General features: G+C 32.9%; 109 protein-coding genes and 1 pseudogene (2 of these 110 cut by a window edge). 78 read left to right on the top strand and 32 right to left on the bottom strand.

Annotated features, from left to right (window positions below; translation table 11 throughout):
• The 5 genes from AAFN75_RS06405 to AAFN75_RS06385 form a co-directional block, all read left to right on the top strand.
• Positions 1-511, top strand: the 3' end of a protein-coding gene (locus tag AAFN75_RS06405; protein WP_411808768.1) for a DUF4175 family protein. It extends 2,972 nt beyond the left edge of the window; the window shows 511 of its 3,483 coding nt (coding positions 2,973-3,483); the start codon falls outside the window, past its left edge; its stop codon occupies positions 509-511.
• Positions 504-920 carry an rRNA maturation RNase YbeY gene (ybeY, locus tag AAFN75_RS06400; RefSeq protein WP_411808767.1) on the top strand — a complete coding sequence of 139 codons (417 nt, stop codon included), beginning with the start codon at positions 504-506 and terminating at the stop codon, positions 918-920. Before AAFN75_RS06405 ends, ybeY begins: the two co-directional genes overlap by 8 nt.
• An 87-nt stretch (positions 921-1,007) precedes the next feature.
• Positions 1,008-2,879, top strand: coding sequence for a tRNA uridine-5-carboxymethylaminomethyl(34) synthesis enzyme MnmG (gene mnmG / locus AAFN75_RS06395; protein WP_411808766.1), 1,872 nt, complete (start codon positions 1,008-1,010; stop codon positions 2,877-2,879).
• A gap of 213 nt (positions 2,880-3,092) precedes the next feature.
• On the top strand, positions 3,093-3,938 hold the full coding sequence (locus AAFN75_RS06390) for a class I SAM-dependent methyltransferase (protein ID WP_411808765.1): 846 nt from the start codon (positions 3,093-3,095) through the stop codon (positions 3,936-3,938).
• 249 nt (positions 3,939-4,187) lie between these two features.
• Positions 4,188-4,715, top strand: a complete 528-nt coding sequence (locus AAFN75_RS06385; protein ID WP_411808764.1) for an OmpH family outer membrane protein — start codon at positions 4,188-4,190, stop codon at positions 4,713-4,715.
• Between the two features lie 67 nt (positions 4,716-4,782).
• Here the strand turns inward: AAFN75_RS06385 and AAFN75_RS06380 are convergent, their stop codons facing one another.
• Together AAFN75_RS06380 and AAFN75_RS06375 are read right to left on the bottom strand one after the other, a co-directional pair.
• Entirely contained in the window at positions 4,783-5,937 is a 1,155-nt protein-coding gene (locus tag AAFN75_RS06380; protein WP_411808763.1) for an ATP-binding protein, read from the bottom strand.
• A gap of 340 nt (positions 5,938-6,277) precedes the next feature.
• The gene (locus AAFN75_RS06375) at positions 6,278-7,498 is read right to left on the bottom strand and encodes a DUF418 domain-containing protein (RefSeq protein ID WP_411808762.1); all 1,221 of its coding nucleotides are present in this window, start codon (positions 7,496-7,498) and stop codon (positions 6,278-6,280) included.
• 334 nt (positions 7,499-7,832) lie between these two features.
• Between AAFN75_RS06375 and AAFN75_RS06370 the strand changes: the two genes are divergently transcribed.
• The 3 genes from AAFN75_RS06370 to AAFN75_RS06360 all read left to right on the top strand — a co-directional run bounded on the left by AAFN75_RS06370 (position 7,833) and on the right by AAFN75_RS06360 (position 11,783).
• Positions 7,833-9,020 (top strand): phosphoglycerate kinase, encoded by a 1,188-nt coding sequence (locus AAFN75_RS06370; RefSeq protein ID WP_411808761.1) that lies wholly within the window; start codon positions 7,833-7,835, stop codon positions 9,018-9,020.
• Positions 9,021-9,130: 110 nt separating this feature from the next.
• Positions 9,131-10,750 (top strand): LysM peptidoglycan-binding domain-containing protein, encoded by a 1,620-nt coding sequence (locus tag AAFN75_RS06365; protein WP_411808760.1) that lies wholly within the window; start codon positions 9,131-9,133, stop codon positions 10,748-10,750.
• A gap of 25 nt (positions 10,751-10,775) precedes the next feature.
• Entirely contained in the window at positions 10,776-11,783 is a 1,008-nt protein-coding gene (locus tag AAFN75_RS06360; protein WP_411808759.1) for a DUF4837 family protein, read from the top strand.
• A 71-nt stretch (positions 11,784-11,854) separates the two neighbouring features.
• Here the strand turns inward: AAFN75_RS06360 and AAFN75_RS06355 are convergent, their stop codons facing one another.
• Positions 11,855-12,037, bottom strand: coding sequence for a twin-arginine translocase TatA/TatE family subunit (locus tag AAFN75_RS06355; RefSeq protein WP_092849366.1), 183 nt, complete (start codon positions 12,035-12,037; stop codon positions 11,855-11,857).
• A 116-nt stretch (positions 12,038-12,153) separates the two neighbouring features.
• Between AAFN75_RS06355 and AAFN75_RS06350 the strand changes: the two genes are divergently transcribed.
• The 27 genes from AAFN75_RS06350 to AAFN75_RS06220 all read left to right on the top strand — a co-directional run bounded on the left by AAFN75_RS06350 (position 12,154) and on the right by AAFN75_RS06220 (position 41,549).
• Positions 12,154-13,023 carry a M23 family metallopeptidase gene (locus AAFN75_RS06350; RefSeq protein WP_144114780.1) on the top strand — a complete coding sequence of 290 codons (870 nt, stop codon included), beginning with the start codon at positions 12,154-12,156 and terminating at the stop codon, positions 13,021-13,023.
• A gap of 91 nt (positions 13,024-13,114) precedes the next feature.
• A complete protein-coding gene (locus AAFN75_RS06345; RefSeq protein WP_411808758.1) occupies positions 13,115-14,596 on the top strand; it encodes a GH3 auxin-responsive promoter family protein in 1,482 nt (493 codons plus the stop codon).
• Between the two features lie 51 nt (positions 14,597-14,647).
• Entirely contained in the window at positions 14,648-16,336 is a 1,689-nt protein-coding gene (locus tag AAFN75_RS06340; protein WP_411808757.1) for a DUF6909 family protein, read from the top strand.
• A gap of 7 nt (positions 16,337-16,343) precedes the next feature.
• On the top strand, positions 16,344-17,414 hold the full coding sequence (locus tag AAFN75_RS06335; RefSeq protein WP_411808756.1) for a hypothetical protein: 1,071 nt from the start codon (positions 16,344-16,346) through the stop codon (positions 17,412-17,414).
• A complete protein-coding gene (gene rfbB / locus AAFN75_RS06330; RefSeq protein WP_411808755.1) occupies positions 17,407-18,417 on the top strand; it encodes a dTDP-glucose 4,6-dehydratase in 1,011 nt (336 codons plus the stop codon). Before AAFN75_RS06335 ends, rfbB begins: the two co-directional genes overlap by 8 nt.
• A gap of 1 nt (position 18,418) precedes the next feature.
• Entirely contained in the window at positions 18,419-19,276 is an 858-nt protein-coding gene (gene rfbA / locus AAFN75_RS06325; protein WP_411808754.1) for a glucose-1-phosphate thymidylyltransferase RfbA, read from the top strand.
• Positions 19,277-19,279: 3 nt separating this feature from the next.
• A complete protein-coding gene (gene rfbC / locus AAFN75_RS06320) occupies positions 19,280-19,828 on the top strand; it encodes a dTDP-4-dehydrorhamnose 3,5-epimerase (protein WP_411808753.1) in 549 nt (182 codons plus the stop codon).
• Positions 19,821-20,615: a dTDP-4-dehydrorhamnose reductase gene (rfbD, locus tag AAFN75_RS06315; protein WP_411808752.1), complete on the top strand. Its 795-nt coding sequence runs from the start codon at positions 19,821-19,823 to the stop codon at positions 20,613-20,615. The genes rfbC and rfbD overlap by 8 nt, the downstream gene beginning before the upstream one ends.
• A gap of 119 nt (positions 20,616-20,734) precedes the next feature.
• The gene (gene pseB, locus AAFN75_RS06310) at positions 20,735-21,754 is read left to right on the top strand and encodes a UDP-N-acetylglucosamine 4,6-dehydratase (inverting) (protein ID WP_411808751.1); all 1,020 of its coding nucleotides are present in this window, start codon (positions 20,735-20,737) and stop codon (positions 21,752-21,754) included.
• Entirely contained in the window at positions 21,754-22,899 is a 1,146-nt protein-coding gene (gene pseC, locus AAFN75_RS06305) for a UDP-4-amino-4,6-dideoxy-N-acetyl-beta-L-altrosamine transaminase (RefSeq protein WP_411808750.1), read from the top strand. Before pseB ends, pseC begins: the two co-directional genes overlap by 1 nt.
• Positions 22,892-23,572: a pseudaminic acid cytidylyltransferase gene (gene pseF, locus AAFN75_RS06300; protein WP_411808749.1), complete on the top strand. Its 681-nt coding sequence runs from the start codon at positions 22,892-22,894 to the stop codon at positions 23,570-23,572. Before pseC ends, pseF begins: the two co-directional genes overlap by 8 nt.
• Before the next feature lie 4 nt (positions 23,573-23,576).
• Positions 23,577-24,785, top strand: a complete 1,209-nt coding sequence (locus AAFN75_RS06295; protein ID WP_411808748.1) for an ATP-grasp domain-containing protein — start codon at positions 23,577-23,579, stop codon at positions 24,783-24,785.
• Positions 24,772-25,815, top strand: a complete 1,044-nt coding sequence (locus AAFN75_RS06290) for a PseG/SpsG family protein (RefSeq protein WP_411808747.1) — start codon at positions 24,772-24,774, stop codon at positions 25,813-25,815. Before AAFN75_RS06295 ends, AAFN75_RS06290 begins: the two co-directional genes overlap by 14 nt.
• Complete coding sequence (locus AAFN75_RS06285; protein ID WP_411808746.1) at positions 25,816-26,349, top strand: acyltransferase; 534 nt, start codon at positions 25,816-25,818, stop codon at positions 26,347-26,349. It abuts the gene before it with no gap.
• A gap of 1 nt (position 26,350) precedes the next feature.
• The gene (gene pseI / locus AAFN75_RS06280) at positions 26,351-27,391 is read left to right on the top strand and encodes a pseudaminic acid synthase (protein ID WP_411808745.1); all 1,041 of its coding nucleotides are present in this window, start codon (positions 26,351-26,353) and stop codon (positions 27,389-27,391) included.
• Positions 27,392-27,399: 8 nt separating this feature from the next.
• On the top strand, positions 27,400-28,710 hold the full coding sequence (locus AAFN75_RS06275) for a hypothetical protein (protein ID WP_411808744.1): 1,311 nt from the start codon (positions 27,400-27,402) through the stop codon (positions 28,708-28,710).
• A 6-nt stretch (positions 28,711-28,716) separates the two neighbouring features.
• Entirely contained in the window at positions 28,717-29,448 is a 732-nt protein-coding gene (locus AAFN75_RS06270) for an acyltransferase (RefSeq protein ID WP_411808743.1), read from the top strand.
• Between the two features lie 2 nt (positions 29,449-29,450).
• Positions 29,451-30,800, top strand: coding sequence for an O-antigen polymerase (locus tag AAFN75_RS06265; RefSeq protein WP_411808742.1), 1,350 nt, complete (start codon positions 29,451-29,453; stop codon positions 30,798-30,800).
• Between the two features lie 170 nt (positions 30,801-30,970).
• Positions 30,971-31,972: a hypothetical protein gene (locus tag AAFN75_RS06260; protein WP_411808741.1), complete on the top strand. Its 1,002-nt coding sequence runs from the start codon at positions 30,971-30,973 to the stop codon at positions 31,970-31,972.
• Positions 31,962-33,185: an O-antigen ligase family protein gene (locus tag AAFN75_RS06255; protein WP_411808740.1), complete on the top strand. Its 1,224-nt coding sequence runs from the start codon at positions 31,962-31,964 to the stop codon at positions 33,183-33,185. Before AAFN75_RS06260 ends, AAFN75_RS06255 begins: the two co-directional genes overlap by 11 nt.
• Positions 33,186-33,195: 10 nt before the next feature.
• On the top strand, positions 33,196-34,257 hold the full coding sequence (locus tag AAFN75_RS06250; RefSeq protein ID WP_411808739.1) for a hypothetical protein: 1,062 nt from the start codon (positions 33,196-33,198) through the stop codon (positions 34,255-34,257).
• Positions 34,258-34,398: 141 nt separating this feature from the next.
• Positions 34,399-35,661 carry a lipopolysaccharide biosynthesis protein gene (locus AAFN75_RS06245; RefSeq protein WP_411808738.1) on the top strand — a complete coding sequence of 421 codons (1,263 nt, stop codon included), beginning with the start codon at positions 34,399-34,401 and terminating at the stop codon, positions 35,659-35,661.
• Positions 35,658-36,929, top strand: a complete 1,272-nt coding sequence (locus AAFN75_RS06240) for a hypothetical protein (protein WP_411808737.1) — start codon at positions 35,658-35,660, stop codon at positions 36,927-36,929. Before AAFN75_RS06245 ends, AAFN75_RS06240 begins: the two co-directional genes overlap by 4 nt.
• Positions 36,930-36,988: 59 nt before the next feature.
• Positions 36,989-37,990 (top strand): NAD-dependent epimerase/dehydratase family protein, encoded by a 1,002-nt coding sequence (locus tag AAFN75_RS06235; RefSeq protein ID WP_411808736.1) that lies wholly within the window; start codon positions 36,989-36,991, stop codon positions 37,988-37,990.
• On the top strand, positions 37,990-39,117 hold the full coding sequence (locus AAFN75_RS06230; protein ID WP_411808735.1) for a glycosyltransferase: 1,128 nt from the start codon (positions 37,990-37,992) through the stop codon (positions 39,115-39,117). Before AAFN75_RS06235 ends, AAFN75_RS06230 begins: the two co-directional genes overlap by 1 nt.
• A gap of 89 nt (positions 39,118-39,206) precedes the next feature.
• Complete coding sequence (locus tag AAFN75_RS06225) at positions 39,207-40,196, top strand: UDP-glucuronic acid decarboxylase family protein (RefSeq protein WP_411808734.1); 990 nt, start codon at positions 39,207-39,209, stop codon at positions 40,194-40,196.
• Positions 40,197-41,549 carry an undecaprenyl-phosphate glucose phosphotransferase gene (locus tag AAFN75_RS06220; RefSeq protein WP_411808733.1) on the top strand — a complete coding sequence of 451 codons (1,353 nt, stop codon included), beginning with the start codon at positions 40,197-40,199 and terminating at the stop codon, positions 41,547-41,549. It begins immediately after the preceding gene.
• On the opposite strand, the gene AAFN75_RS06215 is transcribed toward AAFN75_RS06220, so the two are convergent.
• Genes AAFN75_RS06215 through AAFN75_RS06205 form a run of 3 tightly spaced genes read right to left on the bottom strand, consistent with a single transcriptional unit; the run spans position 41,546 to position 45,118 of the window.
• On the bottom strand, positions 41,546-42,709 hold the full coding sequence (locus tag AAFN75_RS06215) for a glycosyltransferase family 4 protein (RefSeq protein ID WP_411808732.1): 1,164 nt from the start codon (positions 42,707-42,709) through the stop codon (positions 41,546-41,548). The genes AAFN75_RS06220 and AAFN75_RS06215 overlap by 4 nt on opposite strands.
• A 7-nt stretch (positions 42,710-42,716) precedes the next feature.
• Positions 42,717-43,802 carry a non-hydrolyzing UDP-N-acetylglucosamine 2-epimerase gene (gene wecB, locus AAFN75_RS06210; RefSeq protein WP_411808731.1) on the bottom strand — a complete coding sequence of 362 codons (1,086 nt, stop codon included), beginning with the start codon at positions 43,800-43,802 and terminating at the stop codon, positions 42,717-42,719.
• Entirely contained in the window at positions 43,799-45,118 is a 1,320-nt protein-coding gene (locus tag AAFN75_RS06205) for a phenylacetate--CoA ligase family protein (protein WP_411808730.1), read from the bottom strand. Before AAFN75_RS06205 ends, wecB begins: the two co-directional genes overlap by 4 nt.
• A 183-nt stretch (positions 45,119-45,301) precedes the next feature.
• Here AAFN75_RS06205 and purD point away from each other — a divergent pair, with 183 nt between their 5' ends.
• Entirely contained in the window at positions 45,302-46,573 is a 1,272-nt protein-coding gene (gene purD / locus AAFN75_RS06200) for a phosphoribosylamine--glycine ligase (protein ID WP_411808729.1), read from the top strand.
• Here purD and AAFN75_RS06195 read toward each other — a convergent pair.
• A complete protein-coding gene (locus AAFN75_RS06195) occupies positions 46,568-46,795 on the bottom strand; it encodes a DUF6341 family protein (RefSeq protein ID WP_411808728.1) in 228 nt (75 codons plus the stop codon). The genes purD and AAFN75_RS06195 overlap by 6 nt on opposite strands.
• A gap of 73 nt (positions 46,796-46,868) precedes the next feature.
• Between AAFN75_RS06195 and AAFN75_RS06190 the strand changes: the two genes are divergently transcribed.
• Complete coding sequence (locus AAFN75_RS06190; RefSeq protein WP_411808727.1) at positions 46,869-47,792, top strand: DUF6427 family protein; 924 nt, start codon at positions 46,869-46,871, stop codon at positions 47,790-47,792.
• On the opposite strand, the gene upp is transcribed toward AAFN75_RS06190, so the two are convergent.
• Positions 47,781-48,440 carry a uracil phosphoribosyltransferase gene (gene upp, locus AAFN75_RS06185; protein WP_411808726.1) on the bottom strand — a complete coding sequence of 220 codons (660 nt, stop codon included), beginning with the start codon at positions 48,438-48,440 and terminating at the stop codon, positions 47,781-47,783. The genes AAFN75_RS06190 and upp overlap by 12 nt on opposite strands.
• Positions 48,441-48,575: 135 nt before the next feature.
• On the opposite strand from upp, the gene AAFN75_RS06180 reads away from it, so the two are divergent.
• Together AAFN75_RS06180 and AAFN75_RS06175 are read left to right on the top strand one after the other, a co-directional pair.
• Positions 48,576-49,181 (top strand): DUF4254 domain-containing protein, encoded by a 606-nt coding sequence (locus AAFN75_RS06180; RefSeq protein WP_411808725.1) that lies wholly within the window; start codon positions 48,576-48,578, stop codon positions 49,179-49,181.
• A 39-nt stretch (positions 49,182-49,220) separates the two neighbouring features.
• The gene (locus AAFN75_RS06175) at positions 49,221-50,240 is read left to right on the top strand and encodes a glycosyltransferase family 9 protein (RefSeq protein WP_411808724.1); all 1,020 of its coding nucleotides are present in this window, start codon (positions 49,221-49,223) and stop codon (positions 50,238-50,240) included.
• Between the two features lie 53 nt (positions 50,241-50,293).
• Here the strand turns inward: AAFN75_RS06175 and AAFN75_RS06170 are convergent, their stop codons facing one another.
• Positions 50,294-51,352 (bottom strand): 2Fe-2S iron-sulfur cluster-binding protein, encoded by a 1,059-nt coding sequence (locus AAFN75_RS06170; RefSeq protein WP_411808723.1) that lies wholly within the window; start codon positions 51,350-51,352, stop codon positions 50,294-50,296.
• Positions 51,353-51,545: 193 nt separating this feature from the next.
• On the opposite strand from AAFN75_RS06170, the gene AAFN75_RS06165 reads away from it, so the two are divergent.
• From AAFN75_RS06165 to AAFN75_RS06070, 20 genes and pseudogenes are all read left to right on the top strand, one after another.
• The gene (locus AAFN75_RS06165) at positions 51,546-53,024 is read left to right on the top strand and encodes a DUF5687 family protein (protein WP_411808722.1); all 1,479 of its coding nucleotides are present in this window, start codon (positions 51,546-51,548) and stop codon (positions 53,022-53,024) included.
• A gap of 22 nt (positions 53,025-53,046) precedes the next feature.
• Positions 53,047-53,754 (top strand): ABC transporter ATP-binding protein, encoded by a 708-nt coding sequence (locus AAFN75_RS06160; protein WP_411808721.1) that lies wholly within the window; start codon positions 53,047-53,049, stop codon positions 53,752-53,754.
• 221 nt (positions 53,755-53,975) lie between these two features.
• Complete coding sequence (locus AAFN75_RS06155) at positions 53,976-56,534, top strand: tetratricopeptide repeat protein (RefSeq protein WP_411808720.1); 2,559 nt, start codon at positions 53,976-53,978, stop codon at positions 56,532-56,534.
• Between the two features lie 12 nt (positions 56,535-56,546).
• Positions 56,547-56,978 carry a bactofilin family protein gene (locus AAFN75_RS06150; protein WP_411808719.1) on the top strand — a complete coding sequence of 144 codons (432 nt, stop codon included), beginning with the start codon at positions 56,547-56,549 and terminating at the stop codon, positions 56,976-56,978.
• Positions 56,923-57,177, top strand: a complete 255-nt coding sequence (locus tag AAFN75_RS06145; protein WP_144114748.1) for an AtpZ/AtpI family protein — start codon at positions 56,923-56,925, stop codon at positions 57,175-57,177. The genes AAFN75_RS06150 and AAFN75_RS06145 overlap by 56 nt, the downstream gene beginning before the upstream one ends.
• Complete coding sequence (locus tag AAFN75_RS06140) at positions 57,177-57,548, top strand: DUF6168 family protein (protein WP_411808718.1); 372 nt, start codon at positions 57,177-57,179, stop codon at positions 57,546-57,548. The genes AAFN75_RS06145 and AAFN75_RS06140 overlap by 1 nt, the downstream gene beginning before the upstream one ends.
• A 116-nt stretch (positions 57,549-57,664) precedes the next feature.
• Positions 57,665-58,771, top strand: a complete 1,107-nt coding sequence (gene atpB, locus AAFN75_RS06135; protein WP_411808717.1) for a F0F1 ATP synthase subunit A — start codon at positions 57,665-57,667, stop codon at positions 58,769-58,771.
• Between the two features lie 39 nt (positions 58,772-58,810).
• Positions 58,811-58,999 (top strand): ATP synthase F0 subunit C, encoded by a 189-nt coding sequence (atpE, locus tag AAFN75_RS06130; RefSeq protein WP_004569351.1) that lies wholly within the window; start codon positions 58,811-58,813, stop codon positions 58,997-58,999.
• Between the two features lie 101 nt (positions 59,000-59,100).
• The gene (locus AAFN75_RS06125; RefSeq protein ID WP_144114745.1) at positions 59,101-59,601 is read left to right on the top strand and encodes a F0F1 ATP synthase subunit B; all 501 of its coding nucleotides are present in this window, start codon (positions 59,101-59,103) and stop codon (positions 59,599-59,601) included.
• Positions 59,602-59,607: 6 nt separating this feature from the next.
• The gene (atpH, locus tag AAFN75_RS06120; protein ID WP_411808716.1) at positions 59,608-60,144 is read left to right on the top strand and encodes an ATP synthase F1 subunit delta; all 537 of its coding nucleotides are present in this window, start codon (positions 59,608-59,610) and stop codon (positions 60,142-60,144) included.
• A 28-nt stretch (positions 60,145-60,172) separates the two neighbouring features.
• Positions 60,173-61,753 (top strand): F0F1 ATP synthase subunit alpha, encoded by a 1,581-nt coding sequence (atpA, locus tag AAFN75_RS06115; protein WP_144114743.1) that lies wholly within the window; start codon positions 60,173-60,175, stop codon positions 61,751-61,753.
• Between the two features lie 139 nt (positions 61,754-61,892).
• Positions 61,893-62,753, top strand: a complete 861-nt coding sequence (gene atpG / locus AAFN75_RS06110; protein WP_144114742.1) for an ATP synthase F1 subunit gamma — start codon at positions 61,893-61,895, stop codon at positions 62,751-62,753.
• Between the two features lie 110 nt (positions 62,754-62,863).
• Positions 62,864-64,324, top strand: a complete 1,461-nt coding sequence (locus tag AAFN75_RS06105; RefSeq protein WP_411808715.1) for a polysaccharide biosynthesis C-terminal domain-containing protein — start codon at positions 62,864-62,866, stop codon at positions 64,322-64,324.
• Position 64,325: 1 nt separating this feature from the next.
• Entirely contained in the window at positions 64,326-64,760 is a 435-nt protein-coding gene (gene dut / locus AAFN75_RS06100; RefSeq protein WP_411808714.1) for a dUTP diphosphatase, read from the top strand.
• 78 nt (positions 64,761-64,838) lie between these two features.
• Positions 64,839-65,012: pseudogene (locus AAFN75_RS06095) on the top strand (GIY-YIG nuclease family protein); the annotation flags it as partial.
• A gap of 141 nt (positions 65,013-65,153) precedes the next feature.
• Positions 65,154-66,173 carry a sugar phosphate nucleotidyltransferase gene (locus AAFN75_RS06090; protein ID WP_411808713.1) on the top strand — a complete coding sequence of 340 codons (1,020 nt, stop codon included), beginning with the start codon at positions 65,154-65,156 and terminating at the stop codon, positions 66,171-66,173.
• 176 nt (positions 66,174-66,349) lie between these two features.
• Positions 66,350-67,711, top strand: coding sequence for a tetratricopeptide repeat protein (locus AAFN75_RS06085; RefSeq protein ID WP_411808712.1), 1,362 nt, complete (start codon positions 66,350-66,352; stop codon positions 67,709-67,711).
• Complete coding sequence (locus AAFN75_RS06080) at positions 67,711-68,478, top strand: DUF4292 domain-containing protein (protein WP_411808711.1); 768 nt, start codon at positions 67,711-67,713, stop codon at positions 68,476-68,478. The genes AAFN75_RS06085 and AAFN75_RS06080 overlap by 1 nt, the downstream gene beginning before the upstream one ends.
• Entirely contained in the window at positions 68,479-69,708 is a 1,230-nt protein-coding gene (locus AAFN75_RS06075; RefSeq protein WP_411808710.1) for a murein hydrolase activator EnvC family protein, read from the top strand. It begins immediately after the preceding gene.
• Between the two features lie 208 nt (positions 69,709-69,916).
• Positions 69,917-70,123 carry a hypothetical protein gene (locus AAFN75_RS06070; protein ID WP_411808709.1) on the top strand — a complete coding sequence of 69 codons (207 nt, stop codon included), beginning with the start codon at positions 69,917-69,919 and terminating at the stop codon, positions 70,121-70,123.
• A 214-nt stretch (positions 70,124-70,337) separates the two neighbouring features.
• On the opposite strand, the gene AAFN75_RS06065 is transcribed toward AAFN75_RS06070, so the two are convergent.
• Together AAFN75_RS06065 and AAFN75_RS06060 are read right to left on the bottom strand one after the other, a co-directional pair.
• Positions 70,338-70,847, bottom strand: coding sequence for an acyl-CoA thioesterase (locus tag AAFN75_RS06065; protein WP_411808708.1), 510 nt, complete (start codon positions 70,845-70,847; stop codon positions 70,338-70,340).
• A gap of 82 nt (positions 70,848-70,929) precedes the next feature.
• Entirely contained in the window at positions 70,930-71,865 is a 936-nt protein-coding gene (locus AAFN75_RS06060; protein ID WP_411808707.1) for an SPOR domain-containing protein, read from the bottom strand.
• Between the two features lie 104 nt (positions 71,866-71,969).
• Between AAFN75_RS06060 and dprA the strand changes: the two genes are divergently transcribed.
• Positions 71,970-73,073 (top strand): DNA-processing protein DprA, encoded by a 1,104-nt coding sequence (dprA, locus tag AAFN75_RS06055; protein ID WP_411808706.1) that lies wholly within the window; start codon positions 71,970-71,972, stop codon positions 73,071-73,073.
• Between the two features lie 68 nt (positions 73,074-73,141).
• On the opposite strand, the gene trpS is transcribed toward dprA, so the two are convergent.
• Positions 73,142-74,110, bottom strand: a complete 969-nt coding sequence (gene trpS / locus AAFN75_RS06050; RefSeq protein ID WP_411808705.1) for a tryptophan--tRNA ligase — start codon at positions 74,108-74,110, stop codon at positions 73,142-73,144.
• A 115-nt stretch (positions 74,111-74,225) separates the two neighbouring features.
• Between trpS and AAFN75_RS06045 the strand changes: the two genes are divergently transcribed.
• Positions 74,226-74,966, top strand: coding sequence for a lysophospholipid acyltransferase family protein (locus AAFN75_RS06045; protein ID WP_411808704.1), 741 nt, complete (start codon positions 74,226-74,228; stop codon positions 74,964-74,966).
• Between the two features lie 107 nt (positions 74,967-75,073).
• On the opposite strand, the gene AAFN75_RS06040 is transcribed toward AAFN75_RS06045, so the two are convergent.
• The 4 genes from AAFN75_RS06040 to recA all read right to left on the bottom strand — a co-directional run bounded on the left by AAFN75_RS06040 (position 75,074) and on the right by recA (position 78,887).
• Positions 75,074-76,660 (bottom strand): hypothetical protein, encoded by a 1,587-nt coding sequence (locus AAFN75_RS06040; RefSeq protein ID WP_411808703.1) that lies wholly within the window; start codon positions 76,658-76,660, stop codon positions 75,074-75,076.
• Positions 76,661-77,203, bottom strand: a complete 543-nt coding sequence (locus AAFN75_RS06035) for an RNA polymerase sigma factor (protein WP_411809272.1) — start codon at positions 77,201-77,203, stop codon at positions 76,661-76,663. It lies immediately after the preceding gene.
• 23 nt (positions 77,204-77,226) lie between these two features.
• Positions 77,227-77,637 (bottom strand): hypothetical protein, encoded by a 411-nt coding sequence (locus AAFN75_RS06030; RefSeq protein WP_411808702.1) that lies wholly within the window; start codon positions 77,635-77,637, stop codon positions 77,227-77,229.
• 239 nt (positions 77,638-77,876) lie between these two features.
• The gene (gene recA / locus AAFN75_RS06025) at positions 77,877-78,887 is read right to left on the bottom strand and encodes a recombinase RecA (RefSeq protein WP_144114727.1); all 1,011 of its coding nucleotides are present in this window, start codon (positions 78,885-78,887) and stop codon (positions 77,877-77,879) included.
• Between the two features lie 532 nt (positions 78,888-79,419).
• Here recA and AAFN75_RS06020 point away from each other — a divergent pair.
• From AAFN75_RS06020 to AAFN75_RS05990, 7 genes are all read left to right on the top strand, one after another.
• Positions 79,420-80,484 (top strand): rhodanese-related sulfurtransferase, encoded by a 1,065-nt coding sequence (locus AAFN75_RS06020; protein WP_411808701.1) that lies wholly within the window; start codon positions 79,420-79,422, stop codon positions 80,482-80,484.
• 185 nt (positions 80,485-80,669) lie between these two features.
• Positions 80,670-81,674: a radical SAM protein gene (locus AAFN75_RS06015; RefSeq protein ID WP_411808700.1), complete on the top strand. Its 1,005-nt coding sequence runs from the start codon at positions 80,670-80,672 to the stop codon at positions 81,672-81,674.
• A gap of 217 nt (positions 81,675-81,891) precedes the next feature.
• Positions 81,892-83,208, top strand: coding sequence for a stage 0 sporulation family protein (locus AAFN75_RS06010; RefSeq protein ID WP_411808699.1), 1,317 nt, complete (start codon positions 81,892-81,894; stop codon positions 83,206-83,208).
• On the top strand, positions 83,195-83,689 hold the full coding sequence (locus AAFN75_RS06005) for a gliding motility lipoprotein GldH (protein WP_144114723.1): 495 nt from the start codon (positions 83,195-83,197) through the stop codon (positions 83,687-83,689). Before AAFN75_RS06010 ends, AAFN75_RS06005 begins: the two co-directional genes overlap by 14 nt.
• A gap of 46 nt (positions 83,690-83,735) precedes the next feature.
• Positions 83,736-86,084: a transglycosylase domain-containing protein gene (locus AAFN75_RS06000; RefSeq protein ID WP_411808698.1), complete on the top strand. Its 2,349-nt coding sequence runs from the start codon at positions 83,736-83,738 to the stop codon at positions 86,082-86,084.
• Positions 86,085-86,206: 122 nt separating this feature from the next.
• Positions 86,207-86,908, top strand: a complete 702-nt coding sequence (locus tag AAFN75_RS05995; RefSeq protein ID WP_411808697.1) for a CoA transferase subunit A — start codon at positions 86,207-86,209, stop codon at positions 86,906-86,908.
• A 148-nt stretch (positions 86,909-87,056) separates the two neighbouring features.
• Positions 87,057-87,710 (top strand): 3-oxoacid CoA-transferase subunit B, encoded by a 654-nt coding sequence (locus AAFN75_RS05990; RefSeq protein ID WP_411808696.1) that lies wholly within the window; start codon positions 87,057-87,059, stop codon positions 87,708-87,710.
• Between the two features lie 291 nt (positions 87,711-88,001).
• Here AAFN75_RS05990 and AAFN75_RS05985 read toward each other — a convergent pair whose 3' ends face one another.
• The 8 genes from AAFN75_RS05985 to hemB form a co-directional block, all read right to left on the bottom strand.
• On the bottom strand, positions 88,002-89,681 hold the full coding sequence (locus AAFN75_RS05985; RefSeq protein ID WP_411808695.1) for an ABC transporter ATP-binding protein: 1,680 nt from the start codon (positions 89,679-89,681) through the stop codon (positions 88,002-88,004).
• On the bottom strand, positions 89,682-90,395 hold the full coding sequence (locus AAFN75_RS05980) for a 3'-5' exonuclease (RefSeq protein ID WP_411808694.1): 714 nt from the start codon (positions 90,393-90,395) through the stop codon (positions 89,682-89,684). It abuts the gene before it with no gap.
• Between the two features lie 25 nt (positions 90,396-90,420).
• A complete protein-coding gene (locus tag AAFN75_RS05975) occupies positions 90,421-91,566 on the bottom strand; it encodes a serine hydrolase domain-containing protein (RefSeq protein WP_411808693.1) in 1,146 nt (381 codons plus the stop codon).
• A 59-nt stretch (positions 91,567-91,625) separates the two neighbouring features.
• Entirely contained in the window at positions 91,626-92,147 is a 522-nt protein-coding gene (locus AAFN75_RS05970) for a DUF4442 domain-containing protein (RefSeq protein WP_411808692.1), read from the bottom strand.
• A 1-nt stretch (position 92,148) separates the two neighbouring features.
• Complete coding sequence (locus tag AAFN75_RS05965) at positions 92,149-92,622, bottom strand: methylated-DNA--[protein]-cysteine S-methyltransferase (protein ID WP_411808691.1); 474 nt, start codon at positions 92,620-92,622, stop codon at positions 92,149-92,151.
• A 64-nt stretch (positions 92,623-92,686) separates the two neighbouring features.
• Positions 92,687-93,772, bottom strand: a complete 1,086-nt coding sequence (locus tag AAFN75_RS05960; RefSeq protein ID WP_411808690.1) for a CNNM domain-containing protein — start codon at positions 93,770-93,772, stop codon at positions 92,687-92,689.
• 91 nt (positions 93,773-93,863) lie between these two features.
• Positions 93,864-95,147: a serine hydrolase domain-containing protein gene (locus AAFN75_RS05955; RefSeq protein WP_411808689.1), complete on the bottom strand. Its 1,284-nt coding sequence runs from the start codon at positions 95,145-95,147 to the stop codon at positions 93,864-93,866.
• 25 nt (positions 95,148-95,172) lie between these two features.
• Complete coding sequence (hemB, locus tag AAFN75_RS05950; RefSeq protein WP_411808688.1) at positions 95,173-96,162, bottom strand: porphobilinogen synthase; 990 nt, start codon at positions 96,160-96,162, stop codon at positions 95,173-95,175.
• Positions 96,163-96,215: 53 nt separating this feature from the next.
• On the opposite strand from hemB, the gene AAFN75_RS05945 reads away from it, so the two are divergent.
• Positions 96,216-98,852 (top strand): DEAD/DEAH box helicase family protein, encoded by a 2,637-nt coding sequence (locus AAFN75_RS05945; RefSeq protein WP_411808687.1) that lies wholly within the window; start codon positions 96,216-96,218, stop codon positions 98,850-98,852.
• On the opposite strand, the gene AAFN75_RS05940 is transcribed toward AAFN75_RS05945, so the two are convergent.
• The 7 genes from AAFN75_RS05940 to hemA form a co-directional block, all read right to left on the bottom strand.
• Positions 98,853-99,239 carry a YchJ family protein gene (locus AAFN75_RS05940; protein WP_411808686.1) on the bottom strand — a complete coding sequence of 129 codons (387 nt, stop codon included), beginning with the start codon at positions 99,237-99,239 and terminating at the stop codon, positions 98,853-98,855. It abuts the gene before it with no gap.
• Between the two features lie 10 nt (positions 99,240-99,249).
• Positions 99,250-100,152 carry an oxygen-dependent coproporphyrinogen oxidase gene (hemF, locus tag AAFN75_RS05935; protein WP_411808685.1) on the bottom strand — a complete coding sequence of 301 codons (903 nt, stop codon included), beginning with the start codon at positions 100,150-100,152 and terminating at the stop codon, positions 99,250-99,252.
• Positions 100,153-100,695 (bottom strand): GNAT family N-acetyltransferase, encoded by a 543-nt coding sequence (locus tag AAFN75_RS05930; RefSeq protein ID WP_411808684.1) that lies wholly within the window; start codon positions 100,693-100,695, stop codon positions 100,153-100,155.
• Positions 100,685-101,443, bottom strand: coding sequence for an EI24 domain-containing protein (locus AAFN75_RS05925; protein ID WP_411808683.1), 759 nt, complete (start codon positions 101,441-101,443; stop codon positions 100,685-100,687). Before AAFN75_RS05925 ends, AAFN75_RS05930 begins: the two co-directional genes overlap by 11 nt.
• Positions 101,444-101,590: 147 nt before the next feature.
• On the bottom strand, positions 101,591-102,616 hold the full coding sequence (gene hemE / locus AAFN75_RS05920) for a uroporphyrinogen decarboxylase (RefSeq protein ID WP_411808682.1): 1,026 nt from the start codon (positions 102,614-102,616) through the stop codon (positions 101,591-101,593).
• Between the two features lie 97 nt (positions 102,617-102,713).
• The gene (gene hemC / locus AAFN75_RS05915; protein ID WP_411808681.1) at positions 102,714-104,288 is read right to left on the bottom strand and encodes a hydroxymethylbilane synthase; all 1,575 of its coding nucleotides are present in this window, start codon (positions 104,286-104,288) and stop codon (positions 102,714-102,716) included.
• On the bottom strand, positions 104,281-105,543 hold the full coding sequence (gene hemA / locus AAFN75_RS05910) for a glutamyl-tRNA reductase (RefSeq protein WP_411808680.1): 1,263 nt from the start codon (positions 105,541-105,543) through the stop codon (positions 104,281-104,283). Before hemA ends, hemC begins: the two co-directional genes overlap by 8 nt.
• A 189-nt stretch (positions 105,544-105,732) precedes the next feature.
• Here hemA and AAFN75_RS05905 point away from each other — a divergent pair, with 189 nt between their 5' ends.
• The 9 genes from AAFN75_RS05905 to AAFN75_RS05865 all read left to right on the top strand — a co-directional run bounded on the left by AAFN75_RS05905 (position 105,733) and on the right by AAFN75_RS05865 (position 114,823).
• On the top strand, positions 105,733-106,632 hold the full coding sequence (locus AAFN75_RS05905; protein ID WP_411808679.1) for a helix-turn-helix transcriptional regulator: 900 nt from the start codon (positions 105,733-105,735) through the stop codon (positions 106,630-106,632).
• A gap of 89 nt (positions 106,633-106,721) precedes the next feature.
• Positions 106,722-106,877 (top strand): hypothetical protein, encoded by a 156-nt coding sequence (locus tag AAFN75_RS05900; protein ID WP_411808678.1) that lies wholly within the window; start codon positions 106,722-106,724, stop codon positions 106,875-106,877.
• Positions 106,878-107,027: 150 nt separating this feature from the next.
• Complete coding sequence (locus tag AAFN75_RS05895; protein WP_411808677.1) at positions 107,028-108,917, top strand: hypothetical protein; 1,890 nt, start codon at positions 107,028-107,030, stop codon at positions 108,915-108,917.
• 49 nt (positions 108,918-108,966) lie between these two features.
• On the top strand, positions 108,967-110,007 hold the full coding sequence (gene hemH / locus AAFN75_RS05890) for a ferrochelatase (protein WP_411808676.1): 1,041 nt from the start codon (positions 108,967-108,969) through the stop codon (positions 110,005-110,007).
• Positions 110,007-111,377 (top strand): MATE family efflux transporter, encoded by a 1,371-nt coding sequence (locus AAFN75_RS05885; protein WP_411808675.1) that lies wholly within the window; start codon positions 110,007-110,009, stop codon positions 111,375-111,377. Before hemH ends, AAFN75_RS05885 begins: the two co-directional genes overlap by 1 nt.
• A 3-nt stretch (positions 111,378-111,380) precedes the next feature.
• Positions 111,381-111,929 carry a CopD family protein gene (locus tag AAFN75_RS05880; protein ID WP_411808674.1) on the top strand — a complete coding sequence of 183 codons (549 nt, stop codon included), beginning with the start codon at positions 111,381-111,383 and terminating at the stop codon, positions 111,927-111,929.
• A gap of 204 nt (positions 111,930-112,133) precedes the next feature.
• Positions 112,134-113,621: an ATP-binding protein gene (locus AAFN75_RS05875; protein ID WP_411808673.1), complete on the top strand. Its 1,488-nt coding sequence runs from the start codon at positions 112,134-112,136 to the stop codon at positions 113,619-113,621.
• Positions 113,618-114,037 carry a hypothetical protein gene (locus AAFN75_RS05870; RefSeq protein ID WP_411808672.1) on the top strand — a complete coding sequence of 140 codons (420 nt, stop codon included), beginning with the start codon at positions 113,618-113,620 and terminating at the stop codon, positions 114,035-114,037. Before AAFN75_RS05875 ends, AAFN75_RS05870 begins: the two co-directional genes overlap by 4 nt.
• Before the next feature lie 3 nt (positions 114,038-114,040).
• On the top strand, positions 114,041-114,823 hold the full coding sequence (locus tag AAFN75_RS05865; protein WP_411808671.1) for an enoyl-CoA hydratase/isomerase family protein: 783 nt from the start codon (positions 114,041-114,043) through the stop codon (positions 114,821-114,823).
• A 68-nt stretch (positions 114,824-114,891) separates the two neighbouring features.
• Here AAFN75_RS05865 and AAFN75_RS05860 read toward each other — a convergent pair whose 3' ends face one another.
• Positions 114,892-115,343: the 3' portion of a hypothetical protein gene (locus AAFN75_RS05860; RefSeq protein WP_411808670.1), read on the bottom strand. Its footprint extends 154 nt past the window's final position; 452 of the gene's 606 nt are visible here — the last part of the coding sequence; the start codon falls outside the window, past its right edge; it ends in the stop codon at positions 114,892-114,894.

Genomic DNA, 115,343 nt, shown 5'->3' with positions numbered 1-115,343 from the left:
TAAGGAAGGCGATAAGGGAAAAGAAGGCAAGGGTAAAGGTAAAGACAAGGGTGAAGACGGTGAACAAAATGGTGGTGATGGCGAAGGCAATGGCGAGGATGAAAATGGACTTCTTTTTGAAATTTACCAAAAGCAACAACAATTAAGACAGGCGTTGCAGGAGCGATTGGCTAAGGAAGGTAAAAGCGGAAACGGAGATGCTCTAGTTAGAAAAATGGAGGATATAGAATTGGAATTATTAAACAAGGGTTTTACGCAGCAAACACTTCAAAAAATGATGGCTTTAAAACATCAATTATTGAAGTTAGAAAAAGCAACCTTTCAACAAGGTGAGGATAATAAGCGGGAATCGGAAACTAATAAAAATAATTTCGATAACAATTCTAACAATCAAATCCCTACAGCAAAACAATATTTTCAAACAACCGAAATATTAAACCGACAAGCTTTACCTTTGCAGCAAGTTTACAAAAAGAAGGTTCAAGAATATTTCAAAAAAGAAAATGATTAATTTTAATTACGAAACGGATTTTAAATTAGAATCTGAAGCACCAATTTCTAATTGGATTATAGATACTATTTCAGCTGAAGAATATAAATTGGAGGAAATAAATTATGTGTTTTGTGACGATGAATATTTGCATAAATTAAATGTAGAATTTCTTAATCATGATACCTTAACGGATATTATTAGTTTTGATTATTCAGTCGGAAAAATTATACAAGGAGATATCTTTATTTCTGTAGAACGTGTTGCAGATAATGCTAAGGATTTTGGAGTTTCTTTCAACGATGAATTAATGAGAGTTATTATTCATGGTGTGCTTCACTATTGTAGTTATAAAGACAAAACGGAAGCAGAGGCCAAGGTTATGCGGGAGAAGGAGAATCTGTATCTAGAGCGATTATCTGCTAAATAAATAATTCAGAGTATATTTGCAAACTTAATTTATAGATGTGTTCCACGTGGAACATGTTTGTTTTAATGATTATATAAAAGAGGAATCATGTTTAACGAAGTTTACGATGTTATAGTTGTTGGAGCAGGACATGCAGGAAGTGAAGCTGCTGCGTCTGCAGCTAATATGGGTAGTAAAACGCTGCTTATTACAATGAACTTACAAAACATTGCGCAGATGTCTTGCAACCCCGCTATGGGCGGAATTGCCAAAGGGCAAATTGTAAGAGAGATTGATGCGCTTGGTGGTTATAGCGGAATTGTATCAGACACATCTGCTATACAATTTAAAATGCTTAACAAGTCTAAGGGTCCTGCAATGTGGAGTCCAAGGGTTCAAAGTGATAGAATGCGTTTTGCTGAAGACTGGAGAATGCTTCTTGAGGGAACTCCTAATCTTGATTTTTATCAGGATATGGTATCTGGTTTGTTAGTAGAAAATCATAAAGTTGTTGGCGTAAAAACATCTTTAGGAATTACTATAAAAGCAAAGTCTGTAGTCTTAACTAACGGTACATTTTTAAATGGCTTAATTCATATAGGCGATAAAAATTTTGGTGGAGGTAGAGCAGGTGAAAGGGCAGCTACAGGAATTACAGAACAACTAGTTCAGTTAGGTTTTGAATCTGGTAGAATGAAAACAGGAACACCGCCGCGAGTGGATGGTAGAAGTTTAGATTATTCTAAAATGGCAGAGCAACCCGGTGATGCTAACCCTGAGAAATTCTCGTATTTAGATATTACAAAGCCATTAGAAAAACAACGTTCTTGTTATATGACTTATACAAGTCTTGAGGTGCATGATTTGCTTCGTGAGGGCTTCGATAGATCGCCAATGTTCAATGGAAGAATTAAAAGTTTAGGGCCGCGTTATTGTCCGTCTATTGAGGATAAGATTAATCGATTTGCAGATAAGGATAGTCATCAGTTATTCATCGAACCCGAAGGTTGGAATACCTGCGAGGTTTATGTAAATGGCTTCTCTACATCCTTACCGGAAGATGTTCAATTTAAAGCATTACGTTCTGTTGTTGGTTTTGAAAACGTGAAGTTTTTTAGACCTGGCTATGCTATTGAATACGATTATTTTCCACCTACACAATTGAAGCATACTTTAGAAACTAAGTTGGTTGAAGGTTTGTATTTTGCTGGTCAAATTAATGGTACAACAGGATATGAAGAAGCGGCTTCTCAAGGGTTAATGGCTGGAATAAATGCAGCTTTAAAAGTTCAAGAAAAAGACTCTTTTACTCTTAAAAGGGACGAGGCTTATATAGGTGTTTTGGTAGACGATTTAATTACAAAAGGTACAGAAGAGCCTTATCGTATGTTTACATCAAGAGCGGAATACAGAACGCTGTTAAGACAAGATAATGCAGATATTCGATTAACGCCAAAAGGTTTTGAATTGGGATTAGCTTCGGAGAAACGTCTAAAACGTATGGAGGAGAAACACGATGCTGCCGAAAAATTTGTCAGCTTTTTTGAAAATCAAAGTGTCAAGCCTGAAGTTATAAATCCTATTTTAGAATCGAAAAATTCTGCTGTGGTTAAACAATCTGGAAAGCTTTTTAAAGTGTTCGCTAGGCCTAATATTGAAATGGAAGACATTAGAAAAGTAGATGCTGTTGAGGTTTATATTCAAGAAAATAATTTGGATAGGGAAGTGATAGAGCAGGCCGAAATTCAAGTTAAATATGCAGGGTATATTGCTAAAGAAAAAAACAACGCAGACAAATTAACGAGGCTAGAGTATGTAAAAATACCTGAGAATTTTGATTACTCGCAAATTAAATCTATGAGTTTTGAGGCGCGAGAGAAGCTTAAAAAAATTCAGCCAGCAACGGTATCGCAGGCATCAAGAATTAGCGGGGTTTCTCCTAACGATATTTCCGTTTTGTTGGTTTATATGGGGCGTTAAATTCCTGTGGAAACAGGAATTTTAATCTTAATGTTTTCGTTACAGGATATTAAATAAATTATTTTTTTAAACGTTCCACGTGGAACGTTTAAAATTTAAAGCTGTTTTTTTTTGTTATTCAAACAGAAACAGGAACCCAAGTAAGAAGATAAACCAAGTTCACTAAAGTTCGATTTATAAATAAAAAATACTTATTAATCCATTCGTGTATTCGTGGCTAAAGAAAATTTAAAAGTAAAAGATCACTCTGTTTCAGGAGAAGTATTTGAGCTTATTCAGAATTTAGAATATGGTTTTTTGGAAACAACTCCACAACCGTCTTCCGATAAATTATCTGATTATTATGAAAGCGAAGATTATATTTCGCATACAGATTCTAAAAGAAATCTATTCGAAAAAGCGTATCATTTAGTGCGATCGTTTTCTTTAAAAAAGAAATTAAATTTAATCAATTCGTGTTCTTCCGAAGGCAAAAAACTTTTGGACATTGGATGTGGTACAGGCGATTTTTTACAAACTGCACAACAAAATAATTGGATTGTTTCTGGAATTGAACCAAACCAGCAAGCAAGAAAAATTGCAAATAAAAAAACAAACGGATCTGTTTTTAATACAGAACAACTTTTAAAGTTCCAACCAAACAGTTTTGATGTTATTACCCTTTGGCATGTACTAGAACATTTACCAAATTTAGACGAGCAGATTGCTACATTTAAAAAACTATTAAAAGCAAATGGAACCTTAATTATTGCGGTTCCTAATTATAAAAGTTTCGATGCGCAATATTATAAATCGTTTTGGGCTGCTTATGATGTACCTAGGCATCTTTGGCATTTTAATAAAATATCGGTTTCAAATTTAGTTTCAAAACAATCTTTTAAAGTAAATAAAATAAAACCCATGTGGTTCGATTCTTTTTATGTGAGTATGCTTTCAGAAAAATATAAAACAGGAAGTATGAATGCGGTTATAGGTTTTTGGATTGGCTTACGTTCAAATTTAAAAGCGATAGGCTCAAAAGAAGCTTCGTCTCTAATTTATGTCATAAAAAACAACTAAAACTTGTTTTTAGCGACTAAGCTTTATTCTGATACATATAAACGTCCAAACACAAGTCGTTTTTCTAATAAGCGCTTAAAACGCTTTATTTGACCTCAAATTTAATAGAGACTTCTTATTTTAATTCCTTTTTATCATAAAGAATCCTTATATGTTAAATTGAAAATAAATTCGCTTTATTTTAAAAGCTACTTTATTACATTTGTTCGGATATAAATTTTACCTACAATTAACTAATTAAATAAAAAAATGAAAAACATAATTTATGTTGCCTTAGTGATGCTTGTTTTAACATCTTGTGAAAAACCAAATAAAATTGCTTTTGTAGATAACGGAGAATTAATTAACGACTATCAAGAAAAGAAAGATGTAGAAGCAGCATTTCAAATAAAAGACGATGCTTTTAGAAAAAGAGCAGATAGTATTAGTCAAGCTTTTCAAGCAGAAGCACAAAAAGGACAAGCCGAAGCGCAACGTTTAGCTAGAAGTAATAGAAAGAAAGCTGAAGAATTAATGACTGGCCTACAGCAAAAGCAACAACAATTGCAACAGCAAATGCAAATGGAGCAACAAAAGTTAACTCAAGAGTTTCAGGCGGAAATCGACTCGGTTATTGTTCATGTAAAAGACTTTGTAAAAGACTACGGAAAAACTAATGGTTACAACTATATATTAGGAACAAGTGATGCGGCAGCAACAGTAATGTATGGTGCAGAACAAAGCGATTTAACACAAACTATTTTAGATGCTTTAAATGCAGATTATAAAAAGGAATAGTGGTGTAACCACCTAATAAACAAAACATTGAGCCTTGTTAAATCAAATTTAACAGGGCTTTTTTTATTTACTCTGCTTTCTTATGCAGCAAGCGCGTCAATTTAATAGATAAATCCGTCAAAATAATTTTAGAATTCCCATTACGCTCAATATGGTAAATAGCATCTTGTAGTTCATTGCTAATATCCATAATGTTATTTCCGTGTACGTAAGGCGCAAAATTTTCAAGCTTAAACTTCTCGGTTTTGGGCTCAAAAAACACTAAATCTGTAGCGTTATAATTCATTAATAACGCCTGACGAAAAAAGTCTATACAAAAGTTTAAAAATTGTTTTTGGGTTTCACGACCTGTTTTGGCAATATCCTCGCTCCAAGAAATTAAATCGTGTATGGCTGCCTTATTTCCTCTGGCCTTAAAGGCACTACGAATCCAGAAAATAAACCAAGTTTCAAATTGAGAATCTTCGGTGTCTTGATACACCAAATCGCAAGCCTTATTATAATTTCCGTTAGATTGATGCGCAATTTTGGTAGCTTCACTAGCATTAATGTTGTATTCTTTAATTAAAGCTGTTTTAATAACGTCTTCTGCCAACGGCGGAAAATGTAAAATCTGGCAACGCGATCTAATCGTATTTATAATTTGCTCTTCATCTTCGGCAATAAGTAAAAATATAGTTTTATTTGGTGGCTCTTCAATCAGTTTTAAAAGCTTATTGGCACAAGCGGTATTCATTTTTTCGGCCATCCAAATAAGCATAATCTTATAACCACCTTCGTAGGCTTTTAGGGTGAGCGATTTTACAATTTCATGCGCTTCTTCAACACCAATTTGTCCTTGTTTGTTATCAACACCTAGTAATTTATACCAATCAAAAAGGTTGCCGTAAGGCTGTTGGTCCAAAAGCTGGCGCCACTCTTCCATGTAAAAACTAGATACCGGTTTGCTTTTAACCTTATCGCTGGTAGTAACCGGAAAAGCAAAATGCAAATCGGGGTGCGAAAAGTTTTTAAACTTTAAATTACAAGCGTCGTTTCCGTTATTGTTTTCGCCACCAGAATTCGAGCACAAAATGTACTGTGCATAAGCCAGTGCCATAGGTAAAGTGCCAGAGCCCTCTTTACCAACAAACAATTGGGCATGTGGCAATCTGCCATTGTCAACACTCTGCGTGAGGTGATTTTTAATATGATTTTGTCCTAAAATATCTTTAAAAAGCATAAAGACAAAAGTAAACGAATTTTATCAGATGTTAAACATTAACAAACCAGTAAAATTTTATAGATTTTTATTTGAGCGTTACCACAAGGGTCGGGCTTTACGTTTCAAGTCCTCGCACCTCCTACGTCGAGCTGTGGGCTTTCCACTGCAATCCCTAACGCGCTTTTTTGTTAGGGTTAGGTTTTATAATTTAAGTGTGGTTTGTTGTTATGGAGGTTCGTTTAAAGTGTTTGTGTATCATGTCGGTGCGCATTACAGCCAATACCAACCAAATAGAAAATCCGCGAAGATGTTAGCAAGTAAGCTATATCCAGCTTAAGTTTGTAGTTTTTAATAGATTTTAATGTCGAATTTTTATCCTTTTTTTATAAGTTAAACTTCTCCAAGCCCATTCAAGTGGCCCGAATCTATAGTGTTTTAACCAAATATTACTTAGAATTATTTGAATTGTGACAATAACTAAAGCAATACTAAAGGTTGGAATTAAACCTATTTTCCCAAACAGACTAAACCCGAAATTATAAAAAATGACAACCATTAAAACGGTTTGTATAATGTAATTACTTAGAGCTGTTCGTCCTACAGGTATCAAATATTTAAATACTTTTTTACCAATTTCAGTTTGGGCAATTTTTATTATTGCCAAGATATAAGAAAAACTAATGAGCAGTTGGCCAACCATTGATAAGAACTTATATCGAATATTTTGAAGCGTAGGCAACTCATAAGGATTACCTCCTAAAAGTTTTGCAGCAATGGTAATTAGTATACCACCAATTAAAATAGTTAATATTACTATTGTGGATTTTGGTGCTTTTTTAAAGAATTCTATTGATGCTAAATAGTAGCCAAAAAGAAAAATGCCAAGGAAATTAAAATAACCGCCAGAGGGTATATAGCTTAATTGCTTCCATATAAAATTATGAATGTTTATCTTGAATATTTCGGTAATGGAACCGTCTCTAAAAGTATCAATAACATCTACATTCGACATATCTGGATACGAAATGCGAGCCGTTGGTGTATGGTTTGTGTTACCAGGGATGTTAGCTTGTGCGGCTTCAGTAAATGGTAAAATAGCAAAATCCAATACATAGGGTATTAATAGGAAAAAGAGCGTCCATCGAAGTAGGATTTTTGGTTTTACATTTCGAAATAAAATTAGAATAAAACCATAAATAGCATAGGTAAGTAATATATCGCCATACCAAAATAAAGTATGGATAATACCTAAAATTAATAAAATGAATAATCTTCTGCGATACGTTTTTAAAAAATCGACTGCTCTATCTCTGTTTTTGTGGAATTGTATATAAAAACCAACAGCAAATAAAATTGAAAATATAGTGTAAAATTTACCGGAGACTATAATTCCTAAAAAAGAATATAGATTATCATCTAACTCAAAGTTCGATATCTGCTTAAGCTCTTCAAAAGGCATAAATACGTAACCGCTAAAAAAACTCATATTCATAAAAATAATTCCGAGCAGTGCAAAACCACGAATAATATCTATAATGTCAATTCTATTATTGGGCTCAACAGGTTTACTAATTTCCATAAGACTATTTTTTCATTAAATTATATTTTTCATTTGGGGTTTACGAATGGTAATGTTTCACGGATATGGAATCGTTTTAATGTTTTACATCCGAAGTTAAACGAATGTAGCAGAAAAATTTTATAAAGTCAAGTTTCAGCTGTTGTCGATATGTCTTTTTTAGTATGGAAATAAATGCTTCGAGATGAAATATTTAAAATGTGATACGTGTATAATTCAAAAATCAAACATTTTGTCTCAAGCTATATCGTTTTCGTGAAAAAAGTCATTTTTTATCGCTTTTTAATTAGTTACATTTGTGTTTCAAATAGTTAAAAAATAAAAACATATATACATGAAAACGCTTAACGATTTTAATTTCGAAAATAAAAAAGCCTTAATACGAGTAGATTTTAATGTGCCTTTAAATGATAAATTTGAAGTTACAGATGCCACTAGAATTGTATCGGCTAAACCTACAATTATTAAAATTTTAGAAGATGGCGGAAGCTGTATTTTAATGTCGCATTTAGGACGTCCAAAAGGATTTCAAGATGAGTTTTCATTAAAACATATTGCGGCTAAAGTATCGGATATTTTAGGTGTAGAAGTTAAGTTTGTTACAGATTGTATTGGAACTAAAGCTGAAGAAGCGGCAGCAAATTTACAACCAGGAGAAGTTCTATTACTAGAAAACTTACGTTTTTACAAAGAAGAAACTGCTGGCGATAAAGACTTTGCTGAAAAATTATCTAAACTAGGAGATATTTACGTTAATGATGCTTTTGGTACAGCTCACAGAGCGCATGCTTCTACAACAATTGTAGCTCAGTTTTTCGAAGGAAGAAAATGTTTTGGAAACTTACTAGCTCAAGAAATTGAAAGCATTAATAAAGTGATGGAAACAGGAGAAAAGCCTGTTTTAGCTATTTTAGGTGGTGCTAAAGTATCTTCTAAAATTACGATTATAGAAAACATTCTTGATAAAGTAGATCACTTAATTATTGGTGGTGGTATGGCATTTACGTTTGTTAAAGCGCAAGGTGGAAAAATTGGTAATTCTATTTGTGAGGACGATAAAATGCCTTTAGCTTTAGATATTTTAAAACAAGCTAAAGAAAAAAATGTTCAAATTCATATTCCTGTAGATACTATTGCTGCCGACGATTTTAGTAACGATGCAAATACACAAACGGTTGATATTAATGAAATTCCTGATGGTTGGGAAGGTGTAGATGCTGGACCAAAATCTAGAGCACAATTTCATGATGTAGTTATGCAGTGTAAAACAATCCTTTGGAATGGACCACTAGGTGTTTTTGAAATGGAAAGTTTTGCTCAAGGTACTATCCAATTAGGAAACTCGATTGCCGAAGCTACTAAAAACGGAGCGTTTTCACTTGTTGGTGGAGGTGACTCGGTTGCTGCTGTTAAGCAATTTGGTTTCGAAAATAAAGTGAGTTACGTAAGTACAGGTGGTGGCGCTATGCTAGAAAGCTTAGAAGGAAAAACACTTCCTGGAATTGCTGCTATATTAGAGTAGAAATAATAGGCCTGCGACAGTTTTAAAGCTTCACAGGTCTTAATATATTTTGTTCTTAGTAAAATAAATACGATTTTAGCCATAACATCATTCATTAATGAATAGATTTTATGGCTTTTCGATTTTTTATAGTACTATATATTTTAAGTTTACCATCTTGTTTTTCGCAAACGCAAGACACGATATCTATTCAGAATCCTAAGGTTAAAGATACTTTAGTTGTTCAAAATACTGCTATTCCAGACACCATTTCTGGGCCTACAGTAGTTCTTAAAAGTGCTGTTGTAGAAGATAATACCTATACCCAAAAAACTATTGAAGCTACTGTAGATAGCACATCCATAACTAATTTAAAAGACGACGAATACGTTTTAAAGTTAGACCAAGCTTGGTTTGATGAGTTGTATAGCAACCGCTTATTCGACACCATTTATAAAACCGTTACAGAGCTCGATTACAAACCTGTTGATTACCCAGAATTACATACCGATACGCTTAAGGCACGCTTAAAAGAACTAGATGCTAGAACGCCTTTTAATGTAGAGTATAATCCATCTCTAGAAAGTGTTATAAAATCGTATTTAAAACACAGGCGTAACTCTATACAAAACCTATTAACATTAAGTGCCTTTTACTTTCCTATGTTTGAGGGAGAGTTGGATAAACATAACATTCCTTTAGAAATTAAATATTTAGCTATAGTAGAATCGGCATTAAAACCTAGGGCAAGATCTAGAGTTGGTGCTACAGGATTATGGCAATTTATGTACGGAACAGGTAAGGAATATGGGTTGGATGTAAGTAGTTACGTTGATGAGCGTAGCGACCCTATAAAATCTACCGAGGCTGCAGCAAAATATTTATCAAGATTATACAAAATTTTTGGCGATTGGGATTTGGCGCTTGCGGCTTATAATTCTGGTCCTGGTAATGTTGGTAAAGCCATTCGTCGTTCTGGTGGTTACCGAAACTATTGGAATATTCGTCATAATTTACCAAGGGAAACTGCTGGGTATTTGCCCGCCTTTTTAGCGAATATGTACATTTTTGAATATGCAAAAGAGCATGGTTTTAAAAATTATAAACCTGAATTGGCCTATTTTGAGACTGATACTGTTGTTGTAAAGCAGCAAATAACGCTCGATCAGGTTTCGGAAGCTACGGGCACTCCTATTGAGGAACTTCAGTTTTTAAATCCGTCTTATAAGTTAGATATTATTCCTTTTATAAAAGATGAAAATTATGTATTGAGATTGCCTCGGGATGTAGTTGGAACCTTTGTAAATAATGAAGATAGAATATATGCATTTGCTAAAGCGGAGCTTGAAAAACGTGAAAAACAAATGCCTCAGTTTATTGAAGCTCAAAATAAAACGACGTATCGTGTAAAATCTGGTGATTATTTAGGTAAAATTTCAAGATTATATGGCGTTAGGGTTAGCGATATAAAAAAGTGGAATGGTTTACGAAGCAATAACTTAAAAATTGGTCAACGATTAACCATTTTTCCGCGAACACCTCATGGAAACGCTACGTCTTCCGCGAAAGCGACAGTAAAAATAATACCTATAAAAGGCGATGTTATTAACTACACAGTTAAGGATGGCGACTCGTTGTGGAGTATTTCTCAAAAATTTTCTGGTGTTTCTGTTCAAAATATTAAAGATTGGAACGGTATTAGTGGTAGTAAATTAAAACCCGGAATGATTCTTAAAATTGCTAAGAGTTAAACCCTAACTAAACTTAAAAAATATTATGCGATATTTTCTATTTTCATTACTTACGTTAACACTTTTAGTGTCTTGTGTTGATAAAAACGAAAAAGCTGAAAAGTATTTGCCAGATGCTTCTGGTGCAATCAATAATGTATCTGTTGTAACAGAAAACGATTATTGGGATGGTCGTGTGGGTGAAGCCATAAGATATGTACTTGCAAAACCAATTTATGGGTTGCCACAAGATGAACCTATGTTTACAATTAGTCAGATTCCACCATCTGTTTTTTCTGGATTTGTTACCAAAAATAGAACGGTTTTAAAGGTTGAAACTAATAAACCAGCGGGAATAGCATTTTCTGAAGATGTGTATGCTAAGCCTCAAAAAGTAATTGTGGTTTCTGGTAACACTAAAGAAGAAATTATTGAGGTGGTTAAAGATAATGAAGCTAAAATTATTGAAACGTTTAGAAACTCGGAGTTAGATGAGAGACAACGCCAAATGGCAAAGTCACCACATAACTTTAATACTATAAAAGAAAAACTAGGTTTAACTATTAAATTTTCTTCAATTTACGAGCAAGCAAAGCAAGAGGGTAATTTCTTTTGGTTTAGAAAAGATATTACCACAGGGCATTCTCACATTATGCTTTACGAGTTGCCTTTTAATGCTATTACAAGAAATGATAGTACTGTTGGGCAAATAATTAAGATTCGAGATTCTATAGGACAGGCTTATTTTAAAGGTCGATTAGATGGTACAGTTAAAGCTAATGGCGATACCGTAAGTTCGTTTATGGTAACAGAGTCGGCGTACACACCTTTTTTTGGTGAAACTATTTTAGATAATAAGCCAGCTTTAGTAACTAAAGGATTGTGGGAGTTAACCAACGATTTTATGGGCGGCCCATTTATAAATTACATGATTGAAGATAAGGTAAATAAAAGATGGGTTGTAGTTGAAGCCTTTATATTTGCGCCATCTGTAGAGAAAAGAAATTATATGTTAGAGCTAGAATCTGTTATAAAATCTGTAAAAATAGAGTAGCAATACGCTATGTAGTAAATAAAAAAAACCAGCCTCTCGGGCTGGTTTTTCGTTTTAAGATAAGTTTAAAATTATCCTTTTTTATCTTCAGTAGTTTCTTCTTCTTTACTAGCGTCTTTAAATTCTTTAATTCCGCTACCTAATCCACGCATTAATTCTGGTATCTTTTTACCTCCAAATAAAAGTAAAACAGCTAGAACAATTAATGCTATTTGCCAAGGTCCTATTGCTAATGGTAACATGTATAAGTTCATAATAATGATTTTAAAGTACAAAGTTAATAATTAAAGTTCAATAAAAACGTTTTAAACATAACTTTAGCATACTGATAGTAAAGTCTTGTGATAAATTTATTTATTTTTGTTTTAACATGGCAGACAAAAAAAAGAAACCCAAAAAGATAAAACGAAAACTACTCGATAAGTATCGTTTAATGGTGCTTAATGAGAATACTTTCGAAGAGCGTTTATCATTTAAGTTAACGCGACTAAACGTATTTGTGTTTATGTCTTTATTGGCTATTTTTCTAATTACCCTAACGTACTTATTAATTGCTTTTACGCCACTTCGTGAGTATATACCAGGATACTCATCAACGGCATTAAAAAAGAAAGCAACCGAGTTAAGTTATAAAACCGATTCGCTGCAACGTGTTATTCATTTAAATGATAGGTATTATGAGTCTATAAAAAAGGTTTTAAAAGGCGATGTAAATACCGTAGATTTTAATAAAGATTCTATTATCCAAGCTGTTAAATTAGAAGCTAGTGAGGTCGATTTAAATCCTATTGCAGAAGATTCTTTGCTTAGAGAAAAGGTCGATAAAGAGGATAAGTATAATTTGTTTGAATCGGCAACGTCAACTACTAATTTTGTGCTATTTCCCCCTGTAAGTGGCACCATTAGCGAACCATATAACGCTAAAGAAAAACACTATGCCGTAGATGTGGTTGTGGCTAAAGATACGCCTATAAAAGCGGCTGCCGATGGCATTGTTATTTTTGCAGAATGGACCGCAAACACCGGTAACGTTATAATTATTGAGCATAGTTATGGTCTTATTTCTGTTTACAAGCACAATGCTTCTTTAACCAAAGCGCAAGGCGATTTAGTTAAATCTGGAGAGGTTATTGCCACTGCAGGAAGTACAGGAGAATTATCTACTGGTCCGCATTTACATTTTGAGCTTTGGAATGATGGGTATCCAATTAACCCAACAAATTTTATTGATTTTGAATAACTCTCGTGTCTAGTAAAATTATATCTTGTAAATTGTTAAAAACAAAAGCGATAATTTAGTTATTAACTGGTTTAAAACACATTCAAAATAAATGTTATCATTAAAATCTGTTTTAGCAAAACCTTTTGCTAAGCGTATTTATAAGAAAGTCCAAAAATGGGCTAATAACCCAATTGAAACACAAGAAAAAGTGTTTCGAGAGTTAATATCGCAAGCTGCAAGTACCGAATTTGGAAAGGATCATGATTTTAAAAGCATAAAAAATCATAACGATTTTATTAAACGTGTTCCCGTTCGAGAATACGAAGCGTTAAAGCCTTATGTTGAAAAGGTAGTTGCGGGTAAGGAAGATATTCTTTGGAAAGGGAAGCCTTTATATTTTGCTAAAACATCGGGCACAACTTCGGGTTCAAAATACATACCTATTACCAAAGAGAGTATGCCAAGTCATGTTGAAGCGGCAAGAAATGCTATTTTGTTGTATATTCATGAAACTGGGAATGCTAAATTTGTAGATGGTAAAATGATTTTTTTACAAGGCAGCCCCATTTTAAACGAACAAAACGGCATCCAATTGGGGCGTTTATCTGGTATCGTGGCGCATTATGTGCCTAAATATTTACAGAAAAACAGATTGCCTTCGTGGGAAACCAATTGTATTGACGATTGGGAAACTAAGGTAGATGCTATAGTAGAAGAAACTTTACCAGAAAACATGACTATAATTTCTGGAATTCCATCTTGGGTACAAATGTATTTTGAAAGGCTTCAAGAAAAAACAGGAAAGAAGGTAGGCGATATATTTAAAAACTTTAATTTATTCATTTTTGGAGGCGTTAATTATGAGCCTTATCGCAGTAAATTTGAAAATTTAATAGGAAGAAAAGTAGATAGTATAGAGCTGTATCCGGCTAGTGAAGGTTTTTTTGCATTTCAGGATAAGCAAGATGAAAAAGGGATGTTGCTTCAGCTTAATTCAGGTGTTTTTTACGAATTTATTAAAGCCGATGAGTTTTTTGAAGAGCAGCCTAAACGAATAACCGTAAAAGATGTTGAAGTTGGGGTTAATTATGTGATGATAATCTCGACAAATGCAGGTTTATGGGCATACAATATAGGCGATACGGTTATGTTTACGTCAACTAAACCTTATCGTGTTATTGTTTCAGGCAGAATTAAACATTTTATTTCGGCTTTTGGTGAGCATGTTATAGGTAAAGAAGTAGAACAAGCCATGGAGGATGCTACACATGGTTCTAATATTAGAGTTTCGGAGTTTACGGTGGCGCCTCAAATTAATCCTAAAGAAGGCTTACCATTTCATGAATGGTTTGTAGAATTTGAAAATGAACCAGAAGACATGTCAGCTTTAGCGCAAAAAATAGATGAATCTTTGCAGAAACAAAACTCATACTATTTTGATTTAATTCAGGGTAAAGTTTTGCAACCATTAAAAATTACTAAAGTTAAAAAAGATGGGTTTCAAGATTATATGAAGTCTATTGGAAAATTGGGAGGACAAAACAAAATCCCTAGATTGTCTAACGACCGCAACATTGTGGATAAATTTTAGCGTATAAAAATTAACACAAATAGTGTTATATTTGCGCGACCAAATTATAATATGAGCAATAAAAAACATCATGCTAGAACTCGAGCTCAAGAAAGCTCGAATGCTATTGAACGGATGTATATTACTATGCGTCACCTGTTTAATAGAGGGTTTTACAAGCCAATGGGAGTTTCGGGAGAAACTTTAAGGCAATCCTTATTGCTTTTACGACCAGAAATTTACGGGTCTATTGGCGATGAAAAAGCCGAACTAGAAGGCTTGCTTTATGTAATAGATAGATTGCCTCAAGGTATTGAGGAATGTATGTTTATTAATTTAACGAGCGATGAAGGGTACTCTACATCGCATTTTAAACCTATAATTCCAGAAAAACGTCGTCGTAATTGTTATCGAATAGATGACGAGCAAATGAACATTGAAATTACTCGTGGTCGATCTGAGATTTATGACATTTTAACGCACCTTACTTTTCTTTTTGTTGAGTCTCATAAAATTAGTAAACGTGTTTTAATTGATGAGGATGGAGCAACAACCCGAGATTGGATAAAACTTGAAAAAGCAGTTTTAGCCAAAAAGAAACTTACACAAGAGGAACGTGAGGTAACCATTACCCATATAGCTAATATTTTAGGTAGAACATTTAATGAGCTAACAACTGTTTATAACCAATTTGCAACCCCAACACAACCAGAACGTTTATTGCATATTGTATATTGGTTAGGGAAGTTAGCTATTGAAGAGTTGGTTAATAATAACAAGCGTACCGTAACTTTTAGTCCTGTTTTAAGAGAACGAATTGGCCATCACATACATGGCGAAATTTGGGCAGACACCATAAAGGATGTTTTGTTTAAAAACAATTTACTAGAGCGCCCAATTCATATAATTAGTGCTAATATGCACAGTGTTATGAATACGCTTTTTACACCTAGCGCATTAAAACCAATAGTTGCTAAAAAGGATATTTTTCAAGTTTACGAGGCCTTAAGTAATAAAGATAATAACGATTTACGTAATAAAGTATCAAAGGAAGCGTTGCAAAAGGGTATGACTTACATTAAGGACTCATCTGGAGCCAATATTGATGTGCAAATCTTTGATACCGCCAAAATTGATGCTTCAAAATTAGATATTAAAATTGATGATGCCATTTTAAAGCAACAACAACCAGTTATTTTGGTTATGGATTATGCCTTTGGAGAGCAAGCATACGAGACTATTGATGAGTTATTAAAACCCTACAAGCAAAAGGGTAAAAAAACACATTTAAATGTCGAGTCGGTTTCCATAATGGGTAAAGCTGGTATTTTAGAAGGCGGAAAAGGAGATATTATGATTCCGTCTGCACATATATTTGAAGGTACAGCAGATAATTACCCTTTTAAAAATGAATTAAAGAGAGAGGATCTGGAAGGTCAAGGTGTAAATGTTTACGAAGGCTCGATGATAACCGTCTTAGGAACGTCGCTTCAAAACAAAGATATTTTGAAATTCTTTTACAATTCAACTTGGAATGTAATTGGTCTAGAAATGGAAGGTGCACATTACCAAAAAGCCATTCAAGCCGCATCGAAAGTACGTGGTAGTATAAGTGCAGACGTAAAAGTAAGATACGCGTATTATGCTAGTGATAACCCTTTAGAAACAGGGGCTACATTAGCATCGGGTGGTTTAGGGACTTCGGGAGTTAGGCCAACCTATTTAATTACAAGAACTATATTAGAACAAATATTAAATTAATATAAAAATGAGTAAAACAAATTTACCAGAAACACCTAAATCAGAAGAGGTAGATATCATTCAAATATTTACACTTATAGGTAATGCTATAAAATCTGTATTCGACTTTATTGTAGGTATTCTCAAATATGTTTTTAAGCTATTTATAATGTTTGCCTTATTTATTAGGAGAAACATTATTGTATTAGTAATTGCAGGTGCTATCGGTTTTGTAATTGGTAGTATTATAGATTACTTTTTTGAGCCTTATTACTCTTCAACTATTATAGTAAAACCAAACTTTGGCATAAATGATCAATTAATAGATAACACTAAACTCTTAGGGCAATTAGCTGCTTCGAAAGATTCTATAGCCTTGGCAAGTGCTCTTGAAATTACTCCTGCCCAAGCAGGACAAATTAGAGGTATAACTATAAAAGCAAAATCGAATACAAATGATAAATTAATGGCATTTAATCGGTTTGTAAAAGGTGCTGATTCTTTGACTTTAAAAGCGATAAGCTTTGAAAGCTATGAGAAGAATTTAGATATTTCAGATTTTGCCTATTATTACATAACTGTTGATTCATACGATAGACACATTTTTAATAAAATTGAAAGTAAACTTATTGAAACTAAAATAAGTGCTTACCTTAAAAGTGTTCAAGATACTGAGCATTTAAATCTTTTGGCAAGAGAGGCAATTATTAAATCAACGCTGTCTAAAATTGATTCCTTAAGGAGTGATTATAGAGAACTTATGATGAGTGATGTAGAACAAGAGGCCCTTAAACCTGGATCTGGTGGCACTAATTTTTATATGGGTTCTAGTAATTTAAGACCCACAAAAGAAATGGAGCTTTTTAAATTAGAGACAGATTTAAATAACGAATTGTCTACAATAGCCTTAAAAAAAGTTAATAATCAAAAAGCAATTCATGTTTTGTCGGCATTTCAAGATCCCGGAATATACGTAAATGTTAAGGTAAGAAACTGGTATATTTTAGCAATGATAGCTTTAGCTATTGCTGGTTTATTAGCTTTAGAATTCAATAAATTCTTAAGGAAATACGAAGAGGAATTAAAATTAAATGAATAACATTTTAGTAACAGGAGGTGCTGGTTTTATAGGTTCTAATTTTATTCCAAATTTTTTAGAGCAAAATAAGCAATACCATATTATAAATTTAGACAAGCTCACCTATGCAGGTGAGCTTTCTAATTTAAAAAAATTAGAATCGAGTAATCGCTATACTTTTGTAAAAGGTGATATTTGTAACAGAACTTTGTTAGAAAACTTATTTAAAGAATTCCAATTTACTGGTGTTATTCATTTTGCAGCCGAATCACATGTAGATAATTCTATATCTAATCCTGGTGCCTTTATAGATACCAATATTACAGGAACATTTAATTTATTAGATGTTGCTAAAAGTAATTGGATGGATGCGCCAAATAAAGTTAAAGAATTATTTAAAAATAGCAGGTTCCACCATATCTCAACTGATGAAGTTTACGGAACCCTAGGAGAAACTGGTTTATTTACAGAAAACACACCGTATGCACCTAATAGTCCATATAGTGCTTCAAAGGCGTCTTCAGATTTTATAGTTAGAAGTTATTTTCATACTTATGGAATGAATGTAGTGACTACAAACTGCTCAAATAATTATGGACCTAAACAACATGATGAAAAGTTAATTCCAACTATAATTAGAAAAGCCATTTTTGGGGAAGAAATTCCTATTTATGGCGATGGGAAAAACATAAGAGATTGGTTGTATGTATTAGATCATTGTAAAGGTATTGGAAATGTTTTTTTAAACGGAATTTCGGGTGAAACTTACAATATTGGAGGAAAAAACGAAAGGAATAATCTGTATATTGCCAATACAATTTGTGCTATTCTAGATGATGTTTTACCTAAAAAAACATCATATAAAAATCAAATATCCTTTGTTAAGGACAGGCCAGGACATGATTTTAGATACGCTATTGATGCCTCTAAAATTGAAAACAAATTAGGTTGGCAAGCAGATGAAAACTTTGAATCTGGAATTAAAAAGACGGTTAATTGGTATTTAGATAAATATTCAAAATAATATGAAAGGGATAATACTTGCAGGTGGTTCGGGAACTAGATTACATCCTCTTACTAAGGTGGTTAGTAAGCAATTGATGCCAATATATGATAAGCCAATGATTTATTATCCTTTAACAACGTTGCTTTCAGCTGGTATAAAGGAAATTTTAATTATATCTACATCTAAAGATACCCCAAGATTTAAAGAGTTGTTAGGAAATGGAGCAGCGTTTGGTTGTAGATTTGAGTATGCAGTTCAAGAAGAACCAAACGGATTAGCAGAGGCATTTATTATAGGTGAAGAGTTTATTGACGATGATAAAGTAGCCTTAATTTTGGGTGATAATATTTTTTACGGATCTGGTTTAGATCAAATACTACAAAACATTAATAACCCCGATGGTGGTGTTATTTTTGCTTATCATGTGCAAGACCCTAATCGCTATGGAGTTGTTGAGTTTGATGCTAATAATAAGGCTATTTCGATAGAAGAAAAGCCTAAACAGCCAAAATCAAATTTTGCTGTTCCTGGTATTTATTTTTACGATAATTCCGTTGTTGAAATAGCAAAAAGCATAAAGCCTAGTCCAAGAGGAGAATTGGAAATAACAGATATCAATAAAGCCTATTTGGTAAAAGGTAATTTGTCTGTTCAAATTTTAGATAAAGGAACCGCTTGGTTAGATACAGGTACTTTTAATTCTTTAATGCAAGCGTCTCAATTTGTGCAAGTTATAGAGGAGAGACAGGGTCTTAAAATTGGCTGTATAGAAGAGGTGGCCTATAAAATGGGATATATTAATAAAAATCAATTACTAAAATTAGCAGAACCTTTACTTAAAAGCGGTTATGGTAAGTATCTTCAACAATTGGTATAATACATGGAGCTAAAGGAAACATATTTAAAGGGGTGCTATATAATTAGTCCAAGAGTTTTTTATGATGATAGAGGTTACTTTTTAGAAACTTTCAATAAAAATGTGTTTTTTGAAAAAACAGGTATAATTGCAAATTTTGTGCAAGATAATATATCTAAATCCTCAAGAGGTGTTTTAAGAGGCCTACACTTCCAAAAGGGAAATCATGCTCAAGCAAAGTTAGTTCAGGTAATTAAGGGTAGTGTTTTGGATGTCTGTGTTGATATTAGAAAGCAGTCTTCAACTTTTGGTCAATACATTTCTGCGGTTTTAACAGGCGAAAACAAAAAACAAATATATATGCCAAGGGGATTTGCTCACGGATTTGTGGTGCTAGAAGATGAAACCATATTCTCTTATAAATGTGATAATTTTTATAACCAATCATCCGAATCAGGCATCATATATAATGATGAAACTTTAAACATTGATTGGCAGTTAGCAAAAGATGAGTTCGTAATATCAAAAAAAGATGAGGTTTTACTAACTTTTAAAGACTTGTTTAATGAATAAAAAAGTTTTAGTTACTGGAGCCAATGGCCAATTAGGACAAACCATAAAAGAAATTAATGATTCAGGTATTTTAGATATTGATTTTACATTTGTTACAAAAGCTGATTTAAGTATTACTAATCCTAAAGATTTATTACAATATTTTAGTACAAATACCTTTGATTATTGTATTAACTGTGCTGCCTATACAAATGTAGAACAGGCAGAAAAAACGCCAGAGGAAGCGTATAATATTAATTCCGATGGTGTAAAATTATTATCGGAGTATTGTAAAACATATAATGTAATTTTGATTCATATTTCTACAGACTATGTATTTAATGGTGAAAAACAAGCCCCTTATTTAACAACGGATTGTACAAACCCAATTAATGAATATGGTAAGTCTAAATTATTAGGTGAAAAAAACATACAGGAAAACTTAGAAAAGTATTTTATAATTAGAACGTCATGGTTATATAGTAAAAAGTATGGTAATAATTTTTATAAAACAATACTAAGTAAATCCGAAACAGAAAAAGAGCTTTATATTACAACTAAGCAAGTTGGATGCCCAACAGATACAGTTAATTTAACAAATTACATTCTTAATTTAATTCAAAATGATTACCAAGGCTATGGTATTCTTCATTTTTGTGATTTAGATGTTATGTCTTGGTATGATTTCGCAATAAGAATACTTGAAGAGAACAATAAGTCTCAACAAACACAAATTATTAAAAGTAATAAATATAAAACTTTGGCAAGGCGACCAAAATATTCAGTTTTAAAAATTAGTGATTTATAAAAACTATTTCATTTTTTGAAGGAAACGACATAGTTTTAAAAATAAAAACGTCAAATACATACAAATATATTACTTTTGTTTTCAGAAAATATATTCAATTTTACCAAACTAAGATCCAAATGTTCAATTTAAAAGGCAAATCTATTTTAATCACTGGAGGTACAGGTTCTCTAGGAAAGGCACTAACAAGTCATATTTTAAATAATAATCCCGAAGTAAGAAGGTTAATTATTTATTCTAGAGATGAACAAAAACAATTTCAGATGGCTCAAGAATATCCTAGCAGCCAATATCCTCAAATTAGATATTTCATTGGAGATGTAAGAGATAATGAAAGATTAGTTAGAGCATTTCAAGGCGTAGATTATGTTATTCATGCAGCAGCTATGAAACATGTTCATATTGCGGAATATAACCCAGACGAATGTATTAAAACGAATATTGGAGGAGCACAAAATGTTGTGGATGCTTGTTTTAAAACTAAAGTACAACGTGTTGTTGCACTTTCAACCGATAAGGCATGTGCACCTATTAACCTTTATGGCGCCACAAAATTAACATCAGATAAGTTATTTGTTGCTGCAAATAATATTAAAGGAGAAAATCCTATAAAGTTTTCTGTTGTACGTTATGGTAATGTAATGGGGTCTAATGGTTCTGTTATTCCGTTTTTTATAAATAAAAAGAAGGAAGAAGATAAATTACCAATTACAGATCCAAATATGACTAGGTTTAATATCTCACTTCAAGGTGGTGTAGATATGGTAATGCATGCTTTAGAACATGCTTGGGGAGGCGAATTATTTGTGCCAAAAATACCTTCATATAAAATTATGGATGTTGCCAATGCTATTGGTCCAAATTGTGAAAAACCTGTAGTGGGTATCAGGCCTGGAGAAAAAGTACATGAAGAAATGATTACACCTTCAGATTCTTTCTATACATATGATTTAGGAAAGTATTATACTATTTTACCAGCAACCCATTCTTGGAAGTTGGATGCATATATTACGGAATTTAATGCTAAAAAAGTAGAATTAGGTTTCAGTTATAATTCTGGAGATAATACAGAATGGGAAACTGTAGAGTCTTTAAGAAATCTTATTAAAGAGCACGTAGATACTAATTTCGAAGTATAATGAAAGCTATACCATACGGAAGACAACATATTGATCAAGACGATATTGATACAGTAGTGTCAACATTACAAGCAGATTTTTTAACACAAGGTCCAAAAGTAAAGGAATTTGAAGATAAATTTGCAGAATATGTTGGCTCCAAATATGCAGTAGCAGTAAATAACGCCACTTCTGGTTTACATCTAGCTGTTTTGGCGCTAGGCTTAAAAGAGGGAGAACGCGTTATTACAACACCAATAACATTTGCGGCATCAGCCAATTGTGTTAGGTATGCTGGTGGCGAAGTTTGGTTCGCTGATATAGATCCAGATTCTTATGTTTTGTCTTTTGAAAGTACCTCAAAGCTAATTGAAAGCAAGCCAAAAGGCTTTTTTAAAGGTATTATTCCTGTGGATTTTGCAGGTCTTCCTGTAGATTTAGAGGCGTTTAGGGCATTAGCAGATAAGCATGATTTATGGATAATTGAAGATGCTTGTCATGCACCAGGTGGTTATTTTACCGATTCTAAAGGTGAAAAGCAATTGTGTGGTAATGGTAATTATGCGGATATAGGAATATTTTCTTTTCATCCTGTAAAACATATTGCTTGTGGTGAAGGAGGAATGATTACAACAAATTCTGAAAAATTATATAAAAAACTATCTTCTTTAAGAACGCATGGAATAACCAAAGAAAACATGGCCGAAAACCATGGAGGATGGTTTTATGAGATGCAAGAACTTGGTTTTAATTATAGATTAACAGATATTCAATCTGCATTAGGAATTACCCAACTTGCTAAAAACAATGCTGGAGTAGATAGAAGAAATAAGATTTCAAATGTTTATAAGGAGGCTTTTAAAGATAAAATAAAGTACCAAGGCCTACAAGAAGGAGCTTTAAATGCACACCATTTGTTTGTTGTTGAAGTAGAAGATAGAAAAGGGCTTTATGACTTTTTAAGAAGTCATAATATCTATTCTCAAATACACTATATTCCTGTTCATACATTGCCTTATTATAAAGAAATAGGTTATGGAAGTGCTGGTCTTGAAAATTCTGAAAACTACTACTCTAAGTGTATTAGTTTGCCAATGTATCCTACGCTTACAGATAAAGAACAAGCTTTTGTAATAGAAAAAGTGTTATCTTTTATAAATGGCTAATTTAGCAATAATACCTGCAAGAGGAGGAAGTAAACGTATACCCAGAAAGAATATAAAACTCTTTTTAGGCAAACCAATAATTGCTTATCCTATAGAGGCTGCTCTTAAAAGTAACTTGTTTGATGAGGTTGTAGTATCTACCGATGATGTTGAAATAGCAGAAATTGCACAAAAATATGGTGCAAAAGCGCTATTAAGATCAAAAGAAAATTCAGATGATTTTGCAACATTATTTCATGTTGTACAAGAGGTATTAGGTACATTTAAAAACTTTAATGCTGTAAGTTGTATTTTAGCAACCAGCGTATTTGTTACGCCTAAATTACTTAATCAAGCTTATACTATTTTAAAAACCGATAAAACAGACTCTGTTTTACCTGTGGTACCTTTTAGTTACCCAATTCAAAGAGCGTTAAAGAAAAATAGTAATGGCGATTTAACCTTTTTTTACCCAGAGAACTTTAGTAAAAGAACACAAGATTTAGAAATTGGTTACCACGATGCGGGAATGTTTTATTTTACTAAAACAGAAAGCTTTTTAAAACCAGAAAATAATAAATTATCCTGCGGAACAATAAAGCCGCTTATATTAAGTGAGTTAGAAACTCAAGATATTGATACTGTTGAAGATTGGAATCTTGCAGAATTTAAATTTAAACACAATAACAAATAAAAAGATGAGCAAAGTAACCGGAAAAACGTTGTTAATTGTTGGTGCTGGATTTGGGCAAGTACCAGCTATTGAAAAAGCAATAGAATTAGGTTTAAATGTTATTGTAATAGATAAAAACCCAAATGCTATTGGTATGGCAATGGTAGATAAGTCGTTTCCAGTTGATATTATTGACGAGGAGGCTGTTTTAAAACTAGCAAAAGCCCATAAGGTTGATGGTGTTATGACTATGCAAACCGACTTACCTATACCTACAATAGGCTTAGTAAACGACAAGCTAAATTTAACAGGTGTAAGTTACCAATGCGCAATTGATTGTAGCCATAAAACACAAACCAGACTTAAATTAAAAGAAAAAGGTGTTGCCCAACCAATATTTGAAATAGTAACCAATCACGATGCAGCAAAAGTAGCTGCCGAAAAAATAGGTTTCCCTGTTATAGTTAAAGCTGTAGATAGTTCGGGAAGCAGAGGTGTAACTAAAGTTGAAAATAGTCAAAAAGTAGCTCAAGCATTTGATGAAGCTTTAAAATATTCAAGACAAAAAAATGTACTTGTTGAAGAGTTTATTGATGGCGTAGAAATAGGAGCTCAAGCATTTAGTATTAATGGAGAATGTGTTAAGGTATTGCTGCATAACGATACGCTTGCACCAGGAGAATTTATGGTTCCTACTGGGCATTCATTTCCAACTTTTATAGAAGGAGAACAATTAATTTATGCCGAAAAAACTATTAAAGAATGTGTTGAAGCCTTAGAAATTAACAATGGGCCTTCAAACATTGATTTAATTTTTGATAAAAAAGACGGTAAAGCAAAAATTATTGAAGTTGGAGCAAGAATTGGTGCTACGTGCTTACCAGAATTAGTTAAATATTATACAGGAATTGATTGGGTTGAAGCAACAATTTTAAATGCTTTAGGAGAGGATGTTGTTTTAAATGAAACGCAACAAATTCCAACAGCCGCCGAAATATTGGAAGCAAAGGAAGATGGAATATTAAAAGAAATTATTATTCCTGATGAAGTTAAAAACCATAAAGATGTCCTTGAAATTGAGGTTACTGAAAGTATAGGTGAACAAGTTTCAATTTTAAGAAAAGGAACAGATAGAATAGGGAAAATTATTGTTAAAGGAGGTTCTTACCAAGAAGCCGAAGCTTTAGCCTTGAACCTAAAATCGAAAATACTTTTTAAAATTGAAAAACATTAATAGCATATGCTTTTTAGTTAATGGAAACCAAAAAATTGGTTTAGGGCATGTTTATAGAAGTATAACCATAGCCACAGAAGCCATTAAAAGAGGTATTGCTACCTCTTTTGTGTTTCAAGAAAACCCAATTATTCAAGAACTTTTACAAGCAAATAATATTCCTTTTAAAGTTGTAAAAGAGGATGTTTGGAAAACGCCAAAAACTCATATCCATCAATATCGAGAGCTTTTAAAAAGTAAAGATGTTGTAGTATTAGATTTATTAGAAAAAGAATTTTTGAAATTTAACTTCTTACCAGAATTTGAGATTAAAATGGTATCAATCACATCGTTTTATTATTCTGAAGAAACTAGATATGAAGACCTATCGTTTTTTCCAGGAATGGAAATAAAAACTAATCCATTTATTCAAAACAAATACAAGAAAACTAAACTCTTATCGGGGCCAAAGTACTTAACATTTCGTGATGAATTTTTAAAAGATTTTTCAAAAGAGTTTAATGAAGTTACTCCAGAAATTTTAGTAACTATGGGCGGATCGGATGCTTTTGGCTTTACACCAATAGTGGTTAAAGCGCTATTAAATTTAGATCTCGATTATAAGGCAACGGTAATTTTAGGAACAGCTGCTACAACTTTTAATGAAGTAGAACAGTTAGCTTCAAATAGTCCTAATATTATAATTAAGAAAAGTGTAAATAACATTGCAGATTTAATGTTTAATTCAACTTGTGCCATAATAAATGGGGGTTTAACAAGGTATGAGTTAGCACTAACAGGAACTCCATTTATAGCATTATCCATACATGAAATGCAGTATAATATTACCGAAAGGGTTACAGAATTAGTTGGAGGCGTAAATTTAGGGATTGTAAAAAATTTAGATCAAGCGGATATAACAAAAGCAATAAAAGATTTAATTTTAAATAGAGAAAAAAGGAAGTCAATAAGTAAAGCATTACAAAATACTATTGATAGCAAAGGAACAAGTCGTATATTGGATTGTATTGAGAATATAGAGTTAAATTAAATGAAAAAAATCACTAATTTTTGGCGTAGGTATATTAAACTTAGAGGTCTTTTTATTCCAGATGGACCCTATGGAGATAGAAAAAGAGGAAAGCTTTACGAACCTTTTTTAAAATCTTATGGCGAAAATTTTAAAGTAGGTTCTCAGGCATTTATCTTTAACCCAAATGGATTAACTGTTGGAAACCATGTTTACATAGGGTTTAACACCTACTTGGGCCAAGGTGAAATAGAGTTAAAAGATGAGGTTTTAATTGGTAACTTTGTATCCATAACAGCTAGTAATCATTTACGAAAAGGATATTCGTTTCGTTTTGGAGGGTATGAGGCTAAAAAAATTGAAATAGGAGTAGGTACTTGGATTGCTGCACAATCTAGTGTTACAGCTGGAGTTACTATAGGAGATGGTAGTTTAGTCGCCGCAGGAAGTGTTGTAACCAAATCTTTTGGTAACAATGTGGTAATAGGAGGTATTCCTGCTAAAGAAATTAAAAATATTGAAGGTGATTACCTTTTAAATAAAAATATAAAGTAAAATGAAAATAGGTAATTTTAAAATATCAGACACTAGCAAAGTTTTTATAATTGCTGAGTTATCTGCAAATCACAATAACGATTACCAATTAGCTGTCGATACTATTCACGCTATGAAGGAAGCTGGCGCCGATTGTGTGAAGTTACAAACCTATACTGCAGATTCTATTTCAATGAACGCAGACACCAAATACTTTGCTCCTAGAGACTCTGGTTTGTGGAAAGGCCAAAGACCTTACGATGTTTTTAAAGTAGGCGCAATGCCTTATGAATGGCAGCCTAAACTTATTGAATTGGTAAACTCTTTAGGAATGGAATGCTTTTCTTCGCCTTTTGATAAAGAAGCTATAGATTTTCTTGAAAGTATAAACACTACAGCGTATAAAATTGCATCGTTTGAAATTCAAGATATTCCATTAATAGAATATGCGGCATCAAAAGGGAAACCAATAATTATATCAACAGGAATCGCAGATTTAGAAGATATTCAACTTGCTGTTGAGGCTTGTAAAAAGGTTGGTAATAATGATATTGCATTACTAAAATGTACATCGGCATATCCAACACCTTTTAATGAAATTAACATAAAAGTGATTCCAGATTTAAAAGAAAAATTTGGCACTTTAGTAGGCTTATCAGACCATACAATGGGTAGCGTAGTGCCTATGGGAGCGGTTTCTTTAGGTGCAAAAATTATAGAAAAACACTTTGTTTTAGATAGATCCAATGGTGGTGTCGATGCTGCTTTTTCAATGGAGCCTCATGAGTTTAAAGCCATGGTAGATAATGTTAGAAACTTGGAGTTGGCTTTGGGTAGTGTAACTTACGAGCTTACAGATAAGCAAAAAGATAGTAAAACAAGAGGTACTTCCTTATTTGTTTGTAAAGATGTTAAAAAAGGCGATAAAATAACTTCAGAAAATATTAAAGCCGTAAGGCCTGCTGCGGGACTTCACCCTAAACATTATAATGAAATAATTAATAAAACATTTAAGGAAGATACAGTAAAAGGAACACCTTTAAGTTTTAATATAATTAATTAAGCTGCTTTATGAAGTTATTATTTATAGAAAATCGATATAAAACATTCACTTTTGAGGCTATAGCTAATAACTTAGCAAAAGAAGGACACGAGGTGGCATTTATAGTTCAAAACAAAGATTATACGCCAAAAAGCAATGTAACGAATTTCATAATACCTTATCCTAAAAACATTTCAAAAAAAAACTATAAGCCTTGTAAAGATGTGGAACAAGTTATAGTTTCAGATAGAATGCAAAACTTTTTTCGAAAAAAAGGCACAAAGTATTTTTACTATTATAATTTAGAAATTGATAAAATATTAGGATCATATAAACCTGATTTTGTATTTGGAGAGTCCACAGCTTTTCATGAATTACTTACAATAGCTAATTGTAAAAAGAGGAATATTTTATTTTTAAATCCATCATCTTGTAGGTATCCAAAAAATAGATTTGCGTTTTATAAATATGATACATTAGAGCCTTATAAAGGAAGTAATGAGTTTTTAATAGAAAAAGAAGCTTTAGAAATTGTAGATAGTATTGCAAACAGAAAAGCAAAACCGGATTACATGAAAGTTGTCAAAAAAGCTAAAATGAAAACGCTTAAAGATAAATTTCTAAAAGTAAAATCGTTTGTTTCTGGAGATACGTTTAATACACCAAACCCAAAAGTAAAATATCAATTACAAAAGGATAACAAAGCAAATATTGAAGCTTGGGATCTTGTTTCGCAAGACGAAATTAACCCACAAAATAACTTTATAGTTTTATACCCATTACAAATGCAGCCAGAAGCGAATATAGATGTTTGGGGTATAAAACACAGAGATCAATTAAAGCTAATAAAGCAATTAACAGATCAGTTATCAGACAACGCTAAACTAGTTGTAAAACCCAATCCAAAATCTAAATACGAGCTCTCAAAAGAGTTAGTTTCATATATAACAAATAACCCAAAAGTTATTACGTTAAAGCATAGCGTGAAAATGGATGATATTTTAAAAGATATTGATTTGGTTGTAACAGTTACTGGAACCATTGCAATAGAGTGCATTTTATCAAATAAACCAGTTATTACATTGGTGAAAACGTTAAATAATGACCAAGTAAATTGTAAATATTTAGATAATTTAAATGAATTACCTGAAATAATTAATGAGGTGAAGCAAAATAAATTTCCTAGTATTGACGATTCTAGTAAAATAAATTATTTAAATACACTTAACAGTACTAGTTATTATGGTCGAGTATCAGATCCTTTTAGTTTTTCTCAAGTATTTGGAGAAGAAAACATGAGTGATATTTTAAAGGCTTTTAATCATATAATTAACAATTAAATAGTTTTGAAAAAAGTACTTACACTTTTGTTTTGTTTGTTTTTACCAAGCTTGATTTTAAGGCCGTTATTAAGATTATTAGGGCATAAAATAGGGAAGAAGGTTAAAATAGGGTTTTCTGTAATGTCTACAACTAATATTACAATTGGAGACGGATCAAAAATAGGACATTTAAATTTGTTTTTTAATAGCAAAATAGAGTTGTCAAATAATACTAAAATAGGATATTTAAATATTTTTAAAGGCCCTTTTTCATTAATATTAGATCATAAAGCAGCCGTAGGAAATAAGAACTATCTATCAAGAGGAGCTTTAGGATTAACTTACGGAAAATCAGATTTAAAATTAGGAGAACTAACTAAAATAACTACAGGACATCATTTAGATTTAACTAGAAGTATTGTATTAGGCGATTTCTCAATATTAGCAGGTATTCGTTCTCAAATGTGGACACATGGTTATTATCATGCAGAAACAGGAAAAGATAGAATTAGAATTGATGGAGAAATACATATTGGTAACAATGTTTATGTTGGTTCTGGTTGTATATTTAACCCGGGAATTAAAGTTTTAAACGGCATTCATATTGGAGGTGGATCAGTAATTTCCAAGAACTTAACGGAGCAAGGCATGTATGTTGGACAAGCGTTAAGGCATATTCCTCAAACTTTCAGTCAAATAAAATCTAAACTCAATAAAGTAGATAAAAACTTAATTGAAAAAGTTTATACCAAATAGGCATGCTAAAACATATTACTCCCAAAAGGTTAATAATATACTCATTTTTAATATGGGTAATAGCATATACATTAATTCCAGCAACATATATACTTCATAATTCTTTTTACCCCGTATTAGTTTTAGTTCTTTATAATGCAGGATTGTTATTTGGGCTTTTTTCGGTAAAAAAAGTAGATGAAGAAAAATATAAACAACCCGATAGTTTACCTAGGCCAGATTATTATACTATTGTAATTTCTTTTTGTATTGGTGTTTTTGGAGCATGTTTAAAGTTATACCAATTAATATTTGTGCAAAACCTCCTAACAGTAAATGGTTTTGCGCTTAGAGAGGCTCAAATTTATTCTGCCGAATTTAATTCTGGGGCTTTAGGCTTAATAATTGCGCTTACTTTTCCATTTGCAATTGTTTCTTTCTTAGCAACTTTTTATTACCAAAAGTATTTTAGTAAAACGCTACTTATTTTTAGTGGCTTGTTTGCATCGGTATATATGCTTAGCTCATTACTTAATGAATCAAGATTACCGATGGCCTTATCGTTATTTATTTTTTTTATTGTTTGGTATTTTTATCAAGTGAGATATGGACGTTTTTTTTATAATAATTTTCAGATTAAATTAGGAAGTATAAAGTTGTTTAAACTACCTAAGTTTTTTACAAGGTGGTATGTTGTTTTGGTGTTCATTGCTATTTCGGTAGCACTTAGTTTTTCTACTAAGGTTATGGTTAACAGGCTTAACCATTATAATTATAAAGATGTTTTAACCGTTTGGGAAGGTTATCATGAAACTATTATAGATGGCGATTTTAAAAATGAAATAAATAAACTACCTAAACAAGAAAAAAACATCGCAGTAGCTAAGTATAGCTTATATCACTATTTTGCACATGGTGTTGTCGAATTTCAGCGACTTGTAAACCATTTAGATGATAAAAATGGAATTTATTATGGTAAATACGAATTAGATGTTTATGCTAAATTTTTTAGGTTTTTTGGGTTGAATATTCAAACTAAAAAAGAAATGAATGAGGTTATTTATAAAAGAGGATATTATGTAACTTTTTGGGGCCCTTTTTATTTAGATTTTGGGTTGTTTGGTGTTTTTATTTGTTTCTTTTTAGGAAGATTTATAAAAAAAACATACTTAAAAGCCTCCTTAGGTTATCTGCCCGCCATTTTAATGTATTCTTATTTAGCTGTTAATTTAATGGCATCTTTACATGTTACTTTTTTTGGAAGTAGCTATATGTACATATTTAACGCGATTGTTGTTTTTTGGATTTTAAGAAAGTTAGCCTCTAAAAGCACAGTTGTTGTTATTAACCAAAGAGCCCAAAAAACTGAATAATCTAATTGATGATTTTTGTGATTATTAGAGTATGTTTTTGCCTATTAAATAATCATTTTGAATGTAATTACTGTTATTTTAATAAATAGGTGTATTGGCTTAAAGTAAAAATGAATAATATAACCAAAGCTCTACTAAGCTAAAAAAGAGAATATAAAATATAGTTGAAAATGTGTGCAAAAAATAATTTTGTTTTGTTCTTACTTTTAGCCTTGTTATTGGCTTGTAAACAACCTGAAGTAGATACTAAAGTAAAGCGCCCAGTCAATATTGATGATACTAATTATGTTCTTGATAAGAATTATAAAAAGGGAGATGTTAGACGATACGGGGTATATCCTAACGAAAAAATTTCTAATAAAAATTTACAAAACATAATTTCACTTTCTAGTAAGGGGTTACCAATGGTATTTCCTAAAGGTGATTATGCCACTAATTTGGTATTAGATAGTATATCCATACTAAACTTTACATTTAATAACGCGACAATTACCGGAGGTGTTAACATTGTAAATAACTCCTTTAATATAAAGTTAGGAGGTAATTTAACCATATTAGAGCGTTTATTTGTAAAAGGATCTAGCGATATAGTATTTGACACATTAACAGTAAAAACAGATACTTTAAAATGTCTCACAACAAAAAAAAATAGAGGAGTAAGTTTATACGCTGGAGCTAAAAATATTAGTTTTCAACTTTTAAATATTGAAAACACAGGAGGTACTAAAGATAAGTTTTATCAACACACAGCAGCAGCACTGCAAGTTCATGGTTGGAAAAACAACCCCGAAAATGTTTTTATTAAAAACCTAACTATTAAAAATGTAGATAGGACAGGACTGTATTTAACAGGAAATGGTCATAGAATTGAAAAAGTAACAATAAATAATTTTGGGCAAGGAAGTTCCGAAAATATGTTTGCGCTAGGAGATGCTTTTAAAGGAGAAGAAAAGGAGTTCTCTGGCGCATGGTTAAATAGATGTAACAATTGTGAAATAGACACCTTAATCGTTAATGCCACTAATAATAAAGGTAATTATAGTGTAATATTGGATGAAGGAAAATATTATGAGCCTACCTTTATTTATAATATTCATTTTAAAAATAAAGCAAAGGCATTACCAATAAAAGATGATAAGCTTACTAATATTTTAGTTAAAAATGAATTTTAGTTTACAACAATTAATAAAAAAAAGAGAGTACATATTTATTACGCTAAGTATAATTGTGTTTTTTACTTTTACAGTATCTTATGCTTTAAGCGCTATAGCAATGGTGCTATTTATTCCATTCTTTTTTTTAGATACTAAGTTAAATATTGCAAGTAAGGTACAACGTATTAAAAAGGATAAAATAGCGCTATGTCTTGTTTTGTTTATTTTAATACAATGTATTGGGTATTTTTATTCAGAGGACAAAGCTCTTGCGCTAAAACGGGTTTGGGGTATGTTTCCCTTGGTGTTTTTACCGGCCATTTTATTTTCGGAATCTATACCAAGTAATGACTTAAAAAAATCATTAAACATTTCTAAATACCTTATAGTATTAACTTTTTTGTATTATTTAATAATTCATGTTTTTGTTGATGGGCGAACTATTTCAACATTTGTACATGATACCGTAAAAGTTAAATTGGGGATAAGCCAATTTTACTTAACATTTATAGTTTTAATTCCTATTCTAGTATCTAGTAAGTCAATTTATCAAAGGGATAAAATGTTGTTAAATAGTCTTTTATTAGCAACTTCATTTTTCATTCTATTACTATTGGGAAATAAAACGGTGCTGCTTTTCATGCTTACATTAATAATTTATGGGTTAGTATTACTTATAAAGCGTAAAAAATATAGAAGTGTATTATTTGCAACTGTGTTTATAATTTTAGGATCAATAATGATTTCTCAATCGTCTATAGTAAAAAACAGAATGACTGTTACGGTTAACACCTTAGATTTTGATTTAGAAACCATAATTACTAAAAACAGGTTTACCGAAACTAAAAATACTTTAGAACACCGTATTTTAATAAACTATTTAGCAGGAAAAGAAATAATAAAGGCACTACCATTTGGAGTGGGCACAGGCGATTATTTAGCGGTTTTATATAACCAATATTATACTATTAATTTTAAGGCTGGGATAAGCCAGAAATATAATAACCATAACCAATATTTTACCGAGTTTTTAAAAACAGGAGTATTGGGTGGTGTTTTGTTTATATATATATTATTTTTGTTGCTTTTAAAAATCAATAAGGAGCAGTTTTATTACCCCATATTTTTGTTGCTTTTTGTTGTGGGGTGTTTTTTAGAATCCTATTTAGACCGGCAACATGGCGTAATTATTTTTGCGTTTATAATTCCTTATTTTTATAAATTAGATTGACAGATATATTATGAAAAATTTCAAACACATTTTAATTTTAACAGTAAGTTGTATTTTTATTATTTCATGTAAAAATGAGAAAGATAAATCTACAATTGAAACCATAGAAGAAACCTCAAAGGAAGTTGCTTCTGTGTTTGATGATTCAAAATATATATTGAATAATAAATTTCCTTTAGGAGATGTAAGGCGCTATGGTATATATCCAGACTCCATTCATCCAACTACACATCCTTATACGAAAAATACAAGGTTGACAACTGTTTTAGACTTATCGGAAAACCACGGTGTTGAGTTAACTTTCCCTAAAGGTTATTACAAAAAAAACTTAGTTATAAAAGGAAGAAAAAATATTAATATAAATTTTGAAAATGCGGAATTTGCAGGTATGATTCAAGTTTATGAAAATGATTCAATACCTTCAGAAAATATTGTTTTTAAGGGTAATGTAGTTTCATATGCTGGTTTTTTAGTTAGAAAGTCTCATGATTTAGAAATAGAAAACCTTAGCATTAAATCTAATTTAGAAAAAAACATTTATGGTTTAAGAAGTAAAGGTGCTATAGTTGATGCGGGATCAGAAGATATTAAAATTAACAAATTAGTAATTGAGGATTTAGGTTCTGGTTCAGATAAATACAAATTTAATGGGGCTGCTTTGTCAATACAAGGTTGGAATAATAACCCTGTAAATGTGCAAATTAAAGATATTCATATTTTATCTTCAGATAGACATGGCATGTACATTACCGGAAAAGATCACCTAATTGGAAATGTAGTAATAGACAAATTCGGAGTAGGGTCATCCAAAGGGATGTCTGGTATGCAAGATGCGGATAAAGGTGAAGAAAAAGAATTTAAAGCGCTTTGGGTAAACAGATGTTATAATAGTTTTATAGAAAATATTACTATAAATGAAAAAGACTCTAAAGGTAAGTATACAGCCTATTTTGATCAAGGTAGTAAAACTAAGCCTTTTACAATAGGTACTTTTAAAGTTATAAACGATAATCCATCAATATCGGTTTTAAAAGCTCCTAATACTGGAGTAATTGTAGAAATTGAGGAGTAATCGCTTTTTTAAAATAAAGCATAGATGTCTTTTTTTAAGTTTAAAAAGGGGCATCTTTTTTTTGTGGTAGCATTTAGTGTCTAAATAAATGTATCGTAATTTTTAAATTTAATACTTTTACAATAATAAGAACCCAAATATTTGAAACCACTAGCTATTATTAAAAAATACGGTTTTTTTGCGGCTATTTTTACAATAGCTAAAGCAACCGTTTATTTTGTGCCATTATTATTGGCAGATGTACTTACAGAATACGATTTTGGTGTATTAGAATATGCCTTAGCGGGTTTAGGGTTTGTTCTTAATTCTCTTATTAGTTTAGGTGTTCCTGGTGCCTTTCCTTATTTTATTCTTAGAAAAAAAGATTTTTCAATTAAAAACGGGTTTATTTTACACCCCATATGGCTTCTTTTCTTATTTGTATGTAATCAATTCGCCTTTTATTTTTTTAATATTAAAATTGAATTTTATTTAGCATTTAATGTGAGCTATATAATTGCTAATCAGGTGTTTTATTCGGTTCAGTTAAAATCTTACGAAAAATCTACAAAAGCCGTAATAGTAGATTCTGGAATTTACTTGGTACTGCTGCTAGTTTTATTACTTGGTAAGACAAACATTGTTTCAATAAATACCACGCTTATTAGCATTTTTATTGTAGGGTACTCTTTGATTTATGTTTTTTTAGCACTGTACAAATATTACAAGGCAGACAAAATAAATAAATTTGATAATTATAAAAGAATACTAAAGTTTAGTAAAAACTTAATGTTATCAACTTTTTTAATATTCTTAATTACGGTATCGGGTAGAATATTGGTTGAGTATTTTTTTAGTTTTGAGGAGGTAGGTTTATATGCCTTTTACTTTAGGTTATCCGCTATTGTTGTTATGATTCATCAAGTAGTAAATATAGCTTTTTTTAAAAAAATGTACACTTTTGAAGCTAACATTTTAGATAAGTATTACTATTTGTTTTTTATGTTTATTTTCACGCTCTCTGTTGTTATTTATTTTGTAACACCTTACGTTGTTGGGTATTTTTCTAATTTTTTTACCGAAACTTATATAGATAATAAGGGTATGTATTTTTTATTATCGGTTCAAATGGTAGTCTGGATAGCTTCGGCATTAAACTCAAATATTATTGATCGAGAAAATTTAACATATAAAAACAACCCTAAATTTTTAGTTTTAATTGCATTGGCAATGGGCGTATTTTATTTTTTAAAAGATAGTATGACATTATCATTACTTGTTTTTATTCATTTTACAGTAATTTTTGTAGCGTGCTTAATTCAATATTTTAGTCTTAGTATGAAACAAATATATTTTAGCAAATCTATTATAACTCTAAGCTTAATTTATATTTTATCAACTAGTTATTATTTTATGTATTTATGATTATAAACTATATTAAAAAATACAAAGGTTTTTTTTATAGTTTGTTGTTTAGCATAGCTATTTGGTTTATTGCTTTTTTACTTATTCCGGCAAAACCTGTGGAGTCTATAAAACCTGTAACCATATTTTTTATACTAGGTTGTTACTTATCCTTGGTTACTGGTTTTTTGTGTTTTAATTTTAAAACTAAACCTATAGAATTTAAGCAAAAACCAAGAACTACTTTTTATTTGAATATTTTATTAATTATTTTAGTATTAAGTTACTTATTAAGGTGGTTTGATTTATTTTGGATAAGAGAACTGTCTTTTTTTAATGAAACAATAGAAAACAGGGCAATTAAAGATGCAAATTCTAGTAGCAGTGGTTGGTTGTTTGTTATAGCATCAATAATTAAAAGTATTTACTTTTTCCCGTTTATATTTGTTAAAAAATTAAAACTTAAAAGTGCGGGGTACACCGTTATATTGGCATACGCCTTATTACTATTTCCATGGGTAGAGGCCATTTTATTAGGTGCGAGAAAACCATTTTTTGAGGTGTTTTTAATTGTTATAATAACATATTTACTGTTTAAAACTCAAAAAATTAAATTAAAACCCTTTTTAATTATATGCTTTTCTTTTTTTCTTTTAATGTCAGTTTCTGTCGTTTTACTTATAAAAAGAGAACATGAGGTCGCAAAACATAAAGTTGCTTTTTTTGATTCTATTTTAAAATCGAGATATAATGATTTATTGAAGCCAACTGATGAAGCTGAAAACTATTTTTATTCAAAGGATAACAATGAATTAATAAAGTATTATGCTTTAATAGGCCTGCATTCGGGTCAATATATTTCTCATGGTGTTTTTGAGTTTAACCATATTATTGATAAGCAAGATTTACAAAAAACGAACGGAACATATACGTTTTTCCCAATAATTAATTTTTTTAACAAATTTAATATAAGCGAGCCTATAGTTCTAAATAATCCATCACCAAGGAGTTATGTTTATTTAACCGCCTTTGGTTCCTTTTATATAGATTTTAGGTGGCTAACACTTTTAGCTATGTTTATTTTTGGAGTTTTTCAAAAGTACGCTTTTCAAAAGTCTAAACATTCTATTATTTATATACCAATATTAATTTACTTATTATTAATTAATGTATTTTTGCCTATAACTAACTACATAAGAGGTATTGGAATTTATCCGTTTGTTGCATTTAGTTTTGTGCTTTCTTTGTATAAGTTAATAGAATTGAATCAGAAAAATAAAGTTAGTTAAAGATTATAAAAGTTAAATTTTAAAATATTGGACGTATTTTACGTCGAGAATAAATTTTAATGGACAAAAAAACAGCAATAATTTTTGGAGGATCAGGCTATATAGGTAGAAACCTGTTAAATTTCTTAATAACGAATGATGTTTTTGAAAGTTATTATGTTTTTGATATAAAGGCACTTATCGGTTTTGAGGATGAGTTGCAATCTAAAAAAGTGATTTATTCTAAAATTGATGTAAGAGAAAAAATAGATATTAAGCTTAGTAATATAGATGGCAAATCTAGTTGGATTTTTAACTTTGCGGCCATTCATCGTGAACCTGGTCATGATTTTAAAGAGTATTTTGATACAAATATAGCTGGAGCTGAAAATGTTAATGAGTTTTCTGAAAATGAAGGTATAAATAATATTTTCTTTACAAGCAGTATAGCACCTTATGGGAAGTCGTTAAATCAAAAAACAGAGGCTTCACCACTTTACCCAGAAACCGGTTATGGTATTTCCAAGGGGTTAGCAGAAAAAATCCATGAAAAATGGTTGGCTAAGGATTCTAATAGAAGATTAATTGTAGTAAGACCAAGTGTTATTTTTGGCCCGAAGGACCCAGGTAATGTCTATAGAATGATTAAATCATTAAAAAAAGGCACATTTATATTACCAAACGGAGGTAAAGTAATAAAAGCCTATGGGTATGTTTATGGGTTGGTAGAAAGTATGTTATTTACAATGAATAAATCAGATAGGTTTATTGTTTATAATTATGCCGAAAACCCAGTAGTGCCATTAAATGAAATGGTAGAAATTGCAAAGAGTAATTTAAATATAAGCAAGCCTACCCTTAAGTTGCCAGTAAGTGTTTTGGTTTTTTTAGCATCTATTTTACAAATTGGTTTTAAGTTAATTGGAAAAACGGCCGACATTCATCCAGTAAGAGTTAGAAAAGCAGGTTTTCCAACTAATATTAAACCTCAGTACCTTATTGATAACGATTTTGAATTTAAGTACGATTTTGAAAATGCCATAAAGCACTGGAAATCTGTAAGTCCTGAAGATTTTAGTTAATGAAAGTAGCAATAATACATTATTGGTTTATATCACGTCGCGGAGGAGAAAAGGTCGTGGAAAGCATGCTGAAGCTTTATCCCGATGCAGACGTATACACGCTATTTTATGATGAAAAAACTTATGGTAATCATTTAAAAAACAATAAGGTATATACCTCGGTATTAGATAAAATTGGATTTATAAAAAAGAGGTATCAAATTTTTTTTCCACTTTATCCAATAGGAGTTAATTCACTTAAATTAAAAGATAAATACGACTTAATTATTTCATCAGAGTCTGGTCCAGCTAAAGGAATTAAAATTGATGATAACACCCCTCATTTATGCTACATACATTCACCAATGCGGTATTGTTGGGGTTTTACAAATGACTATTTGGTATCTGTAAACAAATGGGTTAGGCCTGTTTTATTGTATTTGTTTAAGCGTTTAAAAAATTGGGACAAAGGGACTATAAATAATGTTGATTTATATGTTGCTAACTCTAGTAACGTGGCCAATCGAGTAAACAAATTTTATAATAGAGATGCAAAAGTTGTTTATCCTCCAATAGCTGATGAGTTATTTAATAAACCCTTTGAATTAAATAGCGATAAAGATATTTATTTAAGTTTTGGTGCAATAACACCCTATAAGCGCATTGATTTATTGGTAGATGTATTTAACAAAAACGGTAAACCTTTAATTATTGTTGGAGAAGGATCGGAAAAAGAAAAATTAGCAAAAATAGCCAAGCCAAATATAAAATTCACAGGCGTTTTGCAGTGGGCTGAAATAGAAGAAATCTTCAAGAGAACCAAAGCATTAATATTTCCTGGGGAAGAAGATTTTGGAATGATTCCTTTAGAGGTTATGGCTTATGGTATTCCTGTTATTGCTTTAAAAAAAGGAGGAGCTCTAGAAACAATAGTTGAAAATAAAGAAAATATCCATCAATCTTCAGGTATATTTTTTGATGAACAAACTGTAGAATCTTTAGAAGAGAAGTTAGTGTATTTCGAATTGATTCAAAAAGATTTTGACGCTAAATGGATAAAAAATCATTCAAGTAAATTTAAAGAGTCAATTTTTTTAACAGCATTTAAGGGTGTTGTCGATAATTTTCTCCAAGATTTTAAAAAATAGGCAAATATAATTTGCAAGTCATTATTGAGCACCAATGTTACGTTTTTCTAATTATTTTTATTAAAATTTAAGATTGCAATTAAACATAAATGAAAAAAAAGATTTTAATAACAGGGGCAGCGGGTTTTTTAGGTTCTCACCTTTGCGATAGATTTATTAAAGAAGGTTTTCATGTTATTGGAATGGATAATTTTATCACTGGCGATAAAAAAAACATAGAACATTTATTAAGCTTAAAGAGTTTTGAATTTATTAAGCATGATGTAACAACTTATATAGATTTAAGTGGCGAATTAGACTATATTTTACATTTTGCATCTCCAGCTAGCCCTATAGACTATTTAAAAATACCCATACAAACGTTAAAAGTAGGAGCATTAGGCACACATAATCTTTTAGGTTTAGCTAAGGCTAAAAAAGCTAGAATGCTAATTGCTTCAACTTCCGAAGTTTATGGAGACCCATTAGTACACCCACAGACGGAAGATTATTACGGTAATGTAAATACAATAGGGCCTCGTGGCGTATATGATGAAGCTAAACGTTTTCAAGAATCTATAACGATGGCATATCATAGGTTTCATGGACTAGAAACTCGAATAGTTCGTATATTCAATACTTATGGTCCAAGAATGCGACTCAATGATGGAAGAGTTATTCCTGCATTTATAGGGCAAGCCTTAAGAGGAGAAGATTTAACCGTTTTTGGAGATGGATCCCAAACAAGGTCTTTTTGTTATGTAGATGATCAAGTTGAAGGAATTTATAGATTATTATTAAGCGATTATTCAAAGCCTGTTAATATTGGTAACCCACACGAAATTACAATTAAAGAATTTGCTGAAGAAATTATTAAGCTAACAGGCACTAAGCAAAAAGTAATTTATAAAAATTTACCTCAGGATGACCCCTTACAGCGACAACCAGACATTATGTTAGCAAAAAAAATATTAAATTGGGAGCCTAAGGTTAACAGAGCTGAAGGCATGAAGATAACTTATGATTATTTTAAATCTTTATCAGATGAAGAATTATATAAAAGTGATCATAAAGAGTTTAAAGAACACATAAAGAAATAAGTGAACTACAAAAAAGGAAGATATTCTAGTTTAATAAAACCACTCTTTGGGTTTATCGATTTAGTCATTATTAATATGGCTGTGTTTTATTTTGATATAAATTTAAAGAATATTTATATATTCTGTTTATACATATCCTTGTCGTGGATGATAATTGCAATAAAAAATCATTTTTACGAAGTACAAAGGCATACACGATTAATTCAAATTATTCCATTATTATTTAAGCAAATCATACTTTTTACAATAGTGCTTTACGCTTTTATTGGGTTTTTTAAACAACCCAATGTAAGTCGTTTAGCACTAGGTAATTATTTGTTGTTTGTGTTTTTGCTAATATTTATATTTAAATTTTTAACTACGTTTTTATTAAAAAAATACAGAACTGTTTTAAGAGGTAATAATAGAAAGGTTATAGTCATTGGTAGTAATGATAAGGCTAGACAGCTTATTAAAACGTTTAATACTAGGTTAGATTATGGGTATAAATTTGAAGCTAAATTTAGTGTTAAGGATAAAGAGTTTTCTTTAGATTCTTGTTTTAACTATATTATAGAAAATAGTATAGATGAAATATATTTTTCCGTTTCAGAATTATCTAATAAGCAAATTAATAGGTTAATTGATTTTGCAGATAATAACTTACGTGAACTTAAATTCATTCCAGACAATAAGGAGATTTATTCCAAAAAACTTAAGTATGAATATTATGATTATATTCCAATCTTATCAATAAGAGCCATTCCTCTGCAAGAACCATTTAGTAAGTTAGTTAAACGCCTTTTCGATATAGTTTTTTCATTATTTATAATCGTTTTTGTATTATCGTGGTTAACACCAATTATAGCATTACTAATTAAGTTAGAGTCAAAAGGCCCCGTATTTTTTAAACAATCTAGAAACGGTTTTAATTATAAGGAGTTTGATTGTTATAAGTTTAGGTCTATGACTCCTAATAAAGATGCAAATTTACACCAAGCAACTAAAGGTGATTTAAGAGTTACTAAAATGGGGGCTTTTATACGGAAAACAAGTATTGATGAGTTACCACAGTTCTTTAATGTGCTGTTTGGAGACATGTCGGTTGTTGGACCACGACCGCACATGGTAAGTCATACTAATATGTATGCACAACGAATTGATAAATTTATGGTGCGCCATTTTGTTAAGCCAGGTATTACAGGTTTGGCTCAAGTAAGTGGTTTTAGAGGCGAAATAGAAACCGATAAAGATATTATTAATCGCGTAAAGTATGATATATTTTATATAGAAAACTGGTCGTTGTTACTAGATATTAAAATCGCTATTCAAACATTTACGAACGCTATAAAAGGCGAGGAGAAGGCTTATTAAATTACTTCAATAAGTTGTTTTAATTGAATATTAAAATCAAAATTTGTAAATGCTATATTTTGTATTTTAATTCTGTATTCTAAAGACAACTTTGATCTATCTAAATTTGATATTACTATATTTAATTCAGTATAATCGCCGACATTAGCAACCCAACCAAGCTCATATTTATTAATTACAGTTTCTCCTTCACCGCCGCCAAAATAAAGCATAGGCATTCCTAAGCGCGCATATTCAAATATTTTAGATGGCACTGAGCCATAAATTCTATTGAGTAAGGGAATTATGGTGATATCGTATTGAGTTAAAACGCTATGTAGTTCTTGTCTAGAAACTTCGCTATGATATACAATATCAAGTTCTGGTTTATTTTCAATTAAATCTTGTATAGCAAGTTCCTCTGCACCACCGCCGTAAATATGAAATTGAATTTTAGAGTAGTCTAAATGCTCGCAGAGTTTTAAAATACCTTGGGCAATCCCTAACAGGCCTGCATATACTATTTTTAGTTTTTCTGAAGTTTGTGTTTCGTTATTTGGTACCTGTGCTTTAAAATCCGGATAATTACGATATAAGAAAGTGCTTTTATTTCTATATAATGATTTTACATGGGTTAATATTTCATCACTTTGTCCTAGAATTAAATCAGCATGTTTATAATTATAGCCCTCTATTTTTTCAAGTATTTTATAAGTTAAGTTCTTTTTTAAAGCGCCTAATTCAAACGCAGCAAGTGGCCATAAATCGCTAACATTTAAAATGAGTTTTCTCTTTTTAGAACGTAGAAATAAAACTGAGGTAAAAGCCACAAGTAAAGGTGGCGATTGTATAATTACTGTTTCAGGAATTTTGTTCCATATAAAAAACCAAATCAAACTGAAACTATAAGAAAGCATAGCAATAAGGCGCAGTAGTTTATTCTTTGAATTACTAGCGTAAATCCACAGTCTATGTATGGAAATGTCGTTTTCTACAGAAGTCCGCTTAAATTGCCCTCTATAGTCTTCAAATACCCTGCCTTTAGGATAATTTGGTAAAGGGGTTAAAACGGAAACATTAAAATTGTGTTTCTGCAAGCCTTCAGATAAATGAAAAATGCGATTTGATGCCGCCCCGGTTTCAGGAGGAAAATAATTTGTTATGATAAGTAAGTCTTTCATATCAAATTTAAATAGATACTAAATGATGAACTATACGCTTTGCGGCATTTCCATCCCACAACTGGGGTGTTACGCCTTGTTTCCATGTGCCAGAAAATAGAATATTAAAAGCAGTTTTAATTTTTTCAGGGTCACTGCCAACTAAAATATTTGTTCCAATATCGCAGGTTTCAGGACGTTCGGTGCTATCTCGCAAGGTTATACAAGGTACATTCATAACAGTAGTTTCTTCTGTAATACCACCAGAATCCGTTATAACAGCCAAGGCGTTTTTAACCAAATAATTAAATTCTAAATAGCCTAAAGGGTTCACATAATTTAGGTTGTCAAAATTTAGGTTGAGGTTGCTTAAAAGCTTTTTTGTTCTAGGATGCACCGGGAAAATAATGGGGTAATCTTTTCCTAAAGTTACAATTTGTGTTATCAGCTTTTTTAATTGCTGTTCTTCATCAACATTGCTAGGTCTGTGAAGCGTTATAACCATATACTTCTTTTCAGATAAATTTAAATCATCCCAAAGAGAAGGTTTTGCTAATCTACTTTTGTTTTTAAGTAACGTATCAATCATGACGTTTCCAACAAAAAACACTTTGGAGTCTGGAACACCTAATGCACTTAAGTTTTTGTTCGCATACGTGGATGTTGTAAAAAAATAATCGGTTAAACTATCTGTAACTATTCTATTAATTTCTTCAGGCATATCCATATCTCCAGATCGAATTCCGGCTTCAACATGTGCTACTTTAATACCTGCTTTTTTAGCAACTATTGTACAAGCCATTGTTGAGGTTACATCGCCAACAACCATTACTAAATCACATTTATTTACCATTAATTCGTTTTCAAAACCAATCATTATGGCTGCAGTTTGTTCCGCTTGAGTACCGCTTTTTACTTCTAAATTACTATCGGGTAGTGGGATGTTTAATTCTTCAAAAAAAGTTCCGCTTAAGTTTTTATCGTAATGCTGCCCGGTATGTACAAGCCTATAATTAATGTTAAAACCTTCTTTTTTTTTGTTTTGAATAGCTTCGATAATAGGCGCAATTTTCATAAAGTTTGGTCTAGCACCTGCAACTATAGTAATATTCATATATCTTGGTTTAAGTAGGATGTAAACTGCTTTAATTTACCACGTTTTGAACGAATTAATTTATCTTGTCTTTCAAACTGAATTTGTAGTCCTTTTTCAAGGTAATTTTCCATTTCGATGGTTATAGTTTTTATCTTTTCTTCCAAAAGGGGAGCGTTACTAACATAAATAATCTTAAAAGTATCTAGTTTATGTTGTTCAATTATAAATTCTTTTACATTTCCGTCATCTTCAATAATACTTTTTGTAATGTAGTAAAACGTTAATCCTGCAGCCTTTTTTCCGCTTGCTAAAATAGCAATATCATTAGTTCTTCCTATTAGTTTTTCAAGAATAGGTGTTTTGGTCGTGCTTTTTTTTGATAGGATTCCAACATCGCCAATATCATATCTAATAAATGGGTGTGCTTTATTGTAAAGCGATGTAATTACAATACGGCCTTCTTCGCCGTAAGGCAAAACAGAATTATTGTCATCAAGAATTTCAACATAAAGAGATTCGCTATTAACTTGCCAGTTCCCGTTGGGGTTTTCAAAGGCTATTAAATCTAATTCCGAAGCGCCATATTCGTTAATTATTGGCACTCCAAATTGGGTTTCCATGAGCTTCTTATCATCGGTAAATAACATTTCGGAAGTCACAACACAGGCTTTTAATGTCGGGCAAATGGTTTTTAAAACAAGGTTTTTATCATGAAGAAATTTAGCAAATTGCGCAATTGAGCTTGTATAACCATTAAGATATTCGAAAGAGGCTTTTTTAAATTTTTGAAGATGTTTTTCGAAAGCCGCTGCGCTTAAATCGAATACCGAAAATCGAAATCTGCGACTAAGTTTATCCTTAAAACGTTCTTTGTAATATCCTTTTTTATCTAAAGGAATACCATAAAAACGAGCTTGTTTCGATGTGTTAAAATCTAAATTATACCAACCAAAACGATTTTGAATTATGGCCCAAGTTAAGGCGTGACTAAATTTATCTTTGGCAAAAACAAAAGGCGTTCCGGACGATCCTGATGTTTTATTAATATAAATATCAAATTTGGTATAATGTTTTGTAAGTCGCTCTTCTAAGGGTTGTTGTAAATCTTGTTTTGTTAAAACAGGAATGTTGTTCCAATCTGAAGTATCAATACCCTCTATAAACGCACTGTAGTAAGGATTGTTTTTTAGGTGAAATGCAACTATGTCTTGCTTTTTAGCTTCTACATGTGCTGCAAAATCTTTTTCATTTATATCCTGAATTGATTTTAATACAGTTCTAGCCTCCTTAATAGGAAAACCATTTAATTGTAATGAAAAGTCGAATAGATTCAAGTTAAAAAAGGGCTGAATTATTTAATAGTGCACGAAAATCAAAAATAATTATAAATGCTTTAGCGAAGGACACTTTTAGCAACACAATTATTTAAAGTTAGTATTTTATGTAAAGTAAATAAAAAATATTCGTGAATTAGAAGCATTAATTTTATTTTTGCGCAAATAACTTATACTATTACTATGAATATTTTAATACTTGGTTCTGGAGGAAGAGAACACACTTTTGCTTGGAAAATAGCTCAAAGCCCAAAATGCGATAAACTATTTGTAGCACCAGGAAACTCTGGTACTAATGAAATAGCGACAAACGTAAATATTGGTGTAACAGATTTTCCGGCTATAAAGGAACTGGTACTTAGTAATAATATAGATTTAGTGGTTGTTGGACCAGAAGATCCACTAGTGCAAGGAGTTCATGATTTCTTTTTAAATGATGATGCTATTAAACATGTATCTGTAATTGGACCACAAAAGGCTGCTGCCGAATTAGAAGGAAGTAAAGAGTTTGCAAAAGAGTTTTTATACCGCCATAATATACCAACTGCCGCCTACGAAAGTTTTACTAAAGAAACTGTTGAGAAAGGCTATGCTTTTTTAGAAACTTTAAATGCGCCTTACGTTTTAAAGGCCGATGGATTAGCGGCAGGTAAAGGTGTTGTTATTTTAAATGATATTAATGAAGCTAAAGCTGAATTAAAAAGTATGCTTGTTGATGCTAAATTTGGTGAAGCAAGTACAAAAGTGGTAATTGAAGAGTTTTTAGATGGTATAGAGCTAAGTTGCTTTGTGTTAACCGATGGCGAGCATTATAAAATTTTACCAACAGCTAAAGATTATAAGCGTATTGGCGAAGGTGATATAGGATTGAACACAGGTGGTATGGGGGCGGTTTCTCCAGTACCGTTTGCTACTGATGAGTTTCTTAACAAAATTGAAGAGCGCATAGTAAAACCAACAATCTCTGGTTTTAAAAAGGATAAACTTCCTTATGTTGGTTTTGTTTTTATTGGACTAATTAAAGTTGGAGACGATCCTAAAGTTATTGAGTACAATGTACGTATGGGCGACCCAGAAACCGAAGTTGTTTTACCTCGATTAAAAAATGATTTTGTTGAAATTCTACAAGCCATGGCTAATGGAACTTTAAATAAAATTGATATCGAAATTGATGAACGTGCGGCTACTACAATAATGACAGTGTCTGGTGGTTACCCTGAAGCTTATGAAAAAGGTAAAGAAATTACCGGAGTTAAAAGTATTGTAGATTCTATTCCGTTTCACGCAGGAGCGCAAATTAAAGATGGGAAAATAGTAACTTCTGGTGGCCGCGTAATGGCCATAACTTCGTATGGTAATACGTACCAAGAGGCCATAAAAAAATCTTACCAAAGTATAGAAAAACTACATTTTGATAAGATGTATTATCGTAAAGATATTGGATTCGATTTATAGGAAAGAATGAGAAGATATACTTTTATCTTCTTCATTGTTATCACTAAATATTTTAAGTTGTAGCATCCAGTAAACCATAGCTACAATACAAATAACAATAAAAATCCAAGAAATTGTATTTGCAGCAAACCAGTTTTCTAGTTCTAATGCTCTTATAGCATCCATAGGAGCAAAAAGAACATTAACAAATAAATCCTGTATTGCGTAAAAGAAATCTTTCATTTTGTGTTTGTTTATTATTTACCAACCATTTTTTAGTTAGTATATTTACACAGCAAAAATACAAAAACAGTTAATGATTACAAGTTTTTTTAATAAATCTAAACCAATATATTTTGTTGTTGTTTTTTTTATAGTGCTTTTAGCTTTTGTAAATGCTAGAATTTACATGGTAAATGGTGGGTTAAACCTCGATTATATACTAAAGCAAACGGTACTAGTTTTTGTTGTTTATGCCTGTATTTTACTTTTAAGTTTTATAGCCAACAAAAATAATTTAACAAATAGAAATAGCTACGAAGTCCTCTTGTTTAGTCTTTTTTTGCTATTTATTACCCAAACAACAAGTAATGGAAATGTGTTATTTTCAAATTTTTTTGTTTTACTTGGGTTAAGGCGGATAGTAAGTATGCGCTCCCCAAAAAACATTAAGAAAAAGCTTTTCGATGCCGCTTTCTGGATTGCTTTAGCATCCCTTTTTTACTTTTGGTCCATTCTGTTTTTTGTTCTAATCTTGTTATCGCTTGTATTGTATACCGATAATAATATTCGCCATTGGTTAATACCATTTTTAGGTGCTGTAACAGTTTTAATTATAAGTTGTAGCGCATCAATACTGATATTCGATAATTATTTCGACCTGGTTAATTGGAATCCGCAAATTAGTTACGATTTTAGTAATTATAATTCTGCAGCATATTTAATTTCTATTACAGTCTTGCTGTCCTTTGGTATTTGGTCTTCTGTTTTTTATTTAAATAATATTAAAAAGCAAAAAAAAGCATTTAGAGCATCGTTTAAAACCATCATTTTAGCGGCAATAATTGGTTTTATATTAGTAATACTAGCTCCAGAAAAAAACGGAAGTGAGTTTTTATTTTTATTTGCCCCTTTAGCTATTATTATAGCCAATTATATAGAAATTATACCCGATAAATGGTTTAAAGAACTCTTTTTAGGTGTGTTAATTTTACTGCCTTTTACCCTGCTATTGCTGTAGTTTTTCGCCAAAAGCTAAATCGCCAGCATCACCAAGTCCAGGAACAATATACCCCTTGTCGTTTAAGGTTTTATCAATAGTGGCAATCCATAAATGTGTGTTTTTATCAAAATGTTGCGCTACAAAATCAACGCCTTCCTGTGCGCCAATAACACTAATTAAATGAATTTCTTTAGGTGTCCCAAATGGTTTCAAGGCTTCAAAAGTGGCTAGCATCGATTGTCCGGTAGCTAACATAGGGTCGGCAAGAATAAGTGTTTTGCCTTCCAAACTTGGGCAAGCTAAGTATTCTACAATAATCTCAAAACTTTCAGGATTGTGTTTATGGTGTCTGTATGCAGAAATAAAGGCGTTCTCAGCACCATCAAAATAATTTAGCAATCCGTTGTGTAATGGCACACCGGCTCGCAAAATAGAACACAATACAACCTCATTATTTGGTAAATCTATATTGCTTTGTCCCAAAGGGGTTTCAATTGTTTCAGAATTAAAACTTAAAGTTTTACTCATTTCGTATCCCAAAATTTCTCCAATGCGCTCAATGTTTCTTCTAAAACGCATACTATCCTTTTGAATATTAACAGCTCGTATTTCAGCTATAAATTTATTTAAAATGGAGTTTTTAAGTGATAAATTATGAATTGTCATAGGTGAAAATCTAAATTTTGATAGTAAAGTTAATGAATCACAATTAAAAATTTAATTATTGCCCTTTTTCAGGGTTTTATAAATTTAAAAATCTTAGATAATTTATGTAATTTCGCATTATAAAAATCAAAGAATATGTTTACAAATAAAGCTAACAAAATTTTTCAAGAGGTTATTGAAAAATATCACATTATTAACACTGTAGATCAACCATTTGAAAACGCTTATCCAGAAAGCGATTTATTAGAGCATTTATTGTATAGAAAATGTTGGATTGATACGGTACAATGGCATTATGAAGACATTATTCGCGATCCGCAAATAGATCCTGTTGCAGCATTAACTTTAAAACGTAAAATTGATGCTTCAAATCAAGATAGAACCGATATGGTGGAATATATTGATAGCTATTTCTTAGAAAAATATAAAGGAGCTACTGTAAAATCAGGCGCTACTATTAATACCGAAAGTCCAGCTTGGGGCGTCGATAGATTATCTATTTTAGCCTTAAAAGTTTATCATATGAATGAGGAAGCAACTCGTAATGACGCTTCCGCGAAACACAAAGCAGCTTGCCAGAAAAAGCTAGATATTTTGTTAGAACAACGCGTAGATTTATCGACAGCTATTGATACGCTTTTAAGTGATATTGAAGCAGGAGATAAGTATATGAAAGTGTATAAGCAAATGAAAATGTATAATGACGATGAACTAAATCCAGTACTTCGTTCACAAAAATAGAATTCCTGCGTAGGCGGGAATCTCATCCTAATTGTTGAGATGCCAAAACAACAAAAAAACATTCTAGTTATTCGTCTCTCAGCTATGGGAGACGTGGCTATGACTGTTCCCGTTTTACGAGCATTAACCCAACAGCATCCCGAACTTAAAATTACCGTATTAACACGTGCTTTTTTTAAGCCTTTTTTTAGAGATTTAGATCAAGTTGAGGTGTTTTCTGCCGATGTAAAAGGAGAACATAAAGGTGTTTTTGGACTCTATAAGTTAGGGAACGCTTTAAATGAAAAGCAGTTTTATGTTGTGGCCGATTTACATAATGTATTGCGAAGTAAAATTCTTAAAAACTTTTTAACTTGTAAACGTTTTATTTCAATTGATAAAGGCCGAAAAGAAAAGCGACTTTTAACTTCAAAAAAAATAAATAAACAGCTTAAAACAACCCATCAACGCTATGCCGAGGTTTTTGGCAAGCTAGGTTATAAAATTGACTTGAGTACTCCTAGTTTTCCAAAAAAAACAGACTTAAATTTCGAGTTAAAAAAGTTCATTCAAAATCCTTCAAAAAAGAGTGTAGGAATCGCACCTTTTGCAGCACACGAAGGGAAGATGTATCCTTTAAGCTCAATGAAATTGGTTATAGAAAAGCTATCGAAAGACCATAATATTATTTTGTTTGGCGGTGGAAAATATGAGTCTGAAATACTTAACGGTTTCCAAAATAATTTTAAAAATACAACCAATCTCGCGGGTAAATTATCGCTTGATGAAGAATTGGATGTTATCTCCAATTTAGACGTAATGCTTTCCATGGATTCTGGTAATGCACATATAGCAGCAATGTTAGGTGTTAAGGTGATTACTATTTGGGGTGTTACCCATCCTTTTGCTGGTTTTACACCTTTTAATCAACCTAAAGATTATGCGTTGTTAGCAGACAGTGTAAAATTTCCATTAATACCAACTTCAGTTTATGGAAATAAATATCCAGAGGATTATAAAGAAGCGGCCGGAAGTATTTCTCCTGAAATAGTTGTTGAAAAAATTGTTTCCACTCTTTAAAAACGACGTATTCTTCCTGTAAAATAGAAATGTTTTATTTTAAATGGAGGCCATTAAACATCATCAAAATCTATAGTTATACTCGGTGTTGTAGGATGTGCTTGACAGGTTAAAATTAAACCTTCGGCAACTTCGCTTTCGGTTAAAATATTGTTTTGTCTCATGGTAGCTTCACCTTCTGTTACACGTGCTAAACAACTGCTACAAATACCACCTTGGCAAGAATAAGGCGCATCTAAATCTTCATCTAATGCTGCCTCTAGGATGGTTTGTTTTTGCGACATATCAAACGTTGTGGTTTCATCGTCAACAGTAACTGTAATTTTTGTGTTTCCTGTAGCTATAGCAATTTCCTCTTGAACCTCTGCTGGTTTTGCAGCTTTAAAAAGTTCAAAATGAATGCGATTTTCATCAATATCATGTTCCGTTAACACATCTTTTACTGTATGAATCATTGCTTCTGGTCCACAAAGGTAAAACGCATCAACCTCAATATGTTTATGTTTGTTTTTCATAACATAATTAACCGTGCTTTTCTCAATTCTACCAAAAATAGCGTCGTCTTCATCTTGCTGACTAAATACAAACTGAATTGAGAATCGGTCTTTATGCGCATGCTGAAGTTCTAAAAGCTCATCAAAAAACATGGTGTCCTTGGTAGTTTTGTTACCATAAACCAAAATAACTTTGCTGTTTACTTCTTCTTCTAAAGCACATTTAATAATACTTAAAATGGGTGTAATACCACTTCCAGCTGCAAATAAAGCTATGTTTTTAGTTTTAGAGTCGTTTGGCTCAAAAACAAAGCGCCCTTTTGGTGGAGCAACTTCAATAGTATCGCCAACTTTTAAGGTGTTATTGGCATAAGCAGAAAAAGTTCCTTCTTTAACCTCCTTAATAGCCACTTTTATTTCGCCGCTTTTTGGAGATACACAAAGTGAATAATCTCTACGTATTTCATTACCATCTATTTCAGTTTTTAGAGTAATGTATTGGCCTGCTTTAAAGGTAAAAGCCTCCTTTAAATTGTCAGGAAGATTAAAGGATATGCTAATCGCTTTATCTGTTTCTCTTGTTATATTTTTTACTGAAAGTTTATGAAATGATGACATAGGTGATTGTTTTCAACAAAAATAAGGAAGCCTTTAAATAAAATGTGTTTTTTTCTATAAAAAGTAAGGCTTGTTTGTGTTTTAGTTAAAAAGTTGAAGTTCTTTAAACACAAAACGATGAAATATTATTTTAAATCTGTAACAATTTAGGATTTAGATACACTTACATTTATGAAAACTAAAACCACCAAAAATGATAAAGCGTTTTTTAAGTTTAGAATGGAAATCCTTTTTTAGGTCGGCAAGCTTTGGTAAAAGTTTAGGTATTAAAATATTTATGGGCTTTTTAAGCCTGTATTTAATAGCCATGTTTTTAATATTGGGTATAGGTTTATTTCCAGCGCTTCAAGAGTTTTTTCCAGATAGCGATCCTTTATTAATTGTAAATAGTTTTCTTTTTTATTGGATTTTAGGCGATTTAGTAATTCGTTTTTTCTTTCAAAAACTACCTGTAATGAGCGTAATGCCATTGTTGGTCCTTCCAATAAAACGAAGTAAGATTGTAAATTATGTATTAGGAAAATCGGTGTTTTCCTTTTTTAATGCCTTGCCTTTATTTGCAATTATCCCGTTTGGCGTTACTTTAATGGTTAAAGATTATCCCGTAAGTCAAGTTATAGGGTGGATGGCAGCTTTAATTGTAGTGGTTCTTATTCTCAATTTTTTGAATTTTATTATAGAAAGTTTTTCGGCTGAAAAGGAATTGTCTTTTCTTCCCATTATAGTATTGGTAGGTGGCCTGTATGCTTTAAATCATTTTAATGTGGTTTCAATTAGCGGCTTAATAGGTAATGGTTTTAATGCCATTTACAACCAGCCTTTTTTAATTATTGTACCATTATTAATTCTGTTATCCTGCTATGTGATTAATTTTAAATTACTAAAACAAAAACTGTTTTTAGATAGCGGGCTTAAAACAAAAATTAAAGAAGTAAATACTTCTAACCTAGATTGGACTAAAAACTTTGGAGATATAGCCCCATTTTTACAGTTAGATTTAAAATTAATTTGGCGAAACAAACGAACTAAGTCTACAGTTTGGATGGTTGTTTTTGGGCTTTTGTATGGTTTGGTTTTTTATGTTAACCCACAATTTATAAGCATGACACCGTCTTACATTTTTGTTGGCGTGTTTTCTACAGGTATTTTTTTAATGAATTTTGGGCAGTTTGTTCCTGCCTGGGATAGTAGCTATTACGGACTATTAATGACCCAAAACCTTAAATACGAACAGTATTTAAAATCAAAATTCACTTTAATGGCCTTAAGTGTATTAATCTTATTTGTTTTAGGAATTCCGTACGTGTATTTTGGGTGGAAAGTGTTATTTGCTCATTTTGCAGCTGCCATTTATAATATGGGTGTAAATACGCATGTTATTTTATTAGGCGGTTCCTTTAATCGTAAAAAAATAAACCTTAATGAAAAAGCAGTGTTTAATTACCAAGGTACTGGAGCAGTACAATGGCTAATTGGAATTCCTATTTTGCTTTTACCAATGGGAATCTTTGCCGTAGTGTATTTTTTAACAGGTTTTGAAATAGCGTGTTTGGTTTTAATAATTCTAGGTATTGTTGGAATTGTTTTCCATCAAAAAATAATGAAATTAATCACAAAGAAATATACAGATTCAAAATATAAAATGATTGATGCTTTCAATCAAGATAACTAATAAGTCTTAAAAACTAAATATCATGATATTAACGTCTAATTTATCTAAAAAATATAACGGAAACCAAGTGTTAAGTATAGACGCCCTAGATATCCCTAAAGGGCAAAGCTTTGGTTTAGTCGGGAATAATGGTGCTGGAAAAACCACTTATTTTAGTTTGTTGTTGGATTTAATTCAGCCAACTACAGGGTGCATTAAAATTAATGATGTACAAGTTGATAAAAGTGAAGATTGGAAACCGTTTACTGCTGCTTTTATAGACGAAACCTTTTTAATAGGATACTTAACGCCCGAAGAATATTTCTATTTTATTGGCGAATTACGCGGACAAAACAAAGCCGATGTAGATGCTTTGGTGGCACAGTTTGAAGATTTCTTTCATGGCGAGATTTTAGGACAAAAAAAATACTTGCGCGACCTTAGTAAAGGTAATCAGAAAAAGGCAGGAATAGTTGCGGCTTTAATAGGCAACCCAGAAGTTATTATTTTAGATGAACCATTTGCAAATCTAGATCCTACAACGCAAATAAGGCTTAAAACTATTATAAAAGAACTCGCCGAAAAGCAAGGTGTAACAGTATTGGTTTCTAGTCATGATTTATTACATGTTACCGATGTTTGCGAGCGTATTGTTGTGCTTGAAAAAGGAGAAATTGTTAAAGATTTAGAAACAAATGCAGCGACTTTAAAAGAGTTGGAAGCTCACTTTTCGGGGAGTGAAGTCTTATAAGTTTTCACACTAGATTTTCAGGAGTTTTTATGCGGAAACCCATTGGTGGTTTTTAAATAGAATATAACTTTTTTAATACCTTAACTTAGTGTATTGGTGTTTTTACTCAACCATTTTATCTGTCAATATATAGCTAAATCCAAAAAGATGCTTATTTTTACCACGCTATATATAATAATAGCAAGACTTTATAGTTATTATCTAGACTAAAAATACCAGCATTGAAAACACCTACTAAAGCCATATTATTACTTATTTTAACTGTTTTTCTTGCATTAAGTTGTTCTAGAAAGAAAGATAAATTTATTAATAGAAACTTTCATGCGCTTACAGCAGAATTTAATGCGCTTTATAATGGTTACAATGCTTTAGAAGAAGGAAGGCAAGCACTTAACGACGCCTATTTCGATAACTATTGGGAGGTTTTACCCATAGAACGCATGCAAGTTTTTGAAGATGTGGTGCTTCCTGGGCAGTCTAAAAACGAAAGTTTTTCTAGAGCCGAAGAGAAAGCGGTAAAAGCCATTCAAAAACATAGTATGAATATTGATGGTAAGGAGAATAATCCGCAAATGGATGAAGCTTACTTACTTTTAGGTAAAGCACGATATTTCGATCAGCGTTTTGTACCGGCCTTAGAAGCTTTAAACTATATTCTTTATAAATACCCTGCCAGCGATAAAATCAATCAGGCTAAGGTTTGGCGAGAAAAAGCAAATATTAGACTAGATAATAACGAATTAGCTATCGAGAACTTAAAGCGTCTTTTAAAACAAGAAGATTTAAAGGGACAAGATTTAGCTGATGCTAGTTCAATTTTAGCGCAAGCGTTTCTTAATACAAAAATTATTGACACAGCTATTACCCAATTAGAAATTGCTGCAACAGCAACAAAAAATAACGACGAGCGCGGACGATACCGTTTCATTCAAGGGCAGCTATATAATCAGTTAGGGTATAAGGATAGTGCCAATATAGCTTTTGATAAAGTGATTGATCTTAATAGAAGAACTCCAAGAATCTATTTGATTTCGGCACATTTAGAAAAAATAAAAAACTTCGATTTTGAAAACGGCGATAAGCTTGAAGTTACCGAATTACTTACAGAGCTTGAAGAAAACCGAGAAAACCGTCCGTATTTAGACAAGATTTACCATCAAATAGGCGCATATCATTTACAAAACGGTTCAGATTCATTGGCTGTTGCTTACTATAACAAATCGTTACGTACAGACACACGCGATAAATTACTTAAAGCTAAAAGTTACGAAACCTTAGGGGACATGAATTTTGATGCTTCGGTGTATGCCAAGGCTGGTCATTATTACGACAGCACCATGAGCAACTTGGTTTTAAACTCTAAACCTTATCGCGTTATAAAACGTAAGCGAGATAACCTAGAAGATGTTATTTATTACGAAGCTATAGCTAAAGCAAACGATAGTATTTTACAACTTGTAAATTTACCAGAAGCCGAAAGGTTAGCTTATTTTGAGTCTTTTGTTGAAGATTTAAAAATTAAAGCTGAAGAAGAAAAGGAAAAATTAGAAGCAGCCAATAGAAATAGCGGTCTTGCAACTATAGGCAGTCCTGGAGGTGTTCAGGTTAATCGCGGTGGTAACCAAGAGGAATCAACTATTTTTTATTTTTACAACCCTACAACTCTATCTTATGGTAAAAATGAGTTTAATAGGTATTGGGGAGATAGACCTTTGGAAGACAATTGGAGATGGTCTAGTAAAGGAGCTACAAATAATGTAAATACTAATACAAATGTAAGTATTGCGGATATTCCTTCAGACGAAGAACGTTTAGATCCTCAGTTTTATATCTCTAAAATTCCTTCAGCAGAAAAAGAAATAGATAGCATTTCTAAAGATCGTAACTATGCGTATTATCAATTAGGATTGATTTATAAAGAAAAATTTAAAGAGTATAATTTAGCGAAAAGTAAATTTCAAGATCTATTAAAAAGTAATCCTGAAGAACGATTAATATTGCCTTCAAAATATAATTTATATAAAATTTATGAATTGTTAGGCGAAAATAGCGAGGCAGCAATTGCAAAAAATGAGATTATCGATGCATACCCAGATTCTAGATACGCAACTATTCTGAAAAATCCAGAGTTAATAACAGATCGCGATGAAAATAGTCCGGAGAGTTTGTATGAAGCCTTGTATATTCAGCATGAAAATCAAGAATATGCCGATGTGATTTCTAAAAGTGAAGAGTTTATTAAAACTTTTGATGGCGAACCTATGGTGCCAAAATTCGAACTTTTAAAAGCTACAGCTTCTGGTAGATTATATGGATTTGAGGCTTATAAAAAAGGCGTAAATTATTTAGCTATTACCTATGCCAATACACCCGAAGGTAAGCAAGCTCAAAATATTGAATCTAATATATTGCCAAAGTTGGAAAATAAAGCATTTGTTGAAGCAAGCGATAGTATTCCAGAAAACTATAAGGTTGTATTTCAATTTAAAAACGCACCTTCAGAAACTATTTCTGGGTTTAAAGAAACGCTAGATGAGGTTTTAGGTAATGTTAAGTATTATAAATTAAGTGCATCGGTAGATGTCTATGGTCCCGATACTAAATTTGTTGTAATACATGGTATAAAAACCGAGCAAGTAGCGCAAACATTTAATCAGCTTCTAACGGAAGAGGATCAATATAAAATTAACACTCCTTATTTTGTAGTATCATCTACAAATTATCGAATTATTCAAATTCATAAAAATTTGGATGATTATTTGAATATCGACAATAATTAAACCTAACACATTATGTTCTCTGATAGTAAAAAAGTAAAACAAATGACAGAAAGCAACGGAAGTCAAAATATAATTTCTAAAGGCACTCAATTGGTAGGCGATTTTACAAGTCAAGGTGATTTGAGAATAGATGGCAGTATTGAAGGAAATATTAAAACTGCAGGTAAAGTAGTTGTTGGTAAGTCGGGTTTAATAGAGGGTACTTTAAGTGGAACGGATGCTTATTTTGAAGGAAAGTTTTCTGGAAAACTAGTGTTATCTGGTACGTTAACCTTAAAAGCTTCTGCGCATATTGAGGGCGAGGTTGTAGCAGGCAAATTAGCAGTAGAGCCAGGAGCAACCTTTAATGTTACTTGCGTAATGAAAGGCGCTGGAAAAGAAATAAATAATGGCCAACAAGGAAAACTACCACAAGGAAAATCAGAAACAGGGAAAACAGCTTAACCCTTATATTAGGTTCACTTCTATAGCTATTCAAATGGGTTTAACCATTTATTTAGGTAGTAAACTTGGTGCATGGTTAGATGTTAAGCTAGGTAACGAAAATCAACTCTATTATAAAATAGTATCTCTTATAGCGGTGTTTTTTGCCATTTATTCGGTAATAAAACAAGTTATAAAAATAACCAATAAAGATTCTTAATGATTAAACGAATAGTTATAGTAGCCGCATTGTTTTTGCTGCTATTTGGTGTTAGTTATGGTATTCATAACGCTATTTTAAGTTCTAATTTATCCTATTCTTTACTTAATGTTTACCTGTTTTTTGCAATAAGTGCGGTTTTAGTGTATGCTACAGTAGAGGGTGTTTTTAGTAAATTGCCTAATCAAGCAGGTTACGCATACCTCATGATGATGTGTTTAAAAATAGGCGCTTTCGTTTTAATTTTTCAAAAAAGTATTTTTTCCGAAGTGGTGTTATCGCGGGTAGAACGCGTAAATTTAGTAGTGCCATTGTTTTTGTTTTTAATAGCCGAGGCCATAGTTGTAGGGAAACTATTAAACGATAAATAGTTAGTCGTTTTTTAACTAATAAAAACTAATATAAAAAAGAGTTTGCAATTATGAATTATTGTGTACATTTGCACAAATTTTACAGAGCATAAATTTCATTATTTAGTAAAGGCATAATGGTGGCAAAAAAATCTATCAAGTTTATAAAATTTCTAGTACTATTCTTAGTCTCTTTTAACGGTTTTGCAGGCGGTGACAAAAACCCTCAAGGCAATACCATCGATACTCCCGATGAAATTAGAGAATATATTTCTCATCACTTAAAAGATTCTCACGATTTTCATTTTTTTACAGATAATGCATCTGGGACACATTATAGTTTTCCACTTCCTGTTATTGTTTGGACAAGTGAAGGTTTAAAAATATTTATGTCTTCTGCATTTCATCACGATGATGCTGGTCACGTAGTTGTAGAAAAAGGTGGTGTTAAGTTAACAAAGATCCATAGTAAAATATACGAATTAGAAAGCGGAGCATCTTCAGTTAGTTTTGATGAAGACCATCATGCTACAAACGCACACAAAGTTCTAGATTTCTCTATTACTAAAAGTGTTTTTGGTATGTTGTTAGCTGGTTTGTTAATGTTTTTAGGGTTTGTTGCCTTAGCTAAAAGTTATAAAAAGGGACCAATACCAACTGGATTTGGTCGTGTTTTAGAGCCTTTAGTAATTTATGTAAGAGACGATATTGCTAGACCAAACATTGGTGATAAAAAATACAGAAAATTTATGGGGTTCTTACTTACCGTATTTTTCTTTATTTGGATATTAAACTTATTAGGTTTAACACCACTAGGTTTTAATGTTACAGGACAAATAGCAGTAACCGTTTGTTTAGCTATTTTTACAGCAATTATTTATTTATTTAGTGCTAGCAAAGATTTTTGGGCGCATACATTATGGATGCCAGGTGTTCCAGTAATACTAAGACCAATACTTGCAGTTATAGAGTTAGTTGGTTTTGTATTAATTAAACCATTCTCTTTATTAGTGCGTTTATTTGCAAACATGACAGCAGGTCACTTTGTTGTAATGAGTTTAATAGCATTAATGATTACACTTAAAAAAGACTTTGGTCCAATAGGATCAACAGGTATGTCTTTAGTGTTAGCATTATTTATATCGGTTATCGAGATATTGGTAGCCTTTTTACAAGCATTTATATTCACGATGTTATCATCGTTATTTATAGGAATGGCAGTTGAAGAACATGACCATCACTAATAAGAATTTGTTTAATTAATATTTATAAAAACAATTATTATGTACAATTTAATTGGAGCAGGATTAATCGTAATCGGAGGAGGAATCGGATTAGGTCAAATTGGTGGAAAAGCAATGGAAGGTATTGCTAGACAACCAGAAGCAGCTGGAAAAATTCAAACTGCGATGATCATCATCGGTGCCTTATTAGAAGGTTTAGCATTCGGTGCATTAATCTTAGGGAAATAAGAATTTCCTAAAAAACAAATAAAACAGTATTCTGCAACGGTTGGTTGCAGAAGCTGTTTTAAAAAAAATTAAACAAAAAAAAGTTAAGTAATCTATATAGTATGGAAACTTTATTAAATGATTTTTCGGTAGGCTTATTCGTAATGCAAGCGGTTATCTTATTAATAATTATTTTATTAATGAGAAAATTTGCTTGGAAACCAATTCTTAATGCTCTTGATGAAAGAGAAGGCGGAATTGCGAATGCTTTAAAATCTGCTGAAAATGCAAAATTAGAAATGCAAAATCTTCAAGCGGATAACCAAAGGTTATTAAAAGAAGCTAGAGCAGAACGTGAGGAAATGCTTAAAGAAGCACGCGATATGAAAAATAAGATTATCGAAGATGCTAAAACTGAAGCTAGCGATACTGCTAATAAATTAGTAGCACAAGCTCAAGCAAGTATAGAATCTGAAAAGAAAGCAGCTATTGCAGATTTAAAATCTCAAGTGGCTAACTTATCATTAGAAATTGCAGAAAAAGTAGTGCGTACAGAATTATCTAACAAAGACAAGCAATTACAATTGGTTGAAACTATGTTAGGTGAAAAATCATTAAACTAAGTTATAATGGCGGGAGCAAGAGCAGCAATACGTTACGCAAAGGCATTATTAAGTTTAGCTACAGATCAAAAAACAACAGATGTTGTTAATAATGATATGAAGCTAATTGCTGATACCGTTGCAGGAAATAAAGAATTGAACGACATGCTTCAAAGTCCTGTAATAACTTCTTCAGATAAAAAAGCTGTTTTATTAGAGGTGTTTAAAGGGTCTGATAAAAGTACTTTAGATTTAATTAGTACGTTAAGTACAAATAACAGAATTTCTATTTTACAGCACGTAGCTTCAAAATACAATCAGTTATTTGATGAGTCTAAAGGTATTCAAATTGCAACAGTTACCACAGCAGTAGAATTAACAGCAGATTTAAAAAAGAAGGTTTTAGCAAAAGCTAAAGAACTTACAGGTAAAGATGTTGAGGTAGAAAACATTATAGATGAAAGCATTTTAGGTGGTTTCATTTTACGTATAGGTGATACACAATACAACGCAAGTGTTGCAAATCAACTTAATAAGTTAAAACAAGAATTTACATTAAACTAAGATCTTTTAGATCTAAATAAACAATAAGATGGCAGAAGTAAAACCAGCTGAAATATCAGCAATCTTAAAAAAACAACTTTCAGGTTTTGAGGCGAGCGCTTCATTAGATGAAGTAGGAACTGTATTAACTGTAGGTGACGGTATTGTTCGTGCTTACGGATTAGCTAACGCTCAATATGGAGAGTTAGTAGAATTCGAAGGCGGGTTAGAAGGTATTGTACTTAACTTAGAAGAGGATAACGTAGGTATCGTATTATTAGGTACTTCTGTTGGCGTTAGAGAAGGGTCTACTGTAAAACGTACTTCTCGTATTGCATCTATCAAAGTTGGAGAAGGTATTGTTGGTCGTGTTGTAGATACTTTAGGTAACCCTATTGATGGTAAAGGACCAATAACAGGTGAAACTTACGAAATGCCTTTAGAGCGTAAAGCTCCTGGTGTTATTTATAGAGAGCCGGTAACCGAGCCATTACAAACAGGTATTAAAGCAATTGATGCTATGATTCCAGTTGGTAGAGGTCAACGTGAGTTGGTAATTGGAGATAGACAAACTGGTAAAACAGCTGTTTGTATTGATACCATTATTAATCAAAAAGAATTTTACGATGCAGGTGAGCCTGTATATTGTATATATGTTGCTGTAGGTCAAAAAGCCTCAACAGTAGCACTTATTGCTAAAACATTAGAAGAAAAAGGCGCATTAGCTTATACCACTATAGTAGCTGCAAATGCATCAGATCCTGCTGCAATGCAAGTTTATGCACCATTTACAGGAGCTTCTATTGGAGAGTATTTTAGAGATACTGGTCGTCCAGCATTAATTGTATTTGATGATTTATCAAAACAAGCTGTTGCTTACCGTGAGGTATCTTTATTATTACGTCGTCCACCGGGACGTGAGGCGTATCCTGGGGATGTATTTTATTTACACTCAAGATTATTAGAACGTTCTGCAAAAGTTATTAATAACGATGCTATTGCTAAAGAAATGAATGATTTACCAGATTCGCTTAAGCCAATCGTTAAAGGTGGTGGTTCATTAACAGCTTTACCAATTATTGAAACTCAAGCGGGAGACGTTTCTGCATATATTCCAACAAACGTAATTTCTATTACGGATGGTCAGATTTTCTTAGATGGAGATTTATTTAACTCTGGTGTACGTCCAGCAATTAACGTAGGTATTTCTGTATCTCGTGTTGGTGGTAACGCTCAGATTAAATCTATGAAAAAAGTATCTGGTACTTTAAAATTAGATCAAGCTCAGTTCCGTGAGTTAGAAGCTTTCGCTAAGTTTGGTTCAGATTTAGATGCTGTTACTTTAAACGTAATTAATAAAGGTAAGCGTAACGTAGAGATCTTAAAACAAGCTCAAAACGATCCATTTACTGTTGAAGATCAAGTTGCAATTATCTATGCAGGATCTAAAAACTTATTAAAAGATGTTCCTGTAGAGAAAGTAAAAGAATTTGAACGCGATTTTATCGAATTCTTAAAAGCTAAACATAGTGATGTTTTAGCAACTTTAAAAGCAGGTAAATTAACTGATGAAGTTACAGATACATTAACAGCTGTAGCAAAAGATTTATCAGGTAAATATAGAGCATAAAAAGTGAGAGTTTAAAGTTATGAGTTTAGAGTGTTTCTAGCTTATAACTTTAAATTTAAAGTGTAAAATTAATGTCACTCTAAGTCTAGTCTGTTCAAATGGCAGTCTAAGCATCGAAGAGTCTTTATAAAAATAAAGAATGGCGAATCTTAAAGAAATACGTAACAGAATATCATCAGTATCTTCAACGATGCAGATTACCAGTGCCATGAAAATGGTATCGGCTGCAAAGTTAAAGAAAGCGCAAGATGCTATTACCGCAATGCGTCCTTATGCTGATAAGTTAACCGAACTTTTACAAAGTTTAAGTGCAACTTTAGATGCAGATTCTGGAAGTGCATATTCTGAACAACGCGAATTAAAAAAAGTACTTATAGTTGCAATTACTTCTAATAGAGGTTTAGCTGGTGCATTTAATTCAAACATTATAAAAGAAGTTAACAGATTAACGTCTGAAACTTATGCAAACCAAGAAGTTTCTTATTTCGCTATTGGTAAAAAAGCAAACGATGCTTTTAAGAAAACCAATAATGTAATTGCCAATAAAAGTGAGATTTTCGATAATTTAAATTTCGAAAATGTTGCCGAAATTGCAGAAGGTTTAATGGAGAAGTTTGTTGCTGGAGAGTTTGATAAAATTGAAATAGTTTATAACAAATTCAAAAATGCTGCAACTCAAATAGTAATGACTGAGCAATTTTTACCAATTGTACCTGTAAAAGGAGAGGTAACAGTTAATGCAGATTACATCTTTGAGCCATCAAAATTAGAAATTGTAGAAGAGTTAATACCTAAGTCTTTAAAAACACAATTGTATAAAGGTCTTAGAGATTCTTTTGCCTCTGAACATGGTGCACGTATGACGGCAATGCATAAAGCAACCGATAATGCTACCGAGTTAAGAGATCAACTTAAATTAACTTATAATAAAGCACGTCAAGCTGCTATTACTAACGAAATCCTTGAGATTGTTGGTGGTGCAGAAGCTTTAAATAATTAATACATTCTTGCGAAGGCAGGAATCTTAACAAAATCTAAAACCTAACTTTAACGAGTTAGGTTTTTTTGGTTTAAAAGCCCTATTTTTAACCTTATAAATAAGCAATTTTTTTGAGCGGATTAAAATCTTTATTCAAACAAACATTTATTTACGGGTTAGCAACAGTCTTACCTAGAATGTTGAGTTTCTTGTTGGTTCGCCTTCATACCGATGAAAGTGTGCTAAAATCGGTTGCCGATTATGGCGATGTATCCTTAATATTTTCCTATTTCGTAATCTTTAATGTCATTTTAGCTTATGGTATGGAAACCGCCTTTTTCAGGTTTTTTAATAAGGAAGACGACAAAGCAAAGGTTATTGGCACATCTACTATATCGCTAATAATAACATCTTTTGGTTTTTTTGTTCTTGCTTTACTGTTTCAAAACCAAATCTCCAGTTTTGTAGATATAAAAGTGGAATACATCCAATTAGTGGTCTGGATTCTACTATTTGATGCTTTGGTAATTATTCCATTTGCATGGTTAAGAGCCAATGCAAAACCCATGAAATATGCTATTATTAAAATACTAAACGTGGTTATAAATTTAGGTTTAAACCTGTTTTTACTGCTATGGTTAAAAGATTTGGCATCAGAGTATGCTGTATTGCAACAGCTGTACAAACCAAATTATCAAGTTAATTATATATTTATAGCCAATTTAGTAGCTAGTGCAGTGACTTTAGTATTAATGTTGCCTTTCTATTTTAAGGTTAAATTTACTTTTAACAACGTACTTTGGAAACAGATGATGCAGTACGCTTTTCCTGTGTTAATAGCAGGTGTTGCTTTTTCAATAAACGAAAGTTTCGATCGTATTTTATTAGACAAATTATTACCCGAAGCTATTGCCAAAACAGAAATTGGTATGTATTCGGCGTGTTATAAGCTAGCGTTGTTTATGATGCTATTTGCTACCGCATATCGTTTGGGTGTTGAGCCTTTCTTTTTTAGTCATGCTAAAACAGAAAACCCACAAAAAAATTACGCTATCATACTTGAGTATTTTGTAATTTTTGGATCCGTTATTTTGCTAGCAGTTGTGGTTTTTGCCGATGTGTTAAAAGTTATTTTTATTGGCAATCAAGAGTATTGGGAAGCCATGTGGATTGTTCCGGTAATTTTAATAGCCAATTTCTGCCTGGGTATTTATCATAACCTTTCTGTTTGGTATAAAGTTACAGATAGAACTAAGTTTGGCGCGTATATATCTATTTTCGGTGCTGTGTTAACCTTAGGTTTAAACTTTTGGTTAATACCTATATTAAGTTATAGAGGTTCGGCCATAGCGACTTTAGCTGCCTATGCGTCTATGATGTTGTTGTCGTATTATTTTGGTAGAAAGTATTATCCTATTCCATACAACATTAAGAAAATTGCTATGTATTTAGGGCTATCTATAGCGCTGTCTTTAGTATCTTTTTATCAATTTAGAGGCCAATATATTGTTGGAATTTCTATGTTAATTGTATTTTTGGCGATAGTATATTTTGCTGAACAGAAAGTCATTAAACAACTTTTAAAACGATAACATGCAAATTAAAATTATAAATAAATCTAATCACGATTTACCGCATTATGAAACGATGGCTTCGGCAGGTATGGATTTACGTGCCAACCTTACCGAAAGCATCACATTACACCCCATGGAACGCAAAATAGTGCCTACAGGCTTGTTTTTAGAGCTTCCAGTTGGTATTGAAGCACAAGTGCGACCTAGAAGTGGTTTAGCGGCTAAAAAGGGCATTACAGTGCTTAATGCTCCAGGAACAGTCGATGCAGATTATAGAGGTGAAGTTGGTGTGATATTAATTAACTTATCACATGAAAACTTTACTGTAGAAAACGGTGAACGTATTGCTCAATTAGTTATTGCAAAACATGAACGTGCAGAATGGCAGGAAGTAGAAGTGCTTTCTGAAACGGCTAGAGGTGAAGGTGGTTTTGGGAGTACGGGAGTAAAATAGTTCCTGCGGAGGTAGGAATCTCTTAGTCGATAATAATTGAAATATTGGTGTGTGTATATAATGTAAAATAAGCCTAATGGCGTATTATACATTGGTTTTACATACAGTTTAGAAGAAAGAGTAAAAGAGCATAAATTAAAGGTTTATCCTAAATCATTTACCGCGAAGTATATTTGCGATAAACTGATATATTTTGAAGAGTTTGATAACGGCAATGAAGCTGAAAAAAGAGAAAGACAATTCAAGAAATGAAAACGAGATTGGAAAATTAAATTAATTGAAGAAATGAATCCTAGTTGGTCGGATTTGAGTATTAACTGGAATTTAAATTACAATAAATTAAGAAAATAAAGTTTAACATTAAAAGATTCCCCGTCAAGCGGGGCATGTGATATGAAAATAATAGTACCAATGGCGGGTCGAGGATCTCGATTACGACCACATAGTTTAACTGTACCAAAACCATTAATTCCAGTTGCTGGACAACCTATTGTTCACAGATTGGTAAAAGATATCGTCAAAGTTTTAAAACAACCTATTGAGGAAATAGCGTTTGTTTTAGGTGATCCAGCATGGTTTGGAGAAGAGGTTGTTGCTAGTCTAGAAAAATTGGCAACAGATTTAGGCGCTAAAGCCTCTATTTACCGCCAGGACAAACCACTTGGAACAGGTCATGCTATTATGTGTGCAAAACCATCTTTGTCTGGTCCTGCAGTAATTGCTTATGCCGATACCTTAATTAGAGCAGAGTTCGATTTAGATCCATCTGCAGATAGCGTTATTTGGACAAAACAAGTGGATAACCCAGAAGCTTACGGTGTGGTTAAATTAAATGCTAACCAAGAGATTGTGGAATTGGTTGAAAAACCAGAAACTTTTGTGTCCGATCAAGCAGTAATAGGTATCTATTATTTTAAAGATGTTGCCGTTTTAAAAGGGAAGCTACAAGAAATCCTTGATGAAAACATTATGAATGGTGGCGAATACCAAATTAACGATGGTATTAAGCGCATGATGGCCGAAGGTAAAGTATTTAAAACAGGAACTGTTGATGAGTGGATGGACTGCGGAAACAAAGCCATAACTATAGAGACTAACCAACGTATGCTAGGGTTTTTAAAGGTTGATGGCGAGGAAACATTAGTAGCAGATTCGGCTAAACTTGAAAATTCTAATATTATTGAGCCGTGTTTTATAGGTGAAAATGTGGTGCTTAAAAACACAACTATTGGACCCTTTGTATCGGTTGGAAATGGCACAGTTATTGAAAATTGTACGATTGAAAACAGCTTGATTCAAACGAATTCTGAAATTAAAAACGCTAAGTTAAACAATGCTATGATTGGTAATAACGTTAGGTATAATGGCGAATTTACTAGCATAAGTATTGGTGATTATTCGGTGTTAGAGTAAATTCCTGCGAAGGCAGGAATCTCATAAAATGATGTTAGCAAATAGTATTTGACCAATAACTGAAGACTGCCAATTCCAGACTGACCCGCGTTAGGGATTGAGCAACTGTTGGAGCTCCTCGCAAAGAGCGACTTGTGAAAGCCCGACCTTTAGGTAACGCCCAAATATTGAAAATAATGAAACAAAAAATCTACATATTATTTTTTTTCTTCGGAATGCTATTGCTTCCGCAGATAAACTATGCGCAGGTAGATTTTAATAAAACGCCCGACGACGATTTAGGGAATAACGAAGATGCGTTTCAGGAGTTGTTTTACGAAGCTTTGAAGCAAAAAGGCATTGAGAATTATGATAGAGCTGCCGAAGCTTTGCAGAAGTGTATTGACATGGATAATTCGGTGCCTGTGTTATATTTTGAGTTGGGTAAAAGTTACATGAAGCTTAAAAATTTTGGTGAAGCTGAAGATGCCTTAAAAAAAGCGGTGGACAAAGACCCAGATAACGAATGGTTTTTAGATGAGCTTTACGGGTTTTATGCCTCGCAAAACGAGTACGATTTAGCCATTAAAACGGTAAAGCAGTTGGTGCGATTTCATCCGGATTACAAGGAGGATTTAGCATCCCTTTATGTGCAAACAAAAAAGTATGACAATGCTTTAGAAATTTTGGATGCTTTAGATGCCGAATTTGGCGTTTCGATAAGTCGAGATGTTATGCGAAATCGAATTTACGAAGCTACAGGACGTAAAGAGGACCAAATAGAAAATTTAGAATCGCGTGTTGAAAACAACCCAGAAAAGGAATCGAATTATTTAGCACTTATTTTTAGGTATAGTGAAAATAACGAAAAAGAAAAGGCTTTTGAAACGGCTAAAGAACTTTTAAAGGTTAATCCCAATTCACAATTAGTGCATTTAGCATTATACAAGTTTTATTTAGACGATAACGATGCTGAACAGGCTATTGAGAGCATGAAATTGGTGGTTAAAAGCACTAAAATTAAGCCCGAATCTAAATTAAAAGTACTTAAGGATTTTGTGAATTTTGTTAAAGAAAATCCGGAGTACGAAAGCGATTTGGTTGAGGCTACAGCTTTGGTTAGCGATGCCGATAATAGTAAATCTGTAGAGGAGTTAGGACAATATTATTTAGCAAAAAATGATAAGGTAAAAGCTTTAGAAAATTTTGAAGAAGCTTTAAAACTAGAACCAAATAATTTTAAGATATTGCAAAATGTGATGTTGTTATATATCGATTTAGAAAAGTTTGAGCAGGCTAAAACAATAAGTAGCGAAGCGCTTGAGAGCTACCCATCCCAACCCGTTATTTACCTTATAAATGGCGTAGCTTTAAACGCCTTAAACCAACCCAAAGACGCTATTGAAGCTTTAGAAACTGGAGTAGATTATATTGTTGAAGACAGCAAAATGGAAGCCGATTTTTACAAGCAACTTAGTAAAGCTTATACCTTACTAAACAATACAACAAAAGCAAAAGCGTTTAGTGATAAGGCAAAACAAATACATCCCCAAAATTAATGCAAACAACTTCAAAAATTATTTTAGGCTTATGTACTATACTACTGTTTAATTGTAAATCTGCAAAAACAGTAAGAGGTGGCGAGGCTAATTTAAATTTATCTACAAGACAAGTTATAAAGGAAAACGCTAAACAAGTTGCCACTTTTAAAACCTTACAATCTAGACTAAAAATAAGCTATACGCAAAAGGGAAAATCGCAGTCGCACACGGTTACTTTTAGAGCCAAAAAGGGCGAAGCCATATGGATAAACGCGCCGTTTTCTGTTATACGCGCTTTGGTAACTCCAGAAAAAGTGAGCTTTTATAATAAGCTGGATAAAACGTATTTTGATGGCGATTACAAATATTTAAGCGATTTACTAGGGACCGAATTGGATTTTAATAAAGTTGAGAATTTACTATTAGGTGAAACCTTATATGATTTGAACGCTAGCGACTATACCACAAGTGTAGACCAAGAAGCTTATATTGTTCAACCAAAAAATCAGCGTGCGTTATTCGAGATTTTCTTTTTATTAAACGCATCGAATTTTAAGGTAAAATCGCAGCAAATATCGCAACCAAAGGAATTTAGACATTTACAAATTGATTATTTAAAGTATCAATATTTAGATAGTCAAATTATTCCGGAGTTAATAAAAGTAATTGCTGTTGAAGCGAACGAGGAAATGCTTATAGAATTAGAAATGAAAAGTGTGTCTTTAAACGAAGCGTTACGTTTTCCGTTTAAAATACCTTCGGGTTTTGAAGAAATTAAGCTATAAATGAAAGTGAGTAAAAGTACATACCGGCTTATTTTTATTTTAGGGTTTTTGTTGTGCAGTAGCTTTAGTTTTTCGCAAAGCGATAAGCAGAAGCAATTAGAATCTCGCCGACAAGAGCTGCGCAGAGAAATTGAAAAAATTAACGAGTTACGTAACCAGACTAAATATAAAACAAAGTCCGAGCTTAGTTTAATTGAAGATTTTAACCATAAAATTAGTGTGCTTTCTAATTTAATAAAAGTAACCAACCAGCAAGCCAATTTACTTACACGAGAGATAAACACGAACCAAAATAAAATATCCAATTTAAGAGACGAACTAAAGCAGTTAAAGGAAGATTATGCTGCCATGATCGTGAAGTCTTATAAAAGCAAAAACCAACAAAGTCGTATTATGTTTTTGCTGTCCAGTAATGATTTTAAGCAAGCTTATAAGCGTTTGCAGTACATAAAGCAATACGCAGACCACCAGAAGCAACAAGGCGAGATTATAAAGGCTAAAACGCTGGAGTTACAGGATATTAATGCGAGTTTATTAAAGCAACAAGAGGATAAAAAGAAATTGATTGCCGAAAACAGGGTGGTTCAAAAATCGTTAGAAGCCGAACTTAAACAGCACGAAGTTGTTATGGCGGCGTTAAAAAAGAACATGTCTAGGTATGTTGCCGAAATTAAACAAAAGCAACGTGAAGCCGATAAAATTGATAGAGAAATAGACCGTATTATTAAAGCGGCTATTGCAAAATCTAACAAAAAAGCGGGGAAAACTACCAGTTCTAAAAGTTTTGCTTTAACCGCTGAAGAAGAGGTGCTAGCCTCTAACTTTATTTCGAACAAAGGAAAACTACCTTGGCCAGTTGAAAAAGGTTTTGTGCGTTTAGGTTATGGTAAACAACCGCATCCTATTGATAGATCGTTAACCATTAATAGTAACGGTGTTCGAATTGCTACCGAAAAAGGCGCAAAAGCAAGAGCCGTTTTTGATGGCGAAGTAAGCGAAATTCTTAAAATGAAAAACGTGAATCCTATAGTAATGATTCGCCACGGAAATTACTTAACCCTGTATAGAAACTTATCGCAAGTGTATGTTAAAAAAGGGGATAAGGTTAAAACCAAACAGGTTATTGGAGAGGTGTTTACAAATCCATCAAACGGTGAAACGATTTTAAGTTTTACGCTATCTAAAGGTACTGCAACCGAGAATCCTGCGAGTTGGATTTATAAGATGTAGATTCACATTACATATTATTTATTCTTTTTTGGAAGAAAAACATAGATTTACTCAACCCATAATTCAATCAATGAAAACTTTACTGAAAGGCGAAGTTAAATTTGTTGAAAATTATAATGATTGGTCTGTTGAAGTTTTTGCAAAAAGGAATTAGAGAAGAATAAGACTTGATCTAGCATCTCGAAATTCTAACCTTAAAGGAGAATTTGTGTCTTGGGCTCTTACAGAAGTTAAGCTCTTAACTTTAATTTCTAGATCGGATACTTTTAGTTTTTCTGGAGAAAAAAGTAAGTTTTCTGAGTTAATTTTGGAAAGTACAGTGGCACAATCTTTAATGACAAGTAGAAATGCAAAGATAAAATTAAGTGGTAAGTGTTTGGTTTTTAGTGGTGGAATTAGAAAAAAGACAATTTGAGTTTATCGAATGTTTTTATATTGAATGAGATGTTATTATGGGAATTTGGTAAAATCATCTAAAACAGTGAGAATCCAAGTTCTCAAAGTCAATAAATATTAGAAATTCTACTCTCGCGTTAGGTATTGACGTGAAAAGCCCACAGCCCGACGAAGGAGGTGCGAGGACTCGCAGGGTAAAGCATGACCTTTATGGTAGCTCCCTAAAAAAGATATTAATCAAACAGTGCTTTTAACTCTGTAGCTTCGTTAGGTTTCATTTTTCCGGCTAGTAATAGACTAAGTTGTTTTCGGCGTAAAGCGGCCTCAAAACGCTCTATTTCTAACTCGGTTTCTGGTTTTAATTCTGGTACTTTTACGGGGCGTCCAGTTTCATCGACAGCCACAAAGGTATAAATGGCTTCGTTGGCTTTTGTTCGTGCTCCAGATTCGCGATCTTCCATCCAAACATCAATAAAAACTTCCATAGAGGTGTTAAACCCACGTGACACTTTAGCCTCTACCGTTACAACGCTTCCCAAAGGTACAGCACGATTAAACGCCACGTGGTTTACAGATGCGGTTACTACAATACGTCTGGAATGACGGCGCGCAGCAATACTAGCCGCACGATCCATACGCGCTAATAATTCGCCACCAAAAAGATTGTTTAGCGGGTTGGTTTCACTAGGTAAAACCAAATCTGTCATAGTCGTTTTAGATTGTTCGGGTGTTTTTGCTTGCATTGTAGATTTTTATAATGCGACAAAGTTACAAACTAATAGCATTTATTGTTTGAATTTACAGTAAAGAAAGTGATAATGTAAACTAGTCTAGTTTTTGTACTAGTAACCAAGCGTTTCTGTTATGCGATTTTTTAATGTCTCTAAGCGCTTTTAAAGCATCTAATCTACTTTCGTAGCTTGCATAGGCAACTTGGTGTAAACCGTATTTATTTGCACCAATTTTTCTGGCACTAAAACCATCAGCTTTTAGTTGTTTAACTCGTGTGTCGCAGTTTTCTTCAACTCTAAAAGCTCCAGCAACAATATGGTAATTACCTGTTTGTTTGGTTACGTTTAAGGTAATTGCTGGTAAAGGGTTTAGGTTAAAAGTGGCTTGTTGTATTTTGGTATCTAACTGCTGTGTGGCTTGTCTTTGTGCAATTTGGTTATGTTGCTCAATTTGACCTACATAATAATTAGAAGCTCCAAAACCACCTAAAGTTAAGGCTATTAAAGCGACTGCTGCATATTTTAAATACGATTTAGACTTGCGCTTTTCTGGTGTTACACCAATAGGAATTACTTTTTCTATGGCTTCGGCTTCTTCTTTGTATACCTCGCGTGTTACGGCAGGCGCTACAAATTGAGAAAGTCCAAAAGAATCGGTTAAATAATTTAAATGATACGTAGGTTCAAATAAAATTTTACCTTCTTTATTAAAAATTATTTCGCCTATGTTTTTAAAAGTAAGCGTTTCGCCTTGTGTTAAATAAGACTTTAGAAGTCTAACACGTTTTGCAATTTTTTTATTAGCCGTTTCAAAAGGGATTTTTTCTACATCGGCAATATAATGTGCCAATAAACCATCGTTTTGCTGAATTTGCTCATTAAATGACACCACTTTTTTTGGCGCATGAAAGGTATTTGTAGCATCATTAATGCTAGCAGATACTTGCTGCGTTAAAAAGGCACCAAACTCAGGAATGGTAACACACTCATATCTATATAGTAAGTCGCTTATGTAGGTTTCTAATTGCATAAAAACAAAGTTATAAAAAAGTAGTTTCTAATAAAATTTAGGGAGAACTTTTTATTAACAAAGTAAAAATTCTTTTATTGTAGTTTTAAAATCAATAAGATACAATGACCGAAAATGATTTGCTTTATACTTTAGCCCTTCAGCATGTGCCAAATATTGGCGATATTACTGCTAAACGACTTATTTCGCATTGTGGTTCTGCCGAGGCGGTTTTAAAAGAGAAGTCGCAAAACTTACTTAAAATTGATGGTATAGGAAGTGTTACTATTAGCGATTTGTTTAAATCACACCATGTAAAGGAAGCCGAAAAGGAGATTCGGTTTATAAAAGAAAATAATATTGAGGTGTCTTATTTTCAAGATACTAACTATCCTGAAAAGTTAAAACACTGCATTGATAGCCCTATTTTGTTGTTCCAAACCGGTAATATAGATTTAAGAAACCAACCTATTATTAGTATAGTTGGTGCCAGAAAGATTACTACAAGCGGTATTGCATTTTGTGAAAATTTAGTGGAGCAATTAGCCATTTATAATCCTATAATTGTTTCGGGTTTTGCTTATGGCACCGATATTACGGCGCATAAAGCGGCTATGAAACATAAGTTGCAAACGGTAGCCTGTTTAGCGCATGGACTAAATCAAATTTACCCGAAAGTGCATAAAAAATATATGGTAAATATGGAGAAAAACGGCGGGTTTTTCTCCGACTTTTGGAGTACAGATACCTTTGATAAAAATAATTTTTTAAAAAGAAATCGAGTTATTGCTGGTTTAAGTGAAGCGACAATTGTTATAGAATCGGCCGAAAAAGGTGGTAGTTTGGTTACCGCAGATATTGCTAACTCTTATAATCGCGATGTGTTTGCTGTTCCGGGTCGTACTACCGATAGCCAAAGTATAGGGTGTAATAATTTAATTAAGCACCAAAAAGCGCATATGCTTACTACACCTTTGGATGTGCCTTATATTTTGGGTTGGGAATTAGAAAACGAAAAACAACCCGTTATACAAAAGCAATTATTTGTCGAGCTAGATGCCACCGAAAAAGTGATTTATAATTACTTAAAAGAACACGATAAACAACAGTTAGATAGCATTGCATTAAACTGCAATTTGCCCATTTTTAAAGTCTCTGGAACCCTTTTAAATATGGAGCTTAAAGGGGTTATAAGACCGCTTCCTGGGAAATTGTTTGAGGTTATTTAATACTAAAGCGGTATAGATATAGAACTTCAAGTTTTTAATTGTGAGATTCCTGCTTTGGCAGGAATTTGTTAATAGCCAACTTTTTCACGAACTCTAGCCAAAACATCATTAGCTATTAATTTTGCTTTTTCGGCACCAACTAAAAGTGCTTTGTCAATTTCCTCTAAGTTATTCATGTAATAATTGTAGCGCTCGCGAGGTTCGGCAAACGTTTCAACAATCAACTCAAATAAGGCTTGTTTAGCATGTCCGTAACCGTAACCACCATTTTCGTAATTAGCTTTCATTTCGGCAATTTGTGCTTCATTGGCTAATAAGCTATAAATAGCAAAACAGTTACAAGTACTCCAGTCTTTTGGATCTTCTAGTGCTGTACTATCGGTTTGAATACTCATAATTTGCTTGCGCAGTTTTTTATCGGCTAAAAAGATATTGATGAGGTTATTTCGGCTTTTACTCATTTTTTCACCGTCAATACCTGGAATAAGCTTAGTATCCTCTTGTATTTTTCCTTCTGGTAACACAAAAGTCTCTCCTAATTTAGCCTGAAAACGCGAAGCAACATCACGCGTCATTTCTATATGTTGTAATTGGTCTTTTCCTACAGGGACTAGTTCTGCATCATATAATAAAATATCGGCAGCCATAAGCATTGGATAAGTAAATAATCCAGAATTCACGTCTTCTAATCTATCAGCTTTATCTTTAAAACTATGCGCTAAGGTTAGGCGTTGGTAAGGAAAAAAGCAACTTAAATACCAAGACAGTTCGGTTACCTGAGGAATATCACTTTGTCTGTAAAACACCGTTTTTTCAATATTTAAACCAAAAGCCAACCATGTGGCTGCTACTGAATACGTGTTGTATCGTAATGTTTCTGCATCCTTAATTTGTGTAAGTGTATGCATGTTTGCGATAAATAAAAACGAATCATTTTCTGGGTTTTCAGCCATTTTTATAGCTGGCATAATTGCGCCTAAAATGTTTCCTAAATGCGGTGTTCCTGTACTTTGTATGCCTGTTAGTATTCTTGCCATAATATTTCTCGCGTAGGCGGGAATCTCTTTAATTAGTATTCAATTTTGTTTAACCAAGAGCAAAGGTAAACGTTTTAATAAAATAGCTCAATACAATTATGTATTTTTGAAGCTTATGAAACTATTTAAATATATTTTCTGGCTACTCTATCGTATTTGGTTTTATATACTTGTTGCGCTGCCTATCCTTATACTTTTTCCAATTCTTTTAGTATCAATCGCTAAAGAATCTTGGTATCCTTTCTTTTTTAGGATTGCTAGGTTATGGGCAAAGTTTATTTTAATAGGAATGGGGTTTGCCTATAGTATTAAGCGTGAGGAAGTGCCAGATAAAAACAAGAGCTATATGTTTATTGCCAACCACACCTCGATGGCAGATATTATGCTTATGTTGGTAACGGTTAAAAACCCTTTTGTGTTTGTTGGAAAAGCAGAATTAGCTAAAATTCCGTTATTTGGTTTCTTTTATAAACGCACCTGTATTTTGGTAGATAGAAGTTCGCCAAAGAGTAGGCAAGCTGTGTTTTTAAGAGCACAACGCCGTTTAAAATCGGGGCTTAGTATATGTATATTTCCTGAAGGAGGTGTGCCCGAAGAGCATGTTATGTTAGATAGTTTTAAAGATGGCGCGTTTAGGTTAGCTATAAATCATCAAACACCTATTGTGCCTATTACTTTTGCAGATAATAAAAAACGTTTTTCATATACTTTTTTTAGCGGAAGCCCGGGAAGAATGCGTGTTAAAGTTCATAAATTTATTCCTACCGAAGGTTTAAAAGTGGAAGACACTAAGCATTTAAATGAAAAATCTAGGACTGTAATCTTGAATCAGCTTGAAGTTTTTGAAAGTAAATAGTTTTGGTGTTTCTAAGAATAAAAAAACTGCTCGAGGGGACGAGCAGTTTTTTTTGATTTGAATTTCCGAGCTTAAATGGAAACCCACACCCAGATCTAAGCAAAAACCTAGAACTTAATAGAGAATCCGGTATATACACCAATAAAAAATGGTGAAAAATTACCGGAAGTATTGTTAAATGTGTTGAATTGATATTTAAAAATAGGTTCTAAATTCAAATCGAATGTTTTAGTAACCTTATAATTTAAACCCATTCCTAAATTAGCACTATAGCTTGTATTATTAATATTGCTAGCTTCACCAAGATAGGTTCTGGTTCCGTTTTGTTCTTCAGAAAAAATTTCATTGTTATTTAAAAAGAACGAACTAAAACCACCAATAAGGTTAACACCAAGTTTTTTATCCGAAAGTGTATACTGAATTTCCAAAGGGATTTCAATATAACCTAAAGCTTGATTTATAGAAGCATTAGAGGCTGCAAACGAATCGGAAGTATTAGCGTTTAAATTTTCTGAACTTATAAGTGCAACATCGGCATTACTTGAATTACCGCGAGCACTTACATTTTGTAACGCACTACTTTTAGAACTAAAACCAACCGATTGAAACACCACAACATCGTTGGTGTTGTAACCTAAATTAACGCGGTTAATCCCAGAACGAACGCTTAGTTTTTTGTTTACGGCATAACTTGCAGAAATACCATAACTCATATTAATTTCGCCTGTTTTAGAATTAGAATTAAACTGCGGATCTATAGATGAGCCTTCGTTTAAGGTATTAAAATAAACCGGTGCAGCATTTGGTGCTACACGCCATCTGTTGGTAGGTGTTTCATCGTTATTAGCAATGTCCTCGGTGTTTTCTAAGGCCTCTTCAATAGAGCGTTTATTCTCTTCTGGGTTTACTTCTGTTTTTGAATCCTTTTCAGCTTCTTTTGCTACTGTATCTTCATTAGCATTTGCAATCGCTGTTTCCTTTTGGGAAGCTTCTTCAATAAGCATAGTTGCTTTTTCTTTGTTTACTAAAGTGGTTTCCTTTTTTAAATTAGTAGTGGTGTTATTTGCTTCGGAAGTATTAGCAACTTGTGTTGTGTTTTCCGTTGAATTTTGAAGGTTGTTTGCCTTTCTTTTTTCTTCTGAAACCGTATTAGCAACACTACTATTCTTATTATTAGTGCTTGCTATTGTTGTTGTGTTATAAAGTGATTTAGCATTTGTTTTGTTAGCTGATTTTTGCTTATTGCTTTTTAAAGGCGCATTATTAGAACTGGCTATGTTGTTTGAAGCATTTGCTGAATTGCTAATCCTATTAGATTCTTGTTTTGAAGCTTCTGTGGTGCTATTCGTGTTATTTTCATCGTCTTCGTTTGAAGCGATAACAGGAGTTTTAACAGTATTGCTAATAGGTTGGTTGTTTTCCTTTACCTCTATATGTTCTATAGTTTCGGTATCTACAACTTGGTTAGTATTACTTGCGTCTGTATTATTAAAAAATAGAGCACCAGCAGTTATTAATAACGCTAATAGTGCAGCAACGCCAGCATAACGCCACCAAATAGGAATAACGCGTTGTTTTTTCTTCTTTTCGTTCAGTTTTGCTTCAATATTTTTCCAAACGGCATCGTTAGGTGCGGCTTCAAAATCTTTAAATCCTTCCTGAAATAATCGGTCTATATGTTTTTTATCGCTCATTTATAAGGATTGTGAACGTTGTGTTGTTTTATGATCTTCAATCGTATTTTTCAAAATTTGTCTTGCTCGCGCTAAGTTAGATTTTGATGTGCCTATGTTTATATCTAGCATTTTAGCAATGTCTTTATGCGAATAGCCATCTAGAACATACAGGTTAAAAATTAACCGATACCTATCTGGTAGTTCTTGAATGATTTTTAGAAGATAATCAATGGAGAGTTCGTCTTCATCAACTTCAACTTCTACATCTTCAATGGTGTTTTCGTTTATAATATCAAAAACCTTTTCGTTTCGGTAACGCTGTAATACGGTGTTTACGGTAATACGTTTTATCCAACCCTCAAAAGAGCCCTTGTTTTTATACTGTTCAATTTTTTTAAAAATTGTTAAAAATGCGTCTTGCAAATTATCTTGCGCTTCGGCATAGTTACGCGAATACTTTAAACAGATGGCGAATAATTTACCCGAATAGAGTTTATATAATTCGCCTTGTGCTTTAGTATCGTCATTCTTACAATTTTCTATGAGTTGGTCTAAACTCAATTTAAACATGTATTAATTAATACTTACTCTACAACGGGCACTTCAATGGTTAAATATTGTGTTTCGCCATCGGCGTCTTCACCCTGCCAAAACTTAAAAATATACGAACCGTTACCAGTTACTTTAAAATTAAAAGTAGCTTCTACTTCTTCATTTTCAAAAGTTTCACAGTTGTTTTCATCAAAAACATAAGTAATTGGTGCTACTGTTCTTTCATTATTTTCTTTTAAATAATAAAATTCTTTAAAGCTGTGACACGATGATGGATTTAAGTAGGTTACTGTTATTGGATAAATTTCGCCTAACTCAAATTCGTCTGGTATATCTACGCTTTCTACGGGTAAAATTTCAAAACTATAACGTGTGCCGTCATCATCAATACTACAAGAGGCGCACAGTATAAGTGTTAAACAAAGTACAAGTAATTTTTTCATTGCAAAATAAATTTTAGGGTTATATACATGTTTGCACTATTAAGATGCAAAACAAACGAAATGGTTGCGTATAAAATTTACTTAATTAGTTGTACGTTAATCTAATTATACTAAAATTAAATGTTTTGTGCTAAATGAGCTACGTGCAATGCTTAATATTTTTTTAGAAAGAATAGCTTTTTTAAGGTGAGGATAGTTTATAAACTAAAAAATCCCGAATTAACGGGATTTTAAATTTTTTATTCTTGCTCATCAATGAATTTCCTAACCTTGGCTTCAAGCTCGTCCATAAGTTCTGGATTGTCTTTTATTAATGCTTTTACAGCATCTCTACCTTGGCCTAATTTGGTTTCGTCGTAACTAAACCATGAACCGCTTTTCTTTATAATTTCTTGCTCTACCGCTAAATCTAGAATTTCACCAACTTTAGATACGCCTTCGCCATACATAATGTCGAACTCTGCTAATCTAAATGGTGGAGCTACTTTATTTTTAACCACTTTTACCCTGGTTTTGTTACCTAAAACAGCACCATCTGTACTTTTTATTTGAGTAGATCGTCTAATATCTAATCTTACAGAAGCGTAGAATTTTAAGGCGTTACCACCAGTTGTTGTTTCTGGGTTACCAAACATAACACCAATTTTTTCACGTAATTGGTTAATGAAGATTACCGTACAATTGGTTTTACTAATTGAGGCTGTTAGCTTTCTTAATGCTTGTGACATTAAACGCGCATGAAGTCCCATTTTAGAGTCTCCCATTTCGCCTTCAATTTCACTTTTTGGTGTTAAGGCTGCAACAGAATCTATTACTACAATATCGATAGCACCAGAACGAATTAAATTATCGGCAATTTCTAGAGCTTGCTCACCATTATCTGGTTGCGAGATGATAAGGTTATCGATATCCACACCCAATTTTTCGGCATAAAAACGATCGAAAGCATGCTCTGCATCAATAAATGCGGCTATACCTCCTGCTTTTTGTGCTTCGGCAATGGCGTGTAATGTTAGGGTTGTTTTACCAGAAGATTCTGGTCCGTAAATTTCAATTACTCTACCGCGTGGATAACCACCAACGCCTAAGGCAATATCTAAACCTAATGAACCTGAAGGGATGGCTTCGACATCTACTATTGCAGAATCGCTCATTTTCATTACGGTTCCTTTTCCGTAGGCTTTATCTAATTTATCTAAAGTTAATTTTAGTGCTTTTAATTTTGCTTCTTTTTCTTTATCGCTGCTCATTTTCTTTGTTTTTTCTGAAAAATTGTATGCTAAAGTACTATATCTTTTTTCATGGTACAATAATAGTTTTCAACATCCCTAAATGTAGTGGTAAATACTTGATTTTAGGGCTTAAAAAAATATTTTTTATAGTTTTACGCAACCTTTTTAAATATTATGCATCTAGTTGGTAAAGGGAAAAAATATTGCTATCAAATTTGCCAAAAGAGTTTTGATATAAAGACTAACTCTAAACTCGATAAAAAGCATTTAAAACATTAGTTTTAGGTGCTTTTTTGTTTTTTAGGAACTAGATGCGTTTTTAAAATGGGTATTAAATAAACCTATAGCTCGTTTTTTAAACTCTGACCTTGGCAGGTTGGTTGCGCTAGGGATAGTAATGGAAAGCCCGCAGCCTGACGAAGGAAGTGCGAGGACTTGCAATAGATAGCCCGACCTCTTGGGAGCGCCCAAATTTTTAAAATTGTGTAATTGTAGATTAATTGTATTTTTGCAGCTTAAAATATTCTTTAACTTAAAAATTTAGTATAGCATGCAACTGTACAATACATTAAGCGCAAAGGAAAGAGCTGAGTTAATCGAAAAAGCCGGAAAGGATCGATTAACACTTTCTTTTTATCAGTACGCTAAAATTACAAATCCTCAGGAATTTAGAGATCAACTATTTATTGCTTGGAACAAATTAGACGTTTTAGGGCGTACTTATGTGGCTCACGAAGGCATTAATGGACAATTGTCGTTACCGGCAGATTGTTTTAATGCATTTAAAGCGCATTTAGATACTATTGATTTTTTAAAAGACATTCGTTTAAACATTGCTATAGAGCAGGATAACATGTCGTTTTTAAAATTAAAAGTGAAGGTGCGAAACAAAATTGTTGCCGATGGTTTAAATGATGACACGTTTGATGTTACCAATAAAGGCGTGCATGTTGATGCTGAAAAGTTTAATGAACTTATTGAGGATAATAACACCGTTTTGGTGGATATGCGAAACCATTATGAGAGTGAAATTGGGCATTTTAAAAATGCTGTAACGCCGGATGTGGATACTTTTAGAGAATCGTTAGATATTATTGAAGATGATTTAAAAGATCATAAGGAAGATAAGAATTTAGTGATGTATTGCACAGGCGGCATTCGTTGTGAAAAGGCTAGTGCGTATTTTAAACATAAAGGGTTTAAAAATGTGTTTCAGTTAGAAGGTGGTATTATTGAGTATACACGCCAGGTGAAGGACAAAGACTTAGAAAATAAGTTTATGGGCCAGAATTTTGTTTTTGATGAAAGACGTGCCGAACGTATTAGTGATGATGTGATTGCGCAATGCCATCAATGTGGCGATGCTTTTGATGTACATACTAATTGTGCTAACGATGCTTGCCATTTGCTGTTTATACAATGCGATAAATGTAAGGAAGAGATGGATAATTGCTGCTCTACAACCTGTAAAGAGATTCATGCTTTACCTTTTGAAGAACAAAAAGCTTTACGGAAAGGCCAAGGTAATAGTAACGATATATTTAAAAAAGGTCGTGCCGACCACTTACCGTATAAAAAAGACTTGCGAAACATTTTTGAAAGTTTTAAAAAATAGAAAAAAGGCTCCAAATTATGGAGCCTTTTTTTATTGGGTGTTTTGTGGTTTTATAAAGCTGTATAATTTTTTTGGTTTTTTGGAGTTTAATAGTCGGTAAAGGGTTATGTTTTATACATAATGATTAATTAGTTACTACTTAAAACCGATTATTTGTATACTTTTGAAGCACAGAAAATAATTTAATGGATATATACAAACTTTTAAAACTTAATAAGAAAATAAAAAACCATAGGGTGAAATTTCTAGGGTTGTATATTTTACATAAGTTGAATAAAAGGTATTTAGCGGTAAATTTAGATCCTGTTTTGGCATGTAATTTACGTTGTAAAATGTGTTATTTTACAGATGAAGATTATGTTAAAAAGTTAAAAGGCCAGTTTAAAGAAGAAGAAATTAAACGTGTGGCCAAAACCGTTTTTAACAGAGCCTTAAAATTACAGGTTGGTTGTGGCACAGAGCCCACTTTATATAAAAAATTACCCGAATTAATAGCGTTAGGTAAAGCCTATAAAGTGCCTTATATATCGCTTACTACAAACGCTAATTTACTTACCGAAGAAAAAATAGAGGAGCTTTTAATAGCAGGGTTAAACGAGTTTACTATTTCGCTTCATGGGGTTAAAAAAGAATCTTACGAGAACTTTATGAAAAAAGCAGATTACGAAAAATTTCATGCTGCTTTTAATGCCTTTAAAAAACTTAAAGAAAAATACGATTTTAAGGTGCGTATAAATTATACGTTTAACAAGGATAATTTTCATGAGTTAAAAGATTTTTTTCAATATTTTGATGGCGGTAGTTTCGATATTCTTCAGGTGCGTCCCATTCAAAAAATAGGAAATACCGAGTATAACGATTTTGATATTTCGAGTTTAAATGATGATTATTCAGAAATAATACAAGAAATTTCAGAGCATTGTAAATCCAATAAAATTACATTGTTGGCGCCTAAATCTATTGCTAAATTGGCCCAGAAAAACGAAGCTAGTTTTATATTCGATTATACCTTCTGTTATGTGTCTCCGACTAGTTTTTGGAAAGAAAATTTTAATTGGAAAGAAGAAAGTTTTAATGAGTATAGCAAGAAAATAGGCTGGAGTAAATTACTGTTTTCTAACATTTTTAAATCTAAAAAACAGCTTAGCACAACATCAAATAAACTTAATTATGATGTTAATTTTAATTGAAAAAAAATTAAAAAACCCTTTGCTTTATAGTCTCTTATAATAATCTTATATTTACATCTTGAAGCCTTTTTTGTTATAGCAGTTATAAATAGGCTTCTTAAAATTTCATTATCAGGTATTTACAGGTTGCTATGCTGTAAGGTGAAATTAAAAAAAGAATAGTTACGAACCATCTTCCGCTAGATACTTTTCTATACGGAATCAATATATATAAAATATGGCTTGCGCAAGTTGCTCAACTAAAGACGGCTCTCCAAAAGGCTGCAAAAATAATGGTACTTGTGGTACAGACAGTTGTAATAAGTTAACCGTTTTTGATTGGTTAGCAAACATGTCTTTACCTAACGGAGAAAAACCATTTAATTGGGTTGAGGTACGTTACAAAAACGGCAGAAAAGAGTACTACAAAAATACAGAAAATTTAACCTTAAGTATTGGCGATATTGTTGCTACACAAGCCAAATCTGGTCATGATATTGGTATGGTTACCCTTACGGGGGAATTGGTACGCGTTCAAATGAAACGTAAAAACATTTCTGAAAATCCAGAAGAAGTTCTAAAAATTTACCGCAAAGCAAGTCAGAAAGATATAGATATTTGGTCGGCAGCAAGAGACAAGGAAGAACCTATGAAGGTTAGAGCACGTCAATTTGCAATCGATTTGAAACTTCAAATGAAAATTTCAGATATCGAATTTCAAGGCGATGCTAGTAAAGCGACGTTTTATTACACCGCAGAAGAGCGTGTTGATTTTAGAGAGTTAATTAAAGTTTTTGCACGCGAATTTAGAACCCGTATTGAAATGAAGCAAGTGGGGTTTCGTCAAGAAGCTGCAAGACTTGGTGGTATTGGGTCTTGTGGACGCGAGTTGTGTTGTTCTACATGGTTAACAGATTTTCGTTCGGTAAGTACATCGGCGGCTCGTTATCAGCAATTATCATTAAACCCTCAAAAGTTAGCAGGACAGTGTGGTAAATTAAAATGCTGTTTAAATTATGAGCTAGATACGTATTTAGATGCCTTAAAAAGCTTTCCTAAAAACGATACTAAGTTGTATACCCAAAAGGGAACTGCGGTTTGCCAAAAAACAGACATTTTTAAAGGCCATTTATGGTATGCCTATGAAGGTGAGTGGATGAATTGGCACAAAATCACTACAGATCAAGCAAACGAAATTATTGAGCTAAATAAGCAAAAGAAAAAAGTAGCTAGTCTTGAAGAGTATGCTTTAGAAATTTTAGAAGAAGATACTAAAGAAGTTTTTGAAAACGTTGTTGGTCAAGATAGTTTAACACGTTTTGATAGTCCAAAAGGCAATAATAAACGTAAAAATAATAGAAGGAAAGGTAACCAAGGTAATAAAAAGCCTTCTAATGCCAAAGGCGCTTCTAATAATAAAAATACAGCACCAAATAAAAACCAAAATAGCCAAAAGCCAAACCCAAATAATCAAAGTCAAGGTGGTCAAGGTCAAAACAAACGTAGAAAAAATAACAGGAAAAAACCTCAAAACAATAATAATGCTGCAAAATAGAGTTGTATTATTTTTATTAATATTTACTACTGTAATAGTTTCTTGTGATTCCAATGGGGTGTATGATAAATACAAATCGGTTCCAAATGCATGGCATAAAGATTCCATTATTAGTTTTAAGGTAACACCACCAGATTCTATAAATAAGCATAATTTATTTGTTAATTTAAGAAATACAAATGCCTATAAGTTTAATAATATATTTTTAATTGTCGAAATGGTTTTTCCGCATGGTAAAACATTAAAAGATACTTTAGAATATAGGATGGCCGAACCAAGTGGTAAACTTTTAGGAGAAGGTTATACCGATATTAAAGAAAATAAATTGTGGTATAAAGAAGGTGTAGTTTTTCAGGAATCAGGCACCTATACGGTAAACATTCAGCATGCTATGCGCGAAAACGGAAAGGTAAATGGTGTTGTGGAGTTGGATGGTATTACAGATATAGGGTTTAGGGTAGAACATAATAATGCAAAATAAAATTGTCTCACTTGGTTTATGCTAAGTGTTTTTTAATACATAGTAAATGGCAAAAGCAAAAAAAGAAACTAAAGCAGTTCAAGATTTTTCAAAATATGTCCGTTGGTTTTGGATCGTATTTTTAGGAGGTATTATTTCTCTTTTCTTGATTTTTTTTCTAACATCTATTTTCGGGGATTTACCAGATCACACGGTTTTAGAAAACCCTAAAACACATTTAGCTACCGAAATTATTTCGTCCGATGGGCAAACACTAGGTAAATTCTATTTAAACGATAATAGAACGCCTGTTAATTACTCAGAATTTCCTCAACATTTAGTCGATGCGCTTATAGCAACCGAAGATGTTCGTTTTCATGAACATTCTGGTATTGATGCACGAGGTACGTTACGAGCTATTGCTACCTTAGGTGGCGGTGGTGGTGCAAGTACAGTGTCTCAGCAATTAGCAAAACAATTATTTACAGGAGTAGCTTCTAGAAGTACTTTTGGTAGAATTTCTCAAAAAATTAAGGAGTGGATTATTGCTACGCGTTTAGAGCGTCAATACACTAAAGAAGAAATTATAGCCCAATATTTTAATATCTACGATTTTGGAAATAACGCCGATGGTATTCGTAGTGCGGCACGTATTTATTTTGGTAAAGAGCCTAAAGATTTAAGCATTAAAGAATCTGCTATGTTGGTAGGGATGTTTAAAAATTCATCGTTATATAATCCAAGACCAGAGCGTAATCCTGTAGGCGTTAAAAACAGGCGTAATGTGGTATTGGCTCAAATGTATAAATACAATTATATTACAGAGGCAGTAAAAGATTCGCTTCAAAAGACCGAACTGGATTTAAACTATTCGCCAGAATCGCATCGCGAGGGTATTGCTACTTATTTTAGAGGCTATTTAGATGGTTTTATGAAGGATTGGATTAAGAACAATCCAAAGCCAGATGGTACAAAATGGAATTTGTATAACGACGGGTTAAAAATCTATACAACCATCGATTCTCGTATGCAAACCCATGCTGAAAATGCTGTACAACAACACATGCCGAGGTTGCAGGCCGAATTTTTTAACCAAAATACGCCAAAAAGAAACCCAACAGCGCCTTTTTTAGATTTAGAAAAAGAGGAAATAGATGCCTTGTTAAAACGAGGAATGAAACAATCTGAGCGTTGGAGGCATATGAAATACGATTTAAAGAAATCTAACGAGGAGATAATTAAGTCTTTTGATAAGCCTGTAAAAATGACTGTTTTTGAATGGAAAGACGGTAAAGCATCAGAAGTTGATACGCTCATGAAGCCTATTGATTCTATGCGTTATTACAAATCATTTTTAAGAACAGGTATGATGTCTATGAATCCGCAAACCGGACATGTAAAAGCATGGGTTGGTGGTATTAACTACAGGCATTTTCAATATGATATGGTAAAACAAGGAAAGCGTCAAGTTGGGTCTACTTTTAAGCCTTTTGTTTACACAGCAGCCATCGATCAATTGCATTATTCGCCTTGCGATGAATTTCCAGATGTACCTTTTTGTATAGAGGCTAATAAATTTGGAAACCCAGAAGAGTGGTGTCCAAAAAACTCTAATGGCGACAGTGATTATGGCGGAACAAGAACTTTAAAAAATGCTTTAGCAAACTCTGTAAATACAGTTACTGCGCAGTTAATAGATAAAGTAGGGCCGCAAACGGTTGTCGATTTAGCCAAAAAACTGGGTATTGAGTCCGAAATGCTTCCTGTACCATCTATAGCCTTAGGAACACCAGATATTAGTGTTTACGAGATGGTAGGCGCGTATTCAACCTTTGCAAACCAAGGGGTTTATACCAAGCCTGTTATGGTTACTAGTATTGAAGATAAAAATGGTACTATTTTGTATCAATTTAAACCAGAAACGCGCGATGTGTTAAGTGAAGAAACAACTTATGTGGCGGTTAAGCTTATGGAAGGTGTAACGCAAATTGGTTCTGGTGCGAGATTAAGACATAGTTGGGCTAGAAATAGACAAGATTACAAGGAGGTTATTACAGGGTATCCTTATGAGCTAACAAACCCAATTGCAGGAAAAACAGGAACTACACAAAACCAAAGTGATGGTTGGTTTATGGGTATGGTGCCTAATTTAGTTACAGGAGTTTGGGTAGGTGCCGAAGATAGAGCAGCGCATTTTAAATCGATAACTTACGGTCAAGGTGCAGCAATGGCATTACCAATTTGGGGTATTTATATGAAAAATTGCTATGAAGATGAAGAATTAGATATTTCTAAAGAAGATTTTAAAAAGCCTGAAAACTTATCGATTAATGTAGATTGTTCTAAGCATGAAAGCACCTCTGATGCTGATGAAGATCAAGATGAAAATACACCAGAAGATTTAGATTTTGGATAATGTCTAAACCTTATAAAATTATATAGTAAAAACCATTCTGAAAAGGATGTTTTTTTTATTTGTTAATAATTTCCACTTATCATTCAATTATTCGTAAATTTATATTGCAAAAACTGAATATAATGATTAACAAAAAAGTAGCAAATGTACAAGATGCCTTAAAAGGCGTATCTGATAATATGACATTTATGTTTGGCGGTTTCGGGTTAAGTGGAATTCCAGAAAATGCCATTGCACAATTAGTTAAACTTGGTGTAAAAGGGTTAACCTGTATTTCAAATAACGCTGGGGTCGATAATTTTGGATTAGGGCTGTTGCTTCAAAAAAGACAAATAAAAAAAATGGTGTCCTCTTACGTTGGTGAAAATGACGAGTTTGAGCGCCAAATGTTGTCTGGCGAGTTGGATGTTGAGTTGATTCCGCAAGGTACTTTAGCCGAGCGTTGTAGAGCAGCACAAGCCGGATTTCCTGCCATTTATACACCTGCAGGATATGGCACTGAAGTTGCCGAAGGTAAAGAAACACGAGAATTTGATGGTAAAATGTACGTTTTAGAGCATGCTTTTAAAGCCGATTTTGCTTTTGTAAAAGCCTGGAAAGGCGATGCTGCTGGTAACTTAATTTTTAAAGGAACTGCTAGAAATTTTAATCCTAACATGTGTGGTGCAGCAAAAATTACGGTTGCCGAGGTTGAAGAAATGGTGCCTTTGGGCGAATTGGATCCTAATCAAATTCATATTCCAGGGATATTTGTGCAACGTATTTTTAAAGGTGAAGTTTTCGAAAAAAGAATTGAACAACGTACGGTTAGACAAAAAGAGTAATAATTATAAAATTCTACGAGATTTTAAAACCCTGTAGGTCTGCTAAAATAAATAATTATAACCACAGGGAGTAGTGGTCCAAGTACAATCAAATTAAAGATATAATAAATAAGATTCCCGCTTTCGCGGAAATGAAAAAGATATATTTATGTTAGATAAAAACGGAATAGCAAAACGCATAGCAAAAGAAGTAAAAGATGGCTTTTACGTTAATCTTGGTATTGGAATTCCAACACTTGTTGCTAATTATGTTAGAGACGATATAGAAGTTGAATTTCAAAGTGAAAATGGGGTTTTAGGTATGGGGCCATTTCCTTTTGAAGGCGAAGAAGATGCCGATATTATTAACGCCGGAAAACAAACCATAACAACGCTTCCAGGTGCTAGTTTTTTCGATTCGGCACTTAGTTTTTCAATGATACGAGGTAAGCATGTAGATTTAACCATTTTAGGCGCTATGGAAGTGGCTGAAAATGGCGATATAGCCAATTGGAAAATTCCTGGGCGAATGGTTAAAGGTATGGGAGGTGCCATGGATCTAGTTGTCAGTGCAGAAAATATAATTGTGGCTATGATGCATACCAATAAGCGTGGCGAATCTAAACTGCTTAAAGCATGTAGTTTGCCATTAACCGGTGTTGGTTGTGTAAAACGTATTGTAACTAACCTTGCAGTTTTAGAAGTAACAGATCAAGGTTTTAAACTTTTAGAACGTGCGCCTGGAGTAAGCGTGGAAACTATTAAAAATGCTACCGAAGGCACCTTGATTATTGAAGGTGAGATTCCAGAAATGGATATTTAGGCAAAGTCTTTATTGCGGGTAAAATCGCTTAAATGTTAAAATTAAGTGTATTTAATCGATTAATTATGTTTTTTAACGATATATTGAAAATCTGTGCTATATTTGTAGAGCCCAATGAAACCAATTTAATATAAAGATTTCCCCAAATCTACCTTAAACTAACCGCTTATGAATATTGCAACAAATCTACCTGAATTACCTACTAATGATGAAAGCAAATTCAAGGAAACTCTGAAACATAATGTTCAGTTTTTTAAGAGTTTGGTTTATTTAACAAAAAAGATATTCATGCTATAATCCTTTTGGAATAGCATGAATTAATTTTTTTGTGTACTCTTTTTTCGGATCGCTATAAATAGTATCGGCGTCATCCAATTCTTCAATTTTACCTTTATTCATTACCAGTAATTGGTCAGACATATATTTAACTACGGCTAAATCGTGAGAAATAAATATATAAGTAAAACCAAAATCTTCTTTTAGCTCATTTAAAAGGTTTAAAACCTGGGCTTGAACCGATATATCCAAAGCAGAAACCGACTCGTCGCAAACAATTAATTTGGGTTGTAAAGCAATAGTTCTAGCAATACCAATACGTTGCCTTTGTCCGCCAGAAAATTCGTGAGGATAACGGTTATAATAATCTTCAGACAAACCGACGCGGTTTAAAATTTCAATTACTTTTTGTTTTCGTTCACTATCAGAATTATATAGTTTATGAACTATCATGGGTTCTAAAATAGCTTCGCCAACCGGAATTCTAGGATTTAAAGAGGAATACGGATCTTGAAATATAATTTGAATGTCTTTTCTAAGTGTTCTAATTTTAGATTTTGACAACTTAGTTATATCCACACCATTATATAATATGGCACCGGCAGTAGCTTTATCTAGTTGCAGTATGGCGTTACCTAAGGTTGATTTTCCGCAACCCGATTCGCCTACCAACCCAAGTGTTTCGCCTTCGTAAAGTTTAAAACTTACATTGTTTACGGCTTTAAAATGCTGAGGTTTAGAAAACCAACCCGATTTAGAAATATATTCCTTTTCAACATTAATAACCTCTAAAAGTGGTGGTTTTGCATATAGTTTTTCATGATTTTTTTTACGTTGTGCTGTAGTTACAATTTCTGTTGAAATGGTATCATCTAAAAAATCTTGAATAGTTGGTAGTGTTTTAAGTCGTTTATCTAAAGTTGGTCTAGAGTTTATTAAGGCCTTGGTGTAGTTGTGCTGTGGGTTATTAAAAATATTAGATACATGGCCTTGTTCAACAATATTACCTTTATACATAACCAAAACATTATGTGCAATTTCAGATATTAAAGCCAAATCGTGCGTTATAAAAATAATGCTCATTTTTGTTTCGGCTTGTAATTCTTTTAATAGGCTAATAATATCCTTTTGCACCGTAACATCCAATGCTGTTGTAGGCTCGTCGGCAATTAAAATATCGGGTTTGCAGGCAATGGCCATAGCAATCATAACACGTTGTTTTTGTCCGCCAGATATTTCATGCGGGTATTTTTGATGTGTAATGGCTACATTGGGGAGCTTAACTTTTTCAAAAAGTAAAAGCGTTTCGTTTTTTGCTTCTTTTTTAGATAAGTTGGTGTGCTGCAATAGGATTTCTTCAACTTGTTTCCCGCAAGTCATCGATGGATTTAACGAACTCATAGGTTCCTGAAAAATCATGGCAATTTTATTACCTCTAATGTTTTGAAATAATTTTGGCGAAAGTGTTGTTAAATCATCGTTATTATAAAGTATGCTACCAAAATCTATTTTTGATATTTTTTTAGGAAGAATGCCTAATATAGCTAAGGATGACACCGATTTTCCCGATCCGGATTCGCCTACTATTCCGAGTATTTCATTCTTGTTTAAATCATAAGAAATACCATGGATAACTTCGTTGTTTCCAAACGAAATAGTAAGATTTTTAATTTGTAATATAGGAGTTTCAGCCATTTAAATATGTATAATTTCGTCGTCGGTTAAAATGGAATCGCCTCTTAAGCGTAAAAATATTTGGGCAACGGCAATCGTATCTTTTTCGCAATAGATAATTATTCTATCGATTTCCTTTTCTTCATAAAACACCCGATACACTTCACTGCCATCAATATCATCTTTAGGCGATGGAATTCCTAAAACATTGGTTAATAATTTTAAAGAAGTATAGGTTTTATAATCGCCAAATTTCCACAATTCTAAGGTGTCTAAATGCGGTACTTCCCATGGTTTTTTACCAAATAAATTGAGTTTGTAAGGTAGTTCAATACCGTTAATAATCATGCGCCTTGCAATATAAGGAAAGTCGAATTCCTTACCGTTGTGCGCGCAAAGTAAATGTTTGATTTGACTAAAATGAGAAATAATAAGATTTTTAAAGTCCTTCAATATTTTTACTTCATCGCCATAAAACGAAGTGACTCTAAATATTCTGTTTTCACCTTGAAACGTAAAATAACCCACAGAAATACAAACTATAAGGCCAAATTCTGCCCAAATTCCGGCACGATCATAAAACTCCTCTGCGGTATAATCTTCCTTTCTTTGGTATCTCGATTTTTGTTCCCAAAGGGATTGTTTTGTTTCATCTAAATCTGAAAAATACTGAGTTTCCGGAACGGTTTCAATGTCCAAAAATAATATGTCTTCAAGGTTTAATTTACTAATCATCTTTAATTTCCGCGAAAGCGATTATTTATTTATTCAACATTTTATAAGCTTCTTCAATATACACCGTAATATCGTCTGTGAAAATACCAATACCTTCATCGGGCGATTTTCTGTGACCTAAACGCACAATTATTACATTGTCGTTTGGTTCTACAAGTACGTATTGTCCTAAATGCCCACGCATCATAAAAAAATGTTTGTCGCCAACATTTTTTAGCCACCAGCCATAACCATATTCTGGACTTTCTTTAAAGCGCGGTGTAATACTTTTTTTAACAAAAGCGGAATCTAAAAGCTGTTTACCATTCCATTTTCCGTCGTCTTTATACAATTTTCCAAAGCGTGCAAAATCTCTAGCGCTACTTGCTATACAGCAAAAAGCTTTTGCTAATTTGTTCTCTTCATCATCTACTTGCCAATAGGCATCGTGTGCGGCACCCATAGGTTTCCAAAAACTTTCGGATAGGTAATTAGATAGCGTTTTACCCGTTGCTTTTTTTAATACCATGCCTAAAAGTTGTGTGCTGCCACTTAGGTATTCAAAAGATTCTCCTGGTGTTTTTACTACTTTCTGGTTTAAAATAGTTTCGGCTAAATCGTCGTCGTAATTGGCCCTTGCGGTAACCGAAAACGGACTCGTGTAATGCTCTACCCAATCCAGACCAGATGCCATGGATGATAAATCGCCAACCGTGGTTTCAGCATAATTATATTGCGGATAAAAATCGCTAAGGGGTTGGTCTAGGTTTTTTATATAACCATCCATAATAGCTTTTCCTAAAAGCGCAGAGGTTATACTTTTTGCCATTGAAAACGAATTGGTTTTTGATGCAGCATTAAAACCATGGTAATATTTTTCGAACCAAATACTATCGTTTTTAATAATTACATAAGCTATGGTTCCCCAATTTTTATTTACTGTACTAAGTTTTTCGGTTGGTTGTACGCTGTTATAGTTTTTATGTATTGGCCATTCATCTACCGTGTCGCCTTTTTTTATGGTGTCGTTTTCAAAATAAGGATAGTCATCTATAAAGGCTGTTTTGTGTCCAGTAAAATAGACAACTTTAACGCCTCTAAGTATATATTCGTAATCGAAAATGTATAAGGCTATAACTATAACGGCTAATAGCGCTAAAATCCATTTAAGGAGCTTTTTAATAAAGTTCATTTTGTTAGTTTAATGTTGCAACTAAAGATAAGAAAATAAATATATGGGTGTAAAATAAATTATTTGGAAGCGGCCTTTTGCAGGCCCTTTTTCTTGTAAAAGTCCTTATCGGCTATGTAAATGGTTTTAGAAAGTTCGGCAATTACAACGCCTTCTTTGTTTACAATATTTGGTGTTTTTACAATATCTATTTCGCCTTTATCTTTTATGTCTTTTTTGATATATACAATGTCTTCGGGCGAAAAAATGAATTCGCAAAATATAGTTTCTTTTCCTGGTCGTCTATATTTTATAGTTGCTGCTTTGTCCCAAACCACGTAGTCATCACCAAGAATTTTAATAAGCTGAATCATATAAATGGGGTCTGTGGCCGATAGCATACTGCCACCAAATATAGAACCCACAAAGTTTTTGTTTTTCCAGCTTAACGGAATTTTAATTTTAACGTAATGTAAATCCTTAGAAACCTCAATAACTTTTGCAGTTGATCGTCTGTACATGGGCGACCAATTAAACCCGTGTTTATAAATTTGAGCTTCGCTAAAAAAACGGATAGCAATATTGGAAAGTGTTCTGTACATATTAAAATAAACTTTGTTGCTTATATGGGCTTTCGTGCTCTAGCAACCATTGTTTACGGTGTAAGCCGCCGGCATAACCAGTAAGTGAGCCATTACTGCCAATTACACGATGACACGGTACAATAATCCATAATGGATTTTTACCATTAGCATTGGCAACGGCGCGTATAGCTTTTACATCGCCCAATTGTTTTGATAATTCTAAATAAGATGTTGTTTTTCCGTAAGGGATTTGCTCTAGAGCATGCCAAACACGTTTTTGGAAATCTGTGCCGCTAGCATTTAATTTAAGGTTAAATTGTTTGCGTTCTCCTTTAAAATATTCATGGAGCTGAATAGCACAATCTTCTATTTCTACCGGAATAATATCTGTAATTTTTTCTTCGGAATTAAGTACCGTAACAGATGTAATACCATCAACATTACCAATTATTTTAGTGAATCCTAAAGGTGATTTAATGATGCAGCTTTCCATCTGAATTATTTTATTTTAAATGGTTAATTGCAACATTCATGTTAGTTTAATTGTGAATATTACATTATTCCATAGCTTTATCTTCTTCAATAATACCTAGTTTTTTAGCGCGTGCTTCCCAGCTTTTTCTGGCTAAATGTTGCAGGTCTGAAACATTATCGCTCTCATCCATAATTTCTAACCCTAAAAGCGTTTCAATTACATCTTCCATGGTTACTAAACCACTTACTGACCCGTATTCATCGACTACTAAAGCCATGTGGTTTCTGCTTTCTACAAGTTTTTCAAAAAGTGTAGGGATGGCTAAATCACGATTTACAATAATAATATCTCTTTTAAGTTCTGCTAATTTTTTATTACCATTACCTAAAGCCATTTCTTTAAAAATTTCGTCTTTTAAAACTAGGCCTTTAATATTGTCTTCGGTTTCTGAAAACACTGGGATTCTAGAAAAGCGAAGGTTTAAGTTTCTATTAAAAAAATCTTCGACTGTAGTGGTTTCATTTTCGGTTTTCATAACCGTTCGTGGTGTCATGATATTTTTCGAAAATATTTCTTTAAAAGTTAAAAGATTTTTAATGATTTTACTTTCGTTTTCTTGAAAAACACCTTCTTCATGAGCCATATCGGTCATTACCATAAATCCTTCTCTACTTAAAACGCTACCATGACCTTTACCGCCAATTAATTTTGTAGTTAATTGTAATAGCCATAAAATCCCCGTCCATTTTAAAGGAAAAATTAGTACCGTTAATGCTTTTGATGTGAAGTTTGCTAATTGTTTCCAGTAGGTTGCTCCAATGGTTTTCGGTACAATTTCTGAGGCTACTAATATTAAAAGCGTCATGATTGCTGAAACTACACCTACAGTATTTATGCCCCAAAATTCAATTTTAAATTCTAAGCTTTCGGCTTCAATACCAACCATCATTGCACCTAAAGTATGTGCAATAGTGTTTAGCGTAAGTATGGCTATTAGTGGTTTGTCTACATCTTTTTTTAAGGCTTCTAATGTTAAAGCATAATCCTTTCCTTCTTGTTTTTTAACATTTATAAAGGTTGGAGTAACGCTTAATAAAACAGCCTCAAGGATGGAACATAAAAATGAAAAGAAAATTGAAATGGTTGCCCAAAAAATTAATGCGCTCATAGGTTTATTTTGTTAATGGCTAATTTACGAAATCAATTGAATTCCTTTCCAAAATCTAATGACTTTGTATAAAAAGAATATTTAACGCATATCAATTTGCGGCGTCGTAAAATGTTTGTTGTAAATGAATTCTTATGTTATGGTTATATATATTTCTGTTTTTTCTGGTTGGGTATACACGGTTAGATAGGAATATAAAAACCATGTCGTTTACAGGGTCTGCCCAAACAAAAGTACCTGTAAACCCAGAGTGACCAAAACTTTTAAAACTAGCTTTGGGTGCAGGATAAGCAGTTTTTAAACTTAAGGTATCGTTGCCTTGCAGGGGCTTATCGAACCCTAAACCACGGCGATTATTGTTTTCGGGATATTGAATTTTGGTAAATTCATTAATGGTTGAAGCTTTTAAAAATTGGTTGCTATTATAATTTCCATTTTGAAGTAGCATTTGCATGTATTTCGCTAAGTCTAGAGCGGAACCAAATAAGCCCGCATTTCCAGAAATACCTCCTAAAAGTGCCGCATTTTCATCATGAACCCACCCTTTAACTAATGTTTTTCTAAATATTGAATCGTATTCGGTTGGAACTATAGCGTTTTTAAAGTGCTTTTTTGAAGGTAGATATCCTAACGTTTCGCATCCTAAAGGCTTATAAAAGTTATTTTGTAAATATTGGGTGTAAGATGTTTCCGTTAAAGTTTCAATAATTTTCGGGTAAATTAAGGAGGCTAATCCAGAGTATTTATAGGTTTTTTCAGTGTGAACTTTAGATCGATTAATTTTTCTAAAAACTTTATTTTTAAAACGATTTTTTATGTAAATACGATTATACATTTGGTTAGAAAAACGTGTGCTAGCTTCGGTTTTAACAAAGCGTTTTTTTACAGTGCCGTTTTTAGTAACACTATTTAAAAAAACAATATAGGGTTGCATTCCAGATTGATGCGCTAATAGCTCGCGTAGCGTTATATGTTTTTTGTCTTTTTTGTGTTTCCATGGTTCCCAGTAAGTACTAAAAGGCATGTCTAAATCTAGCTTCCCTTCTTCGTAAAGCTTCATTAAAGCGGGTAACGGACCAACTATTTTAGTAACCGAAGCTAAATCGTAAATGTCGTTTAAATTTACCTTGTTAATGCTATCGTAAGTATGATAGCCATAAGCCTTATGAAATATAATTTTTCCTTTTTTAGCAACCAAAAGTTGGGCTCCCGGAAAGGCCTCTTGCTTAATACCTGTTTGTATTATGGAATCTATTTTTGTGCGGATGAAACCTGCGTTTAATCCCACGGATTCTGGCGTATCATATTCTAATTGTGCCAGCACCAATTGTGATGACAACAGAAATGAAACGGCAAAAAACAGATTTTTAAGCATGTAATAAACCGAAATTTTTTTTAAGTTACGAAATCAATTTCACAACATCCTTAGCAAAGTAGCTTGCTATTATATCAGCGCCAGCACGTTTAAATGCCATGGTAGTTTCCATCATGACTTGGTCGTGATTTAGCCAACCTTTTTCTGCAGCTGCTTTTATCATGGCATATTCACCAGAAACTTGGTAAACAGCTACAGGAACATCGACTTCGTTTTTAATGTCTCTTAAAATATCGAGATATGAAATACCCGGTTTAACCATTACAATATCCGCACCTTCATCAATATCCATTTCGGTTTCGCGCATGGCTTCAAAACGGTTTCCATAATCCATTTGGTAGGTTTTTTTATCCTTCGGAATATCTACTAAATCAACAGGAGCAGAATCTAAGGCATCGCGAAAAGGCCCGTAAAAAGCCGAAGCATATTTTGCAGAATAGCTCATAATGCCGGTATTAATAAAACCTTCATCTTCCAGAGCTTCGCGAATGCTAAGAATACGACCATCCATCATATCGCTTGGTGCCACAAAATCGGCTCCAGCTTGTGCGTGCAAAACGCTCATTTCTGCTAAAAACTCAGCGGTTTCATCGTTTATAATTTGTCCGTTTTCAATAATACCATCGTGTCCGTAGGCTGAATATGGATCTAAAGCCACATCGGTCATCACCAACATGTCTGGGCACACATTTTTAACGGTTTTAATAGCGCGTTGCATTAATCCGTTTGGGTTTAAGGCTTCTTTTCCTTGGTTATCTTTTAAATTATCTGGCACTTTTACAAAAAGTAACACCGATTTTAATCCCAAACTCCAAAGGGCTTTAACCTCGCCTTCTAGCAAATCTAAACTATAGCGAAAGTAATTTGGCATCGACGGAATTTCATCTTTTATGCCTTTGCCTTCAACCACAAAAAGCGGTACTAAAAAATCGTTTGGTGTTATAACGGTTTCACGAACTAAAGCGCGAATGGCTGCATTGGTTCTTAATCTTCTATTTCTTCGTAATGGAAACATAGTTTTTGTTACTTTTATCAAATACAAAGTTAATCATTAAAACTCATTTTGTATTGCTAGAATCCCTAAGTGTTTTAGAATTTAAGTTCCCTTGGCGAAGTTATCAGGAAACCCTATTAAAAAATTTTGATAGTCATATTTTAGACCACCATTTTCATGTTATTGCGCCTCCGGGATCGGGAAAAACCATTTTAGGAATCGAAATTTTAAGGCGATTAGGCAAAAAGACATTGGTTTTAGCACCTACGCTTACTATAAGAAATCAATGGGAGAGTAGGCTGCAGGAGTTTTTTACTGAAGGTAATAGTTTTAAGGCTTGTTCCTTTAACATAAAATCGCCTAGTGATATTACGTTTTCAACCTACCAATCGCTTCATGCGCTTTATAAGTCTTTTGAAGATGACGAAGATTATTTTAAATTTTTCGAAACCCATAATATTGGAACCGTAGTTTTAGATGAAGCACACCATTTAAAAAGTGCCTGGTGGAAATGCCTTATGGCTTTAAAAAACCGTAATTCGTTTTTTGTAGTGGCACTAACTGCAACACCACCTTACGATAGTAGCCGAAGCGAGCTTGCCAAATACTTTACATTATGTGGCGAGGTAGACGATGAAATTGCGGTACCCGATTTGGTAAAAGAAAACGATTTATGTCCGCATCAAGATTTTGTATATTTTTCGAAACCCAACGATTTAGAAATTAATTTCATTGTTGAATACCGACAAAAAATATCGAAATTTCAAGATGATGTATCGCATGATGAATCGTTTACAGCACTACTTAAAAACCATAGGTTTTATAAGAACCCAAAGATTCATTTGGATGAAATTTACTCGAATACATCCTACTTCTCATCCATTTTAATTTTTTTGAATGCCTGTGGAATTTCCATTGAAGCAGAAACCTTAGAAATTTTGGGTTTTAATAAAAATGAAACCATTCAGTTTCCAAAACTCAATTTAGAATGGTTGGAAATTCTGCTTAAAAACCTTTTGGTTACAGATAGAGAAACTCTGCTAACTCACGAAGATTACCTTATTACACTCGAAAAAAAACTAAGACGCCTTAATGTTTTAGAACGCAACCAAGTGAATTTTGTTGGCGAGCAATTGCTTTATAAATCTTTGGCGTATAGCCCAAGCAAGCTTAAAAGTATTGTAAAGATTGTGGCGTCCGAAAGGGAAGCTTTAGGAGAAAACTTAAGCTGTGTCATTTTAACCGATTACATCCGGAAAGAGTTTTTAAACACCTCTAAACAAGCTATTGAAACCATTAATAAAATTGGTGTTTTGCCTATTTTTAAATATGTAAAAACATATTGTTCTTATAACCACGAATTAGCTGTCTTAACGGGTAGTTTGGTTATAATCCACACTTCTATTTTAAAGGCTTTTGAAGCGATAGGGAATACGGATAATTTTTCGTTTTCTCCTCTAGTTAGTGACCACGAATTTTTGGAAGTAACGACTAAAGGTAAACCCGAAAAATCGATAGTCGAAATACTTACGCAGCTTTTCGAGAATGGTACTATAAAGGTTTTAATAGGAACAAAATCGTTGTTAGGCGAAGGTTGGGACGCACCTTCAATTAATAGTTTAATTTTGGCTTCTTTTGTGGGGTCTTTTGTGTCATCAAACCAAATGCGAGGTAGAGCGATTAGAAAGGATGCTAGCAAACCTAATAAAACAGGAAACATTTGGCATTTAGCTTGTGTAGATCCAACGGCAACAGATGGCGGACGAGAAGTTGATATATTAAAACGACGTTTTGAAGCCTTTGTTGGTATTACAAACACCTCAATTCCTTTTATATCTAATGGTTTTAATCGCCTTAATTTTCCTAAAAACCTAACGGTAGAAGCTATTGATAGCCTAAATACTGAAACTTTACAAAAATCTCGACAAAGACCAGTAATTACAAAGCAATGGGCAAGTTCCATTGGAAACGGTACAAAATTAACTAAACAAGTTAAATGGCTTTATCTAGATGAGAAACCTTATAAAGCCCAAAAGCAAATTTACTTTTTTGATGTTGTTCGGTTTTTTGTTGCCGAATTATCGGTAACCATGTTGTGGTTTTATTTTGAGTTTATTTTAGAAGGTCTGCAACTTATTATTAGTCGTGGGTTAACGTATTTTATTTATGCGTTTATGGGGGCGTTTGTGTTTCGTTTTGGTTTAAAATTATACAAAGCGGTGTCGTTGTATTTACGTTATGGATACTTGCATAAAAAGATTAAAAAAATAGGTTTAGTCATACTTAATACCATGCATGAGTTGAAGCTTTTAAATACTAGTATTCAAAATATTGAAGTGGTTGCATCTCGTTTAGATAAAGGTGATGTGGTATGTATGCTAGTTGGAGCTAATAATTACGAGAGTGCTTTATTTTCTAGGGCATTAACCGAAATGTTAGATCCTGTAGATTCGCCTCGATATTTAATTATAAAGACCAGTTTTTTTAGAAAACGACTTAACGTTGAAAATTTTTATCCTGTTCCTGAAATTTTTGGCAACAAGAAGGAAAATGCACTCGTTTTTAAGAAGCATTGGACAAAATTTTTGGGTAGAAATAAATTGGTGTTTACACGACAAGTTGAAGGCCGAAAACTCCTTTTGAAAGCTAGATTATTTCATGCTTATAATGCCTTTAAAGAGGTGTCTAAAGAGGTGATTGTTTGGAAGTAGTTATTTGCTCAACCCCAAATAAAACCAAGTATTGTTTTCTTTTACAAAAGCCGATTTTTCGTAAATGATTTCCACTTTTCCTTTCTCATAAAAATACGCTTGAAACGTAACAGTACCTTCGGTATCGGTTTCGGTGCCTTTTGTTGTTTCTAGAACTTCTAGCTTTATCCATTCTACATATTTTGCCCATTTTACAATCGACGCTTTTTCTTTTATTGGTCGGGTAGAAGGATGGTGACTTTCCATTAAATAATCGCCATCGGCTTTAACAAAAGCCGCATATCTAGATCGCATAAGTTGCTCTGCGGTTTTGGCTTCAGTTATGTTTATATGAGCCTTTTGGCAGCAATTCGAGTAGGTTTTTAAACTTCCGCAGTAACAGTCCATAGTAATGTTGTTAAACCCAGTTTATGGGATTTTGTAATACTTTAATAAGTTTTTCTTCTTCGCTTCCAGCTTCCGGATGGTGGTCGTAAACCCATTGTACATGCGGTGGTAAACTCATTAAAATACTTTCTATACGTCCGTTTGTTTTTAAGCCAAAAAGTGTGCCTTTATCGTGTACTAAATTAAACTCTACGTAGCGTCCGCGACGAATTTCTTGCCAATTGCGTTGGGCTTCTGTATATGGTAAATCTTTACGTTTTTCAACAATAGGAACATAAGCTTCTAGAAAACTATTACCAACTTCGGTTACAAAGTTGTACCAATTTTGCATACTCATATCATCGGTAGCTTTACAATAATCGAAAAATAAACCGCCTAAACCTCGGCCTTCGTTTCGGTGAGCATTATAAAAATACTCGTCGCAACGTGCTTTGTATTTTGGGTAGAATTCTGGATTATGCTTATCGCAAGCTGTTTTACAAGTTTGGTGAAAGTGTTTAGCATCGTCTTCAAACAGGTAATATGGTGTTAAGTCTTGTCCGCCGCCAAACCATTGGTCTACAATGTTTCCTGCTTTATCATACATTTCAAAATAACGCCAATTGGCATGTACGGTTGGCACCATTGGGTTTGTAGGATGCAAAACCAAACTTAATCCGCAGGCAAAAAAATCGGCATCTTCTACGCCAAAATATTTTTGCATGCTGTCTGGTAATTTACCATGAACACCAGAAATGTTAACGCCTCCTTTTTCAAAAACATTACCGTTTTCAATTACACGCGTGCGGCCACCACCACCTTCTGGCCGTTTCCAAATGTCTTCTTGAAATTTAGCTTTACCATCAATAGCTTCAAGCTTTGAGGTTATGCTGTCTTGTAAATTTTGTATGTATTGATAGAATTTATCTTTCATTTATTCAATCTCTTTATAAAGCTCATACAACTCCATATCTAAAGGCTGTTCTCCTGGAGGTGTATGTTCGTTTTTTAGTGTTTTAATATGCGTAAAATTGTTGTTTATGGCAACTTTTAAACTAGCTGTATTACTTTCATGGACTATAATTTGAAGCGTTTTTAAACCTAAGCTCTCAAAGGCGTGGTCTGATAACTGTTTTACAGTTTCGGTGATTATGCGTTTACCTTCAAAACTGTAGTCGATGCAATATGCGAATTCACCTTGTTTGGTGATCCAGTTAACTTCTTTAATATACACTAAACCAATTAATTTGTGGGTTTCAATTTCCTTAATAGTGAATAAAAATTCATCTTTGGATTCAAACTGTTTTGTTTTTTTAACAACAAAAATATTAGATAAATCGGGTGTTAAATTCTGTTCTAAAGTTTTTGGGAAATAGCGTTTTAATCGGTCTTCGTTGGTAACAGCAAAGTTGCATAAAGACCATCCATCTTTTGGGTGAATAGGTGTAATGCGATAAGATGCAAAGTTAAGCTGCATGTTTGGGTTTGTTTTTAATTTGAATCGCTTCTACCGTTTTTGTTGAAGCCGCTGTTACCGATAAGGGTAGCACTAAAATTACACCAATTACCGGAATTAATAAAAACAGGATAAAAACAATACCGTTACCTATTGCTAAACCTTTGTGTTTGCTTACAAATTGTAAGCTATCTTTATAGTTATAATGACGCTCTAGTGTGTAATCCATATTACCAAAACCGGCATAATAGGCTTGTAGCATAAAGAGTAAAATGGTTGAAAATATATTAACTACAGGAATAAGTTTTAAAAGCAGAATAGGAATGGTAAACAACAGTTCTTTAAATAGGTTCCTTAGATTTATTCGAATACCTCGCCATAATTGTTCTGAAAAGCTTGTATTTCTGTGTGAATGTGGTGGGTTACCTGTAAAATGAGCTTCTATTTTTTCGGAAACGGGACTCATAAATGGTGCCGATAAAGCCATAATGATGTGTTTATAAAGGATGAGCCCAATGACCACTATGATTAATCCGCCTATAAAATTACTTATGGACGCGAATGTTTCTTTACCCCAATCCCAAATCCAAATTTTTGATATGAATGCGCCAATATTATCTGATAAGCCGTAAGCTGAACCAAAAACAACGATTGCGGTTACTAGGCTAATTAGCATAGGAATAGCAAAATATTTCCAGAGTTTTAATTTTGAAATTAGATTGAAAGCACCGAAGTATGCTTTAATTCCTGAAATGATGTTCTTTATCATAACGTTTCTGTTGCGTTAGGGATTGAACCGTCTGTTTGAGCTCCTCGCAGAGAGCGAGTAGTGAAAGCGCGACCTACTTTTTTATAACGATAAGTATATTTTTAAAACCGATTGTTACATAAAAAAGTAGGTAACGCCCAAAATATTTTAGTTTCCGTATTCTTTTACGGCATCGATAAACGCTTTGGCATTATCCAATGGAATGTTTGGTAAAATACCATGACCAAGGTTTACAATGTATTTATCCTTACCAAAATCATTTATCATTTGGTGCACCATCTTTTTGATTTCGGCTGGTGGAGAAAATAGTCGTGTTGGGTCGAAATTTCCTTGTAGTGTAATGTTTCCGCCGGTTAAATAACGTGCGTTACGCGCAGAACAGGTCCAGTCTACACCCAAAGCAGAGGCACCAGATTTGGCCATTTCGCCAAGTGCGAACCAACACCCTTTTCCAAAGGCGATTACCGGAGCATCGTCTTTTAAGGCATCGATTATTTGTTGGATATATTGCCATGAGAATTCTTGATAATCGACTGGTGACAGCATACCGCCCCAAGAATCGAATACCTGCACAGCGTTACATCCTGCTTTTACTTTTTCTTTAAGGTAAGCTATAGTGGTATCTGTGATTTTTTGTAATAATTGGTGTGCTGCAATTGGGTTTGTAAAGCAAAACTCTTTGGCTTTATCGAAATTTTTGCTGCCTTGACCTTGCACGCAATAGCATAAAATGGTCCATGGTGAACCTGCAAAACCTATTAACGGAATTTCGTTATTCAGTTTTTCTTTGGTTGCTTTAATGGCTTGGTAAACGTAATCTAGAGCTACGGTTACATCTGGAACAATAACATTATCGACATCTTTTTGAGAGCGAATAGGGTTTGGTAAATACGGACCAAAATTTGGTTTCATTTGTACCTCAATATTCATGGCTTGAGGAATTACCAAAATATCGCTGAATAAAATGGCTGCATCCATGCCGTAACGACGGATAGGTTGTACTGTAATTTCGCTTGCTAACTCTGGCGTTTGACAACGTGTAAAGAAATCGTATTTAGCCTTTATTTCCATAAATTCTGGAAGGTAACGACCTGCTTGACGCATCATCCATACTGGTGGACGATTAACTGTTTCTCCTTTTAATGCTCGTAAAAATAAATCGTTTTTTAACATGGTTGCTACTTAATGGTTGCTAGTTAATGGTTATTAGTTAATAGTTGTTTGAGGTTTGTGGTAAGACTACTAACCAACAACTAATAGCCAATAACCATTATATATAATGCTCGTTTACTAATTCAATTACACTCTCTACAGTTGGTACTTTTGCAACTCTAACATCTTTAAAATGTTTTTTAGCCTCTTTAGCTGTGGTTTCGCCAATACAAAAAGCAATAACCTCTGTGTTATTTGCTTTAACAAAACTTTCAACGGTTGATGGACTGTAAAACATAGCAGATTCTACCGAGTTGTTAACTTTTACAGCATCGTACTTGGTTTGATACGCTTCTATTTCATTAACTTTTATATTGTTTTCTTCAAGAATGTTAGGTAAGTCGTCTAATCTTAAATCGCTACAGAAGTAAGTAACCTCGGTGCCTTCAATATAATCGGTTAAATATTCAGCAAGTTTTTTTGCATTCTTTTCGGTATGCTTAACCTTGCCTATTTTATTTTCGACCAAACGTTTTGTTCTTCGGCCAACACAGTAAATATTTTTGAATTGTAACTCTATTGCCGAATAGTTTGTAGTTAAAGATTCTACTGCGTTTTTGCTGGTAATAACTACATTTTCGATTTCATTTTTTAATAAACGTGGCGCAATACGATTCAAACTTATTTTAATAAAATCTGAACTTTCTGCGACTACTTTTTCATGAAACAGTAAACGTTGGTCTTCAGTAAAACTCTTTGTAGAATATACGTTTGTTTTTCTCTCTGAATTTTTAATTTTATCCATTAAGCGTTTACCACCACGCTCAATTACAAAATCGGCACAATATTGTGCCATATCATGATGTTCACCAAGTTTTTTAACTCGGGTAACGTCTATTCTTTTGGTTCCGTCTGGACTTAATAATACACCTTTAAAGTTGATTTCTTCATATTTAATGTATGCTAAAGCGCCTATCGGAGCTGTACAACCACCTTCTAGTTTATTTAGAAATTCGCGTTCTATTGCGGTACAAATTTCTGTTTCTTCGTGGTTTAATGCGGCACAGGCTTCTTTTATAAACGCGTCTTCTTCTAAAGCCGTAATCATAATTGCACCTTGTGCAGGAGCTGGAATCATCCAGTCTAAATTAATAGCTTTTTCTGGTCGTATTCCAATTCTCCCAATACCTGCAGCGGCAAAAATAGCACCATTCCATTCGCTATCTTCCAGTTTTTGTAAACGTGAATTTACATTACCACGTAAATCTGTAATGGTATGTGTTGGAAAACGGTTTAACCATTGTGCTCGACGACGTAAACTACCAGTAGCAATAACGGCTTCTTTAGCGCCTAAAAATTCTTCATTGTCTTTAAAAACCAATGTATCGTTAACATTGCCACGTTTTAAAACAGCTGCTTGTATAATTCCGTTTGGTAAAACTGTTGGCACGTCTTTTAAAGAATGCACAGCAATATCAATGTCGTTATTCAACATAGCGATATCTAATGTACGGGTGAATATACCAGTAATACCAAGCTCGTAAAGGGGTTTGTCTAAAACTAAATCGCCTGTAGATTTTACAGGTACGAGTTCGGTTTTATGACCAGCTTCTTCTAGTAATTTTTTAACAATGTTGGCTTGCCATAGTGCTAATTCACTATCGCGAGTACCAATTCTTATGGTTTTAGACATTTTTTGTAGACGGTTCTAATTGGAATACTTTTTTAATAAGTTCCAAGCTTTCATCAGTAGAGACATCATCATCTCTTAAATGATGTGCAAAATGATTGGTGATTTTTTGAATGATGTTATTACTAATTAATTCGGCTTGCGCTTCATTAAAATTAACGTTTTTCTTGCGTTGGGTGTTTAATTCTGCACTAGCAAAATCAGATAATTTATGTTTTAAAGCTTTAATAGTTGGAGCAAATTTTCTGGTTTCTAACCAGCAATTAAATTCTGCTTTAACTTCTTCTATAATCGCTTCCGCGGAAGGAATATGTGCTTTTCTAGCCTCTAAAGTTTCATCGGTCATTTGAGATAAATGATCTAAATGAATTAATGAGACATTATCTAATTCTTGGACGTTTTCGTTAACATTCTTAGGTATAGATAAATCTAAAATTAAAAGCGGTTTGTTTGTTTGAATAAGGTGTTTATCAATAGTTGGGCGTTGTGCGCCAGTGGCAACTATTAATATATCAGAGGTGCTTACTTCTTCTTGTAAATTAGCATAATCTTTAACAAGTAAATTAAATTTTCCGGCAACTTGTTCTGCTTTGTCTTTAGTTCTGTTTATTAAAGTAATGTGCTCGTTTTTAGTGTGTTTAACTAAGTTTTCGCAAGTGTTTCTTCCTATTTTTCCTGTTCCGAATAATAAAATATTTTTATCAGAAACATTTTCAACATTTTTAAAAATATACTGCACAGAGGCAAACGATACAGATGTTGCGCCCGATGAAATATCGGTTTCTGTTTTAATACGCTTACTGGCTTGTATAACCGCATTTACTAAACGCTCTGTAAAATTGTTTAGTAAGCCGTATTTTCTAGATAGTTTAGCGCTAATTTTTAGCTGGCTTATAATTTCGAAGTCACCAAGAATTTGACTGTCAAGACCAGAACCAACGCGAAACATATGCGAGATAGCCTCTTTGTTTTTATATACGTACGCGACATCCTGAAATTCTTCAACGGTTCCGCGAGTATTATCGCAAAGCAGTTTAATAAGTTGAAAAGGGTGTTGTGCAAAACCATAAATTTCGGTTCTGTTGCAGGTAGAAGTAACTACTAAACTTTCTATACCATTTTCCTTTGCTTGATTAAGCAATGTAAGCTTAGAGTCTTCATCTAAACTAAAATGTCCTCTTATATCTGCATCGGCTTTTTTGTAACTTAAACCAATAGCATAAAAGGAACTACTTTTACTTATATTATATTTCTGCATTGCTGTACCTGAAAATGTGAAGCAAAAATATAGTGATGCGTTGTTAAAAAGTAACGCTTAAAGAACTTTTAGTGTCGATTGTGGTTTTTTAACGTTGTTTTTTAGTAAAACATGATAAATATCATATTTTTGTAGTGAATTGGGCATGTTTTTACTGTTTAATTTAGAATGAATCTAAATAAAATGAATATGAATCAAGAAATAAATAACGATAAAAGTATCGCTGAAAGTACTTTTAACGAAACAATTGTTGATGATGGTGTTTTGGTATTAACTTATAAAAATGATAATAGCCAAATGCAATCTCTTGCTAAAGAAATAGATAGCGAGTATATTCAATTTCACTTTTGCGTAAAAGGTTCAAGTCAGTTTGTGTTTAACGAAGGACGCTATCGTTTAAATATACTTGAAGAAAACTCTTTGCTACTTTACAACCCGCAACGCGATCTTCCTATTCATTTAGAGTTAAATGCCCATTCATGGATGGTTTCTGTATTGATTTCTATTAAGAAATTTCATGGCTTATTTTCTCAAGAAGCCGATTATATTACTTTTTTAAGTGATGATAATAAGGATAAAAAGTACTATAAAGATGGGGTAATTTCTCCTTCTATGGCAATTGTGTTAAATCAACTCATAAACTACAACCTTAACCAATCTATAAAATCCTTATATTTTAAAGGAAAGGCATACGAGCTGTTAAGTTTATATTTTAATAGAAGTGAAGACGCCGATGTAGAGCAATGTCCGTTTTTGGTGGATGAAACCAATGTTATAAAAATTAGAAAAGCCAAAGAAATTGTTATTTCACGCATGGCAGAACCACCAGGTTTACAGGAATTAGCAGACGAAATTGGTTTAAGTCTTAAAAAGCTAAAAGAAGGTTTTAAACAAATTTATGGCGACTCGGTTTTTAGTTTTTTATTGGATTACAAAATGGAAGTAGCTCGAAAATTATTGGAAGCAGGAAACGATAATGTAAACGAAGTAGGGCACAAGGTTGGTTACAGTACTTCTAGTCATTTTATTGCTGCTTTTAAAAAGAAGTATGGTACAACGCCTAAAAAATATGTGATGTCTTTAAGTTAGTTTTATGTAAGAAATAACAAACTATTAACACTGAGTTTTTATTGAAATTGGCATTAATTCTTAACTTTGATTACCCAAAATCAATGAAAATGAAATATTTAACTCCAGAAATAGAGGCCTTATCTAAAAACGCAAATAATGAAAAATCTTTAGCAAGAACCAATGTGTCTTGTGGTATTTTTCAAGACTGCGATTATAATGAGGATCGTCCAAAATTATACAAGCATATTAACAATAATATATAACACTAAGTATTGTATTGTGTTCATTTATAGAATATTGTAAATAAAAGCTATTGTTTTACAGATATTGCAAAAAAAGAAAATTCCCAATGATAAAGTGATTTCTTAAACTTTTTTTGAGTAATTTTCAGACTGTATTGTAAAGCTTTTATTGTGAAAATTAAATTATTACTCTCCTTTTTACTAATGGGTGTTTCTGTTATTGCTCAAAATTCAGAAAACTCTTGGACGTTAAATTTTGATAAAGCGCCAGATTGGTTATCTGTAGATAAAAGGACAGATATTATTTACTATTACAACAATACAACGCTAAAAGCATATGACTATAAATCTGATAAAGAACTTTGGACTCTTCCAGTAGCAGATTATAAAGGATCAAAATTTGTTTATTACGACGCTAGCACACTTTTAAAAATAAATGACACTAAAGCATTTACCGTAAAAAGTAATAAGAGTATTGTAATTAATAGATTTTCTGGAGATGTTGTTTTTAGAGCTACTGATGTTGAGGCGTTTAATAATAGTAAAATACTATATTCTAGAGATGAAAATTATGCTGTTTTATTGAATAAAGAAGTTATAAAAAAAGACAAGGAAAAGGGAACAAAACGAAAAGTTAACTGGTATTTGACTTTGGTTAAAATGCATAATTCAGAAGCCTTATGGACCATTAAATTACCAAAAAAAGAATTAGGAATTTTAGGTGATGATTTTTTGTTTGGAGTTGTTTGTACTAATAATACGTTGCTATTTACTTATGATAGTAATTTATTAGCTTACAATATTAATAATGGCGAATTAAAGTGGAAAAAAAACTTAAAAGAGAATAAGATAAAATACATAAAAATCCCTAAAAATAACGAAGGCTTTTTATCAATATCGGAAATAAGAGGTCAGGGTTTTTTTATGAATTATTCCGAAATAGATTCGGGTAAAGACTTATGGGCAGAGCCTTTTCCTTTAGGGCGTTATTATGCTGTTAATTTTGCACCAAATCAAATTATAGTAAAATGTGCTAACGGCTTTAATTATTTAGGGTATGATAAGTCCAAATATTGGCCTGAAAATGTTCCAGTAAAAGGTAAAATAGAAAAAGTTTATGCGCAAGGGGACGACCACCTTATAATAAACAAGGTTGATGGAAAATATTTTGCTAATTGGATAAACAAAGAAGGTGAATATGCCTTTAAAACACCAATAAGCGTTCTTAGCAATAAATTAATTGAAGGTGTAAAAATGGATGATTATATATTGTTAATTACACCGTATAATATAATTGGTTACGATTTAAGAAATCAAGAAATTACATCTAAAACTGCAATTAAAAATAAGAGGATTTATTATACTATAAATAAAGCGAGCAAGTCTCTAGTGTTTAAACATGTAAAAAAAGAAACACCATTAATTTTAAAACAAAACGCTTCAAAACCAGAAAATTTTATTAAAAAAGTACCTTTCACAAAAGGGAATGATACCATTACTAGAATAGAGAACTTTAATGATACTTATTCATTTATTTCAAGAAATGAAGTAGTTAAACTAGATAATACAGGACAAGAAATTAGTCGTTTGTTTTATAAGCCACCATCAAAAGCTTTAAAAACTTTGGCAAAAATTGGTGCGATGGCTTTAGGAACCGTTTTCGCAAAAGAAGCAGGACAGATAAATCGGGAACTATACCGAGCAGGACTAAAAGATATGGACGATTTTGCTAGTGAGTTTACAACGGTTTATTATTTTAAAGAATTTGGTTCTGCAGAATTAGGGATGGGTATGGTTGCAGGGGCTACGGTAAATGATATGATAAATAGTTTTGAGAAGAAAACAAAATATAATCCGTATAACGAAATAAATAAGTTATGGATGCATCGCGATAAATTAGATGATGGTAGTTGGGGACTTAGAATAGTTGATATAGAGAACATAAAAGAATTACATCAATTTAGTATAGGAAAGGATAAAAACTTTAATTATAGAGTTGATGCGGACTCAAAAATAATTATAAGTTCTACTGATAAAGAGATTAAATTTTTTAGATACTAATATTTGACATAGTGTTTATACATTACAATTTGTATCGTATTTTTGCAATATGAAAAAAGGAATCTTATTAGTTAATCTTGGTTCTCCTGATAGTCCAAGTCCTAAAGATGTAAAAAAGTATTTAGGTGAGTTTTTAATGGACGAACGCGTAATTGATGTGCCGCTTTGGGCCAGAACGCTTTTAGTAAAAGGTATCATTTTAAATACGCGACCAAAACAATCGGCGGCGGCTTATAAAAAAATATGGTGGGACGAGGGTTCTCCACTTATTGTATTATCCGAAAAGCTTCAAGACAAAGTTCAAGAAAAACTAGAAATGCCTGTTGCATTAGCAATGCGCTATGGCAGTATGACCATAAAAAAGGGACTTCAAGAATTAGTTGATAAAGGCTGTACAGAAATAAAAACCATTCCGTTATATCCGCAATTTGCCATGGCCACGACCGAAACTATTGATGTTAAGGTAGATGAGTTGGTTTCAGAACATTTTCCAGGAGTAAAAATAACAAGAACACCAGCTTTTTATAAACGTGAGGATTATATAAAAGTACTTTCAAAAAGTATAGCAGAAAAACTAGAAGGTTTAGATTACGAACATATCCTTTTTAGTTATCATGGGGTTCCAGAACGTCATATTCGAAAAAGTGATATTACTAATGGTAATTGTAAAATGGATGGTAAATGCTGCTTTAAAAAAGGAAGTAAGCAACATGAGTTTTGTTATCGACACCAATGTGAAATTACCACGGTTAATGTTGCAAAAGCATTAGGCATGAAAAATGGCACATATTCAACATCTTTTCAATCTAGACTAGGTTTCGATCCTTGGTTGCAACCTTATACCGATCGTACCATAGAGCGATTAGGGAAAGCCGGCATTAAAAAAATGGCTATTGTAACTCCAGCATTTGTTAGCGATTGTTTAGAAACTTTAGAGGAGATTGCCATGGAAGGCGAAGAGTTATTCCATGAGGTTGGCGGAAAAGATTTTACAGTTATTCCGTGCTTAAACGATCGTGAAGATTTTGCTCAGGTTATAGCTAATATCGCTGAAGAATGGACTCCTGTTAAAAAAACGGTAACCGTTTAATGACTAATACAGCATCACAAGATTTAGGAACACTACCCATAAGCAAACTTTTAGTTAAGCAAGCTATTCCTGCATCTATTGGTATTTTAGTCATGTCTCTAAACATTTTGGTAGACACTATTTTTGTTGGGCAATGGATAGGCTCAACAGCTATTGCGGCTATTAACGTGGTGTTGCCAGTTTCTTTTTTTATTGCAGCCTTAGGTATGTCTATAGGCGTTGGTGGTTCTTCAATAATATCTAGAGCTTTAGGTGCTAATAATCCAGATAAAGCGTTAAAAACTTTTGGTAATCAAATTACATTAACTCTAGTGTTAACCATTTCTATGGTTATTGTAGGGTTGTGGTTTATAGATGGTATTGTACCAGCTTTTGGCGGAAAAGGCAATATTTTAGAGCCCGCAAAAACATATTATATCATTGTACTTTATGGCGTGCCCTTTTTAGCACTATCCATGATGGGAAATACGGTAATTCGAGCAGAAGGAAAACCAAAATTTGCCATGTATGCTATGATGATTCCATCGGTAGGCAACCTTATTCTAGATTATATATTTATAAACCTTTTAGATTTAGGAATGGCAGGAGCAGCTTGGGCAACCACCTTAGCTTACGTATTTTGTTTTGCATTTATTTTTTGGTTTTTCTTATCTAAAAACTCCGAATTAAAAATAAAAAAATACCATTTCGGACTCCAAAAACCTATTGTGTTAGAAATCGCATCATTAGGTTTTGTTACCTTAGCAAGACAAGCCGTGGTAAGTATTACGTACCTGTTTATGAATAATATTTTATTCAATCTAGGTGGCGAAACATCGGTTACCGCTTATGCCATTGTGGGGCGTATGCTAATGTTTGCATTGTTTCCGGTTTATGGCATTACACAAGGCTTTTTGCCTATTGCAGGGTTTAATTATGGCGCTTTTAAGTACGCCAGAGTTAAAGAAAGTATTTATACAGCCATTAAATACGCAGCGGGTTTAGCCACCATAGTTTTTATATTATTAATGGTGTTTCCAGAAGCCATAACACGGCTTTTTACAGATAACGCCGAAGTTATGTTACAAACACCTCCAGCCATGAGATGGGTATTTGCAGCTACACCTATAATTGCACTACAGCTTATTGGCGCAGCATATTTTCAGGCAATTGGTAAAGCAAGACAAGCCTTAGTACTAACTTTATTAAGGCAAGGTTTTTTCTTTATTCCCCTAATTTTTATCTTACCTAAATTTTATGGCGAATTAGGCGTGTGGATAGCCTTTCCAATTTCCGATGTATTAGCAACAATAGTAACAGCTTATTTTTTAAATAGAGAAATCACTAAGAATTTAAATCCAGAAAGCGAACCTATATCTCAAGCCACTTAAACTATGGAATACTACCAATACATAAAGGCCTTTCATCTTATTTTTGTAATCACCTGGTTTGCCGGTTTATTTTATATTCCGCGTTTGTTTGTTTACCAAATAGAAGCCTTTCATAAGCCATCACCCGAAAAAGAAATTTTAGGAAAACAACTAAAACTCATGGCAAAACGCCTGTGGTTTATCATCACATGGCCATCGGCAATTTTAGCACTAGTTTTCGGTCTAAGTTTATTTGCATTAAACCCATATTTAGTCTATCAACCGTGGATGCAAGTAAAATTAGCCTTTATTGTATTGCTGTTTATCTACCACCTAAAAACGCATCAATATTTCAAACAACTACAAAACGATGTCGTAAAAAAAACATCAAGTTTTATGCGTATCTGGAACGAGGGCGCCACTTTCATTTTATTTGCAGTCATCTTTCTAGTCATCTTAAAAAGTGCTATAAACTGGATTTGGGGTGTTGCAGGTATACTTATTCTTGGCGTGCTAATTATGTTAGGCTTTAAAGTCTACAAAAACATTCGCGATAAAAATCCCGAAGCCTAAATAAAAGTCATTCCCAATAATTTTTATATCAAAGTTGTAACAAGAAGTTGGGCGCTACCACAAGGGTCGGGCTTTCGCTACTCGCTCCCTCAAAAAAGTCGAGGAGCTCAAACAAACCGTTCAATCCCTAGCGCACTTATCTGCTAACTTCAATTTTTTAATTCGTTGGTCTGTTTTGGTTTGATTATTGCTATATTTAAACCAATGAAATTAAAAAACCTATCCTTACGCACACGCATTTTTTTAGCAATGATACTGCTAGTAATGTTTGCATCCGTGCTTATTTCGGCGGTAGCTATTTACCAGTATAACGAGCAAAGTAAAGATTATCATGAAGGCCGTTTAGAGCGTAAGGAAGAAAACGTACAAACTCATATAAAACGCTATTTAAACGGACGCCAAAACACCTGGGAAGTTAAAACAGAAAACATACCCTTAATTTTTAAAGATGAAATTTACAACATTGCAGATATTCATAAGCTGCAAATAAATTTGTATAATTTAGATGGCGGCCTCTTAATTTCCTCAAAACCTGGGTTGCAAACCGAGCTTGTAGATAAATGTATCTCTGCCGAAATAATGAATGCTTTAACCCATAACGTAGCCTTCAATAATTCTTCAGAAATAACGCAACATAGGCATGTCGATATTCATAAGGAAAACGGAGAAACCTTTCAGTCGTCCTACACATATATTACCGATAATAAATCTAAAGCTATTGCTATATTAAACATACCGTATTTAGAAAAAGACGATTTTCTGGATAAAGAGCTCGAAGAGTTTTTAAAACGATTGGTGTTTGCATTTATGGTGGTGTTGCTAACCGCAATTGCAATTGCATTTTGGTTATCAAAATACATAACAAAATCTTTAAAAATTATTAGCGACATTATTAACACCACAAGGTTAGAGAAGCGAAACGAACGCATAAATGTAGACGATACCAGCGAAGAAATTTCAGCACTTGTAACCTCCTATAATAGTATGATTGATGAGCTAGAGGAAAGTGCTATACAACTAGCAAAAAGCGAGCGCGAACAGGCCTGGAGAGAAATGGCAAAACAAGTTGCTCACGAAATTAAAAATCCGTTAACACCCATGCGACTAACGGTGCAAAATTTTCAACGTAAGTTTAATCCAGAGGACGAAAACATTCATTCTAAACTCGATGAGTACAGTAAAACCTTAATTCAGCAAATTGATACCATGAGTTCCATTGCATCGGCATTTTCAAATTTTGCTAAAATGCCAGCGCAACAAAACGAAACGCTTAATGTGGTTGAAATTATTAAGCTAGCACTAGATATTTTTAACGAGTATCATATAGAATTTACCTTCGATGCCGAAGAAATTATAGCAAAGTTTGATAGAGCACAACTTATTCGTGTGGTTACAAATCTGGTTAAAAATGCTATTCAGGCTATGCCAGATAATCGAGCACCTAAAATTGTGGTTCATGTAGCTAAAAGTAATGGTAACGTGGTTATTACGGTTGCAGATAATGGTACAGGTGTAGCCGAAGAGAATAAAGATAAAGTATTCGAGCCAAAATTTACAACCAAAACAAGTGGTATGGGACTTGGGTTGGCTATGGTGAAAAATATTGTAGAAACGCACAAAGGCACTATATCTTTTGAATCTGAAAAAGATAAGGGTGCAACCTTTAAAGTAACTTTTCCTAAATTTTCATGAAGCCGTTTATAATTCTATTTTTTTTAAGTTTTACATGCCTTGTGTTTTCGCAAAGTGGAACATATAAAAGAGAACCAAAGCATACAGATGGCACTAAAATAAAATGGACTTTAAAATTAAAAGAAGATGGTTCGTTTTTATATCATTTTTTAAGAGACCTTTCAACCATATCAAAAGAAAATAAAGAAGAAAATTTTTATGGTAAAGGCACCTGGAAGCATGAAGGAAATCAAATTTTATTTTACAGCAAACCATCAGATTTAAATGCAGAGTTTTCTGTAAATTTGAATAATTCAAAAGCTAGATATATTACAAAATCGCCCAGAGATAAATCAGATAAAATTGTAAAAACGGCGTTAAGATTTTACGAATCCGATACCTTTCATATAGAAGGCTTAACCGTATTTAAAGAATAAATTATGAGTTATAACAACATCCTTTCAGAAGAAAATAATGGTATAACAACCATAACTATTAATCGTCCTAAAAAGCTAAACGCCTTAAATAGAGAGACTATACAGGAGTTGCACGAGGCTTTTAACCATGCAGATAGCGATGCGGATACTAAGGTTATTATTGTAACCGGTAGCGGAGAAAAAGCCTTTGTTGCTGGCGCAGATATAAGCGAGTTTTCAGATTTTGATGTTAGTAAAGGCACACAATTAGCAGCAAAAGGGCAGGAGTTACTGTTTAATTTTGTCGAAAATTTATCTACTCCAGTAATTGCAGCTGTTAATGGGTTTGCCCTAGGTGGCGGTTTGGAGTTGGCTATGGCTGCTCATTTTAGAGTAGCTAGCGATAATGCTAAATTAGGGCTTCCGGAGGTGTCTCTTGGTGTTATTCCTGGTTATGGAGGTACACAGCGTTTACCGCAATTGGTGGGCAAAGGACGTGCTATGGAGATGATTATGACAGCAGGCATGATTGATGCTAACAAAGCTTTAAGTTATGGGTTAGTAAATCATGTTACTACGCAAGACGAATTACTTCCGCTTTGCGAAAAAATAGCAGCTAAAATTTCTCGAAATTCAACCGTTGCAATTAGTGCAGCTATACGCGCCATAAATGCTAATTTTAAAGATGGTGTAGATGGGTTTAGTGTTGAGGTTCAGGAATTTGGAAACTGTTTTGGTACCGATGATTTTGAAGAAGGAACTACAGCTTTTCTGCAAAAACGTAAGGCTGATTTTCCGGGGAAATAATTGAGTTATGCCAACAAAAAAGTGGGCTAAATTAGCCCACCTTTATCAACAGTTTCTAAATTAGGTATTTAGATGTTTATTGCTTTGGTAAATTCTCTGCCATCCGAGTTACATACAATTTTGTATCCACCATACTTCAAGCCAGCAAGTTTGTAAGCTTTTGTTATAGTTTTTGTGTTTGCTACAGTTTCAGCATGCATTAATTCTTCGCCATGATCTCCTAAAAAGTATATTTTGATATGGCAAGGAGCTTCATTAAGTGCTAGTTTTGTTAGCATAACTACATTGTCTTTTACCACAAACATTGGCTTGTAAATAGTGGTTTCCTTTTCCTTATCGAAAAGAACAATATTTGACTTTACCGTAAAAGGTATCGTGTTAATTTCCATGTCTTTATCTAGCTCAAAAATATACGAGCCATCTGGTAAAGCCGTTAGATCGAATCCTTTTGTGTAGTTTCCAGATTTTTGCATGGACTCTTTATATAAAACTATGCCATTTACATCTTTTACAGATAGTA

The organism is Algibacter sp. AS12, assembly GCF_046736315.1.
GTDB classification, from domain to species: domain Bacteria; phylum Bacteroidota; class Bacteroidia; order Flavobacteriales; family Flavobacteriaceae; genus Algibacter_B; species Algibacter_B amylolyticus.
This window is presented reverse-complemented; position numbering and strand designations above follow the sequence as displayed.

Excerpts from the sequence above, each read along its gene's own strand:
- AAFN75_RS06005 (WP_144114723.1), top strand. The coding sequence starts at position 83,195 with ATGCTGCAAAATAGAGTTGTATTATTTTTATTAATATTTACTACTGTA.
- AAFN75_RS05990 (WP_411808696.1), top strand. The coding sequence starts at position 87,057 with ATGTTAGATAAAAACGGAATAGCAAAACGCATAGCAAAAGAAGTAAAA.
- wecB (WP_411808731.1), bottom strand. The coding sequence starts at position 43,802 with ATGAATATTACTATAGTTGCAGGTGCTAGACCAAACTTTATGAAAATT.
- atpB (WP_411808717.1), top strand. The coding sequence starts at position 57,665 with ATGGTGGCAAAAAAATCTATCAAGTTTATAAAATTTCTAGTACTATTC.
- atpE (WP_004569351.1), top strand. The coding sequence starts at position 58,811 with ATGTACAATTTAATTGGAGCAGGATTAATCGTAATCGGAGGAGGAATC.
- AAFN75_RS06285 (WP_411808746.1), top strand. The coding sequence starts at position 25,816 with ATGAAAAAAATCACTAATTTTTGGCGTAGGTATATTAAACTTAGAGGT.
- purD (WP_411808729.1), top strand. The coding sequence starts at position 45,302 with ATGAATATTTTAATACTTGGTTCTGGAGGAAGAGAACACACTTTTGCT.
- AAFN75_RS06365 (WP_411808760.1), top strand. The coding sequence starts at position 9,131 with ATGGCTTTTCGATTTTTTATAGTACTATATATTTTAAGTTTACCATCT.
- AAFN75_RS06075 (WP_411808710.1), top strand. The coding sequence starts at position 68,479 with ATGAAAGTGAGTAAAAGTACATACCGGCTTATTTTTATTTTAGGGTTT.
- AAFN75_RS06020 (WP_411808701.1), top strand. The coding sequence starts at position 79,420 with ATGCAACTGTACAATACATTAAGCGCAAAGGAAAGAGCTGAGTTAATC.
- AAFN75_RS05885 (WP_411808675.1), top strand. The coding sequence starts at position 110,007 with ATGACTAATACAGCATCACAAGATTTAGGAACACTACCCATAAGCAAA.
- AAFN75_RS06345 (WP_411808758.1), top strand. The coding sequence starts at position 13,115 with ATGTTATCATTAAAATCTGTTTTAGCAAAACCTTTTGCTAAGCGTATT.
- AAFN75_RS06335 (WP_411808756.1), top strand. The coding sequence starts at position 16,344 with ATGAGTAAAACAAATTTACCAGAAACACCTAAATCAGAAGAGGTAGAT.
- pseF (WP_411808749.1), top strand. The coding sequence starts at position 22,892 with ATGGCTAATTTAGCAATAATACCTGCAAGAGGAGGAAGTAAACGTATA.
- hemB (WP_411808688.1), bottom strand. The coding sequence starts at position 96,162 with ATGTTTCCATTACGAAGAAATAGAAGATTAAGAACCAATGCAGCCATT.
- hemE (WP_411808682.1), bottom strand. The coding sequence starts at position 102,616 with ATGTTAAAAAACGATTTATTTTTACGAGCATTAAAAGGAGAAACAGTT.
- AAFN75_RS06260 (WP_411808741.1), top strand. The coding sequence starts at position 30,971 with ATGTGTGCAAAAAATAATTTTGTTTTGTTCTTACTTTTAGCCTTGTTA.
- AAFN75_RS05880 (WP_411808674.1), top strand. The coding sequence starts at position 111,381 with ATGGAATACTACCAATACATAAAGGCCTTTCATCTTATTTTTGTAATC.
- AAFN75_RS06010 (WP_411808699.1), top strand. The coding sequence starts at position 81,892 with ATGGCTTGCGCAAGTTGCTCAACTAAAGACGGCTCTCCAAAAGGCTGC.
- rfbB (WP_411808755.1), top strand. The coding sequence starts at position 17,407 with ATGAATAACATTTTAGTAACAGGAGGTGCTGGTTTTATAGGTTCTAAT.
- AAFN75_RS06350 (WP_144114780.1), top strand. The coding sequence starts at position 12,154 with ATGGCAGACAAAAAAAAGAAACCCAAAAAGATAAAACGAAAACTACTC.
- AAFN75_RS06385 (WP_411808764.1), top strand. The coding sequence starts at position 4,188 with ATGAAAAACATAATTTATGTTGCCTTAGTGATGCTTGTTTTAACATCT.
- rfbC (WP_411808753.1), top strand. The coding sequence starts at position 19,280 with ATGGAGCTAAAGGAAACATATTTAAAGGGGTGCTATATAATTAGTCCA.
- AAFN75_RS06160 (WP_411808721.1), top strand. The coding sequence starts at position 53,047 with ATGATATTAACGTCTAATTTATCTAAAAAATATAACGGAAACCAAGTG.
- AAFN75_RS06215 (WP_411808732.1), bottom strand. The coding sequence starts at position 42,709 with ATGAAAGACTTACTTATCATAACAAATTATTTTCCTCCTGAAACCGGG.
- AAFN75_RS06295 (WP_411808748.1), top strand. The coding sequence starts at position 23,577 with ATGAGCAAAGTAACCGGAAAAACGTTGTTAATTGTTGGTGCTGGATTT.
- AAFN75_RS05870 (WP_411808672.1), top strand. The coding sequence starts at position 113,618 with ATGAAGCCGTTTATAATTCTATTTTTTTTAAGTTTTACATGCCTTGTG.
- rfbA (WP_411808754.1), top strand. The coding sequence starts at position 18,419 with ATGAAAGGGATAATACTTGCAGGTGGTTCGGGAACTAGATTACATCCT.
- AAFN75_RS06080 (WP_411808711.1), top strand. The coding sequence starts at position 67,711 with ATGCAAACAACTTCAAAAATTATTTTAGGCTTATGTACTATACTACTG.
- AAFN75_RS06125 (WP_144114745.1), top strand. The coding sequence starts at position 59,101 with ATGGAAACTTTATTAAATGATTTTTCGGTAGGCTTATTCGTAATGCAA.
- AAFN75_RS06015 (WP_411808700.1), top strand. The coding sequence starts at position 80,670 with ATGGATATATACAAACTTTTAAAACTTAATAAGAAAATAAAAAACCAT.
- AAFN75_RS06000 (WP_411808698.1), top strand. The coding sequence starts at position 83,736 with ATGGCAAAAGCAAAAAAAGAAACTAAAGCAGTTCAAGATTTTTCAAAA.
- AAFN75_RS05960 (WP_411808690.1), bottom strand. The coding sequence starts at position 93,772 with ATGAGCGCATTAATTTTTTGGGCAACCATTTCAATTTTCTTTTCATTT.
- AAFN75_RS06175 (WP_411808724.1), top strand. The coding sequence starts at position 49,221 with ATGCCAAAACAACAAAAAAACATTCTAGTTATTCGTCTCTCAGCTATG.
- AAFN75_RS05940 (WP_411808686.1), bottom strand. The coding sequence starts at position 99,239 with ATGGACTGTTACTGCGGAAGTTTAAAAACCTACTCGAATTGCTGCCAA.
- atpH (WP_411808716.1), top strand. The coding sequence starts at position 59,608 with ATGGCGGGAGCAAGAGCAGCAATACGTTACGCAAAGGCATTATTAAGT.
- AAFN75_RS06265 (WP_411808742.1), top strand. The coding sequence starts at position 29,451 with ATGCTAAAACATATTACTCCCAAAAGGTTAATAATATACTCATTTTTA.
- AAFN75_RS06360 (WP_411808759.1), top strand. The coding sequence starts at position 10,776 with ATGCGATATTTTCTATTTTCATTACTTACGTTAACACTTTTAGTGTCT.
- dprA (WP_411808706.1), top strand. The coding sequence starts at position 71,970 with ATGACCGAAAATGATTTGCTTTATACTTTAGCCCTTCAGCATGTGCCA.
- AAFN75_RS06190 (WP_411808727.1), top strand. The coding sequence starts at position 46,869 with ATGATTACAAGTTTTTTTAATAAATCTAAACCAATATATTTTGTTGTT.
- AAFN75_RS06195 (WP_411808728.1), bottom strand. The coding sequence starts at position 46,795 with ATGAAAGATTTCTTTTACGCAATACAGGATTTATTTGTTAATGTTCTT.
- AAFN75_RS05955 (WP_411808689.1), bottom strand. The coding sequence starts at position 95,147 with ATGCTTAAAAATCTGTTTTTTGCCGTTTCATTTCTGTTGTCATCACAA.
- AAFN75_RS06235 (WP_411808736.1), top strand. The coding sequence starts at position 36,989 with ATGGACAAAAAAACAGCAATAATTTTTGGAGGATCAGGCTATATAGGT.
- mnmG (WP_411808766.1), top strand. The coding sequence starts at position 1,008 with ATGTTTAACGAAGTTTACGATGTTATAGTTGTTGGAGCAGGACATGCA.
- rfbD (WP_411808752.1), top strand. The coding sequence starts at position 19,821 with ATGAATAAAAAAGTTTTAGTTACTGGAGCCAATGGCCAATTAGGACAA.
- AAFN75_RS06140 (WP_411808718.1), top strand. The coding sequence starts at position 57,177 with ATGATTAAACGAATAGTTATAGTAGCCGCATTGTTTTTGCTGCTATTT.
- AAFN75_RS06180 (WP_411808725.1), top strand. The coding sequence starts at position 48,576 with ATGTTTACAAATAAAGCTAACAAAATTTTTCAAGAGGTTATTGAAAAA.
- AAFN75_RS05930 (WP_411808684.1), bottom strand. The coding sequence starts at position 100,695 with ATGCAGCTTAACTTTGCATCTTATCGCATTACACCTATTCACCCAAAA.
- AAFN75_RS05970 (WP_411808692.1), bottom strand. The coding sequence starts at position 92,147 with ATGTACAGAACACTTTCCAATATTGCTATCCGTTTTTTTAGCGAAGCT.
- ybeY (WP_411808767.1), top strand. The coding sequence starts at position 504 with ATGATTAATTTTAATTACGAAACGGATTTTAAATTAGAATCTGAAGCA.
- AAFN75_RS05995 (WP_411808697.1), top strand. The coding sequence starts at position 86,207 with ATGATTAACAAAAAAGTAGCAAATGTACAAGATGCCTTAAAAGGCGTA.
- AAFN75_RS06030 (WP_411808702.1), bottom strand. The coding sequence starts at position 77,637 with ATGAAAAAATTACTTGTACTTTGTTTAACACTTATACTGTGCGCCTCT.
- AAFN75_RS06225 (WP_411808734.1), top strand. The coding sequence starts at position 39,207 with ATGAAAAAAAAGATTTTAATAACAGGGGCAGCGGGTTTTTTAGGTTCT.
- AAFN75_RS05900 (WP_411808678.1), top strand. The coding sequence starts at position 106,722 with ATGAAATATTTAACTCCAGAAATAGAGGCCTTATCTAAAAACGCAAAT.
- AAFN75_RS06380 (WP_411808763.1), bottom strand. The coding sequence starts at position 5,937 with ATGCTTTTTAAAGATATTTTAGGACAAAATCATATTAAAAATCACCTC.
- hemA (WP_411808680.1), bottom strand. The coding sequence starts at position 105,543 with ATGCAGAAATATAATATAAGTAAAAGTAGTTCCTTTTATGCTATTGGT.
- dut (WP_411808714.1), top strand. The coding sequence starts at position 64,326 with ATGCAAATTAAAATTATAAATAAATCTAATCACGATTTACCGCATTAT.
- AAFN75_RS06230 (WP_411808735.1), top strand. The coding sequence starts at position 37,990 with ATGAAAGTAGCAATAATACATTATTGGTTTATATCACGTCGCGGAGGA.
- AAFN75_RS06150 (WP_411808719.1), top strand. The coding sequence starts at position 56,547 with ATGTTCTCTGATAGTAAAAAAGTAAAACAAATGACAGAAAGCAACGGA.
- AAFN75_RS06040 (WP_411808703.1), bottom strand. The coding sequence starts at position 76,660 with ATGAGCGATAAAAAACATATAGACCGATTATTTCAGGAAGGATTTAAA.
- AAFN75_RS06060 (WP_411808707.1), bottom strand. The coding sequence starts at position 71,865 with ATGCAATTAGAAACCTACATAAGCGACTTACTATATAGATATGAGTGT.
- recA (WP_144114727.1), bottom strand. The coding sequence starts at position 78,887 with ATGAGCAGCGATAAAGAAAAAGAAGCAAAATTAAAAGCACTAAAATTA.
- AAFN75_RS06085 (WP_411808712.1), top strand. The coding sequence starts at position 66,350 with ATGAAACAAAAAATCTACATATTATTTTTTTTCTTCGGAATGCTATTG.
- AAFN75_RS06170 (WP_411808723.1), bottom strand. The coding sequence starts at position 51,352 with ATGTCATCATTTCATAAACTTTCAGTAAAAAATATAACAAGAGAAACA.
- AAFN75_RS06370 (WP_411808761.1), top strand. The coding sequence starts at position 7,833 with ATGAAAACGCTTAACGATTTTAATTTCGAAAATAAAAAAGCCTTAATA.
- AAFN75_RS06355 (WP_092849366.1), bottom strand. The coding sequence starts at position 12,037 with ATGAACTTATACATGTTACCATTAGCAATAGGACCTTGGCAAATAGCA.
- AAFN75_RS05980 (WP_411808694.1), bottom strand. The coding sequence starts at position 90,395 with ATGATTAGTAAATTAAACCTTGAAGACATATTATTTTTGGACATTGAA.
- AAFN75_RS05875 (WP_411808673.1), top strand. The coding sequence starts at position 112,134 with ATGAAATTAAAAAACCTATCCTTACGCACACGCATTTTTTTAGCAATG.
- AAFN75_RS06145 (WP_144114748.1), top strand. The coding sequence starts at position 56,923 with ATGGCCAACAAGGAAAACTACCACAAGGAAAATCAGAAACAGGGAAAA.
- AAFN75_RS06255 (WP_411808740.1), top strand. The coding sequence starts at position 31,962 with ATGAATTTTAGTTTACAACAATTAATAAAAAAAAGAGAGTACATATTT.
- AAFN75_RS06045 (WP_411808704.1), top strand. The coding sequence starts at position 74,226 with ATGAAACTATTTAAATATATTTTCTGGCTACTCTATCGTATTTGGTTT.
- AAFN75_RS05905 (WP_411808679.1), top strand. The coding sequence starts at position 105,733 with ATGAATCAAGAAATAAATAACGATAAAAGTATCGCTGAAAGTACTTTT.
- AAFN75_RS06065 (WP_411808708.1), bottom strand. The coding sequence starts at position 70,847 with ATGCAAGCAAAAACACCCGAACAATCTAAAACGACTATGACAGATTTG.
- AAFN75_RS06250 (WP_411808739.1), top strand. The coding sequence starts at position 33,196 with ATGAAAAATTTCAAACACATTTTAATTTTAACAGTAAGTTGTATTTTT.
- pseB (WP_411808751.1), top strand. The coding sequence starts at position 20,735 with ATGTTCAATTTAAAAGGCAAATCTATTTTAATCACTGGAGGTACAGGT.
- AAFN75_RS06165 (WP_411808722.1), top strand. The coding sequence starts at position 51,546 with ATGATAAAGCGTTTTTTAAGTTTAGAATGGAAATCCTTTTTTAGGTCG.
- hemH (WP_411808676.1), top strand. The coding sequence starts at position 108,967 with ATGAAAAAAGGAATCTTATTAGTTAATCTTGGTTCTCCTGATAGTCCA.
- AAFN75_RS06240 (WP_411808737.1), top strand. The coding sequence starts at position 35,658 with ATGATTATAAACTATATTAAAAAATACAAAGGTTTTTTTTATAGTTTG.
- hemC (WP_411808681.1), bottom strand. The coding sequence starts at position 104,288 with ATGTCTAAAACCATAAGAATTGGTACTCGCGATAGTGAATTAGCACTA.
- atpA (WP_144114743.1), top strand. The coding sequence starts at position 60,173 with ATGGCAGAAGTAAAACCAGCTGAAATATCAGCAATCTTAAAAAAACAA.
- trpS (WP_411808705.1), bottom strand. The coding sequence starts at position 74,110 with ATGGCAAGAATACTAACAGGCATACAAAGTACAGGAACACCGCATTTA.
- AAFN75_RS06275 (WP_411808744.1), top strand. The coding sequence starts at position 27,400 with ATGAAGTTATTATTTATAGAAAATCGATATAAAACATTCACTTTTGAG.
- AAFN75_RS05925 (WP_411808683.1), bottom strand. The coding sequence starts at position 101,443 with ATGATAAAGAACATCATTTCAGGAATTAAAGCATACTTCGGTGCTTTC.
- AAFN75_RS05985 (WP_411808695.1), bottom strand. The coding sequence starts at position 89,681 with ATGGCTGAAACTCCTATATTACAAATTAAAAATCTTACTATTTCGTTT.
- AAFN75_RS06375 (WP_411808762.1), bottom strand. The coding sequence starts at position 7,498 with ATGGAAATTAGTAAACCTGTTGAGCCCAATAATAGAATTGACATTATA.
- AAFN75_RS05975 (WP_411808693.1), bottom strand. The coding sequence starts at position 91,566 with ATGAACTTTATTAAAAAGCTCCTTAAATGGATTTTAGCGCTATTAGCC.
- AAFN75_RS06090 (WP_411808713.1), top strand. The coding sequence starts at position 65,154 with ATGAAAATAATAGTACCAATGGCGGGTCGAGGATCTCGATTACGACCA.
- hemF (WP_411808685.1), bottom strand. The coding sequence starts at position 100,152 with ATGAAAGATAAATTCTATCAATACATACAAAATTTACAAGACAGCATA.
- pseC (WP_411808750.1), top strand. The coding sequence starts at position 21,754 with ATGAAAGCTATACCATACGGAAGACAACATATTGATCAAGACGATATT.
- pseI (WP_411808745.1), top strand. The coding sequence starts at position 26,351 with ATGAAAATAGGTAATTTTAAAATATCAGACACTAGCAAAGTTTTTATA.
- AAFN75_RS05865 (WP_411808671.1), top strand. The coding sequence starts at position 114,041 with ATGAGTTATAACAACATCCTTTCAGAAGAAAATAATGGTATAACAACC.
- AAFN75_RS05965 (WP_411808691.1), bottom strand. The coding sequence starts at position 92,622 with ATGGAAAGCTGCATCATTAAATCACCTTTAGGATTCACTAAAATAATT.
- AAFN75_RS06340 (WP_411808757.1), top strand. The coding sequence starts at position 14,648 with ATGAGCAATAAAAAACATCATGCTAGAACTCGAGCTCAAGAAAGCTCG.
- upp (WP_411808726.1), bottom strand. The coding sequence starts at position 48,440 with ATGACAATTCATAATTTATCACTTAAAAACTCCATTTTAAATAAATTT.
- atpG (WP_144114742.1), top strand. The coding sequence starts at position 61,893 with ATGGCGAATCTTAAAGAAATACGTAACAGAATATCATCAGTATCTTCA.